The sequence below is a fragment of the Pseudomonas putida genome, from assembly GCA_029953615.1.
In the GTDB taxonomy this organism is placed as follows: domain Bacteria; phylum Pseudomonadota; class Gammaproteobacteria; order Pseudomonadales; family Pseudomonadaceae; genus Aquipseudomonas.
In genome coordinates this window covers 1,723,558-1,838,900 of sequence record CP124529.1, presented here as the reverse complement: position 1 = coordinate 1,838,900, position 115,343 = coordinate 1,723,558, and the positions used below count along the sequence as shown (strand labels likewise).

Below are 115,343 nucleotides of genomic sequence, written 5' to 3'. Positions count from 1 at the left end.
TTCGTCGTGGATCAAGTGCACGTCGTAGCGGTCGCAGGCCTCGCGCAGCAGCTTGAGGTACACCGGGTGGTACATGCGCATGCCGCCGGCACCCTGGATCAGCGGCTCGACGATCACCGCACTGATCGAGGCGTGGTGCTCGGCCAAAGTCTGTTCCATGGCCTGGAACATCGTGCGCGAGTGCTCTTCCCAGCTCATGCCTTCCGGGCGCAGGTAGCAGTCGGGGCTGGGCACCTTCAGGGTGTCGAGCAGCAGCGCCTTGTAGGTTTCGGTGAACAGCGGCACATCGCCGACAGACATGGCGGCGATGGTTTCGCCGTGGTAGCTGTTGGTCAGGGTGACGAAGCGCTTCTTGCCCGGTTTGCCGACGTTCTGCCAGTAGTGGAAGCTCATCTTCAGCGCCACTTCGATGCACGACGAACCGTTGTCGGCATAGAACACCCGGTCGAGGCCGGCCGGGGTCATGGCTACAAGGCGCTCGGACAGCTCGATCACCGGCTGGTGGCTGAAACCGGCCAGGATAACGTGCTCCAGCTGGTCGACCTGGTCCTTGATGCGCTGGTTGATACGCGGGTTGGCGTGGCCAAACACGTTGACCCACCAGCTGCTCACCGCATCCAGGTAACGTTTGCCTTCGAAGTCTTCCAGCCACACGCCTTCGCCGCGCCTGATCGGGATCAGCGGCAGCTGCTCGTGGTCTTTCATCTGGGTGCAGGGGTGCCACAGGACCTTGAGGTCGCGTTGCATCCACTGATCATTGAGGCCCATGGGCACTTCTCCTGGCTTTGCGGCGTGGTTCGACCGCGTAAGCCTAAGCAATGCCGCAGGGCAGAACAACCGCTGCTGTCGATCGGCTTGCCAGCTGCGCTTGCCAACTTGTGGCAGGGCCGCAGGCAAAAATGTCAGTGGCCAAAAGGACTTGATGTCACTGCGCTGGCAGGGCCGGCGGAGCTGACGTATTCTTAACGCATCTCTCCCGGGGCATTCCTGCCTCTCCCCGTTTCTGTAACCCCTGACTCGGAGTTCGCCGACATGGCTGCTGCTTGGGTGCGCCTGTGCGCGTTGGTATTGATTGGTGTGTCCAGCGGCGCTGCGCTGGCAAAGGACAAGACGCCTTCGGCAATCGTCGTGGGTGGTGGCCTGGCGGGCCTGACGGCCGCCTACGAGCTGCAGAACAAAGGCTGGCAGGTGACGCTGCTTGAAGCCAAACCGGGCATGGGCGGGCGCTCGGGCCTGGCCACCAGCGAGTGGATCGGCAACGCCAAGGCGCAGCCGGTGCTCAACCAGTACCTCGACCGTTTCAAACTTGAAACACTGCCGGCACCGGAGTTCGTGCGTACCCCCGGTTACCTGATCGACGGCGAGTATTTCAGCGCCACCGACCTGGCCACCAAGCAGCCGGCCACCGCCGAGGCACTCAAGCGTTACGAGAAAACCCTCGACGACCTGGCCCGTTCGATCGACGACCCGCTGAACCCGCAAGCCAACAGCACGCTGTTTGCCCTCGACCAGATCAACGTCTCCACCTGGCTGGACAAACTGCAACTGCCGTCCACCGCCCGCCAGCTGGTCAACCAGCAGATCCGTACCCGCTACGATGAGCCATCGCGCCTGTCGCTGTTGTACTTTGCCCAGCAGAACCGCGTGTATCGTGGCGTCAGCGACCGTGACCTGCGTGCCGCGCGCCTTCCCGGCGGCAGCCCGGTACTGGCCCAGGCCTTCGTCAAGCAACTGAAGACCATCAAGACCAGTTCGCCGGTGACCGCCATCGTCCAGGACAAAGACGGTGTCACGGTCAAGGTCGGCAGCGTCGGCTACCAGGCGGATTACCTGGTGATGGCCGTGCCGTTGCGCGCCCTGGCGAAGATCCAGATGACCCCGGGCCTGGACAGCCAGCACCTGGCGGCGTTGAAGGGCACCAACTATGGCTGGCGCGACCAGCTGATGCTCAAGTTCAAGAAGCCTGTTTGGGAAAGCCGCGCGCGCATGTCGGGCGAAATCTTCAGTAACGCCGGTTTGGGCATGCTGTGGATCGAGCCAGCACTCAAGGGTGGCGCCAACGTGGTGATCAACCTGTCCGGCGACAACGCCCGTCTGCTGCAGGCATTCGGCGACAAGCAGATGGTCGATCAGGTGCTGATCCGTCTGCATGCATTCTACCCACAGGCCCGTGGCTCGTTCACCGGCTACGAGGTCAAGCGCTACAGCACCGACGCCGGTACCGGCGGGGCCTACCTGGCCTATGGCCCGGGGCAGATCAGCAAATACTGGCGCCTGTGGGAACGCCCGGTGCAGCGCATCACCTTTGCTGGTGAGCATACCGACCCCCTCTACCCGGGCACCCTGGAAGGCGCTCTGCGCAGCGGCCAGCGCGCCGCCAGCCAAGTGCAGGACCTGCTGGCCGGCAAGTCGTTCGACCCGGCCAAAGCCGCGCCGGTTGCCGCGGCAGCAGCGGCAGGCGCAGTGGCGGCCAAGGAGAGCAAGGGCGGGTTCTTCTCCAACCTGTTCGGTGGCTCCTCCGACAAGAGCGACAAGGCAGACAAGGCCCCGGCCAAAGCTGAGCCGAAGGCGGTCGATGAGGCCAAGCAGGACAAGCCGGGCTTCTTCAAGCGCCTGTTTGGCGGGGCGGACAAGCCTGAAGTGAAGGCCGAGCCGATTGCCAAGGCCGAGGAAGTGGCGCCGGCACCTGCGCCAGCGCCTGCTCCACAAGCCGCACCGGCTCCAGTTGCGCCTGTGGCCAAGGAAGCTGCTGCCAAGCCAGCGGCGAGCAAGGCAGCCCCGGCCAAGCATGCGCCTGCGCACAAGCCAGCTCAAAAGCCTGCCCAGACCAAGAAGGCTACCGCCAAGTCCGAGCCGGCCAGGAAAGCCGCGGCCAACACCCAGGCCAAAGCGGGTTGATTTGTTGACTATGCTGGGCCCTATCGCCGGCAAGCCAGCTCCCACAGGATCATCACAGGTTCGAAGGCCTGTGCAAGACCTGTGGGAGCTGGCTTGCCGGCGATAGGGCGGGTACTGGCAACCACTGATTGCCCGACTATCGTTAATGTTTCCTTAATGGGAAGCTTACAGAATACATATCGGATTTCTCGATAATCCAAAGCAATTTTTTCCGCTTTTCTTCGATACGTTACGCGTTAGTCTGTGCACAGCTTTCACGGGGAAACACGTCAACATGCAACTGCGCAATTCACCTTCTCGCTACGGCGTGGTCAGCATCGTCCTGCACTGGGGCGTTGCGCTGGCAGTCTTCGGCCTGTTCGGCCTGGGCCTGTGGATGGTCGGCCTCGATTACTACAGCCCTTGGCGCAAGGCCGGCCCGGACCTGCACAAGAGCATCGGCCTGGTGCTGCTGGCGGTGATGTTGTTGCGGGTAGTCTGGCGCTTCATCAGCCCGCCACCCCCGGCACCGGCCAATCACGGCGCGCTTACCCGTCTGGCAGCCAAGTTGGGCCACCTGGCCCTGTACGTGGGGCTGTTCGCGGTAATGATCGCCGGTTACCTGATTTCCACCGCCGACGGCGTCGGCATTCCGGTGTTCGGCCTGTTCGAAGTACCGGCGCTGGTCAGCGACCTGCCCGACCAGGCAGACGTGGCTGGCGTGATTCATCTCTGGCTAGCCTGGGGCCTGGTGATTTTTGCCGTGTTGCATGCCCTGGCAGCGCTCAAGCACCATTTCATCGACCGTGACGCGACCCTGACCCGCATGCTGGGCCGCAAAGCTTGACTCTCAACCTCAATTGCATAGGAAGGAAGTAAGGATGTTGAAAAAGACTTTTGCCGCTCTGGCGCTCGGTACCGCTCTGCTCTCCGCCGGCCAGGCCATGGCTGCCGAGTACAAGATCGACAAGGAAGGCCAGCACGCGTTCGTTGACTGGAAGATCAGCCACCTGGGCTACAGCTTCATTCACGGTACCTTCAAGGACTTCGACGGCAATTTCACCTGGGACAGCGCCAAGCCTGAAGCCAGCAAGATCAGCGTCGACCTGAAAACCGCCAGCCTGTGGTCGAACCACGCCGAGCGTGACAAGCACATTGCCAGCGCCGACTTCCTTGACGTGAAGAAGTACCCGGAAGCCAAGTTTGTCTCCACCAGCGTCAAGTCGACTGGCGAGAAGACTGCTGACGTGACGGGCGACCTGACCCTGCACGGCGTGACCAAGCCGGTCACCTTCAAGGCGACCTTCAACGGTGAAGGCAAAGATCCATGGGGCGGCGAGCGCGCTGGTTTCAATGCCACCACCACGCTGAACCTGAACGACTTCGGCATCAAAGGCCCGGGCGCTACTTCGCAGACCCTGGACCTGGATATCAGTGTTGAAGGTGTGAAGCAGAAGTAATTCGGCTTAGCTGAAAGACCGAGGGGGCTGCTTCGCAGCCCTTTCGCGACACAAGGCCGCTCCTACAGGTTTTGCGCAGTTTTCACTTGCAGCGCAATACCTGTAGGAGCGGCCTTGTGTCGCGAAAGGGCCGCAAAGCGGCCCCCTCATGCTTTTTGTCAGCCCTTGCGGGTCAGCAGCGCCGGGCGCTCACCGCGTGGGCGGCTTGGCAGATCATCCAGTTGCTCGGGCGTCGGGTAACGGTCGAGCTTGGACTCCTTGCGGATGATCACTGGCTGTTTTTCCGGCTGGCGCGGGTTGCGCACGGCCGGCTCTTGCCGGGCAGCATCGTCACGGGCCGGGCGGCCACGGCCACCACCATCACGGCGGGCACCGCCACCGTTGTTGGCGCGGCCCGGGCGTTTCTCGCTGCCGCCACCGCCATTGCGCTGCTGGCCAGCATTGCGACCCTGGCCACCCGCGTTGCTGCGTTGGCCACTACCTTGAGCCTGACCTTGGCCGGCACTGCCACCCGGGCGGCGGTTGCGGCCCTGGTTCTTGCCCTGGTACGGGCTGACATAGTCGGCACGGTTGCCAAAGTTGTCGATATCGTCGTCCAGGAACTCTTCCGGGTCACGGTCGGCAGGCACTTTCGGCACGCTGCTGTTGCTGGCCTGCTGTTGCTGCTGGCGCGGTTTCTTGTCACGCGGCTTGCGTTGCTGCTGTTGCTTGTCGCCGCTCTTTTCCTTGTCGGCTGGCTTGTCCGCAGCCTGTTGCTTGGTCTTGCCTTTATCCTTGCCCTTGTCCTTGCGGCCGCCGTTGGCGTCTTTGCCGCCTTCGCCACGAGCCTGCTGGTTGCGGCCACCACGGCCGCTGTTCTGCTGGCGTTCACGCACTTCAGGCTTTTCGGCTTCTACCTGGCTGGCGTCGAAGCCCATCAGGTCGCCGTCCGGGATCTTTTGCCTGGTCACCCGTTCGATGCTCTTGAGCAGCTTCTCTTCATCCGGCGCGACCATGGAAATGGCCTCGCCCGAACGCCCGGCGCGGCCGGTACGGCCGATACGGTGGACGTAGTCTTCCTCGACGTTCGGCAGCTCGAAGTTGACCACGTGTGGCAGTTGGTCGATGTCCAGGCCACGGGCGGCGATATCCGTGGCGACCAGTACGCGCACGCTGTTGGCCTTGAAGTCGGCCAATGCCTTGGTGCGGGCGTTCTGGCTCTTGTTGCCATGGATCGCGGCGGCGGTCAGGCCGTGCTTTTCCAGGTACTCGGCCAGGCGGTTGGCGCCGTGCTTGGTGCGGGTGAACACCAGCACCTGTTCCCAGGCGCCCTGGGTGATGAGGTGCGCCAGCAGTGCGCGCTTGTGGCTGGCCGGCAGGCGGTAGACACGCTGCTCGATACGCTCGACGGTAGTGTTCGGCGGGGTGACCTCGATACGCTCCGGGTTGTGCAGGAGCTTGTCGGCGAGGTCGGTGATGTCCTTGGAGAAGGTGGCCGAGAACAACAGGTTCTGGCGCTTGGCCGGCAGGCGGGCAAGGACCTTCTTGACGTCGTGGATGAAGCCCATGTCGAGCATGCGGTCGGCTTCGTCCAGTACCAGGATTTCCACGTGGGCCAGGTCAACCTTGCCTTGGCCGGCCAGATCGAGCAGGCGCCCAGGGCAGGCAACCAGCACGTCCACGCCTTTGGCAATGGCCTGGATCTGCGGGTTCATGCCGACCCCGCCGAAAATGCAGGCGCTGACCAGTGGCAGGTCACGGGCATAGACCTTGAAGCTGTCATGCACCTGGGCTGCCAGTTCGCGAGTCGGGGTCAGGACCAGTACGCGGGGTTGGCGTGGGCCATGGCGCTGCGACTTGTCGGGGTGGCCGGCCGGGAACAGACGCTCAAGGATCGGCAGGGCGAAACCGCCGGTTTTACCAGTACCTGTCTGTGCGGCGACCATCAGGTCGCGGCCTTGCAACACGGCGGGAATCGCCCGCTGTTGCACGGGGGTCGGCTGGGTATAGCCCGCAGCCTCGATAGCGCGGACAAGAGCCTCGGAGAGACCGAGGGAAGCAAAGGACATGGGCAATCCTGTTCTCGTGTGGGCTGGGCCCGTTTGGGATGTTCTGCCTGGCGCGACGGGCATCGGTGGGATGCGATCGCGTCCGGTCCAGCTGGGCTTTCACTGCGCATCCGGGTAACGGAGGGTGGACGCGAAGGCGCGTCGATGCCGATCGGGATGCCTGTTGCGAGGCCGAGCGTCCGGGCGTGAGCCGGGCGGGAAGGCCCGAGTATAACAGAGCTAACGCGCTGTGCTGCTTTCCTGCTGCTCAACGGCGTTGAGAATGTTTCCGATGTCGCCTGTGTAGCGGTTGCTGATCGCTCTATAGGCGGGTTCCTGCTTGAAGCGCCCCAGTTCCAGGGCAAAGGCCTGGGCCAGCGCCTCTCGCCCGGGCTTGCGTGCCAGCCCCAGGAATTGCGCCTGGCGGCTGATCACCAGCGGCAGTTCCTCGATTTGCTGTTGCAGGCCCAGATGCCGCAGCAGGTAATGGCCGACCCTGCGGTCGGTGATTGCCAGGTCGATGCGGCCCAGCATCAGCTTGCCGAAGTTGGCTTCATGGGTGGGCGCGGCTTCACGCCTGAAATGTGCGGCCTCGTTGAACGCTGCACCATAGGCGTAGCCGGGCGAGGTGCCGACGGAGAGGCCGGCAAGGTCATCCAGACCCTTGACGCCATGGCGACGTGTGCGGGCCTGGAACAGGACGAACTCGACCTCCGACAGGGGTTCGTCGGCATATACCAGGTAGGGCTGGCGTGAGTCGGCCTGGAAGATGTCGAGGATGCCGTCGGCCTGGCCTTGTTCGATCATGAGCAGACAGCGCTTCCACGGCAGGAATTGCACTTCCACCTCGAACCCAAGGCGTTCGAACACCCGGCTGGTGACTTCATAGTCGATGCCGGCCGGCTGGCCGTCGCGCTGGTACACATAGGGTGCCCAGTCGTCGGTTACCAGGCGCAGGCGCTCGCCCAGGGCCAGCGGGCTCAGGCAGGCGAGCGACAGGATCCAGAACAGACGGGCGACGAGTGGCATGGCCGGAGATTACGCGCTCGGCTATTGCAAGGCCAGCGTCCCGGGACAACTGTAATGCCATGCGCCACCCCTGTGGGAGCGGGCATGCCCGCGAACACCGGCGAAGCCGGTGCCATCTATCGCGTTGCCTGCTTCGCGGGCTTGCCCGCTCCCACAGGGATTGCGCAAGGCAATGGCTCCTGCGGACACCTCAGCCTTGGGAGGTTCTCAGCAGATGCGCCTCGATATCCTTGCGCCGCTCACCCAATGACAGGCGCAACCCCGGGTGGCGCAAACACTGGCGCAGTTGCTCGGGCTCCATGTGGCCATGGCGGGCATTGAGGTTCTCCAGGGCCTTGTCCCACCAGGCCGGCGCGCAGGCGCGGTCGAACTCGTTGGCATAGGGGTAGCAGCCATACAGCAGCTCGCGGGCGAACTGGCGTTCGTGGCGGGGCAGGGTCATGCTCAGCGCCTTGTAACCCAGGCGTTGCAGGGCTGGTGGCCGTGGTAGCTGGTCATTGACCAGCGGCACGTCGGCCTGCGCCGCCTGGCTCAGCAGGTCGTGGCCGTGCTTGCGCAGCCAGGCCTGGATCTTGGCGCGGAACTGCGCCTTGCGGCTCCAGTAGTGGTGGATGACATCGGTGCATTCAGCCAACTCCAGCGTGCGGTAGGCCGCCACCGCCAGGCAGAACTCCTCGAGGGTATAGGCTTCGCGAGCCAGTGGGTGGAACTCGTCCATCAAGGCGATGGAGCGGTCCAGGGTGCCGGCGTCTTCGGCAGTGAGGCCGATCACCCCTGAGTTGACCAGTGGCATCTGGCAATCGGCCAGGCCCCGGGATTCGAGGATGGCCAGCAGGTTCTTGTACAGCAGGCACTTCTGGTTGCTGCCGTAGCGCGCGCCGATGGCATTGCACAGCAGGCGGCCTGGGGCTACCCGGGCGAACAGCTCCAGCGGCGACTTGCGGAAGAAGGTGTCGGTGTCGATCAGCACTGCCAGCGGGTGATCCTGCAGCACCTGGCGCAACAGCACATGCTTGCTGCGAAAGTGATAGCCGTGGGGGGCGTTCCATGCCTTGCGCGTGGCTTCGTCCAGCAGGTGTACGCTGACCGGAAGGCCGGTATAGGGCTGCGGGTTGTCGGTGTAGACCTGGATGTCCATGGCTTCGCCTGGGCCCAGGTGGGCTAGGGCACTGACGATGCTGAAGCAGGCTTCCTGATGGTAGGTTGCCGGGCCAAAAGCCAGGTAGACGAGCTGTGGACGCGATGGCTGGGGGGGCTGCATGGCAGGCAAGACCTGTGTAACCGGAAAATGAATAAGGCTTTAGTCTATGACCAAAGCCTTAATCAAATCTTAAACAGATTTTGCAAAAAATTTCAGCGTGGCAGCTTCAGGTTGTTCCAGATCGCCAGGCTCGGCTCGGCCTGGTTCAAGGTGTAGAAGTGCAGGCCCGGTGCGCCGCCTTGCAGCAGCTGTTCGCACATGCGAGTGATCACTTCTTCGCCGAAAGCCTGGATGCTGGCGGTGTCGTCGGCATAGGCTTCCAGCTGCTTGCGGATCCAGCGCGGGATCTCGGCGCCACAGGCATCGGAGAAGCGCGCCAGCTTGCTGTAGTTGGTGATCGGCATGATGCCGGGTACCACCGGGATATCCACGCCCAGTTTCTGTGCCCGCTCGACGAAGTAGAAGTAGCTGTCGGCGTTGAAGAAATACTGGGTGATGGCGCTGTCGGCACCGGCCTTGACCTTGTGCACGAAGTTGGCCAGGTCAGCCTCGAAGTTGCGGGCCTGGGGATGCATCTCCGGGTAGGCGGCCACTTCCAGGTGGAAGTGATCGGCGGTTTCCTGGCGAATGAATTCGACCAGGTCGCTGGCGTAGCGCAGTTCGCCACTGGCCATGCCCATGCCCGATGGCAGGTCGCCACGCAGGGCGACGATGCGCTTGATGCCAGCGGCCTTGTATTCGGCCAGCAGAGTGCGCAGTTCGGCCTTGGTGTCACCTACGCACGACAGGTGCGGCGCGGCAGGTACCTTCACTTCGCTTTCCAGCTGCAGCACGGTGTTCAGCGTGCGGTCGCGGGTCGAGCCACCGGCACCGTAGGTGCAAGAGAAGAAGTCCGGGTTGTAAGCGGCCAACTGGCGGGCGACGCCCATCAGCTTTTCGTGGCCGGCATCGGTCTTGGTCGGGAAGAACTCGAAACTGTAACGGCGTTCCTGGGACATCAGGCGTTCCTCTAGCAGCAAGCTTCATGCAGCGGGCTGCAAGTAAAAGCCAGATCGGTTATGGCCGGCCTGGCTTGGGCATCGTTCAAGATCCTTGATGCTTGAGCTGCAAGCGGCAATGGCACGGTCTGCCTTTGATTGCCGCTTGAAGCTTCAAGCTGGCCGCTTAGTAGCGGTAGGCGTGTGGCTTGAACGGGCCTTCGACGGTGACGCCGATGTAGTCGGCCTGCTGCTTGGTCAGCTGGGTGACCACGCCGCCGAAGCCGCGGACCATTTCCAGGGCCACTTCTTCGTCGAGCTTCTTCGGCAGAACTTCAACGGTCAGGCGCTCGGCTTTCTTCTCAGGCGACAAATCGGCGAATTTCTGCTCGAACAGGAAGATCTGCGCCAGTACCTGGTTGGCGAACGAACCATCCATGATGCGGCTTGGGTGGCCAGTGGCGTTACCCAGGTTGACCAGGCGGCCTTCGGCCAGCAGGATCAGGTAGTCGTCGTTCTGCGGGTCGAAGCTGCCAGCGCCGGTACGGTGGATCTTGTGCACCTGCGGCTTGACCTCTTCCCAGGCCCAGTTCTTGCGCATGAAGGCGGTGTCGATCTCGTTGTCGAAGTGGCCGATGTTGCACACTACGGCACGCTTCTTCAGCGCCTTGAGCATGTTGGCGTCGCAGACGTTGACGTTACCGGTGGTGGTCACGATCAGGTCGATCTTGCCCAGCAGGGCCTTGTCGATGCTGGCTTCGGTGCCATTGTTGATACCGTCGATGAACGGCGAAACCACTTCGAAACCGTCCATGCAAGCCTGCATGGCGCAGATCGGGTCGACTTCGGTGACCTTGACGATCATGCCTTCCTGACGCAGGGACTGGGCCGAACCCTTGCCCACGTCACCGTAACCGATCACCAGGGCCTGCTTGCCCGACAGCAGGTGGTCGGTACCGCGCTTGATGGCGTCGTTCAGGCTGTGACGGCAGCCGTACTTGTTGTCGTTCTTGCTCTTGGTGACCGAGTCGTTGACGTTGATCGCCGGGACCTTCAGTTCGCCCTTGGCCAGCATGTCCAGCAGGCGGTGCACGCCGGTGGTGGTTTCTTCGGTCACACCGTGCACGCGCTCCAGCACTTGCGGGTACTTCTTGTGCAGCAGTTCGGTCAGGTCGCCACCGTCGTCGAGGACCATGTTGGCGTCCCATGGCTGGCCATCCTTGAGGATGGTCTGCTCCAGGCACCACTCGTATTCTTCCTCGGTTTCACCTTTCCAGGCGAACACCGGGATACCGGCGGCGGCGATGGACGCGGCGGCCTGGTCCTGGGTGGAGAAGATGTTGCAGGACGACCAGCGCACTTCGGCACCCAGGGCAACCAGGGTTTCGATCAGCACGGCAGTCTGGATGGTCATGTGGATGCAGCCCAGGATCTTCGCACCCTTGAGCGGTTGCTCGGCCAGGTACTTGCGACGCAGGCCCATCAGTGCAGGCATTTCCGATTCGGCGATGATGGTTTCGCGACGGCCCCAGGCGGCCAGGGAGATGTCGGCGACTTTGTAATCGGTAAAACCGGCAGGCATGTTTGCAGCGCTCATGAGAGCCTCCATTCGTAGTGTGCGAATGGGCGCCGTTGTGCGTTAAGCGCCCGCGAGAGCGAGCAACGCCCCATCCGAGCCTGACAGGCCTAGCCTGCTGCAGCGCCCCTCGGACGGGTGGCGGGCATGGCGCCGCTGTGGGCGGCCATGTGAAGCGGCGAAGATTATAGCCGCGCCCGTCGGCTTGCCCAAGGCTTTCTGTCGATTAATCGCGACGATAGTCGATGTTCAATGGAGCGACAGCGGCCGCTCTGCCATCATTGCTACACGTTATCCAGGCAGGTCAGGAGTACAAATGAACTTTCATACCCGCAAGTGGGTTAAACCCGAAGACCTCAACCCAAACGGCACTTTGTTCGGTGGCAGCCTGCTGCGCTGGATCGACGAAGAGGCAGCGATCTACGCCATCGTCCAGCTGGGTAACCAGCGCGTGGTGACCAAGTACATATCGGAAATCAACTTCGTCAGTGCCTCGCGCCAGGGCGACATCATCGAGCTGGGCATCACCGCCACCGAGTTCGGCCGTACCTCGATCACCCTCAAGTGCGAAGTGCGCAACAAGATTACCCGCAAGGCCATCCTCACGGTCGACAAGATGGTCTTCGTCAACCTTGGCGAGGATGGGTTGCCGGCGCCGCATGGGCGGACCGAGATCAAGTACATTCAGGACCAGTTCCCTGATTCGGCGGTGGAATAAGATCAGTGTTCGGCGCTTCGCGGGCTTGCCCGCTCCCACAGGTACGCCACCGTTTCTGAAACTTGTGGTGTACCTGTGGGAGCGGGCGAGCCCGCGAAAAGGCCGGAAACTATCTCAAGGCTGGGCGCTGACCTTGCGCACCACCCGCCCGATGCTCAACCCCTGCACCAGGATCGACGACAGCACCACGATGTAGGTGATCGACAGCAGCAGGTCACGCTCATCGCCCTGCGGCAGCGACAGTGCCAGGGCCACCGACACACCACCGCGCAGGCCACCCCAGGTCAGCACTCGCACCGTGCCCTTGGGTACCGGGCGCCAGCGCCGCAGCAGCACGATCGCCGGGGCCACGGTCAGCAGGCGCGACAGCAACACCGCCAGCGCCAGTACGCTACCGGCCGCCAGGTGCATCCAGTTGAATGGCAGCAGCAACAGCTCCAGGCCGATCAACGCGAACAGCAGGGCGTTGAGCATGTCGTCTATCAGTTCCCAGAAACCGTCCATGTAGCGACGGGTCATGTCGTTCATCGCCAGGTTGCGCCCCAGGTTGCCGATGATCAGCCCGGCCACCACCATGGCGATTGGCGCCGAAACGTGCAGCTCGTAGCACATCGCCGAGCCACCGATGACCAGCGCCAGGGTCAGCATCACTTCCACCTGGTACTGCTCGACGCTCTTGATCATGCGGTAGGTGGCGTAGCCGATCAGGCCGCCGAACAGCACGCCGCCAATGGCCTCGCGGACGAACAGGATCGCCGTGTAGGCCATGCTCGGCGTTTCGCCCAACTGGATGATGCCCAGCAGCACGGTGAACACCACCACAGCGGTGCCGTCGTTGAACAGCGACTCGCCGACGATGGTGGTTTTCAGCGGTTTGGAGGCATTGGCGGTACGCAGCGCGCCCAGCACGGCAATCGGGTCGGTGGGCGAGATCAGTGCACCGAACAAAAGGCAATAGATCAGCGGTACCTGCCAGCCGAACAGGGCGAACACCCAGTGCGACAGGTAGCCGATGACTACGGTGGCAATCAGCACGCCGACGGTGGCCAGCAGGCCGATGGGCCAGCGGTAGTTGCGCAGGTCGGAGAGGTTGACGTGCAAGGCGCCGGCGAACAGCAGGAACGCCAGCATCCAGTGCATCAGCAGGTCGTTGAAGTCGATCTGGTTCATCAGCCCTTCGACGCGCGCTTCCAGGCCGGGGAAGCCGATCAGGCTCAGGCCCTGCAGCATCAGGGAAAACAGCAGCGCCGTGACCATCACGCCGATGGCGGGGGGCAGGCCGATGAAGCGGTAATTTACATAGGTGAGGAGGGTGGTGAGGCAGATAAATGCGGCAACTAGTTCAAGCATCCCGAATCCTGTAACAGTGGCTTCCAAGTCATAACCCGAACGGCTCGGGCAGTTCTTTGATGAACTGGCGCGGGGTTCGGGACACAGGCTTTGACCGGATTCGTTCCAATCGTTCCCGTACAAGGGGCTGCTGCGCAGCCCAATCGCCGGCAAGCCAGCTCCCACAGGGACTGCACATGGCTTGAGTTCAATGCGGTCCGATGTGGGAGCTGGCTTGCCGGCGATTGGGCCGCACAGCGGCCCCCGAACGCTATATATTCACAGCCATAAAAAGCCACAAGGATAAGAAGGCGTGCTGGCAACTTCCCTGGTGCTGGTCGCTGCCCTGCTGCATGCGACCTGGAATACCCTGATCAAATTCAGCGGCGAGCGCCTGCTGGTGATCGCCAGCATGGATACGGTGGCGTTGGCCTTCGCGGTGCTGGCGGTGCCCTTCGTCGAGGTGCCGCCGGCCACCATCTGGCCTTGGCTGCTGGCTTCGGCGCTGGCCGAGCAGTTGTACCGCTTCCTGTTGATCCAGGCCTACCGCGTGGGCGACCTGGGGCTGGTCTATCCTCTGATGCGCGGGCTGTCGCCGCTGGTGGTGCTGGGGCTGACCCTGGCCTTTGCCGGCGAGTCGCTGAGCCAGCAGCAGATCATCGGCATCCTGCTGATCCCCTGTGGCATGGCTTGCCTGCTGTGGCAGGGTGGCGGCGGTGACCGGCTGCCCTGGTCGATGCTGCCGGTGGTCGCCCTGATTGGCCTGTGCATAGGTTGCTACACCTGGTTCGACGGCCAGGCCGTGCGCCTGTGGGGTAAGCCCTGGGATTACCTGGTGTGGCTGACCTTGCTCAGTGCCTGGCCCTTCCCGCTGCTGGCGAGTGTGGCCCGGCGGGCGCCATTCGTGCTGTTCTGGCGCCTGCAGTGGCGCCTGGGGCTGGCGGTGGGGTTGTGCGTATTGCTCAGTTACGCGCTGGTGCTGTGGGCCATGCATCTGGGGTCGGTGGCCGAGGCGGCGGCACTGCGCGAATTAAGCGTGATTCTGGTGGTGCTGCTGGGCATGCGCTACCTGAAAGAACCTTTTGGCGGGCCGAGACTCCTAGCTTGCGGGCTGGTGTTGGCCGGCATGCTGGTAATGAAGCTTTGACCTGAAGACTGAACAAGGAGTCCTGTCCATGACTGTTGCCCTGTGGTGCATCCTGATTGCGCTGGTCTTGCCGCCACTGTGTGGTTTGATCGCCAAAGTCGGTAGTGGCCGCTTCCGGATGCGCGACAACCATGACCCGCGTGCGTTCCTGGATACCCTGTCCGGGCTGCCGCGGCGCGCGCATGCCGCCCAGCAGAACAGTTTCGAAGCCTTTCCGGCATTTGCTGCGGCGGTGCTGGTGGCGGATATCGTCGGCAATGCCGAGCAGGTGACCCAGGATGTGCTGGGGGTGATGTACATCACCAGTCGGCTGCTTTACATCATCTGCTACCTGGCTGACTGGGCTGCCTTGCGATCGCTGGTGTGGTTTGCCGGGATGGCGATGATCGTGGCGTTCTTCGTGGTTTCCATCTGAGACCGCGTTGCCTTCTTCGCGGGCAAGCCCGCGAAGAATCTACCACCGATCAAGGCACTTTCGGCACCTCAGGCAGCGGCTTGCCCTTGGGCCACAGCATCCAGATCTGCCCCTGCTGCTTCATGTTCCCGGCCAGTTCCCCGGCCTCCGGGCCGGTGCCCCAGAATAGGTCGGCCCGCACCTCGCCAGTAATCGCCCCGCCGGTATCCTGAGCCCCCACTGGCCGTACTACCGGCGTACCGTCCGGGCGTGTGGTGGAGAGCCACAGCAGGCTGCCCAGCGGAATCACCTTGCGGTCGATGGCCACGCTGTAGCCAGCGGTCAGCGGCACGTTCAGCGAACCTCGCGGCCCTTCGTTGCTGTCCGGGCGGGTGCTGAAGAACACATAGCTGGGGTTGCTGGCGAGCAGTTCAGGTACCCGCTGCGGGTTGGCCTGGGCCCAGGCATGGATAGCACCCATGCTCACTTCTTCCTTCTTCAACTGGCCCTGATCCACCAGCCAGCGCCCGATCGGCCGGTAGGGGTGACCATTCTGGTCGGCGTACCCCAGGCGCAGCTGGCGACCATCTTCCAGTTGTACCCGGCCGGAACCCTGGATCTGCAGGAACTGCAGGTCCATCGGGTCGGTCAGCCAGGCCAGCACCGGTGCCTTTACGCCGTCACGGTTGATCACCTCGGCGGTGTCGTAAGGCTTGAGCACCCGGCCGTCAAGGCGACCGCGCAGGCGCTTGCCCTTGAGTTCGGGGTACACGCTGGCCAGGTCGACCACGATCATGTCTTCGGGTACGCCGTAAACTGCCACATGGTTGGTTGCCGACTGGCTCAGGCTGCCGGGGTAGACCGGTTCGTAGTAACCGGTGATCAGGCCGTTGGCATTGTTTTCGGCCGAACGCAGGCCGTATACCTGCAAGTTCTGTTGCAGGAAGGCGCGCACCTGCAAGGCATTGTCGGGCACGCTGGCGGCTGCTTCGCAGGTGCTGGCCCAGACGGTATCGCGCTTGAGCTTTTCACAGCCGTTGCGCCAGGCCTGGAAGCCGGCCACCAGGTCGCTGTCGCTGACGGCAGGCAGGTCCTGCCAGGTGGCATTGGCGTAGGTGGCGATGGCGTGGGGCTCGGGTTTGGCGCTTTCGCCACCGTTGCAGCCGGCCAGCAGGGCCAGCGCCGGGAGTGTCCAGGCCAGATGGCGCAGGGCAGATTTCATGAGTACGTTCCTGTCATGGGTGAACATGAATATTCACCCCTGTTTTTTATGTGGCTATTGGTCTTTGGCCCTTGGGCGGCGATACTGGCCGCCCATTTGCCTAGGCCGAAGTGACCGTGATGTTGAAGCGATTGACCGTTGTACTGCTGGCAGCAGTGGCCCTGGGTGGTTGTGACCGGGTTGACCCGAACTCCCCGCTGGGCAAGCGCAAGGTGATCTTCAAGGACATGCTCAAGACCAGCGAAGACCTGGGCGGCATGTTGCGTGGGCGGTTGCCGTTCGACGGGGTGAAGTTTGCCGACGGTGCGCTGAAGCTGGACAACCTTTCGCGCCAACCCTGGCAGCACTTTCCACAGGCGCGTGATGGTGGTGACAGTAGCGCACGGGCCGAGGTATGGGAGCGTCAGGCGCGCTTTCATGACCTGGCCCGGCAGCTGGAAGGCGTCACTGGCGAACTGGTCGATGTCACCCGCGGCCAGCCGCTGGACGCTGCGCAGTTGAAGGCGCCCATGGACAAGGTCGAAGCGGCTTGCAAGGCCTGTCATACCGAGTTTCGTAATCATTGATGGCCTGTTGCGGCCTCATCGCCGGCAAGCCAGCTCCCACAGGTATCACGCTGCCCTTGAGTGCAATGCAGTACCTGTGGGAGCCGGCTTGCCGGCGATGAGGCCAGTAAAGGCAACGCCTTATTCGAGTCTCTGTCAGCGATCCAGATCGTCCACCGCTTCCTGCAGTTCCTTGCGTGACTCGGCCAGCTTGTCCTTGCGCTTGTTGATCTTTTCCGAATCGCCTTTCTTCTCGGCTTTTTTCAAGTCCTTTTCCCGCTGCGCCACTTCGTGACGGGCTTCGAGCACCTTCTGCTCACGTTCCTTGCGCAGCCCGGCATCGGTGCAGTTTTCGACCCCTCGCAGTGCCGCTTCGAGCCCTGCGGCCTGGTCGTTGTTGCCGTGGTCTCGGGCAATCTTCAACTGGTTCTCGATGGCGCTGCGCTTGGCGGCGCAACCGGTCAGGCCGGCATCCGGCTGGGCCGCCTGTACGGCACCAGCGGCCAGGCCTAGTGTCGCGAGCAGGAAAAGGGTTGAAATACGTTTCATGAAAAGCCTCCTTGACGGGGCGGGGCAGCAAAAGTTGGGGGAAATCCTGCCTTGGTTTTGCCCATTTAGAAACCCTTGTTGGGGTTTTCCGGTTGAATCTCGGGATTTCTCTACAGGCAAATTGGTAAGAATTCATTGCTCGATGCTCTGCCTGTCGATCCGGAATCCGTCGATCCCGGCCTTCGCCAGTTGCGCTGCAATGGCTTGAACCTCGGTACTCGCAAAAAAACCTGCAAGCTGTTGCCCGCGCTTTTCGCCGATACCGGGCATGGCTTGCCATTCGAGGTTTGTGCGGGCAGCAAGCTCCAGCCAGTCGCCTGTCACCTGCATGCCGGCGGGGGTTGGCGCACCCAGTCCGCGCAAAGCCATTGGGCAAACGGCCGTGAGCGTGCTTGGTCGAAACTGCCGAGTAACTGCGCAGCTGTCGCGTCGCTGATGCCGGTTACCTGGCCCAGGCGCTCGGCATCCAGATGCAGCCAGTCGGTCATCGATGTCACCAGCCCGGCAGACACCAGCCGGCGCCAGGTGCCAGTGCCGGTGCGGGGCAGGGCCAGCCCCTGCTTGCCGCTGAGCCAGGTCAGTCGGGCAATGAATTGGTCCTGGCAGCCTGCGCTGATCTGCCAGCAACTGTGGGCATGATGTTGACCGGGCGCTGGTACGGCGACCGGTTGGCGCTCGGTGGCGCGGTGCACCACTTGTTCCAGGCGCGGGATGGTCAGCCCGGCAAGGCTGACGGCCACCTGGTCACCGGGGCGGATGTCGAGCTTGAGCCAGCGTGCCAGCGAGCCCAGGCTCACCTGGGTGATGCGCCGGTCATCGAGGGTGACCGGCAGCACCTGCAAGACGGGTGTAACCCTACCGGTGCGGCCGACGCGGAAGCGTACATCGCGCACTTCGGCCAGGGCCTGCGTGTACGGGTGCTTCCACGCTGCGATCCAGTAGGGGGCCTTGGCCTGCCAGCGCTCTGCCGGTGGCCGGACGCCTTGGCGGAGCACCACGCCATCGGTGGCGAAGGGCAGGGGTGAGCGGTACCAGTACTCGCGCCAGTGCGCCGCATCGTCTGCGGTTTCTATGCCGACGCTGTAATCCTGGCTGTGCGCAAAGCCCAGTTGTGCCAGCTGTGCGAGGCGTTCGGCCTGCTGCTCGGGGCCCTGCGGCCAGTCCCACACGAACAGGCCGATGCGCTCGCCTTGCTCACGCCCCAGCTGCTTGCGAGCCAGCAGCCCGGCTACCGTGCCTCGGGCGTTGGCGCTGCCAGCCTGGGCTTGCACGTGCGCGTCCAGGCGCAGGTACAGTTCGCCCTGCAGTTGCAGGTCGATGGCCAGGGGCAGCTGCCGATTGATGGCGTGGAGCTGGGGAATGTGACGGCTCCAGTCGTGCCCCTGCACGCCGTCGCCACGGCTGATCAGCTGCTCCAGCCGGCCCTGTCGGTAGATGAGCGAGACCGCTACGCCATCGACCTTGGGCTGTACCCACACATCGGCCTTGCCGGCCAGCCAGCGTTCTACAGCCGCGCGGTCGGCCAGCTTGTCGACGCCGGTATGCGGCACCGGATGCGGGATTGGCCCGCCAGCACTGGCCAGCGGGGACTGGGTGATCGCGATGCCAAAGCATTGCTGTAGGTGCACCAGGCGCTGGCGGCTCTGGTCGTACAGTTCATCGGCCACCAATGCGATGCCCTGACGATGGTAATGGTCGTCCCAGCGGGCAAGTGTGGCGCGCAGTCGGCTCACTTCAGCCTCGACTTGTTGCGGGTTCCAGGCGGGGCATGTGGCGGCACGTGCCAGGGGGGAATTAAGCGTCAACAGCAGGGCGAGCAGCAGCATGAACGGCATGGCCAGCATCCTTGCATGGCGGGTGGGAGCCATCAGACTAGGAAGGTTGCGTGCGGGTCGCCATGCAGCGTTTGTCAGCCCATATGTCACAAAAAAGCCCCAGCCGATTGCTCGGCAGGGGCTTTCGACCAGCGCTGCAGGAAAACTTACAGGCCGGCAGCGTCACGCAGCGCCTGGGCGCGGTCGGTGCGTTCCCAGGTGAAGGTAGTGAAGGTGTCGTCGCCGACCGTCTTCTGCTGCGGGGTACGGCCGAAGTGGCCGTAGGCAGCGGTTTCCTGGTACATCGGGTGCAGCAGGTCGAGCATGGTGGTGATGGCGTACGGGCGCAGGTCGAAGCACTCGCGCACCAGCTGGACGATCTTGTCGTCGGAGATCTTGCCGGTACCGAAGGTATTGATCGAGATGGAGGTCGGCTGGGCCACGCCGATGGCATAGGAAACCTGGATCTCGCAACGTTCGGCCAGGCCGGCGGCGACAATGTTCTTGGCCACGTAGCGGCCGGCGTAGGCGGCGGAACGGTCGACCTTGGACGGGTCCTTGCCGGAGAACGCGCCACCACCGTGGCGGGCCATGCCGCCATAGGAGTCGACGATGATCTTGCGCCCGGTCAGGCCGCAGTCACCCACCGGGCCACCGATGATGAAGTTGCCGGTCGGGTTGATGTGGTACTGGGTGCCCTTGTGCAGCAGTTCGGCAGGCAGGGTGTGCTTGACGATCAGCTCCATCACGGCTTCCTGCAGGTCTTTCTGCGAAACCTCAGGGTTGTGCTGGGTCGACAGCACCACGGCGTCGATGCCGACCACCTTGCCATTTTCGTAACGGCAGGTGACCTGCGACTTGGCGTCCGGGCGCAGCCATGGCAGCAGCTTCGATTTGCGCGCTTCGGCCTGGCGCTCGACCAGGCGGTGCGAGAAGCAGATCGGTGCTGGCATCAGCACGTCGGTCTCGTTGCTGGCGTAGCCGAACATCAGGCCCTGGTCACCGGCGCCCTGGTCTTCCGGACGGGAGCGGTCGACGCCCTGGGCGATGTTCCACCGACTGCTTGCCGATGATGTTCATCACGGCGCAGGTGGCGCCGTCGAAACCGACGTCGGAGCTGTTGTAGCCGATGTCGATGATGACCTTGCGCACCAGTTCTTCCAGGTCGACCCAGGCCGAAGTGGTGACTTCGCCGGCGATGATGGCAACACCGGTCTTGACCAGGGTTTCGCAGGCTACGCGGGCGTATTTGTCCTGAGCGATGATGGCATCAAGGACGGCGTCCGAAATCTGGTCGGCGATCTTGTCCGGATGCCCTTCGGACACGGACTCGGAGGTGAAAAGGGAGTATTCGCTCATCTCGAAGGTTCCTGAAATTTACCGATGGTGTATGTCGCCAGCCGTCCGCTGGAAATGGCGGACCTGGATCTGGAAACCGTTACGCAAGCCCACGTACAGGCTGTCCCCGGGGGACAGCCCGGCGGCGTTGGCCCAACGGGCCAGGTCGTCCTGTTCGAAGCCAAGCCACAGGTCGCCGCAGGCTTCGCGCGCCCACCCCTGGTCATGGCTGCACAGTTCGGTTACCAGCAGGCTGCCGCCTGCCTTCACCCGTTTGGCCAGCTGGCGCAAGGCCAGGGCCGGGTCGCTGAAATGGTGCAGCACCATGTTCAGCACAACGCAGTCGGCGGCCACATCCGTTGCACCCAGTGCATCGGCCAACTGCAGGTTCACGTTGTCGAGCCCCTCGCGCTGGCACACCTGGCGCGCCAGTTCGAGCATGGTCGGGCTGTTGTCCAGCGCGGTGACCTGGGCGAAGCGCCGGGCCAGGTCGGGGAGGAAGCCACCGTCGCCGGGGCCGACCTCCAGGGCGCTGGCGGCCGGGTCGAAATTCAGTTTGTCGAGCAGCGCCAGCAGGCTTTCGCGGTACTGCGGCAGGCCGGCGATCAGGTCTTGCTGGGCGCGGAACTTCTCTTCCACGCGCAGGAAGAAGTCCTGGCTGGTGGCAGCGCGGCGTTGCTGTACCTGGGCGATGCGCGCCTGCACATCGGGCGGCAGGGTCAGGTCATCGACCTCTTCGAGCAGTGCCGCATGCAGCCGACCGCCCAGGCGCAGGCTGTCGGGCAGGGCACGGCGGTAGAAGATGGCATTGCCTTCGCGGCGGGTCGCCACCAGCTCGGCCTGGGCCAGCACCTTCAGGTGGTGGCTCATGCCCGACTGGCCCACGTCGAAGATCTGCGCCAGCTCCAGCACGCCGAACGAGTCGTTGGCCAAGGCGCGCAACACGTTCAGGCGCAGCTCGTCGCCACTGGCTTTGCACAGGGCGGCCAATGCTTCGCGTTGCTCGGGGATCGATTGCGCACGGAGGTTCATGGGGCGGCAGTCTAGACATGCATCGTTGCCCTCGCAAGGCCAATATCAAAAAGTTTTGATATTGGCGGATGGGCGGAGTGCTAGCCCCGGATTTTTACCCGAAATCAATGCCAATAAGAGGAAAATCCCCCGACTGCGACCATACGTCATTGCCCCCGGCCCCCGCAGTGGGCGAAAATGGCCCCGCCTTTTTTCGTGACACCACCTATTCAAGCCCCCAGGAGATCAGCGATGCCCAGCCGTCGTGAACGTGCCAACGCCATTCGTGCCCTCAGCATGGATGCCGTGCAAAAGGCCAACAGCGGCCACCCAGGTGCCCCCATGGGCATGGCGGATATCGCCGAAGTGCTTTGGCGTGACTATCTGAAGCACAACCCGAGCAACCCGAGTTTCGCCGACCGTGACCGCTTCGTGCTGTCCAACGGCCACGGTTCGATGCTGATCTACTCGCTGCTGCACCTGACCGGCTACGACGTCACCATCGACGACATCAAAGGCTTCCGCCAGCTGCACAGCCGCACCCCGGGCCACCCGGAATACGGCTACACCCCAGGCGTAGAGACCACCACCGGCCCGCTCGGCCAGGGTATCGCCAACGCCGTGGGCTTCGCCCTGGCCGAAAAAGTGCTGGCTGCCCAGTTCAACCGTGATGGCCACACCATCGTCGACCACAACACCTACGTGTTCCTCGGCGACGGCTGCATGATGGAAGGTATCTCCCACGAAGTCGCCTCGCTGGCCGGCACCCTGGGCCTGAACAAGCTGATCGCCTTCTACGACGACAACGGCATTTCCATCGACGGCGAAGTCCACGGCTGGTTCACCGACAACACTCCGGCACGTTTCGAAGCGTACAACTGGCAGGTGATCCGCAACGTCGACGGCCATGACGCCGACGAGATCAAGACCGCCATCGAGACCGCCCGCAAGAGCGACCGTCCGACCCTGATCTGCTGCAAGACCATCATCGGTTTCGGCTCGCCGAACAAACAGGGCAAGGAAGACTGCCACGGCGCACCGCTGGGCAACGACGAAATCGCCCTGGCCCGCAAGGCTCTGAACTGGAACCACGGCCCGTTCGAAATCCCGGCCGAAATCTACGCCGAGTGGGACGCCAAGGCTGCCGGTGCCAAGGCCGAAGCCGACTGGAACCAGCGCTTCGACGCCTACGCCAAGGCCTACCCCGAGCTGGCTGCCGAGTTCAAGCGCCGTGCCAGCGGCGAGCTGCCGGCCGACTTCAGCGAGAAGGCCCAGGCCTACATCAACGAAGTGGCTGCCAAGGGCGAAACCATCGCCAGTCGCAAGGCCAGCCAGAACACACTGAACGCCTTCGGCCCGCTGCTGCCGGAGTTTCTCGGTGGTTCGGCTGACCTGGCCGGTTCCAACCTGACCCTGTGGAAGGGCTGCAAGGGTGTCGAAGCCAGCGACGCCAGCGGCAACTACGTGTTCTACGGCGTGCGCGAGTTCGGCATGACCGCCATCATGAACGGCGTTGCCCTGCACGGCGGCCTGGTGCCTTACGGCGCGACCTTCCTGATGTTCATGGAATACGCCCGCAACGCGGTGCGCATGTCGGCGCTGATGAAGCAGCGCGTGATCCACGTCTACACCCACGACTCCATCGGCCTGGGCGAAGATGGCCCGACTCACCAGCCGATCGAGCAACTGACCAGCCTGCGCAGCACCCCGAACCTGGACACCTGGCGCCCAGCCGACGCGGTGGAGTCCGCCGTGTCCTGGAAAAACGCCCTGGAGCGCAAGGACGGGCCTTCGGCGCTGATCTTCTCGCGCCAGAACCTGCAGCACCAGGAGCGCGACGCGCAGCAGATCGCCGATATCAGCCGCGGCGGCTACGTGCTCAAGGACTGCGCCGGCGAGCCTGAGCTGATCCTGATCGCCACCGGTTCCGAACTGGGCCTGGCTGTACAGGCGCATGGCAAGCTGACCGAGCAAGGCCGCAAGGTGCGTGTGGTTTCCATGCCATGCACCAGCGTGTTCGACGCCCAGGACGCTGCCTACAAGCAGTCCGTGCTGCCGCTGGAAGTGGGTGCGCGCATCGCCATCGAAGCCGCTCACGCTGACTTCTGGTACAAGTACGTCGGCCTGGAAGGTCGTGTCATCGGTATGACCACCTACGGTGAGTCGGCGCCGGCCTCGGCACTGTTCGAAGAGTTCGGCTTCACCGTGGAGAACATCCTCGGTACTGCCGAAGAGCTGCTGGAAGACTGATACAAGGAAGGCGAGGGCCTTTGGCCCTCGTTCGCGGCACAAGGCCGCTCCTACAGGGTACTGCGTATGCCGTCCCTTGTAGGAGCGGCCTTGTGCCGCGAATGGGCTGCGCAGCGGCCCCGTTCAACTGCCGGAGTTCAAGAGCTACCTATGCCCCACCTGCGTCCCTACAAAGTTGCACTCAACGGTTATGGCCGTATCGGCCGCTGTGTCCTGCGCGCGCTGTTCGAGCGGGGGGCAAAGGCCGGTTTCGAGATCGTCGCGCTGAACGACCTGGCCGACCAGGCCAGCCTGGAATACCTGACACGCTTCGACTCCACCCACGGGCGTTTCCCCGGTGAGGTGAAGGTCGACGGCGACTGTCTGCATATCAATGGCGACTGCGTGAAGGTGATGCGCAGTGCCACCCCCGAAGGCATCGACTGGGCCGCGCTGGACATCGACCTGGTGCTGGAGTGCTCCGGCGCCTACCACACCCGCGCCGATGGCCAGCGCTTCCTCGACGCCGGTGCGCCGCGGGTGCTGTTTTCGCAGCCGATGGCCAGCGAGGCCGACGTCGATGCCACGGTTGTCTACGGCGTCAACCAGGCCTGCCTGACCGGCAACGAGCGCCTGGTGTCCAACGCCTCGTGCACCACCAACTGCGGCGTGCCGCTGCTGCGCGTGCTGGACCAGGCATTCGGCATCGAATACGTGCAGATCACCACCATCCACTCGGCCATGAACGACCAGCCGGTGATCGACGCCTACCACCATGAAGACCTGCGCCGCACGCGTTCGGCCTTCCAGTCGGTGATCCCGGTGTCCACTGGTCTGGCCCGTGGCATCGAGCGCCTGCTTCCGGAACTTGCCGGGCGAATCCAGGCCAAAGCGGTACGCGTACCGACCGTCAACGTCTCGTGCCTGGACATCACCTTGCAGACCGCCCGCGATACCAGTGCGGCCGAAGTCAACCGGGTGCTGCGCGAGGCGGCGCTGGAAGGCCCGCTGAAAGGCTTGCTGGCCTACACCGAGTTGCCTCACGCCAGTTGTGATTTCAACCATGACCCGCATTCGGCGATCGTCGATGCCAGCCAGACCCGTGTTTCCGGCCCCCGGCTGGTGAACCTGCTGGCCTGGTTCGACAACGAATGGGGGTTTGCCAACCGTATGCTCGACGTTGCCGAACACTATCTGCACGTCGTTCACCCAACCCGCAACAAACAGCCCTGAAGGACTGCATTCATGACCGTGTTGAAGATGACCGACCTCGACCTGCAAGGTCAGCGCGTACTGATCCGCGAAGACCTCAACGTGCCTGTGAAGGACGGTGTGGTAGCCAGCGACGCGCGTATCCTGGCAGCGCTGCCGACCATCAAGCTGGCCCTGGAAAAGGGCGCAGCGGTAATGGTCTGCTCGCACCTGGGCCGCCCGACCGAAGGCGAATTCTCTGCCGAGAACAGCCTCAAGCCGGTCGCCGACTACCTGAGCAAGGCCCTGGGCCGCGACGTGCCGCTGGTTGCCGACTACCTCGACGGTGTCGAGGTCAAGGCCGGTGACCTGGTGCTGTTCGAGAACGTGCGCTTCAACAAGGGCGAGAAGAAGAACGCCGACGAACTGGCGCAGAAATACGCCGCGCTGTGCGACGTGTTCGTCATGGACGCTTTCGGTACTGCGCACCGTGCCGAAGGTTCGACACATGGTGTGGCCAAGTTCGCCAAGGTCGCTGCTGCCGGCCCGCTGCTGGCTGCCGAGCTGGACGCCCTGGGCAAGGCCCTGAAGGCCCCGGCCAAGCCGATGGCGGCCATCGTTGCCGGTTCCAAGGTCTCTACCAAGCTGGACGTGCTGAACAGCCTGAGCTCGGTCTGCGACCAGCTGATCGTCGGTGGCGGCATCGCCAACACCTTCCTGGCGGCTGCCGGCCACCCGGTGGGCAAGTCGTTGTACGAGCCTGACCTGGTCGAAACCGCCAAGGCCATCGCCGCCAAGGTCAGCGTACCGCTGCCGGTCGACGTGGTAGTTGCCAAGCAATTCGCCGAAACGGCCGAAGCCTCCGTCAAGGCCATCGCCGACGTTGCTGCCGATGACATGATCCTGGACATCGGCCCGCAAACCGCTGCCCACTTCGCCGAGCTGCTGAAGTCGTCGAAAACCATCCTGTGGAACGGCCCGGTCGGCGTGTTCGAGTTCGACCAGTTCGGCAACGGCACCAAGGTACTGGCCAAGGCCATTGCCGACAGCGCCGCGTTCTCCATCGCCGGCGGCGGTGACACCCTGGCTGCCATCGACAAATATGGCGTTGGCGCCGATATCTCCTACATTTCTACCGGTGGTGGCGCCTTCCTCGAGTTCGTCGAGGGCAAGGTCCTGCCAGCCGTGGCAATCCTGGAAGAGCGGGCCAAGGCCTGATGACGTCGGCGCTTGGCAAAGGGAGTGGCCTGATGGTCAAGCAATTGCCTGTGATGCTGCTGGCGGGGTTGCTGAGCGCATGCGCCGGCAGCCCGGCCTCGGATGCCGACCCGGCGCAGCCGCCCAAGGGCGGTTGCTACCAGTCCGAGTGGCAGGCCGAGACCGTGCCGGTGATCAGCAAGCGCGTGGGCCCGGAAGGCCTGGAAAAGTACGACGAAGACCACCAGCGCAAGGCGCCGGGTTGCCCTTGATCGGGTAACAGGCAACCTGAAGGCTGATTTGTGGTCTTGAGGTAGGGCCCGCTGTGCGGCCCTTCGCGGGCTTGCCCGCTCCCACAGGTACAGCGCTTGACCTGTGGAGCGGGCAAGCCCGCGAAGGGCTGCACAGCAGCCCCAAATCGAGGAAGCTGAATGAAAGCGCTTTTGGCCGTGACGGCCCTGGCGACACTGGCAGGATGCTCGCTGCTGCAACCGGCGCAACCCGCCCCGGCAGACGACTGGACCCGTTGGGTCTGTGACACCCAGGCGGAAGTGCTGTGGCGCTTCGCCGATGCGCAACGCGACCAGGTCGATGTGCGCCTTGGTGGCGGCGACCAGGTCTACCGGCTCAAGGCCGAGCCGGGCGCCTCGGGTGCGCTGTACAGCGATGGCATGCTGGCCTTCCACACCAAGGGCGAAGAAGGCCTGGTGTACTGGGTGGCAACCAACGATCTGATTGGGCGGGGCTGCAAGGCACCGTGACTGGCCGGGCCGCGAGGGTGGCCCACACTACTTGAACAGCAACCGCCCCTGCGGCAGGCTTGCACGAAACAAACGACGCTTGTCGGGAGAGAGATACACAATGGCACTCATTAGCATGCGCCAGATGCTGGACCACGCCGCCGAGTTCGGTTACGGCGTACCAGCTTTCAACGTCAACAACCTCGAGCAGATGCGCGCCATCATGGAAGCGGCCGACAAGACCGACTCCCCGGTGATCGTCCAGGCTTCGGCCGGTGCCCGCAAATACGCCGGTGCTCCGTTCCTGCGTCACCTGATCCTGGCGGCCATCGAAGAATTCCCGCATATCCCGGTGTGCATGCACCAGGACCACGGCACCAGCCCTGACGTTTGCCAGCGCTCGATTCAGCTGGGCTTCAGCTCGGTCATGATGGACGGCTCGCTGGGTGAAGACGGCAAGACCCCGACCGACTACGAGTACAATGTCCGCGTTACCCAGCAGACCGTTGCCATGGCGCACGCCTGCGGCGTTTCGGTGGAAGGCGAGCTGGGTTGCCTGGGTTCGCTGGAAACCGGCATGGCCGGTGAAGAAGACGGTATCGGCGCAGAAGGCGTGCTGGACCACAGCCAGATGCTGACCGACCCGGAAGAGGCCGCCGACTTCGTCAAGAAGACCCAGGTCGACGCCCTGGCGATCGCCATCGGTACCAGCCACGGTGCCTACAAGTTCACCAAGCCACCAACCGGTGACGTGCTGGCCATCGACCGCATCAAGGAAATCCACAAGCGCATCCCCAATACCCACCTGGTGATGCACGGTTCGTCCTCGGTACCGCAAGAGTGGCTGGCGATCATCAACCAGTACGGCGGCGACATCAAGGAAACCTACGGTGTACCGGTCGAGGAAATCGTCGAAGGCATCAAGCACGGCGTGCGCAAGGTCAACATCGACACCGACCTGCGTCTGGCCTCCACCGGTGCCATGCGCCGCCTGATGGCGCAGAACCCAAGCGAATTCGACCCGCGCAAGTTCTTCGGTGAAACCGTCAAGGCCATGCGTGACGTGTGCATCGCCCGTTACGAAGCCTTCGGCACCGCTGGCAATGCCTCCAAAATCAAGCCGATCTCCCTGGAAGGCATGTACCAGCGCTACCTGAAAGGTGAGCTGGCCGCCAAGGTCAACTGATCTTCGGCATTAATGAAAAAGCCCGCAGCGATGCGGGTTTTTTCATTTATGGTTGACAGGTTCTGCGCAGCCTGGAGGGTTTGCGGGTTCCCTGTGGGAGCGGGCGTGCCCGCGAAGCAGCCAGCACATAATTGCGGCAAAGCGACCGTTAGTCGGCTACCGTACAGTTGAGGCACTGATAGCGTTCTGATTGCATTGCGTGTTATCCGCTCAGGTCTAGAGTACTAGTGGATCCAACCGTATTCTTGAAGTCGGTCACAAAACAGAGAAGCAGCATGGATGGCGCTCAACCTCACCCCCAGCCACTGGATGGCAACTCGGTTCTTCTGGTGGTAGATGATTACCCCGAAAACCTCATCAGCATGCGGGCATTGCTGGCCCGTCAGGATTGGCAAGTATTGACGGCAAACTCGGGAATGGAAGCCCTGAGTGCGTTGCTCGAACACGATGTCGACCTGGTGTTGCTGGATGTACAGATGCCGGAGATGGACGGCTTCGAGGTCGCCCGGCTGATGCGCGGCAGCCAGCGCACCCGGCTGACCCCGATCATTTTCCTCACCGCCAACGAACAGTCCGAAGCGGCCGTGCTCAAAGGCTATGCCAGCGGTGCCGTGGACTACATGTTCAAACCGTTCGACCCGCAAATCCTCAAGCCCAAGGTCCAGGCCCTGCTCGAACAGCAGCGCAACCGGCGCATGCTGCAGCGCCTGACCCGCGAACTGGAAGCGGCCAGGGCATTCAATGCATCGATCCTGGAAAACGCCGCCGAGGGCATTCTGGTGGTGGATGCCCAGGGCATCATCCGCTTTGCCAACCCGGCCATTTCCCGTTTGTTGTCAGCGCCGGTGCAGCAGTTGCAGGGCGCCCATATGCTTGACCTGGTGCAACTGACCAGTGCCAGCCTGTGGAACGAATCGGATTTCTACCAGGCCTACCTGGCACGGAGCATCTTCCGCGTGCACGACGCCCAGTTGCGTACCCTTGGCGGCGAGCTGGTGCCGGTGGCGTTGTCCTGTGCGCCGCTGCCTGCCGAGCAGCAAGCCATGGTGGTGACCGTGCTGGACATGTCGGCGGTGCGCAACCTGCACCAGCAGCTGGAGTACCAGGCGGTTACCGACCCACTCACCGGCCTGCTCAACCGCCGCGGTTTCTACCAGGCTGCCCGAAGGCGCGCTGCTGCGCAATGAGCGCTCGGACAAGGCACAGGCGCTGATGTACATGGACCTGGATGGCTTCAAGCGCATCAACGACTCGCTAGGCCACGATGCGGGTGACCGGGTACTGCATTGGGTGGCCGAACAGCTCAAGGATTGCCTGGGCAGTGAAGCGCTGCTGGCGCGAATGGGTGGCGACGAGTTCACTGCTCTGTTCGACAGCCTGCCTTACCCGGAGCAAGCCGGGCGCTATGCCGAACGTTTGCTGGAACGCATTTCCATCAGCCACCAGGTGGAAGGCCTGGATGTGTGCCTTGGGGTGAGCATCGGCATCGCCACCTATCCGGATTGTGGCGCCAATGTGGAAGGCCTGCTGCGCGCAGCCGATGCGGCGATGTATGCGGCCAAGCAGGCCGGGCGCCAGCAGTATCGCTTCTACGATCAGGAGCTGAACGGCCGGGCGCGCTCGCGGCTGATGCTTGAAGACAGCGTACGCACAGCCGTCGAGCAGCAAGACTTCACCTTGGTTTACCAGCCGCAGGTTGGCTTCAACGATGGCCGCCTGCGTGGCTTCGAGGCGTTGCTGCGTTGGCAGCATCCCAGTGTCGGCGACGTACCGCCGGGGCTGTTCATTCCGTTGCTGGAAGAGGCGCGCCTGATCAACCGCCTGGCCAGCTGGATCTACCGCCAGGGCGCGGCCCAGCGCCAAGCCTGGTACCAGCGTTTTCCGGCAGACCTGGTGCTGGGTATCAGCCTGAGCCGCGCACAGTTTTCCATGCCCAGCCTGGTCGACGAACTGCATCGGGTCATCCAGCTTTACCAGTTGGACCCGGCGCAGCTGGAAGTTGAAGTGGCGGAAACCTCGTTGATGTATAACATCGATGCGGCGGTGAAACAGATACACCGCTTGCGCGAGCTGGGCGTGCGGGTGGCGCTGGATGACTTTGGCGCCGGCGACTGTTCGTTGCGCATGTTGCGCGACCTGCCGATCGACACCCTCAAGCTTGACCGCCACCTGGTGGCACGCCTGCCCGACTCGGCAGTGGATGCCGCGTTGGTGCGCAGCGTTATCGGCCTGTGCGCCGACTACCGAATCACGGTGATCGCCGAGGGCGTGGAGACCTCGGCCCAGGCAGCCTGGCTCAAGGCCAATGGCTGCGAGTACGTGCAGGGCTTCCTGGTGGCTTACCCGATGACCGCGACGGACGCCAGCGACTTTCCGGCGATTTTCTCGTGGCCGGGGCCATGATTGGCTAGAATCGGCATTCGTTACGCCGAATGCCGCGCCATGACCGTATTACGTTACTTGCAAGCCTACCCCCCGCACCTGCAGCAGCAGGTGCAGCAGATGATCGACAGCGACCGCCTGGGTGAATACCTGCAGCGCCGCTATCCTGACCGCCATGACGTGCAGAGCGACAAGGCGTTGTACGGCTATACCCAGGATTTGCGCCAGCAATACCTGCGCAGTGCGCCAAACCTGGACAAGGTGCTGTTCGACAATCGTCTTGACCTGACTCATCGGGCCCTGGGCCTGAACACGGCGGTATCAAGGGTGCAGGGCGGCAAGCTCAAGGCGAAGAAGGAAATTCGTATTGCCTCGCTGTTCAAGGAGGCCGCGCCGCAGTTCTTGCGCATGATCGTGGTGCACGAACTGGCGCACCTGCGCGAGCGCGAGCACAACAAGGCGTTCTACCAGCTCTGCCAGCACATGGAACCGGACTATCACCAACTGGAATTCGACCTGCGCGTCTACCTGACCTATCGGGAGCTGCCGGGCAACTGTTAAGGACCACGCAGCATGGAAGTGAGCAAGACCAAGAGCAGCTTCTACCGCCGACTGTACGTAGCCTGGCTGATCGACAGCCAGACCGCGACCAGCGTGCCCGCGCTGATGGAGGCCACCGGCATGCCGCGGCGTACTGCACAGGACACCATTGCGGCGCTTGCCGACCTGGATATCGTCTGCGTGTTCGAGCAGCAGGAAGGTGCGCGCAACCACGCCGGGTCATTACCGCATTCATGACTGGGGCGCGGTCGACAAGCAGTGGATCACCCGGCACCTGCGGCAGATTCGCGAAGTGCTGGGGTATCCGTGAGCAATCTACGCGCGCGGCCAAAATAGAGGCAAAATGACACTATTGGCCGCTGCCCTCGGCAATGGCTTTGTGTAATCTCCTCGGCAGTGTGTGCCCTCCATTGCGAAAGGACGTGAGCATGCGGCCACTGCTTTGTGTTCTGGGATTTCTGGCATTGATACTGGCGACACCTGTTCTGGCTCAAGACAGGTTGCGCCTGGTGGCGGACAACTGGCCGCCGTTTACCGATGCCAGCATGCCTGGCGGAGGCCTGGCGACCAGCATTGTCACCACCGCGCTGGCCCGGGCCGGCTACACCAGCGGGTTCGAAGAAGCGCCCTGGGCGCGGGCGTTGCTGGGTGTGAGTGAAGGGCGCTACGACGTACTGGTCAATGCCTGGTACAACGATGCGCGGGCTCGCATCGGGCAGTTTTCCAGCGCTTACCTGAGCAATCGCATTCGCCTGTTACAGCGCAAGGGCGAAGCGTTCCGCTACCAGCACCAGTCGGATTTGTACCCTTTCAGCATTGCTGTGGTGCGTGACTATGCTTATTCGCCCGAATTCGACGGCGATACCCGCTTGCACAAGGTGCCGGTGCGCAGCTTTTCATCGGCAGTGCGCATGCTGGCGGCCGGGCGGGTGAACTTGGCGGTGGAAGACGAGTACGTGGCCCGTCACAAACTGCAGCGCGAACCTCAGGATGTGCGTGATGGGGTGATGCTGGTGGAGCCGCCGCTGGGAGAGAATACTCTGCATATTCTGGTCAGCCTGAAGCACCCGGAGCATGCGCGGATCGTCGAGCGGTTCGAGCAGGCGATTGCGGCGATGAAGGCCGATGGCAGCTATGCGCGGCTGCTGCGTCAGCATGGCTTCTGATCTCTATCGCTTGAACTGGCCTATCGCCGGCAAGCCAGCTCCCACAGGTACCCCACAGCTGCTGAAACCTGTGGGGTACCTGTGGGAGCTGGCTTGCCGGCGATAGGGCAAGTTCAGGCAAAACAAGGCTCAGGCCTGCGCACCTTCCTTGATCAAATGCGCAGCCAAGGTTCGCAACGGCCCCAACTGTCGGCAGATCAACGCCAGCTGCGTCTGCACCAGCCGCTGATGCTCGTCGAGTTCTTCGGGCATCTGCTCCAGGGCATTGGCCAGCGCTTCTTCGGCATCACTGTGAATCGCCACCGGCAGCCGCGCGGCCAGGCCGTTGGCAATCTCGTCCAGGCTGCGGGCCAGGCTTTGCCCGGCGCCTTCGATCAACTGCTCCTGCACCTCCGCCGGCAAGGCCGTGTCGCGGTGCGCGCCCAGCCCCGAAAGGTAGCTGAGCAAGGTATGCGACAGCACCAGGAAGCGGAAGCCCACGTCCGCCTCCTTACGGAAATGCCCAGGCTCCATCAGCATGTTGGCCAAGGTAGTGGACAGCGCCGCATCGGCGTTGTGGGCGTTGCGCCGGGCCAGGCGGTAGGCCAGGTCGTCGCGCTTGCCGTGGGCATACTGCTGCATGATCTGCCGCAGGTACACGCTGGCGCACGCCAGGGTATTGGCCAGCGCCTTGTTCAAGCGCCGCCCCTGCCAGTCAGGCAGGAACAGGAATACCGCCAGGATGGCGATGAGGCTGCCGACCAAGGTATCGAACAGGCGCGGCAGGAACAGCCCATAGCCATCGCCGATCTGGTTGAAGCAGAACAGCACCATCAGGGTGATCGCCGCCGTGGCCAAAGTGTAGCGGGTGGTACGGTTGACGAAGAACACCACCCCGGCGACCACGGCGAACAGTGACTGGATGACCGGGTTGGGGAACAGGTCGAACAACGCCCAGCCCACTGTCAGGCCGACGGCGGTGCCGAAGATTCGCTGTACCAGCTTGCGCCGGGTTGCACCATAGTTGGGCTGGCAAACGAACAACGTGGTGAGGATGATCCAGTAGCCTTGAGTGGGGTGGATCAGGTGCACCATGCCATAGCCGATCGACAGCGCCAGCGGCAGGCGCAGGGCATGCCGGAACAACAGCGAGGTCGGCGTAAGCTGGGTACGCAGGCGCGTCCACACGTCTTTCAGCGAGCGCGGCGAGCGGTCGAGCAGGCTACTGTCGCTGGCGTCTGCCAGGCTGTCCGGGTTGCTGGCGGCGCTTAGCAGGCGGTCCAGGGTCGCCAGGTTGGCAGCCAGTGCCCGCAGCGAACGCAGCAGGCCGCGCCAGGCCGGGTTGCTCTGGATGCGCAGGTGCTCTAGCGAGGCATTGAGGTCCTCGAGTGCCTCGGGATAACCGCTGGCCAGCACGAACGGCTGGCGCAGGCGAATCGAGCGGGCCAGCTCCTGGCAGGACGAGCCTTGTTTACGCAGCAGACGCTGGCAGCGGAACATCACGTCGCTGTGGAAAAAAGCCTCGGTCAGGGCGTTGTAGGGATAGTGCGAAGCACTGACCCGTTCATGGATGTCCTGGGCCAGGAAGTACAGCTTGAGATAGCGGCTGACCTTGGAGTTCGGCTGGCTGTTGCCCACCCGGTGCAAGATGATTTCCTTGGCCGCGTTGAGCGCCGCCACCACTTTGCCGTTCTGCTGTGCCAGCTCCAGACGCCGGGCTTCGACGTCAAGGGTGCGGATCGGTTCGAACAGGCTGGCCTTGAGCTTGAGGTAGCTGCCCAGCTCGAAGAACAGCTTGGCCAGGCTCTGCTGCACCGGCTGGTTGGAAAACAGTGCCTGCCACAGCACCGACAGCAACCCGTACCAGGCCGCACCCGCCACCAGCAGCAGCGGTTCGTGCCAGAAGTCGGTGACCTGGCCACCGCGCTGGTCCACGCCGATCATGGTGTATACCGCGGTGATCAAGGTCGCCGAAGCGATGGCGCCATAGCGCTCGCCCAAGGCACCGAGCATGGTCAGGCCGAAGGCCGCCAAGGCCAGCGCAATGACGAATACCCACGGGTAAGGGAACAGCAGCTCGACCGCCAGTGCGGCGATGGCAAAACACACCAGGGTGACGGCCAGGGCGCTGAGGCGGCCCTGCCAGCTGTCATCGGTTTCGGCCAGGGCGCTGGCGATGATGCCGAGGAACAGCGGAATCAGCAGGGCCATCTCGTTCTGGTACCAGCACAGGGCCAGGCTGCCGGTAAGGGCGATGGTGACCCGGATGCTGTAGCTGAACTTGTCTTGGCCCCACAGGCGACGCAGTGACTGACGGAACGAGCTCGATGACATGATGGCCTGCTAGGCAGTGAGCGAACGAAATGCATTGCAGCACGGCCAGCAAGAAGCGTTCCGTGCTGCTGAATGGATTCTACTCTACACGAACTGCGCTGCGGCGTTGGCCGATGCCCAGGCCCACTGGAAATTGAAACCACCCAGGTGGCCGGTCACATCCAGCACTTCGCCAATGAAGTACAAGCCGGGGCTCTTCAGCGATTCCATGGTCTTGGAGGACACTTCACGGGTGTCCACGCCGCCCAGGGTCACTTCGGCAGTGCGGTAGCCCTCGGTGCCGGCCGGCACCACCTGCCAGTTCGCCAGTTTTTCGGCGATCTGTGCCAGTTCCGCCGGGGTGTACTGCTTCATGGGCCTGGACTCGAACCACTGCTCGGCCAGCAGGTTGGCCAGCTTGCGGGTGAACACCTCGCCCAGTACGGTCTTCAGCTCGGCGTTGGCGCGTTCCCCCTGCATCTGTTGCAGCCAGGTCAGTGCATCGCGATCGGGCAGCAGGTTGATCTCGAGCGTGTCACCGGCTTCCCAGAACGACGAAATCTGCAAGATCGCCGGGCCGCTCAGGCCGCGGTGGGTGAACAGCAGGTTCTCGCGGAAGCTGGTGCCGTTACAGCTGGCGGTGCAATCCAGCGAGGTGCCGGACAACTCGGTGCACAGTGCCTTGAGCTGGGGGTCGGTGATGGTGAAGGGCACCAGCCCGGCGCGGGTCGGCAGCAGGGTGTGGCCGAACTGGCGGGCCACCTGATAGCCGAAGCCGGTGGCACCCAGGGTCGGGATCGACAGGCCGCCGGTGGCGATCACCAGCGACTGGCAGGCGAACTGGCCGCCGCTGGTCTGTAGCAGGTAGCCGCCTTCGGTCTTCTCGATCTGTTCAATGCTGGTGTGCATGCGGATCTCGGCACCGGCCTCGTCGCATTCGGCCAGCAGCATGTCGAGGATGTCGCTGGCCTTGTTGTCACAAAACAGCTGTCCGAGCTTCTTCTCGTGGTAAGCCACGCCGTGCTTGCATACCAGCTCGATGAAGTCCCATTGGGTGTAGCGGGCCAGGGCCGACTTGCAGAAGTGTGCGTTCTGCGAGAGGAAGTTGCCCGGCTCGGTATACATGTTGGTGAAGTTGCACCGGCCGCCGCCGGACATGAGGATTTTCTTGCCCGGTTTGTTGGCATGGTCGAGCACCAGTACCCGGCGGCCACGGCGGGCGCTGAGCTGGGCGCACATCAGGCCGGCGGCGCCGGCGCCGAGGATGATCACGTCGGTGGAGTGCACGGTGTTACCTCATTGTTAGCCGGGGCCGCTGAGCGGCCCATCGCAGGCAAGCCAGCTCCCACAGGTACTGCACAAGCCTGAAGGCCTGTGGGGATCCTGTGGGAGCTGGCTTGCCTGCGATGGGCTGCAAAGCAGCCCCAAAAAATGTCAGACGATGCGGACTTTCAGGGAGCGGCCCTTGATCTTGCCGCTGTTCAAGCGCTGCATGGCCTGCTTGGCCAGCGCCCGCTCCACGGCCACGAACGCCTGGAAATCGAAGATGGCAATCTTGCCCACCTGCTTGCCCGGGATACCGGCATCACCGGTCAGCGCCCCGAGAATATCGCCCGGGCGCAGCTTGTCCTTGCGCCCGGCCGCGATGCACAGGGTGCTCATCACCGGCAGCAGCGGCTCGCCGCCCTTGTGCTTCAGGCTGTCCAGCTGGTCCCAGCGCAGCGGGCTCTTCTGCAGCTCCTCGATGGCCTGGGCGCGGTGGCCCTCGGCCGGTGCAACCAGGCTGATCGCAATACCTTTCTCGCCGGCACGGCCGGTACGGCCCACACGGTGCACATGGATTTCCGCATCACGCGCCAGTTCGACGTTGATGACCATGTCCAGGCCATCGATGTCCAGGCCGCGTGCGGCCACGTCGGTAGCCACCAGCACCGAGCTGCTGCGGTTGGCGAACATGGTCAGCACCTGGTCGCGGTCTCGCTGCTCCAGGTCGCCATGCAGGGCCTGGGCCACGATGCCCTTGGCGGTCAGGTGGGCGACCACATCCTCGCACTGCTGCTTGGTGAAGCAGAACGCCACGCAGGACTGCGGGCGGTAGTGGCCGAGCACGCGGGTGACGGCCTCGAGGCGCTGTTGCGGGTCGATCTCGATGAAGCGCTGCTCGATCTGGTTGTCGGCGTGCAGGCTCTCGACCTTGACCTGTTGCGGGTTACGCATGAAGTCGGCGGCCAGTTGCTTGATGCCGGCCGGGTAGGTGGCCGAGAACAGCAGGGTCTGGCGGCGCGACGGGGTCTTGCCGATGATGCTGGCGATGGCATCGAAGAAGCCCATGTCGAGCATGCGATCGGCTTCGTCCAGTACCAGGGTGTTCAGCCCGTCGAGCACCAGCGTGCCCTTGTCGAGGTGCTGCTGGATGCGCCCCGGGGTGCCAACGATGATATGCGCGCCGTGCTCCAGCGAAGCGATCTGCGGGCCCAGCGAAACGCCGCCGCACAGGGTCAGGATCTTGATGTTGTCCTCGGCGCGGGCCAGGCGGCGCAGCTCCTTTGCCACCTGGTCGGCGAGCTCGCGGGTGGGGCACAGCACCAGCGCCTGGCAGCCGAAGTAACGCGGGTTGATCGGGTTGAGCAGGCCGATGCCGAAGGCGGCGGTCTTGCCGCTGCCGGTCTTGGCCTGGGCGATCAGGTCCTGGCCCTTGAGGATGACCGGCAGGCTCTGGGCCTGAATCGGCGTCATCGAGGCATAGCCGAGGGCGTCCAGGTTGGCCAGCATGGCAGTGGACAGCGGCAAGGTGGCAAAGGCGGTGGATTCGGTGGTCACGAGGCGGGCCTGCGGTGCGAAGCGAAAAATGCCGCACAGTCTACCAGCCTCGTGGCCATTCGCCCTACGACTCCATGTGTTGTTCCGGACGACGGGCACGCCTTCCGTCCGTCGGCGACAGCTGCAGGAAGATCGCAGCCGCCAGCATGGCCATCACGCCGATGGTGACGAAGGTGAGCTGGAATGCGCCCAAGGTGGTTTCCACGCCCTCGGCGCTGCCGGCTGCGGTAAACCCGCCTAGCAATGCGCCGGCGCAGGCCACCCCCAGGCTCAGGGCCAACTGCGCGACCACCGACAGCAAGCTGTTGCCGCTGCTGGCGCTGGCGTCGTCGAGGTCGATGAGCGTGACGGTGTTCATCGCGGTGAACTGCATGGAGTTCACCGCGCCCAGAAGACCGAGTTGCACCAGTAGCAGCCAATAGGGCGTCTGCTCGTCCACCAGCCCCAGGCTGGCCAGCAGCACGCCCAGCAGCAAGGTATTGCCGGTGAGAATGATGCGGTAGCCGAAGCGTTCGATCAGCGGCCGGGCAATGGACTTGGCCAGCATTGCCGCCGCCGCCAGCGGGATCATGCTCATGCCGGCCTGGGCCGGCGAGTAGCCCAGCGCCACCTGCAGCAGCAACGGCACCAGAAACGGCAGGGCGCCGCTGCCCAGGCGGGCGAACAGGTTGCCGAGGATACCGATGGCAAAGGTGCGTACGCGGAACAGGCTGGGCGAGAACAGCGGCTCCGGGTCGCGCCCGGCGCGCAGCCAGTAGGCCGCCAGGCAGGCCATGCCGGCAAACAGCAGCAACATTACCCGCAAGTGCGGCAGGTGCAGTTCGCCCAGGCCTTCCATGGCGATGGTGATCAATACCATCGCTGCGCCAAACAGCAGGAACCCTGGGCCGTCGAACGTGGTGCGCTCGGCACCGCGCAGGTCGGGGATGAACTTCCACACGGCGTAGCAGCCGATCAGGCCGACTGGCAGGTTGAGCAGGAAGATCCAGTGCCAGCTGAGAATTTCCACCAGCCAGCCGCCAACCGTTGGGCCCAGTAGTGGCCCAAGCAGGCCGGGGATGGTGATGAAGCTCATGATGCGCACCAACTCGGTGCGCGGGTAGGCGCGCAGTACCACCAGCCGCCCGACCGGCAGCATCAGCGCACCGCCCAGGCCCTGCACGACGCGGGCGAAGATCAGGAAGCCGAGGCTGTTGGCGGCGGCGCACAGCAGCGAGCCGAAGCTGAACAGCAGGATGGCGCTGAAGAAGATGCGCTTGGTGCCGAAGCGGTCGGCGATCCAGCCAGAGGCGGGGATCAGCAGGGCCACGGTGAGCATGTAGGCAATGATCACACCCTGCATGCGCAACGGGTCTTCGGCCAGCGAGCGGGCCATGGCTGGCAGTGCGGTGTTGAGGATGGTGCCGTCCAGGGACTGCATGAAGAAGGCGATGGCCACTACCCAGGGGATCCAGCGGGCAGTGACGGGGTCCAGCGGAGCGCGTTCGGGCATGACTTCCTCGTTTGTCTGTACCGGCCTCTTCGCGGGCGCGTCCGCTCCCACAAGGGTTACACGTTCCCTGTGGGAGCGGGCTTGCCCGCGAAGAGGCCGGCAATGCCAATCACAATGTCAAGGTCAACCCTTTGACCAGTGCCCCCGGCAAATGACTCGACCCGGTACTGCGCTGTCCATAGGTGCTGGTCGACAGGATCATCTCGCGCTCCTGGGTCAGGTCCTCCAGCTGGCTGCCTAGCAGGCTGTACAGGCTGTCATCGAAACGCATGGTGCTCACCGGCCCCTGGATCTGCCTGTTCTCCACCCAGAAGGTGGCGAAGCGGGTCAGCCCGGTCATGCGTGCCGCCGGCAGGTCGGAATAGTTCAGGTACCACAGGTTGCTGATGTACAGCCCGGTGCCGAGCCGCTCCAGGATCTGCTCGCCGGGCAGGCTACCTGCTGCCAGGCTGAGCGCGCACGGTGACTCGTAGCTGTCGGCGCCATTGGCCTGCAGCTCGAACTCGGCTGCACTGCGCGCACTGATCAGCCGATGCAGGGCTTCGCCTTGCCGGATCAACGGTACATCCAGGCGCGGCGAGCCTTCGTCGGAAAACGCCGGGCTCAGCGAACCGCTGACCTGTTCGGTAAAACTCACCAGCGGGCTCAGCCGCGCATCGCCATTGTACAGACGCTGCAGGGCGCTGTTGCCGGTGGCCAAGGCCTGTGCGGAAAAGCCGCCCCAGCACAGCATGCCGGCTATTTCGTCCATGGCCGCCGGGGCCAGATAGGCGCGGTAGCTACCAGGCTTCAGCGTGATTGCCGGGCGGCCAAGGAAGCCCAGTTGCTCTCGCGCCTGGCGCAGGCGTGCGGTGAAGTCGTCGGAGCTCCATACCTGCCCGGCGTAGTTGGCCTTCACCGCCTCGCCGTTTTCGTGGAACAGGCTCCAGTCGAAGTTGAAGCTGTTGGCCTGGTGCCAGCCGAAGGCCCCGAACGAGCTGGCGAAGCCCCGGCAGATGGGCCCGGCGGCGTAGATGCCGACCAGGTCCAGGTCGCCCGCCTCGTGGTCGAGCAGGGCCAGTACTTCGCTCAGTTCGGGCAGCGGCTGCTCCTGCTGGCTTTGGCTGTGCCAGGCACTTTCGTCCAGACGCAGGTACGGGTCGACAGCCAGCAGTGGCAAGGTCTGGCGCAGTTGCTCCAGGGCCGCGATCAGGCGCTGGCTATCCAGTTGCGCGTCACCACTCAAGGTCAGCTGTTGCTCTGCCTGACGGCCATCGCGGATCAGCCGCAGCTGCGCACTGGCCTGGCTAACTTCGCCAGCCTGGCGCACCTTGGCGTGGTTGAAACGCACGAATTGCGAATGTTCGGCGCTGTAGCCCAGAGTGAACTGCTCGCCTGTCTGCAGGGCTTTGCGCGCATCCCCGACCAAGGTTTCGAAAGCGTTTTTCATCAGGCGTCTCCTCCGAATACGGTCGATCTGGCGGAATACGCAGGCCGGCGAGGCGTGGCCGACCCGCACCACCTGGTTGGGTTCGCCCTTGCCGCAGTTGGGCGTGCCCAGCACCTGGAACGTACTGCTGTCGCCGACCGCCACCAGGTTGCGCCAGAACTGCGCGGAGATGCCGCGGTAGTTGGGGTTCTTGACGATGCCTTTGAGCTCGCCGTTTTCGATCAACTGGCCCCATTCGCAGCCGAACTGGAACTTGTTGCGCGCATCGTCGATGGACCAGGAACGGTTGGTACGCATCAGGATACCGTGCTCGATGCCCCCGATCAGTTGATCCAGGGATTGGTCACCCGGCTCGATGTTGAGGTTGGCCATGCGGTCGATTGGCGCACGGTTCCAGCCGCAGGCACGGCTGTTGGCCACGCCTTCCAGGCCGGAGCGGAACTGCGACAGTGCACCGCCCAGCGGGCGCAGCAGCAGGCCGTCGCGGATCAGGAACTGTTTGCTGGCCGTGGAGCCGTCGTCGTCATGGCTATAGCTGGCCAGCTCTTCGCCGATGGTCGGGTCGAAGGTCACGTTCAGCAAGCTGGAGCCATATTGCAGGTGGCCGAAGTCGCTGGCTTTGACGAAGCTGGTGCCGGCGTAGTTGCGCTCGTCGCCGAGGATACGGTCCATCTCCAGCGGGTGGCCGATGGATTCGTGGATCTGCAGCATCATCTGGTCCGGCATCAACAGCAGGTCGCGCGGGCCGCTGGGGGTGTTGGGCGCCAGCAGCAGCTGTAGTGCCTCATCGGCCACCCGGCGGGCAGCGCCGACCAGGCCGCAGCGCTCGATGATCTCGAAACCGCCCTGTTGGCCGAAATTGTCGCGGCCCAGGCTGCGGCTCTGGCTGTCCTGGCCGTCGCTGGCAGTCACGCCCAGGCCTGGGAACAGGAAGCGCTGTGCGTGGCGCAGTTCGGCGCCCGCCGAGTTCAGGTAGGTCTGCTCGACCAGGCTCAGGCCCAGGCTGGCCTGCCAGTCCACCAGGCGGTTGTCCTTGGGCAGGCTGGCCGATTCGGCCGCGAGCAGGCCGAGGCAATCGGCGAGGTTGGGCAGCGGCTGGTCGAAGTTCGGTGAAATGTGGTCGTGGCGTGCGCTGGTAACGGGTTGCTCGCGCAGGTCCAGCAGGCTGTGCCGGGCAGTCTGCCGGGCCAGGGACTCGGCGTGCTCCAGCGCGCGTTGCAGGCCGGCCTGGGACAAGTCGGCGGTAGCGGCATAGGCTTCCACGCCATTGACCCGCACGGTGAGCATGGCGCCTTCGTCCTGGCTGAACAATGGCGGTTCGGCGACATTTCGGCGTACCGACAGCGCCTGGTGCGACTGTTTCACATGGCGCAGGGAAAACATCTCGGCCGTGCTGCGCAGGGCGGCGAAGCGCTGGCGCAGCAGGGCGCTGGAATCAAACATGTGGAAGCCTCCGTGTACACGGTGGCTCCCCCTTAGAACCACTCGTCCTGCATGGTAAGGCAAGTGTCGTCGCGCGCCTCGAGCAATGCCAGCTCATTATGGCAGCCTGGTACTGCCCGGGTCAGGAAATAAAGTGCGGTCAACAAAGGCCTGGGTTTGCCGCCCCATCCTTCTGAATGGCGGCTTTCAACATATCGTTCAGATGCGACGCAACAGGGTGAGCGGTGTCCGTCAGCAGATAGACGTGGTGCTCGGGGAGTTCGGGGAAACCCATGCCTTCAACGTACGCCAGTGTGGTATCGCCACTGTCCAGCCCCTCGACAATACCGACTGCCAGGCCGCTTCTCATACAGGCCAGTACCGCTTGCCAGTTGGCGCTCTCCAGCAGGATGCGGTACGCAATGCCATGCGCCTTCAATGCCTGCAGTGCCGCCTCTCGGTACGGACAGCCCTTCAACTGCAGGGCCAGCGGCAAGGGGCGCTCAGGGTTGTGTTGGAACCCTGGGGCCGCGGCCCAACGAGGCCTGGTCGCGCGCAGCCACTCCCCTTGTCTGCATGCTTCGTTGCTGACCGCTACTGCCAGGTCCAGGCGCTGTCGCGCAAACAGGTCGATGAGCTCTGCGCTGGACCGCGCTACGGCTTCCAGTTCCAGTTTCGGATTGCTGGCGACGAAAACCGGCAGGAAATCACTCATGAGGCTGGCTGCATAGCCGTCCGGTACCCCCAGGCGGACCTTGCCGGTCATCTGCTGGGGCGACAGCGTAGCCAGCAGCCTGTCATGGGCCATCAGAAAACGTGTCGCCTCGACCAGCAGGTGCCGACCTGCCGGGGTCAACTCGACGGACTGGTTGCTGCGAGCAAACAGCTGTTGCCCGATCTGTTCCTCCAGCTTCTGGATCTGCGTGGTCACCGCCGAGGGGCTGCGATGGACATAGTCGGCGGCATCCTTGAAGCGCCCCAGTCGGGCTACTGCCTGGAAGGTTCTCAGTACGTTGATGTCGAGGCCTTTCGCCATTGAACCACCTGATTTGGCTGGATCGAACCAGCGCTTCGATTTAATCAACTGTACAGGCTTTATACCCCCTCTTACTGTGTGGGCAAGGCATAGCTCCCCCCGAAATTGCAAAGGAATGATACGGATGAGCCTGAACGACTTCGTTGTAGATGCACTCGTGCGCACCCCCTCGTACCAGAATGCACGGCTATGGACTGTCGAGAACCATGAGAAGTATTCGACTCTGGCTCAGCCTGACGCCGGTCCGCACAGCGATCACCGCTTCAACCACGAGATATTTCTGCTGATGCGCGCCTTGAATGAACAGGGCGTGGGCCAGGACGGGCTTTGCGCTGACGGACAGGGTCAAGGTGCGCTCAAGAGTGTCATCGGCAATGTCGCCGAGCGATTGGCGGCACTGGGCAGTGGGCGCCGCGTGCACTATGTCGAGCTGGGCCCCGAGCCGATCAAGAGCGCCTGCTTGTTGAAGCGAATGGCCGAGACCTCCAGCTCCATCCGCTACACCGCTATCGACATCAACCAGACCTCGGAACCCGCGATGAGCGATGCGGTGCGTCCCATAGTGCAAAGGGATGGCAGTTTCAATTACATCGCTGCCGACTATCGCACCGTAACCCATGACGTTTTGCGTCACGACCAGGAGCTCACGCTGATCACCTTGCTTGGTTTCCAGGAGGGCAACGAGTTGCCAGTCAGTACGGGCAGGTTGATCCGCAGTCTTGCGGGTGACAGGACCTACATTCTTTCGGAAATGCAGGTATACGAGGAAGGGCTGGAACGGCCAATCCTTGAGTTCTACGCCAACCCCAACATGCTCCAGTTCTCCCAGGTGGTTGCGCTTCAGCAAGGCTTCACCCCGTCGGGGAAGCATGAAGCCATCCTCGTACCTTTGCGGATCCTCGACGAAACGGTCCATGTTGCCGTGACCCTGCAGCCTGTGCAGCGCCTGCAACAACATGGCTACCTGCTGACCAATATCTGCCTCAAATATACGCCCGAACAGTTCCGTCACATCAGGGCCCGGCACTGTAACTGCAGTGTGCTGGACGAATTTGCCAGCGGGGACGGCTCGGTGCGCTATCAAATCGCGAAGTACCTCCAGTAGCGGCCAAAACAGGGACAGTCCCATCATGAATCGCTCAGATACCTTACCGTTGTTCGAGCGCGGCGTCGGCCGCGTAAAGCTGGCGCTCAAGTCAACGTTGAAGCGCACTCCGCGACTTTCGTCGATCCGCCTGGGTGAACAGGTCGCCTGGCGGGACACGTTGCTCCGCCAGCAAGGGCCTGCCGTCACCGATACGCGAACACTCGGGGAACTGGGCTACAGCCACAGTCCGCACGCAAAAATTGCAGCGGATACCATCACCGGTGTGGCGGTGGTCCATCGGTTGTTCACTGCCGAGGGAGTTGCGGCCTTGCAAGACATCTGTGGCCGCCTGGAGAAGGGCGCAGGTGACAGTGACTGGATAATTTCCCGGCGCACACGTGGGGTGACGGCGCTGTCATCGTTCATCCACGACATGATGTGCAGCCGCTCATTCCTGTTGGCCGTCTCGCGTATTGCCGGGGTGCCGCTGGTGCCTTACCCCATGCTCAACGCCCGCTCGCAGATCAACTATTACTACCCCAAGCCGGTCGAGCAACAGCAACAACTGGGCATGTGGCATACGGACGGCACCAATTATGTGCTGAACATCGTGCTGTCGGGCGCCAACGACTATAGCGGCGGCGAGTTCGTGTTCCACAACGGTACCGTCGATACCTTTGATGCCCTGGATTATCGTACCTTTGAAACCGCACGCCTGGATGCGCCAGGCGATGCCTTGTTCATCTATGGCAGTCGATTGTTCCACGGTGTTCGCCCGGTGCTGGGCGGGAGACGCATGTCACTGGTGTTGTCCTTCCATTGCCCTTACTTCAATGACGATTCCAACAGTTTCTGGCACCTCGCCTCCGATGATGGCATTCCCGCGACCATCCCCAACTGGCTGCGGTTACGCTGGGCCCTGCACCGCTCGGCGGCCCGACACTATGCACGTCTAGGCATCGAGCCGATCACGTTCCAGGAATTGCATCAAACAGGGGCGTGAATATGCCAAGCAGTGCGCCTTACCTGATCCTGCTGCAAGCCATCTTTGTCCTTTCCTGGAGTTCGGGCTTCATTGGCGCCCGGCTAGGCACGGAGGACGCGGGTGCGATAAACCTGCTGTTCTGGCGTTTTTTGCTGGTCTGCATCTGCCTGCTGCCCTTTGTCTTGCACCGGCTGCATTTACTGTCATGGGCGCAAATACGTTACAACGCCGTGATCGGATTTCTGGCCCAGTTTGCTTACCTGGTCAGCGTCTACATCGCCATCCGCGGCGGCCTGCCTGCCGGGATTGCTGCCATCATTTGCGCCTTGCAGCCATTGATCACGGCATCGATGAGCAGCAGAGGCCACGGTGAACGCAGTGGCCGTCAGGAGTGGCTGGGCCTTGTGCTTGGGTTTGCCGGTGTCAGCGTAGTCATTCTGGGAGAGTACAGCCTGTCGACGGCGCAGCTTGGCCTCTGGTTGTACGCTCTGCCGCTGATCGCTGCCATCACGTTGTCGATCGCCACGCTGTACCAGCGACGGCAATCGGTTCTGGAGACAGACCACAGCAAGGACGGTTTGCTGATGCCGCTGTTTCTGCAATCGACCGCGACGCTGGTGCTGCTCACTGCTACAGGCTTGCCGTTGGGCTTGATCGAGGTGCCTGTCAGCAGCCAGGCCTGGGTGGCTGTCGCCTGGCTGACACTGTTCTCGACGTTCATCGCCTATTTGAGCCTGTGGATGTTGCTGACCAAGCTGACGGCGACCCGCGTGTCGGTGCTGGTCTATCTGGAACCACCCGTGACCTTGTTATGGGCTGCGTTGATGTTCGGCGACGCGATCCATTGGACAACCTACCTGGGCATTGCGGTAGTCGCCGCAGGAATAGCTATTGCTCGCAACCCCCGCAGTTCGGCATCGCCCGCCAAGTGTGCCCAGTAATGCAGGTGCAGGCGCGGTCTAGTACCACGCGTCTTGCATGGCGAGGCAGGTGTCGTCGCGCGCCTCGAGCAAGGCCAGCTCATTATGGCAGCCCGGTACTTCCCAGATCAGGAAATAACGTGCGGCCTGCAGCTTGCCAAGGTAGAAGTCGCGGTCGGCGGGGGTGCCCTTGAGCAGGCCGAGTTCGGCGTGAATCGCCTGCTCCAGCCAGCGCCAGCCAATTACACAGTGGCCGAAAGCCTTGAGGTACAGGGCGGAGTTGGCAAGGGCGCCGGCGACTTTGCCTTGGGCCAGGTCACTCAGCAAGGCCAGGGTCACTCCTTGCAGTCGGTTGACCAGTTGCTCCAGCGGGTGGCGCAGCGGGTCGAGGTTCGGATGCTGGCTGGCGCGCTCGCCGGTGGCGGCGATCAGGCGAATCAGCTGCTTGAGCCCGGCGCCATTGTTCTGCGCCAGCTTGCGGCCGAGCAGGTCGAGCGACTGGATGCCCTCGGTGCCTTCGTGGATCGGGTTCAGGCGGTTGTCGCGGTAGTACTGCTCTACCGGGTATTCGCGGGTGTAGCCGTGGCCGCCGAGGATCTGGATCGCAAGTTCGTTGGCCTTGAGGCAAAAGGCCGAGGGCCAGGACTTGACGATCGGTGTCAGCAGATCGAGCAGTTCCTGCGCCTGTTTGCGGGTGCTTTCATCGCTGGCGGTCTGGGTGTCGTCGAACAGGCGTGCGGCATACAGGCCGAGGTCGAAGGCGCCTTCGACATAGGCTTTCTGCGCCAGCAGCATGCGTTTCACATCGCTGTGCTCGATGATTGGCACCGCCGGGCTGTGCGGGTCTTTGTTGTCCGGCAACCGACCCTGTGGCCGCTGGCGGGCGTATTCCAGTGAATACAGGTAGCCCGCGTAGCCGAGCATCACTGCACCCATGCCAACGCCGATGCGTGCCTCGTTCATCATCTGGAACATGCAGGCCAGGCCCTGGTGCGGCTGGCCGACCAGGTAGCCGACGCACTGGCCGTTGTCGCCGAAGTTCAGCGCGGTGGAGGTGGTGCCGCGCCAGCCCATCTTGTGGAACAGCCCGGCCAGCAGCACATCGTTGCGCGGGCCGCGGCTGCCATTTTCGTTGACCAGGTACTTGGGCACGATGAACAGCGAAATGCCTTTAACCCCGGGCGGTGCGTCTGGCAGCTTGGCCAGGACCATGTGCACGATGTTTTCCGACAGTTCGTGGTCGCCGCCGGAGATAAAGATCTTGTTGCCCTTGAGCCGGTAGCTGCCGTCACCGGCAGGTTCGGCTCGGGTGCGGATATCGGCCAATGACGAGCCAGCGTGGGGTTCGGTCAGGGCCATGGTGCCGAAGTAGCGGCCCTCGATCATCGGCTGCAGGAACAGGCGCTTCTGTTCTTCAGTGCCGAAGCTTTCGATCAGGTTGGCCGCACCCATGGTCAGGAACGGGTAGGCCGTGGTGCCGGCGTTGGCGGCCTGAAAGTGGGCGAAGCAGGCTTGCGAGACCAGGCTTGGCAGCTGCATGCCACCGACTTCGAAGTCGCGGTTGGCGTTGAGGAAGCCGGCTTCGAGGAAGGCATCGACTGCGGGTTTTACCTCGGGGATCAGCTCGGCGCGACCGTCGACGTAGCGCGGCTCGTTTTCGTCAGCCTTGCGGTTGTGCGGGGCGAAGAACCTTTCGGCGATGGTGCGCGCGGTGGTCAGGGCCGCATCGAAGGTTTCGCGGCTGTGCTCGGCGAAGCGTGGGCGCTGGGTGAGAGCTTCGGCGTCGAGGACTTCGTAGAGCTCGAAGGCGAGGTTGCGGGGGCTGAGCAGGGTCTCGGGCATGGTCGCGGTCCTGAGGCGGGATGCTGGGAGTGTAGGAGGGCGGCGGGGTGGGGGACAGGTTAATAGGTTTGGGTGATATGGGTTGTGAAAGTGTAATGAGACCTGCGGTTTGGCATCCGTACAGGTGTTGCTTTCCATGAAAGATTTTCTGCGATGAGTGGTCCGGGCAAGTGGAAGTTAACATCCATGCGTGTTAATAAACTTGCTTCGAGTGCTGCCTTTGTTGCGAATTTCCTGACATCAAGAGGAGATGAGGGGCGAGTCTTCTTGTCGTCAGGGAAAGATTTTGCGAATACGACCAGAACAGTTACGCAGGAATGGGTGCCGCTTGATGAAGATGAGCGGGATTTTTCGCCATCTTCCGCAATCCACAGATATGGAATGGAACGTAAAATAACGCAAATTTATGTGGAGGCTGATGATGCCTGGGATGTGTCGGGAGCCTCATGGCATTGGCGACCAATAATCGCAAATGAAGAATATGAGTTAAAAGATAAATGAACTGGGGCATCGGTTTGATAAGGTCAATGCGTTTGGTCGGTTTGTTTTGGGGGGGTATGGATGCTTTTTACATTTCTTTCGTTGTGGTCAGTAGCCTGAATAGAGGTGTGATCCCCTTTGTGAGTGATTTCAATTCCGCCCTTGCAAACATGGAGCAGTGGGGGGGAGGGCTTGAGTTCATGGTGTGGATGGGGCTGATTGTCCAGGTATCCCTTGTTGCCAGTAGCATATTACTTTGTATGGGGAGAAGATCCGGGTGTTATCTGGCTTTCGTTCAATTTCCATTTCGTGTCTTGTTTATAGTTCCGTCGATTTCTTTGTTTCTATTATTGCCAGACACCAGTACGTGGGTTTGGTTGAGCCTTTTCGCAGCTTCTGAAGGGGCTAAAATCCTGAGCCTTTGGTGGCTCTGGCGAAGGCTCGGATGAGCGAGGGCATCAACGGTACTTGCTTAGGTTCCTTCTATATCTGTGCGACCGAGCGGCGCTCGGTCACGCAGGCACGCTGCAAAGGGCGAGGTGAAACTTGCCAGCCCTACCGCATTTCAGTCAGCAACCCGGCAGTTTTTTAGGTTTTTGCCTATTCCATGTAGTCCATTTCCCAAACATACTCCCAACCCCCTTCTAGCCATTGCGGTGCTCTGGGTAGGGCCATAGTCTCGGGTGGTCGCTGCGAAATCAGTGACCGGCTTTGACAGGCCGACCAGGTCAAACCGCATGGCTTTGCCTTTATGGCAGCTGTGCGTGGGGCACTTCGTGTGCGCCGGGTTTTGGTTTGCCTACCGGTCTGTCAACCCATGTACAGCTGCCACCCTCTTGTTTGACAGCAGGTGTGTGGTGGCCATCATTACCAGGTGAACCATGATGCTGAAGAATGTCCCCGATCCACCCCACGATACCCTTTTCTGTGAAGACAGCCCGAAGCCGGGGCAGATGCCTGCTGTAAGGCTTTGTTGATATGTCGTCTGAACGGGCCCTTTCGCGGGCATGCCCGCTCCCACAGGTACGGTGCAAGTCTTGATGCCTGTGGTGATCCTGTGGGAGCGGGCGCGCCCGCGAAGAGGCCGGCCCAGGCAGTCAAGAATTATCAGGGGATTGAACAATGACAACAGAAGACACCCAATTCACCGTCGGCAAGACCACGTTCTATCAGGGTGAAAACGGCACCCACCCGCTGTTCCGCATCGAGCCTGGCATCCCGTGCAGGGATGCGCGCGAGCAGTCTTCGGAGTTGATGGGGTATGTGCGAGAGCTGACCATAACCGGGCTGATGGATGAGAAGCCGATGATGATCTGGGCTGCGCACTACCTGAGTGCGATGGCCAAGGCGCTGATGGATGATGCTGAGTTGGGGATGAAGCAGTGAGGGGTTGGCTTCAGGTTGCATGAAGGCTGCCAGGTGTATGCCGAGAGTTTTGCAGCGCCTATGAGATCGAGCGCCGCGCGGGCGGCGCTCGATCTCATAGGCGCAAAACATCTCAAGACATGCGCCCATAAAAAAGGAGAGCCGAAGCTCTCCCTTTTCTTCAACAACCCTCAGCCTCAGCCAATGGTCATCAAGCTGGCATTACCGCCGGCAGCCGCAGTGTTCACACTCACTGCCCGCTCGATCACCAGGCGCTCCAGCGCAATCTGATGATCCCCGCTGGACAGCCCGTGCACGCCGACGATCGCCCCGGCACGCTTGGCCACCTGCTGGCACACGCCGCGCAGTTGGTCCGAGTCGCCGTGGTGGATCACGGCGTCGAACGCCACTTCATCCTTGTTCCAGTCCGCTACCAGCTTGACCTTGGCCTGCAGCTCACGCGGCAGGCGGGCACGCAAGGCCTTGCCCGGCTCGCCGTCAGCCCATACCGCCGAGCTGCCAACCGCCAGCACTGCGGCGAACTGCGCCAGCAGATCGGCCTCGTTGTCGGCCAGGCACAGCACGTGCTCGCGCGGCAGGATGGTGTAGCTGTTGCGCTCGCCGGTCGGGCCCGGCAGCAGGCGGGCGATGCCGCTTTGCGACTGGCTGGCGAACTGGCTGCACAGCGCGGCCAGGTCGGCCAGCTGGTTGCTCTCGGCCCAGGCCTTCAGGCCGTGCAGCGGCTTGATCAGCTGTTCGTGCAGGGCGCGGTCAGGCTTGCCTTCGCCGTCCTGCTGCTGGAAGTGGCGGCCAATCGCGTCGGCCGGGCGGGTCGACAGCAGGCGGTACAGATACAGCGGGCCGCCGGCTTTCGGGCCGGTGCCGGACAGGCCTTCACCGCCGAACGGCTGCACGCCCACCACCGCACCGACGATGTTGCGGTTGACGTACATGTTGCCGGCATTGGCGGTTTCCACCACCTTGGCGATGGTCTCGTCGATGCGGGTGTGCACGCCGAGGGTCAGGCCATAGCCGGAATTGTTGATCTGCTCGATCAGCTGGTCCAGGTTGCGGCGGTTGTAGCGCACCACGTGCAGCACCGGGCCGAAGATTTCACGCTTGAGCTCGTCGAAGCTTTCCAGCTCGATCAGGGTCGGCATGACGAAGGTGCCACGCTTGATCTCGGCAGCATCGGCAATCGCCACCTGATAGACCGAGCGACCTTTCTCACGCATGCCCTGGATGTGCTTCTCGATACCGGCCTTGGCTTCGGCGTCGATCACCGGGCCAATGTCCACGGCCAGGCGGTCCGGGCAGCCCAGGCGGCTTTCGGCCATGGCGCCCTTGAGCATTTCGATCACGCGGTCGGCGGAGTCTTCCTGCAGGCACAGCACGCGCAGGGCCGAGCAACGCTGGCCGGCGCTGTCGAAGGCCGAGGACACTACATCGATCACCACCTGCTCGGTCAGTGCCGAGGAGTCGACGATCATCGCGTTCTGGCCGCCGGTTTCGGCGATCAGCGGGATCGGGCGGCCCTGGTTGTCCAGGCGACCGGCGACGTTGCGCTGCAGCAGGCGGGCCACTTCGGTGGAACCGGTGAACATTACGCCTTTGACGCGCTCGTCACCGACCAGGCCGGCACCGACGGTTTCACCGCGGCCTGGCAGCAACTGCAGCACGCCTTCCGGAATACCGGCTTCCAGCAGCAGGCGAACGGCCTGGGCCGCGATCAGCGGGGTTTGCTCGGCGGGCTTGGCCAGTACCGGGTTGCCGGCGGCGAGCGCTGCGGCCACCTGGCCGGTGAAGATCGCCAGCGGGAAGTTCCACGGGCTGATGCACACTACAGGGCCCAGTGGGCGGTGGGCGTCGTTGCTGAAGTCGTTGCGCGCCTGTACCGCGTAGTAGCGCAGGAAGTCCACGGCTTCACGTACTTCGGCGATGGCGTTGGCGAAGGTCTTGCCGGCTTCGCGGATCAGCAGACCCATCAGCGGCTGGATTTCGGCCTCCATCAGGTCGGCGGTGCGCTCCAGAATGGCAGCACGTTCGGCCGGCGGGGTGGCCTGCCAGATCGGTGCGGCATTCAGTGCGCACTGGATGGCATTTTCGACGTCGACGACAGTGGCTTCCTGCACATGGCCGACCACGTCGCGGTGATCTGCCGGGTTCAGCACGGCTGCGGCGACGCCTTCGCTGGCGGCGCAGGCCAGCAACGGGGCGGCTTTCCAGTCGTTGTGGGCGGTGGCCAGCATGGCGCAGGACAGCGACGCCAGACGGTGTTCGTTGGCCATGTCGATGCCGGCCGAGTTGGCCCGCTCGCTGCCATACAGGTCACGCGGCAGCGGGATGCGTGGGTGCGGCAGGCCGATACTGCCTTCCTGGGTGCCCATGCGCTCGATGCTGGCGACCGGGTCGGCAACCAGTTCCTGGATGGAGATCGAGTGGTCGGCGATGCGGTTGACGAACGAGGTGTTGGCGCCGTTTTCCAGCAGGCGACGCACCAGGTAGGCCAGCAGCGTTTCGTGGGTGCCGACCGGTGCATAGACGCGGCACGGGCGGTTCAGCTTGCCTTCGGAAATCTTGCCGACCACTTGCTCGTACAGCGGCTCGCCCATGCCGTGCAGGCACTGGAACTCGTACTGGCCCGGGTAATAGTTCTGACCGGCAATGTGGTAGATGGCCGACAGGGTGTGGGCGTTGTGGGTGGCGAACTGCGGGTAGATGGCTTCTGGCACGGCCAGCAGCTTGCGGGCGCAGGCGACGTAGGACACGTCGGTGTACACCTTGCGGGTGTAGACCGGGTAGCCTTCCAGGCCTTCGACCTGGGCGCGCTTGATTTCGCTGTCCCAGTAGGCGCCTTTCACCAGGCGGATCATCAGGCGGTGGCGGCTGCGCTTGGCCAGGTCGATGACGTAGTCGATCACGTACGGGCAGCGCTTCTGGTAGGCCTGGATGACGAAGCCGATGCCGTTCCAGCCGGCCAGCGACGGCTCGAAGCACAGGCGCTCGAGCAGGTCGAGCGACAGCTCCAGGCGGTCGGCTTCTTCAGCGTCGATGTTCAGGCCGATGTCGTATTGCTTGGCCAGCAGGGTCAGCGACAGCAGGCGCGGGTACAGCTCTTCCATCACGCGCTCGTATTGGGCGCGGCTGTAGCGCGGGTGCAATGCCGACAGCTTGATCGAGATGCCCGGGCCTTCATAGATGCCACGGCCATGGGAGGCCTTGCCGATCGAGTGGATGGCCTGCTCGTAGGACGCCAGGTACTTCTGTGCGTCGTGCTCGGTCAGTGCGGCTTCGCCGAGCATGTCGTAGGAATAGCGGAAGCCCTTGGACTCGAAGCGGCTGGCGTTGGCCAGGGCTTCGGCAATGGTTTCGCCGGTGACGAACTGCTCGCCCATCAGGCGCATGGCCATGTCGACACCCTTGCGGATCATCGGCTCGCCACTCTTGCCGATGATGCGGGTGAGCGAGGAGGTGAGGCCGGATTCGTTATGGGTAGACACTAGCTTGCCGGTCAGCAGCAGGCCCCAGGTGGCGGCGTTGACGAACAGCGACGGACTGTTGCCCAGGTGCGGCTGCCAGTTGCCGGTGCTGATCTTGTCGCGGATCAGCGCATCACGGGTGCCCTTGTCGGGGATGCGCAGCAGGGCTTCGGCCAGGCACATCAGCGCCACGCCTTCCTGGGACGACAGCGAGAACTCCTGCAGCAGGCCCTGGACGATGCCGGCACGACCGCCAGCGCTCTTCTGGTTACGCAGTTTTTCGGCGATACCGGCGGCCATCTTGTTGGTCGCTTCGGCCAGCGGGGCGCTCAGGCGCGCCTGCTCCAGCAGCATCGGCACCACTTCCTGCTCGGGGCGTCGGTAGGCGGCGGTGATCGCCGAGCGCAATACCGACTGTGGCAGGATGCTCTCGGCGAATTCGAGGAAGCACTGGTGGCTGTGGTCGGGTTGAACCTCACCGGCGTCGTCGGCCAGGTTGCTGGCATGGCCGTTGAGTTCGGTCAGGGTGGCACCACCCTCGAGCTTCTCCAGGTAGTTGAAGATCGCTTGCTTGATCAACCAGTGCGGCGTGCGGTCAATGGACTGCGCTGCTGCCTTGAGTCGCTCACGGGTCGGGTCATCGAGTTTGACCCCAAGGGTGGTCGTCGCCATTTCTTATCCTCGTTATTGCCACGGTTGTGGCCTAAGCTGGCGCCAAGAGTAGCTGTAGGACAATTCGGGTGCAACCAGGTGCAACCCTAATTTTCGATGAAAAAGGTGCAACTCGTCAGCTGCTCGGTTGTGCACGCTAATAAGGCGTGTTTTCGGTGCGTTTTATTCTGAAAAAGGCCCTCATTGCTCCCAAAAGGAGCAAGAAACGGGCTTTATCGGAAAATGCGCTGGAAGGTGCAACTTGCAGGTGAAAAATGGTTGCACCCGCTTCGCGTTGTTGCATAGCATTCGCCGCCTGGGTGCAACCGCCATGGGTGCGGTTGTGCATGAGATAAAAACAAACGCCAGGGCACACATATGGGCAACCCACTAACGATCACGTTCGTGATCTACATCGCGGCAATGGTGCTGATCGGCTTCGCGGCCTATCGCTCCACCAAGAACCTTTCTGACTACATCCTCGGCGGTCGCAGTCTGGGTAGCGTGGTTACCGCGCTCTCCGCCGGTGCTTCCGACATGAGCGGTTGGCTGCTGATGGGCCTGCCGGGCGCCATCTACTTCGCCGGTTTGTCCGAAGCCTGGATTGCCATCGGCCTGACCGTCGGCGCTTACCTGAACTGGCTGTTCGTTGCTGGCCGCCTGCGCGTGCAGACCGAGCACAACGGCGATGCACTGACCCTGCCGGACTACTTCTCCAGCCGTTTCGAAGACCACAGCGGCCTGCTGCGGGATCATTTCGGCCATCGTGATTCTGGTGTTCTTCACCATCTATTGCGCTTCCGGCATCGTCGCCGGTGCCCGTCTGTTCGAAAGCACCTTTGGCATGTCCTACGAAACCGCCCTGTGGGCCGGCGCGGCGGCGACCATTGCCTACACCTTCATTGGTGGCTTCCTGGCGGTGAGCTGGACCGATACCGTGCAGGCATCGCTGATGATCTTCGCGCTGATCCTCACCCCGGTGATCGTGCTGATCTCCACCGGCGGCTTCGATCAGACCTTCGCCGCTATCGAGGTGGTGAATCCGGCTCACTTCGACATGTTCAAGGGCGCGACCTTCATCGGCATCATTTCGCTGATGGGTTGGGGTCTGGGCTACTTCGGTCAGCCGCACATCCTGGCGCGGTTCATGGCCGCCGACTCGGTGAAGTCGATCGCCAAAGCTCGTCGCATCTCCATGACCTGGATGATCCTGTGCCTGGTCGGCACCTGCGCCGTGGGCTTCTTCGGCATCGCCTACTTCTCGGCGCACCCTGAGCTGGCGGGGCCGGTCACCGAGAACCACGAGCGTGTGTTCATCGAGCTGGCCAAGATCCTGTTCAACCCGTGGGTCGCTGGTGTGCTGCTGTCGGCCATCCTGGCGGCGGTGATGAGCACCCTGAGCTGCCAGCTGCTGGTGTGCTCCAGCGCCCTGACCGAGGACTTCTACAAGGCCTTCCTGCGCAAGAACGCTTCGCAGGTCGAGCTGGTGTGGGTCGGTCGCCTGATGGTGCTGGCCGTGGCCCTGATCGCCATCGCCATGGCCGCCAACCCGGAAAACCGCGTACTGGGCCTGGTGGCCTACGCCTGGGCTGGTTTCGGTGCCGCATTTGGCCCGGTGGTGCTGATTTCGGTGCTGTGGAAGGGCATGACCCGTAACGGCGCGCTGGCCGGTATCGTGGTCGGTGCGCTGACCGTGATCCTGTGGAAGAACTTCGATACCCTCGGGTTGTACGAAATCATCCCGGGCTTCCTGTTCGCCAGCATCGCCATCCTCGTGGTGAGCAAGCTGGGCAGCCCTTCGAAGGCGATGGTGCAGCGCTTCGAGACTGCTGATGCGGCGTATCACGCTGACAAGTAACACCGGCTGATTTGGTGTTGCCTTCTTCGCGGGCTTGCCCGCTCCCACAGGTGCTCCACAGGGTCTGAGATCTGTGCAGGCCCTGTGGGAGCGGGCGAGCCCGCGAAGAAGCCGCCGCCGATCAGCAGCCAGGCCTGACTCCGCCTGCAAGGCAAGGTAAACTTGCCGCCTTCGCAGGAGTTGCCATGAACTATCGTCACGCCTTCCACGCCGGCAACCACGCCGACGTCCTCAAACACATCGTGCTGACCCGCCTCATCGCCCTGATGTCGCGCAAGGAACAGCCGTTCGCCTACATCGATACCCACGCAGGGCTTGGCCTGTACGACCTGCAAGGTGACCAGGCAACCCGCACCGGCGAGTACCTGGAAGGTGTCGCCCGGCTGTGGAATCGCGATGACCTGCCGGCTATGGCCGACGACTATCTGCGTATCATCAAGCGTCTGAACGCCGACGGCGAGCTGCGCTACTACCCCGGTTCGCCCGAGTTGGCCCGCCGCCTGATGCGCCAGCAGGACCGCGCCCTGCTCAACGAAAAGCACCCCGAAGACGGGCCGCTGCTCAAAGAGAACATGAAAAAAGACCCGCGCGTGACTGTGCACCTGGGTGAAGGCTGGCATGTGCCGCGGGCCTTGCTGCCGGTGCAGGAAAAACGCGCGATCATGCTCATCGACCCGCCGTTCGAGCAGGCTGACGAACTCAAGCGCTGCACCACTGCCATGAAAGAGGCAATCGGTCGTATGCGCCAGACTGTCGCGGCCATCTGGTATCCGATCAAGGACCAGCGTTCGCTGACCCGCTTCTACCAGGACCTGACCAGCACCGGCGCGCCAAAACTGCTGCGGGTCGAGCTGTATGTGCACCACCAGGACAGCCCCCAAGGGCTCAACGGTTCAGGCCTGGCCATCGCCAACCCGCCGTGGGGGCTGGAAGAAGAGCTCAAGGTGCTGCTGCCATGGCTGGCCAAGGAGCTGGCGCAGACCGCCGGCAGCTACCGCATGGACTGGCTGATCGCTGAATAATATTGGTTGTCTGTACCGGCCTCATCGCCGGCAAGCCAGCTCCCAAAGGTACACCATCGCCCTTGAGGCCTGCGCCGTACCTGTGGGAGCTGGCTTGCCGGCGATGAGGCCGGTACAGGTTGCCGCGTTGCGCACATGTTTGCGTTATAATCCCGCCCTTTAGCCGCCACCCGCCCAAGAGGCCGCTGGCGCATTTCTACCGAATGAAGAGGCTAATCCCTTGGCATTGACGATTCTTGGCCTGTCCGGCGCCCTTAGCCATGACCCTTCCGCGGCCTTGTACATTGACGGCAAGCTGATTGCCGCCGCCGAAGAAGAGCGCTTCGTGCGTGACAAGCATGCGAAGAACCGCATGCCCTACGAGTCGGCGAAGTTCTGCCTGGAACAGGCAGGCATCAAGCCATCCGACGTCGACGTGGTAGCCATCCCGTTCGCCCCGATCAGCCTGTTCGGCAAGGCGCGCTGGCACTATGCCAAGCGCTACTGGTACGCCCCGGACCGCGCCCTTGACGCCATCCTGATGGGCAACCGTCGCTACAAGCGCTATCGCAAGAAGATCGTCTGGTGCCTGGAGCAGCTGGGCTTCGACCCGAAAAAGGTCAAGATCGAGCCGGTCGAGCACCACCTGGCTCACGCCTCCAGTGCCTACCACTGCTCGGGTTTCAAGGAAAAAACCGCAATCCTCGGCATTGATGGTAAAGGCGAATACGCCACCACCTTCTTTGGCTACGGCGAAAACGGCAAGATCCACAAGATCAAGGAATTCTTCGACCCGGACTCGCTGGGTGGCCTGTATGGCGCAATCACCGAGTTCCTCGGCTTCGAGATGCTCGATGGCGAGTTCAAGGTCATGGGCATGGCGCCATATGGCGACGCCAGCAAGTACGACTTCTCGCGCCTGGCCAGCTTCGAAAACGGCGAACTGGTGATCAACACCGAATACGCCAACGTCATCGGCCTGCGCCGCTATAAAGAGAAGGGCAAGGGCTTCTACTTCTCGCCGAAGCTGATCGAATGGCTGGGCCCCAAGCGCGAAGGCGACATCGCCGACGAGCCGTACATCCATTACGCGGCCAGCATGCAGGCGCTGTTCGAAAAAATCGCCCTGCAGATGATCGACCACTACCTGGGCGACACCCTGCGTGAGACCGGCAAACTGGCCTTTGCCGGCGGTTGCGCGCTGAACGTCAAGCTCAACCAGAAGATCATTGCCCGCCCAGACCTGAAAGAGCTGTTCGTCCAGCCGGCTTCCGGTGACGCCGGTACCGCCGTTGGGGCTGCCGCCTACGTTTCCCACGCCCGTGGCGTGCCGGTCGAGAAGATGGAACACGTCTACCTCGGCCCGTCGTACTCCAACGAGGACGTGATCGCCGCCTGCGCCCGTCACCCGAACGCGCCGAAGTGGCGCAAGCTCGACGACATGCCGCAACGCATCGCCAGGATCATGGTCGACGGCAACCCGGTGGCCTGGTTCCAGGGCCGCATGGAGTTCGGCCCGCGCGCCTTGGGTGGCCGTTCGATCATCGGTTGCCCGAGCGTGCCGGGCGTAGCCGACCGCATCAACGAACAAATCAAGTTCCGCGAGCGCTGGAGACCCTTCTGCCCGTCGATGCTCGACACCGTTGCCCCGCAAATGATCAAGGTCGACCACCCGGCGCCGTTCATGACCTTCACCTTCGAAGTGGCTGAAGAGTGGAAGACCCGGGTGCCGGAAGTGGTTCACGAGGACGGCACTTCGCGTGCCCAGGTGCTCAAGCGCGAGTACAACCCGCGCTATTACGACATGATGAAGGCGCTGGAAGACCTGACCGGCAACGGCGTGTCGCTGAACACCTCGCTGAACCGTCGTGGTGAACCGATGATCTGCTCGCCGACCGACGCCCTGAACATGTTCTTCGGCTCGGACCTGCAGTACCTGATCATGGAAGACATCCTGGTTGTGAAGGACGGCGCGGCCCCGTATGACCAGCCGCTCTGAACCGCGCATCCTGCAGTTCTGCCATGGCTATGACGGGCCGTTCCTGGACTGTGCCCGTCAGTACGCCAGCCTGTTCCAGGGGCGTGGCTACCAGGTCACCACGGTGTTTCTCACCGGCGCCGCCGACCCGCAGGTAGCGGCAGGCTGCGCGTCGGACGAGGTGCTGTTCCTGGAGTTCAGCTCCAAGGCCGTGCGCGGCCTGAAGCTCGGCGCCATCCGTGCATTGCGGCGGATCGCGGCCGAGCGCGATTTCGCTTTCTGTATTGCCCACCGCTTCAAGCCGATCTACGTGGCGCTGCTGGGTACCGGCTTGCCGGTGATCGGTGTGCACCATGCTTTCGGTGACTACCAGCGCAAGGGGCGGCGCCTTTTCGCCAACCTGTTCAGCAAACGCCTGAGCTTGCTGGGCGTGTCGGACGCAGTACGCGACGACATGCGCCGCTGTCTGCCACAGTGGCCGGCAGAGCGTATCCAGACCCTGTACAACCGCATCGACATCGACGCCCTGCAAGCGGCCCTGGTGCCACGCGCCGAGGCCCGTAAGGCCTTGGGCCTGGATGCGCAGGCATGGATTGTCGGTAACGTTGGGCGCCTGCATCCGGACAAGGACCAGGCCACCCTGCTGCGGGGCTTTGCCGAAGCGTTACCGGGGCTGCCGGCCGGCGCCCGCCTGGCGATCCTCGGCAAGGGCCGCCTGGAAGCCAGGCTCAAGGCCCAGGCCGCCGAGCTGGGCATTGCCGGGCAAGTGGACTTCCTTGGCCAGGTGCCGGATGCGCGCCGTTACTTCCAGGCGTTTGACGTGTTCGCCCTGAGCTCCGACCATGAGCCGTTCGGCATGGTCCTGCTCGAGGCCATGGTCGCTGGTGTGCCGGTACTGGCCACGGCCTGTGGCGGTGCTCGCGAAGTGGTCGAGGGTGTTGGCGTTCTGTTCCCGCTGGGTGATGCCGGGCAGCTGGCCCAGGGCCTGAAGCACATGGCGGTGCTCGATGGGCAGCAGCGCCAGGCCTGTGCCGAGCATATGCTGCAGCGCCTGCGTGAACGCTTCTCCGACCAGGCGGTGCGCGAAGCCTTCTGGCAGCTGCCGCAGGTCCGTGCGCTGGTGGGGCAGGCCTGATGCTCAACCGTATCCAGGCCTTCCGCGAGCGCGGTTGGCAAGTCATCGACGCCAAGGCCTACGCCGAGGCATGGGCCCGCTTTGGCGGTAGTGTCGCCACCCATCCGCTGGTAGTCGAGCAGTTGGCGGACCTGGCGCAGATCCCGGTGCGTTACCTGGGCTGGCACCAGGCCGGCGAGCTGAAGGCTGCCATCCCTGCCTGGGGGCGCCACCTGGCGCTGTCCAAGGACGTGCTCAAGCGTGCTGGCAAAAAGGCCCTGTTCGACTTGGGCAATGCCGAAATCATCCTGCCGGCGGCGGCCGATACCGCCGCGCCGTTGCGCCACAGCGCACGCTATCTGTCCGAGCTGAATCAAGGCCGCTTCAGTGGCCTCAAGGCGCAGAAGGAACAGCTGGCCATGGCTCGGGCACATGAGGACCTGTCGAAGAAGTTCCGCTACAACCAGCGCCGTGAGTTGCGCCTGCTGGAAGAGGCGGGCGGCGTAGTGCGGCCGATCAGCGACTTCAGCGCGCAGGAAATTGCCAGCATGTACTGTGACCTGTTCCAGCGCCGCTGGGGCTTCCCGGCCACCGGTGCCGAACGCATGGCCGAGGTGCTGGAGCGCCTGCGCGAGCTGCTGATCGGCTCGGTGCTGCTGCTGGACGACAAGCCGATTGCCATCCAGCTGGTGTACCGCGTCGAAGCGCCGGAATGGATCAGCGTCGAGTACATCAATGGGGGGGTCGACCCTGAAACCAAGTCCTTCAGCCCCGGCAGCGTGCTGAGCTTCCTCAATACCCAGGCCGCCTGGGAAGATGCCCGTGCGCGCAACAAGCCGTTGCGGTTCTCCTTCGGTCGTGCCGACCGCGAGTACAAGGATCGCTGGTGCAACCCCGTACCGGTGTATCAGGCGTGAGCCGCAAGCAGCAGTTGCTCAAGCGCCACCGGCGTAACAAGCGCCTGGGCCTGCTGGCGGGCCTGGTCGCGTTGCTGGCCGTCGGTGTGTTCAGCTGGTGGTGGTTGCCACTGCTGCTGTTGCCGCTGCTGTGGGCGGCCCATGAAGCCTGGTTTGCCGACCACCTGTTCTACGCGCCAGGCGAGGACTACGCCTACGACTTCGGTGAGCAGACGCAGGAGGCCCTTGCCAGCCTGAACGGCGACCTGCTCAAGACTGACTGCGCATTGCAGGGCAACGAAACCCTGATCCTCGAGCTGCGGGTAAAAAGCCGCTGGCTGGGGCGCTTCCTTGACCCGCAGGTCGAGCTGGTGGCGGGTGAACAGACCGACCGGCAAACCTTCGAGCGCGGCGTCGATGGCGTGCGCTTCCTCAACTTGACCGGCCTCGCCGCACCGCTGCAGGCTGGCACGCTGCGCCTGCGTGGCCGGCATTGTCGGCTGGCGGGCCAGCCGCGCCTGTGGATAACCCCTGGGGTTGAGCTGCAACGGCGCCGAGTGATGGTGATCGCGCCGCATGCCGATGACGCCGAGCTGGCCGCCTATGGCCTTTATAGCCGAGCCGACGAAACCTGGGTGGTGACCCTGACCGCCGGTGAAATCGAGGCCGAACACTATCAGCAGATGGGTTTGGCAAGGGCCGAGGCCGCGCGTCTGAAGGGCCGCCTGCGGGCCTGGGACAGTATTGCCGTGCCACGCTGGGCCGGTGTAGCCGAATCGCGTTGCGTGCAGCTGGGCTACTTCTGCCTGCAATTGCCTGCCATGCAGGCTGCGCCAGGCCAGCCGGCCGCCTCCCGCGAGGCCGATCTCGCCGACATCCGTCTGTTCCGCCAGTACAACCCGTTCCCGCTGCCGGCCGACGGCGATGGCGCGCCGACCTGGCACAACCTGCTGGCCGACCTGCGGGCATTGCTGGAAATGGCCAGGCCAGAAGTGCTGGTGATGCCGCACCCGCAGCTCGACCCACACCCCGATCACATCTGTGCCCAGGCCGCGGTACTGGAAGCCCTGCAAGGCCTGGCCTGGCAGCCACAAACCCTGCTGTGCTACGCCAACCACCTGCATGACAACGACCGCTGGCCGATGGGCGACAGTGGAGATGGCGTGGCCTTGCCGCCGCAACTGAGCGCTGCCCAGGCCTGGGCACCCTGCAGCCTTGTACTGGACCTGGCGACCCAGCGCGACAAGGCCATGGCCCTGGGCATGATGCACGACCTGCAACCGCCGGCGCCGTTCAAGCGCCGCCTGCGCCGCCTGTTGCAACGCTGGCTGGCCGGGCGGCGGCCGTCGCCTTACGGCGAGAACGAATTCTTCCGCAAGGCCGTGCGCCGACATGAACTGTTCTGGCGGCGTGAGCTGTAGCCGCGCCGCCATGGTTGACCGCGATGGCGCCGAGCGCCCAAGGAACCCAATGAAAGTCCTATTTCTGGTGCAGAAGGAACAGCGGGCGATTCTCGACCGCCTGTACGATGGCGTCGCGGCCAATTGCGAGTGCGACCTGCGCTGGCTGACCAGCGAAGACCAGCGCAATCTGCGCCGCTATTTCAAGCGTGAGGTGCAGGTCGAGCGTTACGACCGCATCGTGTTCTTCCTGCGTTTCAAGCAGGAAATCCGTCAGGCGGCGTTCATCCGCACCGTGCCGAACCTGGTCATCCTGGAGCACGATGCCTATCAGAACTACATCCCGTGCAAGTACACCGGCAAGTTCAGCGCCCATTACCGCAAGCTGCCCTGGGCGCGGGTGATCAGCTCCGGCTACATGGTCAGCGAGCGCCTGCGTCAGGAAGGTTTCGACGCCGTATTCGTGCCCAAGGGCTACGACGAGCAGTTGCTGGCCGACCAAGGCCGTGAGCGCGACATCGAACTGGCCTTCGTCGGCAGCACCAACAGCGTGGCCTACAGCGGCCGCAAGGCGTTGCTGGACGAGCTGGGCCGGGTCGAGAACCTGGTGGTGACCCGTACCAAATCGGGTGAAGACTACTGCAACACGCTCAACCGGATCCGCTTCTTCGTCAGTGCCGACGTCGGCATGGGCGAATACATGATCAAGAACTTCGAAGCCATGGCCTGCGGCTGTGTGTTGCTGGCGTATGACCAGGGCGAGCAGGAAAACCGCGCACTGGGCCTGCAGGACATGCACAACGTGGTGTTCTATGACAGCATCCCCACCCTTCAGGAAAAACTCCGCCGCTTGCGTTCGGATCCTGAACTGGCCCGGCAGATTGCAGAAAATGGTCGCCATCTGGCGGTTTCCCGTTTCAGTTTCGCGGCAGTTGGACGTAGCATCGTCGACCACATGCGCCCGGCACTCAGGCCCCACCCACCGTTGTCTGCATGGCAGCGGCTGCGCCTGAAGCTGGGCATCTAACATAAGAACTTTCGCGCCTACGGAACAGGTGCCGAAAGTCGATAGTCGCAAGGCGGAGGGAGTCCGGTGCGCTTTTCAGGTGAGAGTGACATCACGCTTGTCGTGACCAGTTGTGGGCGGTTCGATCTGCTCAGAGATACCCTTGAGAGTTTCGATCGCTACAATACCGCGCCCATTCGCGAAGTGTTCATCACCGAAGATTCCGGTGACGATGCCGTGCATGCCGCTGTGCCTGAGCATTGGAAACCGCACTGCAAGGTGTTCGTCAACCGGCCCAAGCTGGGCCAGTTGCCGTCTATCGACCTGGCCTACAGCCACGTCAAGACACCCTACATCTTCCACTGCGAGGACGACTGGCACTTCTATCGCCAGGGCTTCGTCGAGGACTCCCGGGCCATCCTGGAGGTCAGCCCCGACCTGTTGCAGGTCTGGCTGCGCAGCCATGCCCATGACCTGGCCATCCACAGCCCGTACATTTCACCTGGGCGATCGCCAGGTGATCGCCGGGGTGCCTTGCTACCCGCTGCTGTCCGACAAGGCCGAGTGGCAGGCGTTTTCGCTCAACCCCGGGCTGCGTCGTTTGAGCGATTACCAGCGTTGCGCGCCATTTGCCGCCTATGCTGGAGAGAAGGCACTTTCCCGACGCTACGCTGAGTTGAACCTGACAGCGGTCACCCTGGAGGGGGATGCAGTCTTGCATACAGGATTTGGTAATCACGTGACCTTGCCCATCGAAGTGGAGCGCAAGGCCAAACGTCGTAAGCGTGATCGGATGAAGTTGGCATTGACGCTGGTGGCGGGTGCCGTGATTGGCATGGGAATCACCCTTTTTGTTCAATGAAGTCGCTGCCCCACCTGGCATGAGCGGGAGAGGGCCCATGAACATCGTCAATATGATGTGGGCGGGTGGAACGCCGTACATGTCCATCCACAAGGTGCATCGGCAGGTGCTGTCGCACGCGGGGGCCGATGCCCGGATCAGCAACTGGCTGCTGCTGGGTAGCGGGCTCTGCTGTGGGCTTGGTTCGACTCGCGAGTGGCACATGCCGTCACGGGCGCTGAAAGGGCGGCACTTCTGGCGGCTGTTGCGCCCATGGTTGCGCATGCGCTTGCGCAAGGCACTTTACGAGGCCCAGGCTGAAGTCGTGCTGCTCGACGGCGTCGGTGTGGCGCGGCTGGTGTTGCCGCTGTTGGAGCGGGTTCCGCAGGTGCGTGCCAAGGTGCTGTTCCACGGCAAGACGCGTCTGAGCGCCAGTGATGTTCGCCTGCTGCGCATGTTCCCGGCCGAGCGGCTGAGCATTGCCGCCGTTTCGCAGACACTGGCCGCGTCCATCGAACACGAACTGGGCAGGCCGGTGCAGACTCTGCGCATGGCCCTTGACCCGCTGGCGTTCGCCGAGCCGTTGTTGAGCCGTGAGGCGGCCAGGCAGGCCCTGCAGTTGCCCCAGGTAAATGGGGTGATGCTGGGCGCGGTCGGGCGGCTGGTGGAGAGCAAGGGCTTCGAGATGCTGATCGAGGCGTTCGCCAAAGCCAGTGCGCGGCAGCCGGGTTTGCAATTGGCGATCATCGGCGAAGGCCCCCTGCGTGCGGTATTGCAGGCCCGTATCGACGCGCTGGGCCTGGCCGGGCGTGTTCACCTGAGCGGTCATCGCGACGACCTGCAGCAGTTGTACCGGGCATTCGACTGGCTATTGGTGCCTTCGCGCTCCGAAGGCCTGGGGCTGGTGGTGCAGGAAGCGGTCATGGCCGACGTGCCCGTGGTGTGCAGCGACCTGCAGGTGTTCCGCGAGCAGTTGCAGGACACCGGTGGCTACCTGCCCGTTGCCAATGAAAATGCCTGGGCCGAGGCGATGGTGCGTTGCGCGGCGCTCAGTGGCCCGGCGGTAGCCGCCCGGCAGCGCCAGGCGCTGGCTCCGGAGCAGGCCTGGCAGGCGTTCTGCAGCGGCTCGCAGAGCCTGCTGCGCAACTGACCTCAGCGTGCCAGCAGGGCGGCCTCGAAGGCAGCCAGGGGGAATCGGTCGCCCAGGTTCTCCCGTTCGATATAACGCACCATGTGCTGCACATTGCGCCGGATCATGCGCGCCGACAGCGGCGGGCGCAGGAAGCGCATGTCGGCCACGTCAATCAGGCCCAGCTGCTGGTCGGGGGTGACCACCACATTGCCCAGGTGCAGCGAGCGGAAGTACACGCCACTGCGGTGCAGCTGGCGGATCAGCTCGATGAGGCGCGGCAGGTAGGTGTCCCAGCTGAAACCCTCTTCGCGCGACATCTGCAGCAAGGTGCGCCCCGGCAGCGGGCGGTACAGTACGGCGGTGCGGCCTGGCACATCGAGCTTGTGCTGGCTGATCACGTTCAGGGTCGGGATGCCCAGTTGCGCAAGGCGCGCGGCATTGTCGACGAAGCGCTGCGAGTACGGACGCAGCAGTGCAGATGAAATCAGTCTTTTCCTACGGAAAACCTTAAGGAAATTACCATCCGCGAGCAGGTAGACTTTGGCACCATGGCTGTCTGCCTCAAGCACCTGTGCACCTTGTGTCAGCTGATCGAAGTCGACCTGGGGTAGCCGGGAGCATTGCATGAATAAAGCCTTGTCGTCGGGCGAACAGAATGACCGGCAATAATGCCGAAAATTATGCTGTAGCACCATTGGATGGTGTGTTTGATTCATCGGGGGAAAGATGTTGTATGAAAAAAACTGGGCGCGAGCCTGGTTGGGGTTTGGTCTGGTCTGGTTCCTGGCAGCGATTGCCCTGGCACCGAGCAACAAGGTCTATCAACAGGGCCTTGTGCTGTTCCTGTGGCTGCCGACGCTGGTAATGGCGTGGTCCGCGAGGCACGTCATCATGCAAGCCTGGCGGCGTCAGCCGGCCTTGTGGGTGAGTGTACTGCTGCTGTTGGCATGGAGCGGGCTCAGCCTGTTCTGGTCGGCCGCGCAAGAGCCGGGGCGCGAGGCCAAGCGCCTGCTCTACATCCTGGTGTTCCTGCTGGCGTTCCCGCTGCTGGCCCAGCTTGGCCTGGCCCGCATTCGTCAACTGCTGCTGGCCGGTAGCGTCTTGCTGGCCGTTGCCGCGCTGGTCTCGATCATCCATTTCTACGGCGTGCTGGGCATGCCGTTGGTCGCCCGCCTGCAGGGCATCGGCGAGATATCTCACCCGATCCTGGGCGCCTACGTCATCGGTGCAGCCGTGCTCTTCCTGCTTTACGAGCCGCCTCGGCAACGTGGCCTGCAGTTGTTGTGGCTGGCAGCGCTGGCGTGCCTGGGGGTGTTTGCCATGCTCAGCCAGAGCCGTGGCGCGGTCCTGGCCCTGGTGCTCACGGTGATCATGGCGCCGCTGTGGTTCCGCGACCGCCACAGCCGGGTGTTCGCCATGCTGGCGGCGATTGCCACCGGCCTGGCCTTCTATCTCGTGTACGACCTGATCGCCCAGCGCGGTTCGTCCTACCGGCCGGAAATCTTCCATGCCGTGGTCGACATGATCGCCGCGCATCCCTGGACCGGGCTTGGCCTGGGGACTGCATACGACGTGAGTGCAGTGGGCAAGCACTTCGACCATACCCACAACATGTTCACCCACATAGCAGTGGAGATGGGCCTTCCGGGCATGCTGCTGTGGGTCATGGTGTGGCTGTACACCCTGGGCGAAATCATCCGCGCACGCGGCACGCTGTTCGGCAAGATCCTGCTCGGCTTCTGGGTGTACTCGACCCTGGCCATGCAGTTCGATGCCGCCAGCCTCACCGGTACGCCACGTGCCGAATGGTTCATCAGCTGGCTGCCGGTCGGCCTGGCCATGTTGCTGCCATGGGGACGTGCCGAAGATGGCGCCTGTGGTAAAATTTCCGGTTCAACCTGAACAGCGAGCTCGATAATGGCCGAAACACCGCGACCGGCGGAACACACCTCCAGCCTGAAGATCTACTTCCGGCTGCTGAGCTATGTGAAACCCTATGTCGGCATTTTCCTGCTGAGCATCATCGGTTTCGTGATCTTTGCCTCGACCCAGCCGATGCTGGCCGGGATCCTGAAGTATTTCGTCGATGGCCTGAGCAACCCCGAAGCGGTGTTGTTCCCCAACGTCCCCTACCTGCGCGACCTGCAACTGCTGCAGGCGGTGCCGCTGCTGATCATCCTGATCGCCGCGTGGCAGGGCCTGGGCTCGTTCCTCGGCAACTACTTCCTGGCCAAGGTTTCCCTGTGCCTGGTGCACGACCTGCGTGTGGAACTGTTCAACAAGCTGCTGGTGCTGCCTAACCGCTACTTCGACAACCACAACTCCGGGCACCTGATTTCGCGTATCACTTTCAACGTGACCATGGTCACCGGTGCCGCCACCGATGCGATCAAGGTGGTGATCCGCGAAGGCCTGACCGTGGTGTTCCTGTTCGCCTACCTGCTGTGGATGAACTGGCACCTGACCCTGGTGATGGTCGCCATCCTGCCGGTGATCGCGGTAATGGTCAGCGTCGCCAGCAAAGAAATTCCGCAAGCAGAGCAAGAAGATCCAGGTGGCCATGGGTGACGTCACCCACGTGGCCTCGGAAACCATCCAGGGCTACCGCGTGGTGCGCAGTTTCGGTGGCGAAGCCTACGAGAAGCAGCGTTTCGGCAAGGCCAGCCAGAGCAATACCGACAAGCAGCTGCACATGACCAAGACCGGCTCGCTGTACACGCCGATGCTGCAGTTGGTGATCTATTCCGCCATGGCCGCGCTGATGTTCCTGGTGCTGTTCCTGCGTGGCGAGTCCACTGCCGGTGACCTGGTGGCCTATATCACCGCCGCTGGCCTGTTGCCCAAGCCGATTCGCCAGCTTTCGGAAGTCAGCTCGACCATCCAGAAGGGCCTGGCCGGTGCCGAGAGCATCTTCGAGCAACTGGACGAAGCGCCTGAAGTGGACAGTGGCACCGTCGAGAAGGAGCGGGTGGAAGGGCGCCTGGAAGTGCGCAACCTGAGCTTCACCTACCCGGGTACCGAGCGTGAGGTGCTGAGCGACATCAGCTTCGTCGCCGAGCCGGGGCAAATGATCGCGCTGGTCGGTCGCTCCGGCAGCGGCAAGTCGACCCTGGCGGCGCTGATCCCGCGCTTCTATCACCATGATCAAGGGCAGATCCTGCTCGATGGCGTGGAGATCGAGAACTATCGCCTGCGTAACCTGCGTCGCCATGTTTCGCAGGTGACCCAGCATGTCACCCTGTTCAATGACACTGTGGCCAACAACATCGCCTATGGTGACCTGGCCGGCGCTCCGCGCGCCGACATCGAAGCCGCTGCGGCCGATGCCTACGCCAAGGAGTTCGTTGACCGGCTGCCGAAAGGCTTCGATACCGAAGTGGGCGAAAACGGCGTGCTGCTCTCCGGCGGCCAGCGCCAGCGTCTGGCCATCGCCCGGGCACTGCTGAAGAACGCACCGCTGCTGATCCTCGACGAAGCCACTTCGGCGCTGGATACCGAGTCCGAGCGGCATATCCAGGCGGCCCTGGACCATGTGATGCAGGGTCGTACCACGCTGGTGATCGCCCACCGCCTGTCGACCATCGAGAAAGCTGACCAGATCCTGGTCATGGACCAAGGGCGCCTGGTCGAGCGCGGCACCCATGCCGAGCTGCTCGCGGCCAATGGCCATTATGCCCGCCTGCATGCCATGGGCCTGGATGAGCCGGCCAAGGCCGATATCACCTGAACCCTCGTTGATCGGGGCCGTCGTGGCCCCGATTGTCACGGGAATTTTCCTGGGGTGATCTGGCCATAAAGCCGTCGTCTACCCTGTGCTAATATCCTGCCCCTGTTCATTATTTCCATATGGGTTGCCCATGAAGTTGTCCATGCCGCGTTTCGATCAAGCCCCGGTACTGGTGGTCGGCGATGTCATGCTCGACCGCTACTGGCATGGCGGTACTTCGCGTATTTCGCCTGAAGCGCCAGTCCCGGTGGTCAAGGTCGATCAGATCGAGGATCGCCCCGGCGGCGCGGCCAACGTGTTGCCTTGAACATCGCCGCCCTGGGCGCACCGGCTTCGCTGATCGGTGTCACCGGCCAGGATGAGGCCGCTGACAGCCTGGCCAACAGCCTGCAGGCTGCAGGCGTGCGCTCGGTGTTCCAGCGCATCGCGCACCAGCCGACCATCGTCAAGCTGCGGGTCATGAGCCGTCACCAGCAGTTGCTGCGCATCGATTTCGAAGAACCGTTCGCCACCGACCCGCTGTCGCTGGGGGCCGAGGTCGACAGCCTGCTCGAGGGCGTCAAGGTGCTGGTCCTGTCGGACTACGGCAAGGGCGCACTGAAAAACCACCAGAGCCTGATCCAGGCGGCGCGGGCCAAGGGCATTCCGGTGCTGGCCGACCCCAAGGGCAAGGACTTTTCCATCTACCGTGGCGCCAGCCTCATCACCCCCAACCTCAGCGAGTTCGAAACCATCGTCGGCCGTTGCGCCGATGAAGCCGAGCTGGTCGCCAAGGGCCTGCAGTTGCTGCAGGACCTGGACCTGGGCGCCTTGCTGGTAACACGTGGCGAGCACGGCATGACCCTGCTGCGCAGCGGCCAGCCGGCGCTGCACCTGCCGGCGCGGGCGCGTGAAGTGTTCGACGTGACCGGTGCTGGTGATACTGTCATTTCCACCCTCGCTGCGGCCATCGCTGCCGGCGAGGACCTGCCCCACGCGGTGGCCCTGGCCAATCTGGCGGCGGGTATCGTGGTCGGCAAGCTGGGTACGGCTGCGATCAGTGCCCCCGAGCTGCGCCGGGCGATCCAGCGCGAGGAAGGCTCCGAGCGCGGTGTGCTGGGCCTGGAGCAGCTGCTGCTGGCCATTGATGACGCGCGGGCGCACAAAGAAAAGATCGTCTTCACCAACGGCTGCTTCGACATCCTGCATGCCGGGCATGTCACCTACCTGGAACAGGCGCGGGCCCAGGGCGATCGCCTGATCGTCGCGGTCAACGATGATGCCTCGGTCAGCCGCCTGAAAGGGCCGGGCCGGCCGATCAACAGCGTCGACCGGCGCATGGCCGTACTGGCCGGGCTGGGTGCGGTGGACTGGGTGATCAGCTTCCCCGAGGGCACGCCGGAGAACCTGCTGAGCCAGGTCAAGCCGGATGTGTTGGTCAAGGGCGGCGACTATGGCATCGACCAGGTGGTAGGTGCCGATATCGTCAAGGCCTATGGCGGTACCGTGAAGGTGCTGGGGCTGGTCGAGAACAGCTCGACCACGGCGATCGTCGAGAAGATTCGCAAGAACTGATAATCGGGGCTGCTGTGCAGCCCTTCGCGGGCATGCCCGCGAAGGGCCGCATAGCGGCCCCAATCATTTGTTCAGGGAGGTACGCGCCCGTTCCAGCAGCGCTCGCGCCTTGTCGCCAAACCGCTGCAGGTGCGATGCCCGCACCGGCTTGCTCTCCACCAACCCCTGCTGTTTCACCCAATCCTTCCAGCGCACCCGCTCGTCCGTGACCACCCAACCCTCCTGCCGTGCAAAACTCTCGGCCAGGTACAGCCCGCGCGTGCTCGCCGGCACCAATTCATCCTTCCTCACGGTATACAGTTCAGCCAGTGGCTGGCCGTCCTTCAATGGCATCAGGTACAGGTCTGGCCGCTTGCGGTTGAGCCGCGCCACCAGTTGGTCGCCCTCCAGCCGCTCATCAACGTGGAACAGGCTGAGCTTCTTGGCGTCCCGGGGTACCTGCAGGCGCATGTCATAGATCAGTTGCAGCGAGGCGGTGGGCAAGTGCACATACGCCCGTGGCCGTTCCAGCAGCATCAGCTTGCCGCAGTGCACCGGGCGTGCGGCACCGGACTCCGGGGTCAGCACGAAGTGCGGTGTTTCGCGGTAGTGCAGGGCGGCAGCGTAGGGTACGGGTAGCCAGGTGTCGTTGAAGCGCCCGCCCAGCCAGCCTTCCGGGGTTTCCAGCAGGCATTCCTCGGCCACTTCCTGCACGGCTGTATGCAACGGCAGGTTCAGCTCCTGCGCCGGCACATAGCCGGAAATCAGTTTCAGCACCACATCGCCACGGTCTTGCCGGCGCTGACGCACCAGCACCCAGTAATCGCGGTTCTGCCAATGCAGGGTCAGCCGTACCGACACGCCCAGGTTGGCCAGTTCGACCACGAAACGTTGCACATCGGCCAACTGGATGGCCTTGCGCCGCTGTTGGGTCTGGGCAAAGTTCAGCGGCATGCCGATGCTCTGGTAGGTCAGCCCTTCGGGCGTGGCCTCGACATGCAGCGGCAGTGTCTTGAAGTTGCTCGGGTTCTTGCGGATCAGCGTTCGCGCCACGAGGCTCCTCCTTGCGTCGGGTCAGTCCAGGCTGGGCCTGGGGCAACTCAATGCTGGCCCAGGATACGGGCGACGGTGGCCACGTTGTGGGCCAGGTGCAACGGATTGATGGTGCCGACGATAGCACTGCTGACGCCCGGGTGGGCGAACAGCAGCTCGAAGCTGGCTTGCACCGGGTCGACACCCGGAGCCAGGCAGATATGCCCGCTGGCCAGGGCCTTCTTCACCAGGATGGCCTTGCCGTGTTCGGCAGCGTAGTCCAGCACCGGGCGTTCTGCCTGTTCGTTGAGGTTGTAGGTGACCATGGCGCAGTCGCCTTGCTCCAGTGCCTTCAGGCCGCCGGCGACGGTTTTGCCGGACAGGCCGAAGCCGAGGATCTTGCCCTCCTGCTTGAGCTCGGCCAGGGTCTGGTAGACCTCCTGCTGTTCGAGGATTGCCAGGTCGTTGCCGTCGGAATGCACCAGCACCAGCTCGATGCGGTCGGTTTCCAGGCGCCGCAGGCTGCGCTCCACCGAGCGGCGGGTGTGGGCGGCGCTGAAATCGAAGTGTGATTGGCCGTTGTCGAATTCTTCGCCAACCTTGCTGACGATCACCCAGTCATCGCGCTGGCCGCGCAATAGCGGGCCCAGGCGCTCTTCGCTGCGGCCGTAGGCCGGGGCGGTGTCGATCAGGTTGATGCCCAGCTCGCGGGCCTGGGCCAGCAGCAGGCGGGCTTCGTCATCGCCGGGGATGGTGAAGCCGGTGGGGTATTTCACGCCCTGGTCGCGGCCCAGCTTGACTGTGCCCAGGCCTAGCGGCGAAACCTTGAAGCCGGTGCTGCCCAAGGGGCGATGGTAGTTGTGCAGGGTGGGCAGGCTCATGACAGCAGTTGCTCCCAGGCCGGCACACCCAGCGGCGGGCGTGGCAGGTCGACCAGGTCGGCCTGCGCCTGCGGACGGATGCTGTCACGCTCCAGGTGGCTGATGACCCGGTCACTGAAGTCCGGTGCCAGGGCCAGCTTGGTTGGCCAGCCCACCAGCAGGCGTTGCTGGTCGGCGAGGAAGGCGTTGTCCGGGCGTACCAGGCCCGATTGCGCCGGTTCCGCCCGGTCGACCCGCAGGGTCGCCCAGCGCACCTGGCTCTGGTCCACCCATGGCAGCAGGCTGGCGATTTCTTTCTGTGCCGCGGCGATTTGCGCAGCCGGCTCGCGGGCAACGCCATCGGCTTCGGCCAGGTCACCGCCCAGGTACCAGACCCACTGGCCGTCGGCGGCCGGGTGGGTGGTCACCGTCACCCGTGGCTTCGGCCCGCCGCCCAGGCAATGGGCGTACAGCGGTTTCAGGTTGGCACCTTTGGCCATGACCATGTGCAGTGGGCGTGTCTGCATGGCCGGCTGGTTCAGGCCCAGGGCATGCAGCAGCTCTTCGGTACCGGCGCCGGCACTGAGCACGATGCGCTGGGCGCGGATGTCGCGCCCGTCCACGCGCAGGCCGACCAGCTCTTCGCCCATGCGCAGTGGCGCGATGCGCTCGCCGGCGAGCAGGCTGTCACCCGCCAGCTGGGCCAGGTTGGCCAGCAGGCTGGGCACGTCCACGACCAGTTCGGCCAGGCGATAGACCTTGCCCTTGAAGGCGCGGTCCTGGAGCGCAGGTGGCAGTTGCTCGCCCTTTACCTGGTCGACCCGGCCGCGCACGGCCTTGCTGGCGAAGAAACTGGTGAGGTTGCCGGCCAGGGTGCCTGGCGACCACAGGTAATGGGCGTCGGACAGCAGGCGGGTGCTGGTAAGGTCCAGCTCGCCGCTGCCACTTAGCGCTTCGCGCCAGCGACGCGGCATGTCGGCGATGGCTTCCGAAGCGCCGGTGAGGGCGCCGTGCAGGGCATACTTGGTGCCGCCATGGATAATGCCCTGGGACTTGATGGTCTGCTCGCCGCCAAGGCTGGCGCGTTCCACCAGTACCGTCGAATAGCCCAGGCGGCGCAGCCGGGCATTGAGCCAGAGGCCTGCGACCCCGGCGCCGACGATCAGCACGTCAGTGGAAATGGCAGATGGCATGGCGGTACCTCGAAGACTGGGACAGCTGGCAAGTATACAGGGTCGGGCCCGAGAGGGATTGCGTGCGGGCTGACATGTGGCCGCCTTGAGGTTTATGGCGCCTTTGAGATCGAGCGCCGCCCGCGCGGCGCTCGATCTACGCGACACCAGGAATCAAGACAAGCACCTGGCAGCCCTGACCCAACCTCCCGCCAGACCCCGGCAACCATCAATGCCCAGCCGTCTTCGAAAACAGCTGAATCACCACCACCCCACCCACAATCATCGCCATGCCCAGCATCGCCGGCACATCCAGTTTCTGCCCATAGATCACCAGCGCCGCGACACTGATCAGCACAATCCCCAACCCCGACCAGATGGCATAGGCGATCCCCACCGGAATGCTGCGCACCACCAGGGTCAGCATCCAGAACGCGATGCCATAGCCCACCACCATCAGCAGCAGCGGCAGTGGCGTGCTCAGGCCTTTCACCGCTTTCATGGATGCGGTGGCAATGACTTCGGCGCAGATGGCAATGGCGAGGTAGGTGTAGGCATTCATGGTGGATCCTCCGGTAACTGGGGGGCATTCTAGGCGTTACCTGGATGGGGTAAAGTCATTACCTATCACTATGGGAGATAGGTTGATGGCCGAGCAGTGGAACCTTGAACAGCTACGTACCTTCCTGCGCGTTGCAGAACTGCGCTCGTTCTCTGCCGTGGCCCGTGAGCAGCGCAAGGCCCAGTCGGCGATCAGCAGCGCGATCGCCCTGCTCGAAACCGACCTCGGTGTCACCTTGTTCGAGCGCAGCAGTGGCCGGCAACCCAAGCTGACCGAAAACGGCAGCGCCCTGCTGGAAGATGCCCGCGAACTGTTGCGCCAGTGCGAACGCCTGGATGGCCGTGCATTGGCGCTGATGCGCGGGCAGGAGGCCTTGCTGCGAGTCGCCCAGGACGAAGCCATGCCCTATCAGCCGGTCATCGACAGCCTCGACGAACTGGCCAGCCGCTACCCGTTCCTGGAGGTGCAACTGGCCAGCGGCGCCCAAGGCGATGTGGCGCGCAAGCTGGTGGAGCGGCGCGCCGATCTTGGCCTGTTCTTCCACCACGAAAGCATCCCGGCATCGCTGGAGCGGCGCGCCCTGGGCAGCGTGGAAATGGTCACGGTGTGCGCGGTTGGCCACCCGCTCGCGGGCGAAGGCCGGGTCACCCGCCAGCAACTGGCGCGCCATCGACAACTGCTGATTACCCCGCAGCAAAGCGGCTATCCCGGCGGCGAGGCGATCAGCCCGCAGGTGTGGCGCGCCGACAGCTTCTACGCCATGGCAGAACTGCTGATGCGCGGCCTGGGCTGGGCCTGGCTGCCGCGGCACGTGGTGCAATACCCGACTTACCAGGCGCACATGGTCGAACTGGACAGCGAGTGGCGGCCACCGGCCTTGGTGGTGGAACTGGCCTGGCGCCGCGACGAGCCACTGGGGCCGGCTGCGCAGTGGCTGGCCGAGCGCTTTGCGGTGCACCTGCGCGCGATCGGGTAAACTCCGCGGCCATGAACAGAACTCTCTATACCTTGCTGTTTCACCTGGGCCTGCCGCTGGTTGCGCTGCGCCTGTACCTGCGCGCGCGCAAGGCGGCGGCCTATGGCCATCGCATCGGCGAGCGCTTTGCCTTCAAGCTGCCGGCCATGCGCCAAGGCGGCATCTGGGTACACGCGGTGTCGGTGGGCGAGAGCATTGCAGCGGCACCGATGGTGCGTGCCTTGCTCAAGGCCTACCCGGAGTTGCCGATTACGCTTACCTGCATGACTCCGACCGGGTCCGAGCGTATTCGCGCCATGTTCGCCGACGAACCACGTGTGCAGCATTGCTATTTGCCCTACGACCTGCCGTGGGCGGCGGGGCGTTTTCTTGATCATGTGCAGCCGAAGCTGGGCATCATCATGGAAACCGAACTGTGGCCCAACCACATTCACCAGTGTGCGAAACGCGGCATTCCGGTAGCGCTGGCCAATGCCCGCTTGTCCGAGCGCTCGGCCCGTGGCTATGGGCGCTTTGCCAGGTTGACCCGGCCGATGCTGGCCGAGATGAGCCTGATTGCCGTGCAGACCGAAACCGAGGCCCGACGCTTCCTTGACCTGGGCGCTCGCCCTGAGTGCGTACGGGTCACCGGTTCGATCAAGTTCGACCTGAAGATCGACGAGCAACTGCTGCCGCGTGCCAGGGCACTGCGTGCGCAGTGGGGGGCTGAGCAGCGCCCGGTGTGGATTGCGGCCAGTACCCATGAAGGCGAGGATGCGCTGATCCTGCAGGCGCACCGGCAGTTGCTGCAGGTGCATGGTGATGCCTTGCTGATCCTGGTGCCGCGCCACCCCGAGCGGTTTGCCGCGGTGCATGCGCTGTGCAGCGAACAATTCGTCAGCGTGCGTCGCTCGGCCGGTACCCCGGTCGATGCGCAGACGCAGGTATTGGTCGGCGACACCATGGGTGAGTTGCTGTTCCTTTACGCGCTGGCTGATATTGCCTTCGTTGGTGGCAGCCTGGTGGCAACCGGTGGGCACAATCCGCTGGAGCCGGCAGCGTTGGCATTGCCTGTGCTGATGGGGCCGCATGTGTTCAACTTCCTCGAAATCAGCGCGATGCTGCGCGAGGCGGGGGCCTTGCAGCAGGTGGAGAATGTCGACGGGCTGGCCGAGGCAGTGCGGCGGCTGGTCGAACTGCCGCAGGATGCGCAGCGCATGGGCGAGGCGGGCAGGGCGGTGATGCGGGCCAATCAAGGGGCTTTGCAGCGCTTGCTTGATGGGCTGGGTGCGCTTATCCGCTGATTTTTGCATTGGCTTCTTCGCGGGCTCGCCCGCTCCCACAGGATTGATGCATGCTTCGAGGGCTGCGCAATCCCTGTGGGAGCGGGCGCGAGCCCGCGAAAAAGCCAACACCTATCTCAAGGGCGGCGCTCGAAGTTCTTCGCTGCCGCTGCTGCCAGGTCCGGCGGCAGGAAGTCCTTGTCCGGGTTGTAGTCCGGTTTCAGGTACCGCTTGAGGTCCTGCAGGTCCTGCGGGCTCAAGGTGCCGGCCGCCTGCTTCAGGCTCAGGTTGTCGAGGATGTAGTCATAGCGGCTGTTGTTGTAGTCGCGCACCGAGGTGTACAGCTGGCGCTGGGCATCAAGCACGTCAACGATATTGCGGGTACCCACCTGGTAGCCGATTTCGGTGGCTTCCAGCGCGCTCTGGTTGGAGATGATCGACTGCTTGCGCGCCTGCACCTGTTCCACATCGGTATTCACCGCGCGGTGCAGGTTGCGGGTGTTCTCCACCACCTGGCGTCGCAGGCTTTCACGCTGCTGCTCGCTCTGGCTCAGGCGCTGATAGGCCTCGCGCACTTGCGAGCTGGTCAGGCCACCGCTGTAGATCGGGATGTTCAGCTGCAAGCCGATGCTGGTCTGCTCGACATCGCCGCTATAGCGCGTAACGGGGGCCGGTGCGGGGTTGGTGAAACCGAAATTGTCGTTGTCACCCTTCTGATACTTGGCAACTGCGTCCAGGGTCGGCGCGTGGCCGGCCTTGCGCTGGCGCAGGGTTTCCTCGGCAGCGGTGACCGCGTGGTTGGTGGCCAGCAGGTTGAGGTTCTGGCGCCCGGCGGTTTCGACCCAGGCCTTGGCGTCGTTGGGCGTAGGGACCTGCACCGGCAGGGTATGGACCACGCCTTGAATCGATGTGTATTCCCGGTTGGTCAGGGTCACCAGGGCCTCGAAGGCATCCTGTACCTGGCGCTCGGCAATGATCCGGTTGGCCCGCGCCGTGTCGTAGCTGGCCTGGGATTGCAGCACATCGGTCTTGTCGGAGAGGCCGACGTCGAAGCGTTCGTTGGACTGATCCAGCTGGCGTTTGAAGGCAGCTTCTTCAGCCTTGGTCGCGGCCAGGTTGTCCTGGGCACGCAGCACGGCGAAGTAATTCTGTGCAGTTTGCAGGATCAGGTTCTGTTCGGTCGCCGACAGCTCCAGCGCCGCCTGTTCGTTGACCGCTTCGGCCGCCTGCAACTGGAACCAGCGGTCAGCGCGGAAGATCGGCTGCGCCAGGGTCGCGCTCCAGGTATTACCGCTGCGGTTGCTGGTGGCCGATGGTTCGTCCAGCTTGGTGCGGGTGTTCAGCATTTCGGCACCTGCCGAAAGGTTGGGCAGCAACCCGGCGCGGGCCTGTGGCACCACTTCGCGGCGGGCGCCGTAATCGGCGCGGGCCGCCGCCAGGTCAGCGTTGTTGTCGACCGCTTCCTGGTAGACGCTGACCAGGTCGGTCTTGACTGTTTGAGGCACGTCCGCTGCCCAGACCACTCCGTTGGACGCACAAGACACGGCTATCGCCAGTGAAAGTTTGCGCAGCATAAAGGCAATCCTTGTACGAAATTTAATTACTGAACTGTTGAGTATCGAGCGACGGGCCAGTGTAGTGCCATGCGCACCCGGCAACAATCGCTCGGGGTGCCTTTCATCATCCGCGCATTTACCCGCTTGGCTTTGCCGACCACTCCAGTCTAGACTGCGCATGTTCTTGTCGGGGTGCCTTGAAGCAAAGGCTGAGATCGCAAAGTTGCGGATCCCGTTGAACCTGATCAGGTTAGCGCCTGCGTAGGGAACAAGATTGCTCGCCTTCCCGGGGAGCCTCTTGTGCCAGGTCCGGGAATGTCCACAGCTGCATGCAGCTTCAGGCACCCCAATATCCGGCACTGCACCCCATCAACAGGGTGCGTCCGCGCCTTTCAGGTTCACCCCGACATTCCACTGCGTAGGAAGCCGTCTGGAGAGCCTGTGATGACCAAACAAGAAAAAGCGATCAACCTCAGCGAATCGGCACAAGTCGATCAGCAGTCCGTGCAACCGTTCCCGCGTTCACGCAAGGTCTATGTCGAAGGCTCGCGCCCGGACATCCGCGTGCCCATGCGTGAAATCAGCCTGGACGACACCCCGACCGATTTCGGTGGCGAGGCCAATGCCCCGGTGCTGGTCTACGATACCTCCGGCCCGTACACCGACCCCAACGTCGTCATCGACGTACGCAAGGGCCTGGCCGATGTGCGTTCGGCCTGGATCGAGGCGCGCGGTGACACCGAGCGCCTGGCCGGCCTGAGCTCCGATTTCGGCCAGCAGCGCCTGAACGATGCGGAACTCGCCAAGCTGCGTTTCGCCCATGTGCGCAACCCGCGCCGTGCCAAGGCGGGCGCCAACGTCTCGCAGATGCACTATGCCCGCCAGGGCATCATCACCGCCGAGATGGAGTACGTGGCCATCCGCGAAAACATGAAGCTGCAGGAGGCACGCGCCGCCGGCCTGCTCGACGAGCAGCACGCCGGCCACAGTTTCGGGGCCAACATCCCGAAAGAGATCACCCCCGAGTTCGTTCGCCAGGAAATCGCCCGTGGCCGCGCGATCATCCCGGCCAACATCAACCACCCGGAAGTGGAGCCGATGATCATCGGCCGCAACTTCCTGGTGAAGATCAACGGCAATATCGGCAACAGCGCCCTGGGTTCCTCGATCGAGGAAGAAGTGGCCAAGCTGACCTGGGGCATCCGCTGGGGTTCGGACACGGTCATGGACCTGTCCACCGGCAAGCACATTCACGAAACCCGCGAGTGGATCATCCGCAACTCGCCGGTACCGATCGGCACCGTGCCGATCTACCAGGCCCTGGAAAAGGTCAACGGCGTGGCCGAAGACCTGACCTGGGAGCTGTTCCGCGACACCTTGATCGAGCAGGCCGAGCAGGGCGTGGACTATTTCACCATCCACGCCGGTGTACTGCTGCGCTATGTGCCGCTGACCGCCAAGCGCGTCACCGGTATCGTCAGCCGCGGTGGCTCGATCATGGCCAAGTGGTGCCTGGCGCATCACAAGGAAAACTTCCTGTACACCCACTTCGAAGAAATCTGCGAAATCATGAAGGCCTACGACGTCAGCTTCTCGCTGGGCGACGGCCTGCGCCCCGGCTCTATTGCCGACGCCAACGATGCCGCGCAGTTCGGTGAACTGGAGACCCTCGGCGAGCTGACCAAGATCGCCTGGAAGCACGACGTGCAGTGCATGATCGAAGGCCCCGGCCACGTGCCGATGCAACTGATCAAGGAGAACATGGACAAGCAGCTGGAATGCTGCGACGAGGCGCCGTTCTACACCCTCGGCCCGCTGACCACTGACATCGCCCCTGGCTACGACCACATCACCTCGGGCATTGGCGCGGCGATGATCGGCTGGTTCGGTTGCGCCATGCTCTGCTACGTCACACCCAAGGAACACCTGGGCCTGCCGAACAAGGATGACGTGAAGACCGGCATCATCACCTACAAGATCGCTGCTCACGCTGCCGACCTTGCCAAGGGTCACCCGGGCGCGCAGATTCGTGACAACGCCTTGTCCAAGGCGCGCTTCGAGTTCCGTTGGGAAGACCAGTTCAATCTCGGCCTGGACCCGGACACCGCCCGCGCCTACCACGATGAGACCCTGCCGAAGGAATCGGCGAAGGTCGCGCACTTCTGCTCGATGTGCGGGCCGAAGTTCTGCTCGATGAAGATCACCCAGGAAGTACGTGAGTACGCCGCCAAGATCGAAACCGTGGATGTGACGGTCGAGCAAGGCATGCGCGAGCAGGCCGAGCGGTTCCGCCAGGAAGGCAGTCAGCTGTACCACAAAGTCTAAGCCGCAGCACCTTACCCTGTGGGAGCGGGCGTGCCCGCGAAGCAAGCACCGCGGTGCATGGCAAGGGCTTCGCCCTTGTTCGCGGGCACGCCCGCTCCCACAGGATGCTGTGTGCAACTCCTCATTCTTCCGGCGAAAATAACAATGACCACTCCCAGCCAATTCTCCCCCGATCACCCGGTCCCCATCGCCCAGCGCATCTTCGGCGCCCGCGACCTGTTCTCGCTATGGTTCTCCCTCGGCATCGGCCTTATGGTGCTGCAGGTCGGCGCCATGCTGGCACCTGGTCTGGGCCTTGCTGGCGCAGTGCTGGCCATCGCTCTGGGCACCGGTGTGGGTGTGCTGTTGCTGGGGGCTGCCGGTGTCATCGGCAGCGACACCGGCCTGTCGGCGATGGGCACCCTGAAACTCAGCCTGGGCGCCCATGGCGCGCGCTTGCCGGCGCTGCTCAACCTGCTGCAACTGGTGGGCTGGGGCGCGTTCGAGATCATCGTCATGCGCGATGCCGCCAGCCTGCTGGGTGCGCGGGCGTTCGGCGAAGCCAGTGCCTGGAACAGTCCGATGCTCTGGACCCTGTGCTTCGGCGCCCTGGCCACCTTGCTCGCGGTCGGTGGGCCACTGGCGTTCGTGCGCAAGGTGCTGCGCGCCTGGGGTATCTGGCTGCTGCTGGGTGCTTGCCTGTGGCTGACCTGGAACTTGTTCGCCAAGGCCGACCTGACGGCAATGTGGAACCGCGCCGGCGACGGTTCGATGTCGCTGGCCGTGGGCTTCGACATCGCCATCGCCATGCCGCTGTCCTGGTTGCCGCTGATCGCCGACTACTCGCGTTTTGCCCGCAACGGCAAACCTGTATTCGGCGGCACGGTGCTGGGCTACTTCATCGGCAACACCTGGCTGATGAGCCTGGGCGTGGGCTACACCCTGGCCTTTGCCGGCAGTGGCGAAGCCAACGCCCTGCTGCTGGCCCTGGCGGGCGCCGGCATGGGCATTCCGCTGCTGCTGATTCTGCTGGACGAGTCGGAAAAGGCTTTTGCCGACATTCACTCGGCGGCCGTTTCCACCGGCGTGCTGGTGCGCCTGAAGGTCGAGCACCTGGCGCTGGCCATTGGCGTGCTGTGCACGCTGATTGCCCTGCTGGCGCCACTGGCACAGTACGAGAACTTCCTGCTGCTGATCGGTTCGGTGTTTGCACCGCTGTTCGGTGTGGTATTGGTGGACCACTACGTGATCCGTCGCCGCCGCCTGCCAGCACAGGTGAATGGCTTGCACTGGCAGGCACTGCTGGCCTGGGTGGTCGGCGTGGTGGCGTACCATGTGATCGCCGCGCAGGCGCCGGACCTGGGGGCGACCCTGCCGGCATTGCTGCTGGCAGGGCTACTGCACGGGCTGCTGAGCTTCAGCCGCGGCCGGGAAACAGTTCAGGCTTGAGCACGCCATTCAGGCGCGGGTAGGGGATCTTCAATTCCACGTGGCCCATGGAGTAGGGCGCGATGGTGTAGACCTCGTACTTGACCACCACCGCGCCGTACGTCAGGGCGACGTGCGGCGACTGCTTGAACGGCCAGGTCTTGATGAACTCGGCGTCCTTGTCCATGCCTACGCTGATCAGCCAGGCGCGGTGCGACTCCTCCACGGTTTTCCAGAAGGTGTCTTCCTGGCCGGCCACCAGCATGTCCTGCAGGGTCAGCACCTTGTCCAGCTTGCGCGAATAGTTGATGAACCCGCGCCCGGGCATGCCGTGGGCGCCGCCGCTGTCCAGGTAGCTGGACAGTTCGATGATCACCAGCCCGTCATGCTGCTCGCGTACCTTGGCCTGCAGGTAGCTGCTGTTGCGCTTGTCGGCGCTGGCCAGGTACTGCTGCTCGTAGGCTTGCAGGGTGGCGGGTGCGTTGCCGCGCTGGTTGTCTTCGGTCAGTTGCAGCAGGCGTTTCTCGACGATGCCATCAAGCTTGGGCAAGGCCGGGAAGTGGATCATGTCGATGTTCACCAGCGGGCAGTCGCTTTCGCTGCAGCCGGGTTTGACATGCTCCCAGGCATCACGCTTGACCTCGAGCGGCGCCCGGTAGTTGGGCGTGAACAGGCTTTGGCAGGCACCCAGTGCCAGGGCCAGCACAGCCACGGAAGTCAGTTTGACAAGTGTCATGGGAATCCTTGCAGAACAGGGAAAAGTCGGCCTTTGACCGTCTGCGCGGCCTTCAGTTCGCCACTAAGCTAACAGAGAGAAGGCGCGCTGTCCCGAGTGCGCGAACGGTTACTGGAAAGGGGTGAAACCCGCTGGCGTGGAGAGTAGGATGGCGCGATGCTGTAGGCGAGGTAATGAGGATTCCCATGTCAGACACGTTGAACTCAGTGCCCAGGGCGGTCGAGATCGTCAAGCGGGATAACTGCTTCCAGGGCTTCTACAAGCTCGACAAGGTGCACCTGCGCCACGAGTTGTTCGCCGGTGGCATGGGCCGCGAAATCAGCCGCGAGCTGTTCGTGCGCCATGATGCGGTGTGCGTGCTGCCCTATGACCCGCAACGCGATGAAGTGGTGCTGATCGAGCAGTTCCGGGTGGGGGCCATGGGCAAGATCGACAACCCGTGGCTGATCGAGATGGTCGCCGGGCTGATCGACAAGGACGAGCAGCCTGAACAGGTCGCCCACCGCGAAGCCGAAGAAGAAGCCGGCCTGGTCTTCAGCGCACTGTGGCCGATGACCCGCTACTTCCCGTCGCCTGGTGGCAGTGACGAGTATGTCCACCTGTTCCTCGGTCGCTGCAACAGTGAAGGCGCGGGCGGTCTGCATGGCCTGGAAGAAGAAGGCGAAGACATTCGCGTGCGGGTCTGGTCGTTCGAGGATGCCATGCAAGCCGTGCGCGACGGGCGTGTTTGCAATGCGGCGACTATCATCGGCCTGCAATGGCTGGCGCTGAACCGTGACGAAGTACGAGGTATGTGGAAGTGAACCTGCTGCGCGAGCGTTATCGGGTCGACCTGGTCGGGCTGCAGGCAGCCTGCGAGGCCAACTACGCCCGGCTGATGCGCCTGTTGCCCGACATGCGCACCACCCAGAGTTCGCGCCGCATCGGCATGACCCAGGGCGACCAGATGCTTGGCGTGCTGGTCCTCGACGTGGTGCTGGCCTGCCCGTACACCACCACCCTGCACGTGCGCCAGGAGCACAGCCTGCCGTGGTTGCCGGTGCCACACCTGGAAGTGCAGGTGTACCACGATGCGCGCATGGCCGAGGTGGTCAGTGCCGAACACACCCGGCGTCTGCGCAGCATCTACCCCTATCCCAACGAAGCCATGCACCAGCCGGACGAAAAGGCCCAGCTCAACCTGTTCCTCGGTGAATGGCTGAGTCATTGCCTGGCCTGTGGTCATGAGCTGGCAAGCGTTCGCTGAATTGTGACGTGGTTGGGTTACGAGTGTTTGCGCGTAACCGTTGTACAGCCATAATTCGCGCTGAATCCGTTCGAGGAGACGGCCGTTGCCGCAGCCAGACCAAACGCGCCCCGTGCATGTGGTGCAACTGGACCGATGCCCACCTGTTTGCCGACCCGGCGGGCAGCATGCTGGGCCTCAATACCCGAGACAGCCTGCGCCATGTAGTGGCCCAGGTGCAGCGGGAGCAACCGCTTGTCGACCTGCTGCTGTGCACCGGTGACCTTTCGCAGGACGCCAGTGTTGCCTCTTATGAAGCATTCCGTGAGCTGACCGCGCCGTTTGCCGTGCCCACCCGCTGGTTGCCGGGCAATCACGATGAGGCTCAGGTGATGGTGCAGGTGGCGCCCGAGCTGGTGCAGGCGGTGACCGATATGGGGGCTTGGCGAATCGTCATGCTCAACACGGCTGTGCACGGCGCTACCCATGGTTTTTTGACCGATGACCAGCTGGCAGTGCTGGAGGTGGCCTTGCAAGAGGCGGGCGAGCGGCACTGCCTGGTGTGCTTGCACCATCAGCCGGTAGATATCGGCTGTGCGTGGATTGCGCCGATAGGCTTGCGCAATGCTCAGGCACTGTTCGATATCGTCGAACGTTATCCGCAGGTGCGGGCGTTGCTGTGGGGGCATGTGCACCAGGAGTGGGATGAAGTGCGCAACGGCCGGCGTCTGCTGGCCACGCCGTCGACCTGCATCCAGTTCGCGGCGCGTAGCGAGGACTTCAAGGTGAGCGAGGAACAGCCTGGGTATCGCTGGCTGCGCCTGCACGCCGACGGGCGGTTGGAGACTGGAGTGGAGCGGGCGCTGGATTTTGAAGTGAAGCTCGACTTCGAAAGCCCAGGTTATTAAAACACTCGAAATCTGCACAAATCTCTGTGGGAGCGGGCGTGCCCGCGAAGAATTCAACGCGGTGGCTGGCACCGGCTGCGCCGGTGTTCGCGGGCACGCCCGCTCCCACAGGTCCAGTCTTGCTGCGGTGCTCGGTGAAGAAATTGTTGCGAAACCCGTGACACTGCGTCAAAACCCGGCGAACGCGCTACACTGCGCGTCCCTGCGCCCGTCTCACCGGGCGCGAAGCCACAGATTCCGGGGGCAGCATGTCGGGTTCCATCCTCTATATCCATGGCTTCAACAGCTCGCCACTCTCAACCAAGGCGCGCCAACTCGAAGCTGTCATGCAGCGCCTCGGCCTGGCCGATCAGCTGCGGGTGCCCGCGTTGCACCATCACCCACGCCAGGCCATTGCCCAGCTCGAAGTGGCCATCGCCGAACTCGGCGCGCCATTACTGGTGGGCAGTTCGCTCGGCGGCTACTATGCCACTCATCTGGCCGAGCGCCATGGTCTCAAGGCCCTGCTGATCAACCCGGCGGTAACCCCGCACAAGCATTTCGACGGCTACCTGGGTGCCCAGCGCAACCACTATACCGACGAAACCTGGGAGCTGACCCTAGATCACGTGCAGGCCCTGGCCGAGCTTGAAGTACCGGCCCCGGTGGACCCCAGCCGCTATCAAGTGTGGCTGCAAACCGCCGATGAAACCTTGGACTATCGCCATGCCGAGCGCTATTACCGTGCTTGTGCGCTGCGCATCCAGGCCGGCGGCGACCACAGCTTCCAGGGCTTCGCCGAGCGCCTGCCGGCCCTGCTGGCCTTTGCCGGCATTGCCCGTGGGCAGTATGCGGCGCTCGATTTTTCTGTATTTTGACTTTTTTGCATTCACCAGACTGACGACGAGACCCTATGGCCACTCCCAGCGCTAGCGCCTATAACGCAGACGCCATCGAAGTCCTCTCGGGCCTTGACCCGGTCCGCAAGCGGCCGGGCATGTACACCGATACCAGCCGCCCCAACCACCTGGCCCAGGAAGTCATCGACAACAGCGTCGACGAAGCCCTGGCCGGTCACGCCCGTTCGGTGCAGGTCATCCTCCATGCCGACCACTCGCTGGAAGTCAGCGATGACGGCCGTGGCATGCCGGTGGATATCCACCCGGAAGAGGGCGTGTCCGGGGTCGAGCTGATCCTCACCAAGCTGCACGCCGGCGGCAAGTTCTCCAACAAGAACTACCAGTTCTCCGGTGGCCTTCACGGCGTGGGCATTTCGGTGGTCAACGCCCTGTCGACCCAGGTGCGCGTGCGCGTCAAACGTGACGGCAACGAATACCAGATGACCTTCGCCGATGGTTTCAAGGCCAGCGAGCTGGAAGTGGTCGGTTCGGTTGGCAAGCGCAACACCGGCACCAGCGTATACTTCAGCCCCGACCCCAAGTACTTCGATTCGCCGAAGTTCTCCATCAGCCGCCTCAAGCACGTGCTCAAGGCCAAGGCCGTGCTGTGCCCGGGCCTGCTGGTCAGCTTCGAGGACAAGGCCAGTGGCGAGAAGGTCGAGTGGCACTATGAAGACGGCCTGCGTTCTTACCTGGTCGATTCGGTCAACGAGTTCCAGCGCCTGCCCGACGAGCCGTTCTGCGGCAGCCTGGCCGGTAACAAGGAGGCGGTGGACTGGGCGTTGCTGTGGTTGCCCGAAGGCGGCGACAGCATCCAGGAAAGCTACGTCAACCTGATCCCTACCGCCCAGGGCGGCACCCACGTCAACGGCCTGCGGCAGGGCCTGCTGGATGCCATGCGGGAGTTCTGCGAGTTTCGCAACCTGCTGCCGCGTGGCGTGAAGCTGGCGCCGGAAGACGTCTGGGAACGCATCACCTTCGTGCTGTCGATGAAAATGCAGGACCCGCAATTCTCCGGGCAGACCAAGGAGCGGCTGTCGTCGCGCGAGGCGGCTGCCTTCGTTTCCGGCGTGGTCAAGGACGCCTTCAGCCTGTGGCTAAACGCCCACCCCGAGCTGGGCATGCAGCTGGCGGAGCTGGCCATCAGCAACGCCGGGCGCCGCTTGAAAGCCAGCAAGAAGGTCGAGCGCAAGCGCATCACCCAGGGCCCGGCGCTCCCCGGCAAACTGGCCGATTGCGCCGGCCAGGACCCGATGCGCGCCGAACTGTTCCTGGTCGAGGGTGACTCGGCCGGTGGCTCGGCCAAGCAGGCGCGTGACAAGGAGTTCCAGGCGATCCTGCCGCTGCGTGGCAAAATCCTGAATACCTGGGAAGTGGACGGTGGCGAAGTTCTGGCCAGCCAGGAGGTGCACAACATCGCCGTGGCCATTGGCGTCGACCCTGGGGCTACCGACCTTGCGCAGCTGCGCTACGGCAAGATCTGCATCCTTGCCGACGCCGACTCCGACGGCCTGCACATCGCCACGCTGCTGTGCGCACTGTTCGTCCAGCACTTCCGCGCGCTGGTCGAGGCCGGGCATGTGTACGTGGCCATGCCGCCGCTGTACCGCATCGACCTGGGCAAGGAAATCTACTACGCCCTCGACGAGGCCGAGCGTGACGGTATCCTCGATCGCCTGGTGGCCGAGAAGAAACGCGGCAAGCCACAGGTCACCCGCTTCAAGGGCCTGGGCGAAATGAACCCGCCACAGCTGCGCGAAACCACCATGGACCCGAACACCCGGCGCCTGGTGCAACTGACCCTGGACGATGTGCAGGCCACCTGCGAGCTGATGGACAAGCTGTTGGCCAAGAAGCGCGCGGGCGACCGCAAGAGCTGGCTGGAAACCAAAGGCAACCTGGCCGAGGTCATGGTTTGATTCGGCGGCTTCTGGCTGCCTGCCTGGCGCTGGTTGCCCTGCCGAGCCTGGCGGGCAACTGGCCAGAGCTGAAGCTGAGCGCCGAGCACCCGATCGACGGCATGCGCGGTGGCAACCTGTCTGGCCTGGTGGAGTGCCGGGGCGGGCTGTGGGGTGTGTCCGACCGCGACGACGACCGCATCTACCGCTTCGACCGGCAAAACCCGACCTGGCGCGCGCAGCCGCTCACCTTCACCGCGCCAGCGGTGCCGGAAAGTGGCCTGCCGTGGGGCCTGAAGTCGCGTAACTGGGCGGCTTCCTACATCCGCGGTGGTGAACTGGATTTCGAAGGCATCACCTGTGATCAGGCGGGCAACCTGTACCTGGTCAGCGAGGCCCATGCGGCGGTGCTGCAACTGCCGCTGGAAGGCGAGCCGGACTGGTTGAAGATTGACCCGGCCATGGTTCGTCAGGCCCGGGCCAGTGGCATGCTGTTGAACTTCAACGCCTTGTTCGAGGGTCTTGCGATCAACCCGGCGGGCGACCGCCTGTGGCTGGCCGCCGAGCGAGAGCGCCGTGGCCTGGTGGCCATCGAGCGCCAGCAATCGGTATGGACCTGCGGGCGCAGCTGCGTGCTGCTGAGCGAGGCTGGCGTCGAAATGCAGCCTGCGCAGATGCCCAATGCCCAGGCGCTGTCACGCGACTTCGCCGACCTGGCCTGGTTCGAGGGCAAGCTGTTCACGCTCGAACGCAACGCTTACCGAGTCTGCCGGCGGGATACCGACAGCGGCAAGGTCGAGCGCTGCTGGTCGTTTGCTGCCGATGCCCTGGTCGAGTCGCGCCGCTATCAACAGCCGTTCGGCCTGGCCGAGGCCCTGGTGATCGATGCCAAGGGCGCCTGGATCGGTTTGGACAACAACAACGGCGCCCGCGCCGATGGCGAGGCACGCCCGATCGTCTGGCGCTTCGACGCGCCGGAAGGCGGCTGGAGCGCCAAGCCATGAGCCAGGCACCGGGCAAGCGGGCTGGCAAGGTACTGATGATCGTCGCCTGGGCGGCGGCGCTGTTCCTTGCCACGCGCTTCTTCGGCCAATGGGAAGACAGCCAGCGCAACCCCAATGCCCAGGTGCAGTCGTCGCATGGCGAAGGCTTTGTCGAGGTGCGCCTGCTGGGCAACGGCCAGGGCCACTTTGTGATGGATGGCGCGATCAACGGGCAGACGGTGCATTTCATGCTCGACACCGGTGCCACCGACGTGGCCATCCCCGAGGCGTTGGGGCGTGAACTGGGCCTGGAGCGCGGCAGCCCGGTGCAGCTCAGTACCGCCAACGGCCGTACCGAAGGCTACCGCACGCGGCTGGCCAGCCTGCAGCTGGGGGATATCCGCCTGCAGGACGTGCGCGCCATCGTGGTGCCGGGCCTGGACGGGCAGACCGTATTGCTGGGCATGAGTGCCCTGAAACAACTTGAATTTACCCAGCGCGGCGGCACCATGCTGCTGCGCCAGAACCTGAAATGACGAGGCCCGCATGAGCGACTCACTGGAACTCAGCCTGGACGGCGTAGAACGCCGCTCGCTGGCTGACTTCACCGAACAGGCCTACCTCAACTATTCCATGTACGTGATCATGGACCGCGCCCTGCCGCACATCGGCGATGGCCTGAAGCCGGTGCAGCGACGCATCGTCTACGCCATGAGCGAGTTGGGGCTCGATGCCGATGCCAAGCACAAGAAATCGGCGCGTACCGTCGGTGACGTGCTCGGCAAGTTCCACCCCCATGGCGACTCGGCCTGCTACGAGGCCATGGTGCTGATGGCGCAGCCGTTCAGCTACCGCTACACCCTGGTCGACGGCCAGGGCAACTGGGGTGCGCCGGACGATCCGAAGTCGTTCGCCGCCATGCGATATACCGAAGCGCGCCTGTCGCGCTACGCCGAGGTACTGCTCAGCGAAGTTGGCCAAGGTACCGTGGACTGGGTGCCGAACTTCGACGGCACCCTGCAGGAGCCGGCCGTGCTGCCGGCGCGCCTGCCTAATATTCTGCTCAACGGCACCACCGGTATCGCCGTGGGCATGGCCACCGACGTGCCGCCGCACAACCTGCGGGAAGTGGCCACAGCCTGTGTACGCCTGCTCGACGAGCCCAAGGCCACCATCGAGCAGCTGTGCGAGCACATCCAGGGGCCGGATTACCCGACCGAGGCCGAGATCGTCACGCCGCGGGCAGAAATCCTCAAGATGTACGAAAGTGGCCGTGGCTCCATCCGCATGCGCGCCGTGTACCGAGTCGAGGATGGCGACATTGTCGTCACCGCGCTGCCGCACCAGGTCTCCGGGGCCAAGGTGCTGGAGCAGATCGCCGCGCAGATGCAGGCCAAGAAGCTGCCGATGGTCGCCGACCTGCGTGACGAGTCGGACCACGAGAACCCGTGCCGCATCGTCATCATCCCGCGCTCCAACCGCGTGGACGCCGACGAACTGATGCAGCACCTGTTTGCCACCACCGACCTGGAGAGCAGCTATCGGGTCAACGTCAACATCATCGGCCTGGACGGCCGACCACAGCTGAAGAACCTGCGAGCGCTGCTGCTGGAGTGGCTGGAATTCCGTACCGCTACCGTCCGTCGCCGCCTGCAACACCGCCTGGACAAGGTGGAGAAGCGCCTGCATCTGTTGGAAGGTTTGCTGACCGCGTTCCTCAACCTGGATGAAGTTATCCACATCATCCGTACCGAGGACCAGCCCAGGCAGGCCCTGATCGCCCGTTTCGACCTGACCGAGATCCAGGCCGACTACATCCTCGAGACCCGCCTGCGCCAGTTGGCGCGCCTGGAAGAGATGAAGATCCGCGGCGAGCAGGATGAACTGCTGAAAGAGCAGGCCAAACTGCTCGCGCTGCTGGGCAGCGATGCCAAGCTGCGCAAACTGGTACGCAGCGAGCTGATCAAGGATGCCGAAACCTATGGCGACGACCGCCGCTCGCCGATCGTCGAGCGCGCCGAAGCCAAGGCCCTGTCGGAAAACGAGCTGATGCCGACCGAGCCGGTCACCGTGGTGCTGTCGGAGAAGGGCTGGGTGCGCTGTGCCAAAGGCCACGACATCGATGCCACCGGCCTGTCGTACAAGGCCGGCGATGGCTTCAAGGCCGCCGCCGCCGGGCGTTCAAACCAGTTTGCGGTGCTCATCGACTCCACTGGCCGCAGCTACTCGCTGGCCGCCCATAGCCTGCCGTCGGCGCGTGGCCAGGGCGAACCGCTGACCGGCCGCCTGACGCCACCGCCGGGGGCCACCTTCGAGTGCGTGCTGTTGCCCGATGACGACGCGCTCTACGTGGTGGCTTCGGACGCCGGTTACGGCTTCGTGGTCAAGGGTGAAGACTTGCAGGCCAAGAACAAGGCCGGCAAGGGTTTGCTCAGCCTGCCCAACGGTGCCAAGGTCATGACGCCGCGCCCGGTAGCCAACCGCGAGCAGGACTGGTTGGCGGCAGTGACCAGCGAAGGCCGCCTGCTGGTGTTCAAGGTCAGCGACCTGCCTCAGCTGGGCAAAGGCAAGGGCAACAAGATCATCGGTGTGCCGGGCGACCGGGTGGCCAGCCGTGAAGAATTTGTGACCGATCTGGCCGTGATTGCCGAAGGCGCGACACTTGTATTGCAAGCCGGCAAGCGTACCCTATCTCTGAAAGCGGACGACCTGGAGCATTACAAGGGCGAGCGCGGACGGCGCGGCAGCAAGTTGCCGCGTGGGTTCCAGCGGGTCGATGGGTTGCAGGTGGAAGTGCCGGCGTAAGCAGTTGAAATGTCTGGAACGGCAATTTCAGCGTCGTTCCGGGCAGAAATGCTGGAGTCGGACGGTTATTTCGCGGATGATATGGCCCTTGCGGTGCCGGCGTGGCCGTGTGCCCGTTTGAATCTATATGTATCACTGCGGTTAGCCTGTTGGCGACCGCCTGGATGGGATGATGAAATTTCTGCGCCTTCCATTTGCGCTGTTGATGACTGGCCTGCTGGGCCTTGGCGGGTGCACCATGCATCAGCCGGTTGCCCTGTACCAGCTCGACAGTGGTGATCCTGGCCAGCCTTCGCAGAGTGCAGGCATGGCCGTGGTGCTCGGCCCGGTATCGGTGGCCGATTACCTGCAACGCGAGACGTTCCTGCAGCGTCAGGCTGACGGCAGCCTGACCTCGGCGACCGACGGTCGTTGGGCTGGCAGCCTTTCGTCGGATATCGACCAGCTGCTGGTGCGCCAGCTCGCCTGGCGCCTGGACAGCCAGCGCGTGGTGCTGGCGCCGGCGGTGGCCGGTTTCAACCCGGATGTACAAGTGCTGCTGTCGATCACTCGCCTGGACTCGGGCAAGGACCAGCCGGCTATCCTGGATGCCCAGTGGCGCTTGCTGGATCGCCGTGGCCATGTGCGTGACAACCGTATCGTTCACCTTGAGCAGCCGCACGCGGGCAGCGAGGCGTCGCAGGTGCAGGCCCAGGGCCAATTGCTGCAGAAGCTGGCCGAACAGCTGAGCACGGCAGTCAAGCCGCTGGCCAACCAGCCAGCGATTGCCGAAGAGGCACCTAAAAAGCCGGCTGCGCCGGTGCAGGTGAAGAAGACGCCAGAGAAATCCAAGATTCCGATGGCTGCTCCGATTCGTACCGATATGGAAGTCTACCGGTTCTGATCAAACTGCCAGATACGAAAAAGCCCGCATTGCTGCGGGCTTTTTCGTATCTGCTGTAAACCATACACCGCTGATTTTGCAGGGACCTGTGGGAGCGGGCATGCCCGCGAACACCGGCGCAGCCGGTGGCATACACCGCGGTGCCTGATTCGCGGGCACGCCCGCTCCCACAAAGAGCTGGTATCAGGCCCGGCGTTCGTGCATCCGCGCCAGTTGCCGCTCCAGCATCGACGGGTAAGGCTCCATCAGGCGCTCCACGCAGCAGGCGCCTTCCGGGCTGGCAATCGGGCGAATGCGGGCGCGCTGGCGAATCAGCGTGTCATCGCTGATCTGGCGCTCCACCAGCAACAGGTTGCGGCTGTGCTGCGACAGCGCCAGGGCGTCCTGGGCCTTCTCGGCCATCAGCAGGTCGACCAGCTCCAGCCCCTGCAGGTCGTTGCCCAGGGCCAGGCCCAGTTGCAACTGCAAGGTAATGCCACTGTCCGCCACTTCGATCTGCAGGGCATGGCCCAGGGCGCGCAGCAGCTCGCCGCAGCAGATGGCATTGGTCAGGTAATCCTCGCCACAGGCGCGGCTGTGGAACAGCACCAGGGTGCTGCCGTCGTTGAGCGTGTGGGTTTCACCGTCGTAGAGCGAGGCCGCGTGCTCCAGGCAGTCGCGGTAGCGCTCGGTCAGTTCGGTCAGGCGCGTGCGCGGCAGGCGGCGAAGCTGTTCCTGCGAACCCAGTTGCACGGCGAGCACGGCGCTGTACTGCGGTTCGTCGGATTCAACCACGGCGGCCTTGGGCGCGCTGTCGTCGTCCAGCAGGCCGGCAAAAGCTTCGTCGTCATCCTCGTCCGCCTGGGCGGCAAGCCTGGTACGCGGTGCGGCCTTGGCTGCCGGCGCGGCGTGGTGCAGGTCGTCGTACTGCTCGTCGTCCTCTTCCTCAGGCTCTGGCTCAGGTGGCGGCGGTGGGGCCAGGCGCGCATGCAGCTGGCGGGCGATGTCGCCGATCTCGTCCTGGCGGTCGGTGGCCGGGGTATAGGGTTGCGGGTCGCGCAGCCACACCCGCAGCTGCAGCAGCGGCAGGGTGATGAAGCGACCCTGGCGCAGGCTCAGGGTCAGCGCCAGTACCAGCAGGATGGCGGCAAGAATGCCCATGCTTTGCAGGCTGATCAGCATCGGCTGCTGGAACTGGCTCATGTCCAGGCTGATGCGCAGTTGCCCGGCGGTCACGTCCTGGAAGGTGATCTTGGTCTGGTACAGGCCTTCGGCCTCGCCCAGCAGGCTGTTGCGCGGGCGCTGGCCGGCTTCGGCGAGGATGCGATTGTCCACGCTGTAGATCGCCGCATGGGCCACCAGCGGGTTCTTCACCAGGTTGCCGAGCAGCACGTTGAGGCTGAGGATGTCGTTGGCCACCAGCAACTCGGTCGCCGAGGTAGCGGTCTGGGTGGTCAGGCTCTGGCCCAGGGCATCAGCCTGCTCGTGCATGGCCTGCTTGAACTGCAGGCCCATCACGCAGGCGTAGATCACCAATGCCAGCGCCACCAGGAATATGTTGGTGCAGGCGATGCGCAGTGCCAGCGGCACGCGACGTTGACTCAGGGCACGATAGATCATCAGGAAGAAGTTGTCTGCTTTGACGGGCGTGGGCCGGTTCACTGAGCTCGGCTCTTAATGGCATGAAAGTGTGGGGCAGTATAGCGAGCCGGGTTTTGTCGGCAAAGTATCGTTGGCGCCCGACGGTCACGGAAAATCGGTAGAATGCGCATTTTTCATCGAAGTCGGAGCCAGGTTGTGCGCGAAATCGTCCTGATCAACATCACCGGTGAGGACCGTCCCGGTCTCACTGCGGCTATCACCGGCGTCCTGCTGCAGGGCGGTGTGAGCATCCTCGACATTGGCCTGGCAGTCATGCACGGCACCTTGTCGTTCGGCATTCTGGTCGATATCCCGGACAACGAAGTGGCTACCGCCCTGCTGCAAAGCGTGCAGGCCAAGGCCCACGAACTGAACCTGCAAGCCCGCTACACGCCGATTTCCGAGGCCGACTACCAGCACTGGGCCGATGGCCAGGGCGAGGCGCGCCACATTGTCACCCTGCTCAGCCGCAAGATCACCCCCGTGCAGCTGCAACGGGTGAGTGCAGTGATCAGCCAGTACGGGCTGACCATCGAGCGTATCGAGCGCCTGTCGGCCCGTGTGGCGCTGGATGCCGAGACCGACAAGGGCAAGGCGGCCATCGAGATCTCTGTGCGCGGTGTGCCGAGTGACTCCCAGGCCCTGCGTGCCGATTTCTTCGCCCTGGCTGAAGAGCTGAGCGTCGACATCGCCTTCCAGAAGGACGACCTGTTCCGCCGCAACCGCCGCCTGGCGGTGTTCGACATGGACTCGACGCTGATCGAAGCCGAAGTCATCGACGAGCTGGCCAAGGCCGCTGGCGTGGGTGAGCAGGTGGCCGCGATCACCGAGCGCGCCATGCGCGGTGAGCTGGACTTTCGCGCCAGCTTCAAGGAGCGCATGGCGCTGCTCAAGGGCCTGGATGTAGGTGTACTGGACGAGATCGGTGCGTCGCTGCGCCTGACCGAGGGTGCCGAGAACCTGTTCGCCGAGCTCAAGCGCCTGGGTTACAAGACGGCGATCCTGTCCGGTGGGTTTACCTACTTTGCCCGTCAGGTGCAGGCGCGCCTGGGTATCGACTATGTGTTCGCCAACGAGCTGGAAGTGGTCGACGGCAAGGTGACCGGCGTAGCCGTGGAGCCGATCGTCGATGCCCAGCGCAAGGCCGAGCTGCTGCAGAAGCTGGCCAGCGAAGAAGGTTTGCAGCTGGAGCAGACCATCGCCGTGGGTGACGGTGCCAACGACCTGCCGATGCTGTCGCTGGCCGGCCTGGGCGTGGCGTTCCGGGCCAAGCCGCTGGTGCGTCAGTCGGCCAAGCAGGCGATTTCCACCCTGGGGCTGGATGGGGTGCTTTACCTGCTGGGGCTGCGAGACCGCGACGCGCGCGGCTGACTCGAGAATTTGGGGCTGCTTTGCAGCCCATCGCGACACAAGGCCGCTCCTACAGGTAATCGCATATTTCCTGTAGGAGCGGCCTTGTGTCGCGAAAGGGCCGCAAAGCGGCCCCAGGTTCTATCAGGCACTCAAGCCTGCACAGGCACCGCCAACTGCTGCCCCATGCGCACAGCAGAGCCGGCACCCAGCGTTTCGGCCCACTTCACCTGCTCCGGCCCGAACAGCACGATAGCAGTCGACCCCAGCTTGAAGCGGCCCAGTTCGGCACCTTTCTCCAGGTGGATTGGTGCGCGGCTGGCTTCGTCGTAGCGGAAGGTCTTCAGTTCACGCTTGGGTGGCGTCACCAGCCCGGCCCACACGGTTTCGATCGAAGCGACGATCATTGCGCCAACCAGCACCACGGCCATCGGCCCGCGCTCGGTATCGAACAGGCAGACCACGCGCTCGTTGCGGGCGAACAGCTCGGGGACGTTCTCTGCGGTGGTCTGGTTGACCGAGAACAGGCGGCCCGGAACGTAGACCATTTCACGCAGGGTACCGGCCAGCGGCATGTGCACGCGGTGGTAGTCCTTGGGCGACAGGTAGATGGTGGCGAACTCGCCGCCCATGAATGGCGCGGCCATGGCCGGGTCACCGCCCAGCAGCTCCTGCGCGCTGAAACCGTGGCCCTTGGCCTGGAAGATGCGGCCGTGCTCGATCGGGCCAAGCTGGCTGACGGCACCGTCGGCCGGGCACAGGATGGCGCCGGGGGTCTCGTCCAGCGGGCGGGCACCCGGCTTCAGGGCTCGGGTGAAGAATGCATTGAAGTGCTCGTAGGCGCTCAGGTCCTCGACCAGCGCTTCGCTCATGTTGACCTGGTAACGCTTGGCGAACCATGCGGTGAAGGCATTCTTGAACCAGCGCACGCGGCACTCGGCGATGCAACCGGCCAGCCGCGACAGCAGGTGGTGCGGCAGCAGGTACTGGCTGATGATGAACAAACGGGATTTCATGCAGGTTCCTCAAACTTCTACAGGCGTGTCCGGGTGGTTGCCCCATTCGCTCCACGAGCCGGCGTAGGCCTTGACGCGCGGGTAGCCAAGGGCCTTGGCCACCAGGTAGGTGAAACCGGAGCGGCGGTGGGTCTGGCAGTGGGTGATCACTTCCTTGTCGGGGGTGATACCCAGCTTCTGCAGGACGTCGGCGATGTCCTGGCGGATGCGCAGGTGGTCGTTGAGGTCCATGCCGGCGGTCCACTCGAAGTTGATCGCGCCGGGGATGTGGCCGCCCTTGGCTGCCAGTACTTTTTCTCCGCTGAATTCCTGCGGGCCACGGGCGTCCCAGATGACCAGGTCGTCGGCGCCCAGGCGGCTTTGCAGGTACTCGCGGGTGGCGGTAGGGGCGCTGTCGATGCGCAGGTGCACCGGCGTATTGCCATTGGCTGGCACTTCGGTGGAGAGCTTGTCGGCCGGCCAGGCCTGGATGCCGCCGTTGAGGTAGTGGTAGCGCTGGTGGCCGATCACGTCGAGCAGCCAGATGAAGCGCCCGGCCCAGCCGCCGCCTTCATCGTCATACACCACATACACGGCATCGTCGCGGTGGCCGAGTTCGCTGAACAGTTTTTCCAGCTCGCCAAGGGCCGGCAGCAGGCCGGGCGCGGGTGGCTGGCCAAGCTGGGTACGCTTGCCTTCGACGAAGCGTGCCCCGGGGATATGCCCGCTGACATAGCGGTTGGCGCTGCTCAGGTCGACCAGGATCAGCTGTGGCGAATCCAGGCGTTGCAGCAGGTCCGCGGCTTCGATCACCAGGGGCAAGCCGGAAAAGTCAGTCATCCACGGTCTCCAATGTGGAAAGAGGGGCGATTGTAGCGCAAGGCTCAGGCCTTGCGGTTGGCAAACACCGACAGCGCCCGTTCGGTGCACTGCGCGGTCTTGCCGAAGGCTTGCACGCTGACATCGGCCAGCGGCCGGCCGCCTTGGTCAGCCATCATCAGCATCAGCACCTGCCCGTTCACCGCCAGCGAGCGCAGCAGTACGTGCTCGCTGTGGAACAAGGCACGCAGCGGGGCCGGCAGCAGGGCCGAGAACTGGCTGTGGTTTTCCGGGGTGATGCGCAATTGCCCGGCCTGGCCCAGCAGCTTCTGCAGCAGTTTGTTCTGCGTCACCGGCAGCACCAGCGCGCCGGCTTCCTTTGGCAGGCCGGCCATCTGCTGCACGCGCAGCTGGTCGTTGGCCTTGTCCAGGCTCAGCAGCAGGATGCGCTGCATGCCAGAGGCCAGCAGGGCTTCGATAACCTGCGTGGCCAGGTGCACGCTGTTGGTGAACGGGCTGGGCTGGGCCAGAAGGTCCTGGCACAGCTTGCGCCAGCGCGCCAGTTCGTCGCTGGTGGGCGGTGGCGGCGCCAGCATGTCCGGGTGCGGGCGACGCTGATGCCAGGGCCAGATCAGCGCTTCGGCCGGATGGAACAGGGCATGCTGGGCATGGCGGCGGGCGCTGGCGGCAGCTTGCTGGTGCACCTGTTGCTGCACGTCTTCCAGCGAGGTCTGCAGGTACAGTGCGGTCAGCAACTGCCAGCGCAGCAGGTGGGGGTTGTCCCAGCCCACCTGTGCCGCCAGGGCCAGGTTGTTGGCCAGCAGCACGGTGTTGGCCGGCTGGTTGAACCAGCGACGCAGACCAGGTTCGGCGTCCAGGCGGTGTTGCTGGCTGAGCAGGTCCTGGTCGCGGGCGATATTCAGCACCTGCGCCAGTTGTTCGCGTTCTTCCAGCAACAGGCGGTAACCCTGGGTCACCCATTGTGGCAGGCGCCAGTACTCTGCCATGGTCTGGCACAGTTCCAGGATGCGCACGCCAAACAGTTCTTCCTCGACATGGGCGGCGTCTTCGCCCTTGTGGATAACCCGCAGCTCCCAGGTATCGAGCAACTTGGGGTAGGCCAGCGCCAGCGGCCAGAGCGGTGACAGGAACAGCAGGCTGCCCCAGTGGATCTCCTGCCACAGCCGTGCCAGGCGGCTGGCGAACAGGCCGCTGGCTTGCTGCGAGGCGTGCTGGCTGATCAGCTGGAACTGGCAAAGTACCGGCGGGATCTCTTCGACGGGCACCGCTGGCAGGCGTTTGAGCAGCTGTTCGCTGCGCTCCAGGCCCAGGCGGTTGAGGGCGACTTCCAGGCTTTCGGCAGGCTCGGCCAGGCTGGCATTGGTGGGGTGATTGGCTTCGCGCATCACCGACAGCACCAGCGCCGGGCTATCCTGCATCAGTTCGGCGATATCGCGCAGCGAGCGGCGGCTATCGTGGATGGCGGCCATGACCCGGTCGTAGCTGTGCTTCGGCACGGGGATGCGAACGCTCTCGAGCAGCTTTACCCAGGCATCTAGCGTACGTGGAGCCTGAGCGGGCACCTTGGTTTCAATTGGCATTTTGACATCAGTCCGAACTGGCTTTTCGCAATGAGTGGCTATAGTCTGGCGCAGTTCTGCCGATAAGTAGAAGAAGAGTTTTAAAGCTCCCGCCTCTTCCCCTGACCACGACAGCAAGTGCTTTGAACCTATGGCTAAAATTATCGGCATCATCGTCGTATTCGCGAGCGTGCTCGGCGGATACGTGCTCTCCCACGGCAAGATCGCAGCGCTGATCCAGCCGTTCGAAGTACTGATCATTGGCGGTGCGGCCTTTGGTGCATTCCTGCAGGCCAACCCTGGCCACATGACCATGCACGTCATCAAGAAGTCGATGAAGATGTTCGGCTCGCGCTTCACTCACGCGTTCTACCTGGAAGTGCTGGGCCTGGTGTACGAGATCCTCAACAAAAGCCGTCGTGAAGGCATGATGGCCATCGAGGCCGACATCGAGGATGCCGCCGCCAGCCCGATCTTCGCCAAGTACCCGACGGTGCTGGCCGATGAGCGCATGACCGCGTTCGTCTGCGACTACCTGCGCATCATGTCCACCGGCAACATGGCCCCGCACGAGCTCGAGGGCCTGTTCGACATGGAACTGCTGAGCATGAAGGAAGAGCTGGAGCATCCCTCCCATGCGGTGACCGGCATCGCCGACGGCATGCCCGGCTTCGGTATCGTTGCGGCGGTACTGGGTATCGTGGTGACCATGGCCTCGCTCGGCGATGGTGACCAGGCTTCCATCGGCCTCCATGTGGGTGCGGCACTGGTGGGTACCTTCTTCGGTATTCTGGCGGCCTACGGCTTCTTCGGCCCGTTGGCCAAGTGCCTGGAGCACGATGCCAAGGAAGAGCTGAACCTCTACGAATCGATCAAGGCTTCGCTGGTGGCTTCGGCCTCGGGCATGCCGCCTTCGCTGGCGGTCGAGTTCCGGGCGCAAGGTGCTGTACCCCAAGCACCGTCCAAGCTTCGCCGAGCTGGAACAAGCGGTTCGCGGTCGCTGAGTCATGGAGAACAATCAGCCCATCATCGTCAAGCGCGTAAAGCGCTTTGGCGGCGGCCACCACGGCGGCGCCTGGAAAATCGCCTTCGCCGACTTCGCCACGGCGATGATGGCGTTCTTCCTGGTGCTGTGGCTTTTGTCCACGGCCACGCCGGAGCAGAAGATCGCCATTGCCGGCTATTTCAAAGACCCGATAGGCTTTTCGGAAAGCGGCACGCCCTACGTCATCGACCTGGGCGGCTCGCCCCAGCTGGCGCCGGAAAAGACCATCAACCCCGAAGCCAAGTCCGAGCCGACGCCTGATACCAGCATCCAGCTGGACAAGGACCAGGTGGAGACAATGGCCGAGCAGGTCGAGCGCGAGCGCCTGGAGTTGCTGCTGCAGGAACTGCAGAACAAGGTGGAAGAGAACCCGCAGCTGCAGAAGTTCAAGGACCAGATCCTGTTCGAGATCACCCAGGACGGCCTGCGCATCCAGATCATGGATGCCGAGAACCGGCCGATGTTCGACATTGGCAGTGCGCGCCTGCAGCCGTACTTCGAGGACATCCTGCTGGCCATGGCCGACACCATCAAGGCCGTGCCGAACAAGATCAGCATCAGTGGCCACACCGACGCCAAGCCGTATGCCGGCAGTGGCGAGTTCGGCAACTGGGAGCTGTCGGCCAACCGCGCCAACGCCGCGCGCCGTGCGCTGGTGGCCGGTGGCTACCCGGACGGCCAGGTGGCACGGGTGGTGGGTTATGCCTCGTCGTCGCTGTTCGACCGCAAGAACCCGTTCAACCCGGTCAACCGGCGCATCGATATCATCGTGCTGACCAAGAAGGCCCAGCGCAACATCGAGGGTGAGCAGGGTACGCCGGAGGCACCGCCTGCCGAGCCTGCACCTCCGGCCGCTGCGGCACCGGCTGCGCCAGCGGGGACCGAGCAGGCACCCATGCAACCGCGTGAACTGCGCCAGAAGCTGAACATCTTCGAAGAGGGGGCGTTGAAGATGGATGAGGCCAAGGAACAGTAAACCCTACAGGATCGCGCTGTAGCTGAAGCAAGCGCGGAACCTGTGGGGGCGGGCTTGCCCGCGAACACGGGCGAAGCCCGTGCCAACCACCGTGCTGCCTGCTTCGCGGGCACGCCCGCTCCCACAGGATTGGCGTGGCCCTTGAGCCTTGTGCAGTACCTGCGGGAGCGGGCAGGTCAGTAAGCGTCTTCCGGCAAACTTGCGATGATCGAGCGGTAGCTGTTCATCCGTTGCGGCTTGATGCGACCCTCGTCCAGCGCCTTGAGCAGTGCACAGCCAGGTTCGCGATCATGCTTGCAGTCGCGGAAGCGGCAGGTGCCGAACAGGTCGCGGAACTCGATGAAGCCATCCTCCACATCACTGCGGCTGACGTGACCCAGGCCGAACTCGCGGATGCCCGGCGAGTCGATCAGGTCGCCACCATTGGGGAAGTGGTACAGCCGCGCGGTGGTGGTGGTGTGGGTACCCTGGCCAGACCATTCCGAAAGGTCGCCGACACGGGTGCCGGCGTCCGGCAGCAGGCTGTTGACCAGCGACGACTTGCCCACCCCCGACTGGCCGACGAACACGCTGATGTGGCCGTCGAGCATCTGCTGCAGGCGTTGCATGCCGTCACCGTGGTGCGCCGAAACCTCCAGCAGCGGGTAGTCCAGCTCGCGATAGACCTCCAGCAGCGCATGCAGGCCCGGGCCGTTCTCGTCGTTGATCAGGTCGGCCTTGTTCAGCAGCAACAGGGGGCGAATGCCGGCGTGCTCTGCGGCCACCAGGTAACGGTCGATCAGGTTGGGGTGCGGTTCGGGCGCGGGGGCGAAGACGATCACGATCAGGTCGACGTTGGCTGCCACCGGCTTCAGCTGGCCGTGGTTGTTCGGCCGGCACAGCTCGGTGCTGCGCGGCATCTGCGCGACGATCACGCCAATGCCCTGGTTGCCCGCCCGCCAGACCACGCGGTCGCCGGTAACCAGCGCCGGCAGGTTGGCGCGCAAGTGGCAGCGGAATACCTGGCCCGCGGCCTCGCCGTCCTGGGCTTCCACTTCTACCTGCACACCGAAGTGCGCAATCACCAGGCCCAGCTGCTCCGGCCCCAGGTCGCCGCCCTCCAGTTCCTGCAGTACGTGCTGTTCGCGTTTGGCCGCACGCGCGGCGCGCTCGTTCTGGATTTTTTCGATGCGCCAGTTCTGGCGGCGATTGAGCTGGCGTTTGGCCATGAAGGTTCCGTGCAAGGGGCGGGTTGAAAACGGCAGGCAGTTTAGCACGCCAGGCGCCGGACCATTTCGCCTACCTGCGTGCCGTGAATGGGCGCGCCTTGGCCACTACGCTACTATGACGGCCTATACGAGGAGCCCCCGCATGCAAAACCCACAGAACCTGATCTGGATCGACCTGGAAATGACTGGCCTGGATCCGGACAGCGACGTCATTATCGAGATGGCCACCATCGTCACCGACAGCGAGCTGAACACCCTGGCCGAAGGGCCGGTGATCGCCATCCATCACAGTGACGAAGTGCTGGCGCGCATGGACGAGTGGAACACCCGCACCCATGGTGCCTCTGGCCTGACCCAGCGCGTACGCGAGAGCAAGGTCGACATGGCCGAAGCCGAGGCGCAGACCATTGCGTTTCTCGAGCAGTGGGTGCCGAAAGGCAAATCGCCTATCTGCGGCAACAGCATCTGCCAGGACCGCCGCTTCCTCTACCGCCACATGCGCAACCTGGAAAACTACTTCCACTACCGCAACCTGGATGTCTCGACCCTGAAGGAGCTGGCCGCACGCTGGGCGCCTGACGTGCGTGACAGCTTCAAGAAGGGCAACACCCACCTGGCACTGGACGACATCCGCGAATCGATCGCCGAACTGCGCCACTATCGCGAGCACTTCATCAAGGTGTGAGCCGAAAGGGCGCAGATATTGTATCTGCGCCCCCTTTTGGTGCCATGGGCAACTGGTTAGACTGCGCGCCTTTCTCGCACGCCCGAACGGACCCAGCACCATGTTGTTGATGCTCTACCTCATTGCCATCACCGCCGAAGCCATGACCGGTGCGTTATCTGCCGGCCGCCGTGGCATGGACTGGTTCGGCGTGGTGCTGATTGCTTGCGTCACCGCCCTGGGTGGCGGCTCGGTGCGCGATGTGCTGCTCGGACATTACCCTCTGACCTGGGTGAAGCACCCGGAGTACCTGGTGCTGACCAGCTGTGCGGCACTGCTGACCATCTTCATCGCGCCGATGATGCGCCGCTTGCGCTCGCTGTTCCTGGTGCTCGATGCCCTGGGGCTGGTGGCCTTTACCCTGATTGGCTGCATGACTGCACTGGAGATGGGACAGGGCATGCTGGTAGCCTCGATCAGCGGGGTGATCACCGGGGTATTTGGCGGGATCTTGCGGGACATCTTTTGTAACGATATTCCCTTGGTGTTCCGCCGCGAGCTGTACGCCAGTGTGTCGTTTGCGGCGGCGTGGTTCTACCTGGGCTGTGTGTACTTCAAGGTGCCGGCAGAGCAGGCGATGTTACTGACCTTGTTTGGCGGGTTCCTGCTGCGGTTACTGGCGATTCGGTTCCATTGGGAAATGCCCAAGTTCCACTACAACGACCAGCAGTGACGCCGTCGCGGGCGCAACCTGGCCCCCTGCGGGAGCGGGCGTGCCCGCGAACACCGGCAGAGCCGGTGCCATCCACCACGTTGCCTGATTCGCGGGCACGCCCGCTCCCACAAGGGTGGCGCAAGCTCTTGGGCCGGGGCGCTATTGAACGCCGTGCTGCGCCAGCGCCCACTCCACATGCTCCCTCACCAGTTCCGAGGCATCCTCGCGCCGCGCCTTCAACGCTTCGATCACCGGGATTGTCGATGGCGCATTGCCAAGTCCCACTGCCAGGTTGCGCAACCAGCGCTCATAGCCGGCCCGGCGCAACGGTCCACCTTCGGTCTTGCGCAAGAAGGTCCTTTCATCCCACAGGAACATCTCCGCCAGCTCGGCATTCTCCAGCCCGTGCCGTGGCTGGAAGTCCTGTTCCTGGCTGTGCCTGGCAAAGCGGTTCCAGGGGCAGACGATCTGGCAGTCATCGCAACCGAACACCCGGTTGCCCATCTTCGCGCGCAACTCGACGGGAATCGGCCCGCGCAGTTCGATGGTCAGGTACGAGATGCAGCGCCGTGCATCCAGCACATAGGGCCCGACGAAAGCCTGGGTCGGGCAGATGTCCAGGCAGGCCTGGCAACGCCCGCAATGTTCGCTGGTGGTGGCGTCGTCCACCGGCAGCGGCAGGTCGACGAACAGCTCGGCGAGGAAGAAATAGCTGCCCGCCTTGCGGTTGAGCAGCAGGGTGTTCTTGCCGATCCAGCCCAGCCCGGCCTGCTCGGCCAGGGCCTTTTCCAGCACTGGAGCACTGTCGACAAAGGCGCGGTAGCCGAACGGGCCGATGGCTTCCTGAATGCGATCGGCCAGGAACTGCACGCGCTTGCGCACCAGTTTGTGGTAGTCGCGGCCCAGGGCGTAGCGCGACACGTAGGCCTTTTCCGGCTGTGCCAGGCGCTGCGCCATTTGCGTGTCGCCGGGCAGGTAGTCCATGCGCAGCGATACCACGCGCACTGTGCCGGGGATCAGTTGCTCCGGGTGCGCGCGTTTGCTGCCGTGGGCGCCCAGGTAATCCATCTCGCCCTGATAGCCGGCGTCGAGCCAGCGCTGCAAGTGGTGTTCGTGTTCGCCAAGGTCGACCCCGGCGATGCCGACATGGGCAAAACCGAGTTCCTGGCCCCAAATCTTGATCGATTGGGCCAGTTGGGCGAGGTCAGGAGTTGAGGCGGACATGGATGGGCAAGGCAATACGGGCTCAGGTGAGTATAATTCTGCCAGACATTGGAGCCTTTGACCCCATGCCGCAGACCAAACACCCCAGCCACACCCCTCAATTACTCAGCAGCGTGACTGTTGCGCACCTGCCGGCACGTCATGCGCATGCCCATAAAGGCGACTTCGGCCATGTACTGGTAGTCGGTGGCGACCTCGGCACCGGTGGCGCCGTGCTGCTCAGTGCCGAAGCCGCCCTGCGCTGTGGCGCGGGGCTGGTCAGTGTGGCGACCCGGCCCGAACACGTGACCGCCAGCCTGGCGCGCCTGCCCGAGGTCATGTGCCTGGGCGCCAGTTCGGCCAACCAGCTGATGGGCGTGCTGGAGCGCGCTTCGGTGCTGGTGGTCGGCCCCGGCCTGGGCCAGGCAGCCTGGGGCCGCAGCCTGCTGTCGGCGGTGGCCAATGCCGAGCGCCCGCAGGTATGGGACGCCGATGCCCTGAACCTGCTGGCGCGTACCCCGCTGGCCCTGCCCAGTGGCAGCATCCTTACCCCGCACCCGGGGGAGGCGGCGCGGTTGCTGGGCATTTCCACCGAGGCGGTGCAGGCGGACCGCCCGGGCGCTGCACGCAAGCTGGCGCGCCGTTACAACAGCGTCTGCGTACTGAAGGGGGCCGGCACGCTGGTAGCCGACCCGGCCGGGCAGCTGCTGCTGTGCGAACGTGGTCACCCGGCCATGGCAGGTGCTGGCCTGGGTGATGTGCTGACCGGCGTGCTGGCGGCGCTGCTGGCCCAAGGCCTGGATGCCTGGCATGCCGCGGGCCTGGGGGTATGGCTGCACGCCTGTGCGGGCGAGCGTCTGGGTGTAAAGGGTAGAGGCCTGGCTGCCAGCGATCTGGCGCCGGTCATTCGTGAGTTGTTGGAGGAGCATTCTGCGTGTCTGGCATAAACCTGTTTCTGGCCGATGAAGCGGCCACGGTCAAATTCGGCGCACAACTGGCCGAGGTGACCGGCGGTCACGGCGTGATTTTTCTGGAAGGTGACCTGGGCGCGGGTAAAACCACGCTGTCGCGTGGCCTGATTCGTGGCCTGGGCCATACTGGTGCAGTGAAAAGCCCGACCTTCACGGTGGTCGAGCCTTACGAAATCGGTGAGGTGCGGGCGTTCCATTTCGACCTGTATCGCCTGGTCGATCCGGAAGAGCTGGAGTTCATGGGCATTCGTGACTATTTCGAGGGCGACCCGCTGTGCCTGTTCGAGTGGCCACAAAAGGGTGCGGGCGTTTTGCCAAAGCCCGACCTGACCATTACCATAAGCCCCCAAGCGGGCGGACGCTCGCTGATCCTTTCGCCGCAGGGGGCTCGCGGCGAGGCCTGGTGCGTGGCACTGGCCGAACACTATAAACAGTAAGTGGGGTAGGTATGCGCATACGCGCACTGGTCGCCATCGTTGGGCTGCTGCTGACAACGGTGACCGTTGACGCTCTGGCCGTCACTCAAGTCAAGAGCATGCGCCTGTGGCGCGCGCCCGACAACACGCGGCTGGTCTTCGACCTTTCTGGCCCCGTGCAGCACAGCGTCTTCACCCTGAGCGCGCCTGATCGCCTGGTTATCGACATCAATGGCGCGACCTTGGCCGCGCCGCTGAACGTGGCTACCTCCAATACGCCGATCAGCAGCGTGCGTTCGGCCCAGCGTACCCCGACCGACCTGCGCGTGGTGGTCGACCTGAAAAAGTCGGTCACCCCGAAAAGCTTTACCCTGGCGCCCAATGCCCAGTATGGCAATCGCCTGGTGGTCGACCTGTACGACCAGGAGGCTGACGCCATCGCCGCCAGCGCGCCGACTCCGGCCCCTGCCCCGGTGCCAACGCCTGCAACCACGCCGGCAGTGCCGGTGACACCGGCCCAGCCTGCCATCAAGCTGCCACCGGTGCCCAGCGGCAAGCGTGACATCGTGGTTGCCATCGATGCCGGCCACGGCGGTGAAGACCCGGGTGCGTCCGGCTCGCGTGGCCAGCATGAAAAAGACATCGTGCTGCAGATCGCCAAGGAACTGCAGCGTCAGATCAACAGCGAAAAAGGCTTCCGGGCCGAGTTGACCCGTACCGGCGACTACTTCATCCCGCTGCGCAAACGCACGGAAATCGCCCGCAAGAAGGGCGCCGACCTGTTCATCTCGATCCACGCCGATGCCGCGCCATCGCGCGCCGCCTTTGGCGCCTCGGTGTTCGCCCTGTCCGACCGCGGCGCCACCTCCGAGACAGCGCGCTGGCTGGCCGACACGGAAAACCGTTCCGACCTGATCGGTGGTGCCGGTAACGTCAGCCTCGACGACAAGGACCGCATGCTGGCCGGCGTGCTCCTCGACCTGTCGATGACCGCCACGCTCAGCTCCAGCCTCAATGTCGGGCAGAAGGTGCTGGGCAACATGGGCCGCATTACCTCGTTGCACAAGCAGCGGGTAGAACAGGCCGGCTTCATGGTGCTGAAGTCGCCTGATATCCCGTCGATCCTTGTTGAAACCGGGTTCATCTCGAACAACAACGAAGCCGCCAAGCTGGCCACTGCCAGCCATCAGCAGGCCCTGGCCCGTTCGATCCACACCGGTGTGCGCCAGTACTTCCAGCAGAACCCGCCGCCTGGCACCTACATCGCCTGGCTACGCGACACCGGCAAGATCGCCGCTGGCCCGCGTGAACACACGGTGCGCCCTGGCGAAACCCTGGCGATGCTCGCCGTGCGCTACCAGGTCAGCGCGGCCAGCCTGCGCAGCACAAACAACCTCAAGTCCGATGAGCTCAAGGTTGGCCAGCGCCTCGATATCCCTGCTACCACATTGGCTTCGCAATGAGTGGTGGTTCGCGCATCCAGCTGCTCAGCCCGCGGCTGGCCAACCAGATTGCCGCCGGCGAGGTTGTCGAGCGGCCGGCCTCTGTCGCCAAGGAGTTGCTGGAGAACAGCCTGGACTCCGGCGCCCGGCGTATCGACGTGGAAGTGGAACAGGGCGGAGTCAAGCTGCTGCGGGTGCGTGACGATGGCAGCGGCATTTCCGCCGACGACCTGCCGCTGGCGCTGGCCCGTCACGCCACCAGCAAGATCCGCGAGCTGGAAGACCTCGAAGGGGTATTGAGCCTGGGCTTCCGTGGTGAGGCCCTGGCCTCGATCAGCTCGGTGGCGCGGCTGACCCTGACCTCGCGTACCGCCAGCGCAACCGAGGCCTGGCAGGTGGAAACCGAAGGCCGCGACATGACCCCGCGGGTACAGCCGGCGGCGCACCCGGTGGGTACTTCGGTGGAAGTGCGCGACCTGTTCTTCAACACCCCGGCCCGACGCAAGTTCCTCAAGGCCGAGAAAACCGAATTCGATCACCTGCAGGAAGTGATCCGGCGTCTGGCGCTGGCGCGCTTCGATGTCGGCTTCCACCTGCGCCACAACGGCAAGAGCATCCTCAGCCTGCACGAGGCCCACGATGAAACTGCCCGTGCACGGCGAGTGGGCGCCATCTGTGGCCCGGGCTTCATGGAGCAGGCGCTGCCGATCGACGTTGAGCGCAACGGCCTGCGCCTGTGGGGCTGGGTCGGCCTGCCCACCTTCTCTCGCAGCCAGGCAGACCTGCAGTATTTCTTCGTCAACGGCCGTGCGGTACGCGACAAGCTGGTCGCCCACGCCGTGCGCCAGGCCTACCGCGACGTGTTGTTCAATGGCCGGCACCCGACCTTCGTGCTGTTCCTGGAACTGGAGCCCAACGGCGTCGACGTCAACGTGCACCCGACCAAGCACGAAGTGCGTTTCCGCGAGGGGCGCTCGGTGCACGACTTCCTCTATGGCACCCTGCATCGCGCCCTGGCCGATGTGCGCCCGGAAGACCAGTTGGCGGCGCCAGCTGCCGTGCCCGAAGTGGTTCGCGCCACGGGCCAGCAGGCCGGTGAGTTCGGCCCCCAGGGCGAAATGCGCCTGGCCTCGCCGGTGCTCGAGCAGCCGCGTGCCCCGCAGCAGTCGTTTTCCGGTGGGGGCAGTGGTGCGGGCTACCAGTATCAGTACACCCCGCGCCCCTCTCAGCCGCTGCCGGCCGCCGATGCACAGGCGGTGTATCGCGAGTTTTACAAGCCGCTGGAAGAAGGCGCGGCGCCGACCACGGCGCTGCCTGAAAGCCAGGGTGACATTCCCCCGCTGGGCTACGCGCTGGCGCAGCTCAAGGGCATCTACATCCTGGCTGAAAACGCCATCGGCCTGGTGCTGGTAGACATGCATGCCGCACACGAGCGCATCATGTACGAGCGCCTGAAAGTGGCCATGGCCAGCGAAGGCCTCAGCGGGCAGCCGCTGCTGGTGCCGGAGACCCTGGCCTTGAGCCAGCGTGAGGCAGACTGTGCCGAGGAGCACGCGCAGTGGTTCCAGCGGCTGGGTTTCGAACTGCAGCGCCTGGGCCCCGAGACCTTGGCCATCCGCCAGATCCCGGCTTTGCTCAAGCAGGCCGAGGCCAACCGGCTGGTGCAGGATGTACTCGCCGACCTGATGGAATACGGCACCAGCGACCGTATCCAGGCGCACCTCAACGAGCTGCTCGGCACCATGGCCTGCCACGGCGCGGTGCGCGCCAACCGGCGCCTGGCGATCCCCGAGATGAACGCCCTGCTGCGTGACATGGAGAACACCGAGCGCAGCGGCCAGTGCAACCATGGTCGCCCCACCTGGACCCAGATGGGCCTGGACGACCTGGACAAACTCTTCCTGCGCGGTCGATGAAATGAGCGGCAAGCCCCCTGCAATATTCCTGATGGGCCCGACAGCGGCCGGCAAGACCGATCTGGCCATCGAACTGACCAAAGTACTGCCGTGCGAGCTGATCAGCGTCGATTCGGCGCTGGTCTACCGCGGTATGGATATCGGTTCGGCCAAGCCGTCGAAAGAAATCCTCGCCGCCCACCCGCACCGGTTGATCGACATTCGCGACCCGGCCGAAAGCTATTCGGCTGCGCAGTTCCGTGCCGATGCCCTGGAGGCCATGGCCGAGATCACCGCACGCGGCAAGATCCCGCTACTGGTGGGCGGCACCATGCTCTATTACAAGGCATTGACCGATGGCCTGGCAGACATGCCGGCAGCCGATGCCGCAGTGCGTGCCGAGCTTGAGGCCCAGGCCGAAGCCCTGGGCCTGGCCGAGTTGCATCGCCAGTTGGCCGAGGTCGACCCCGAGTCGGCGGCGCGTATCCACCCCAACGACCCACAGCGGCTGATCCGGGCGCTGGAGGTGTATCGGGTGAGTGGCGAGAGCATGACCGCACATCGTCAACGTCAATTCGCGGAAAGTCGCGGCGCAGACGCAGGCGCCGGCGGGCATTTGCCCTATACTGTCGCGAGTTTGGCGATTGCTCCTACAGATCGTCACATTTTGCATGATCGAATTGCGTTACGATTTTCACAGATGCTGGAACAGGGCTTCGTCGACGAGGTCCGATCGCTGCGAGCCAGAAGTGACTTGCACGCCGGGCTGCCGTCTATACGGGCAGTGGGGTATCGGCAGGTCTGGGACTACCTCGACGGCAAGCTGACTGAGAATGAGATGCGTGAGCGCGGTATCATTGCCACCAGGCAGCTGGCCAAGCGGCAGTTCACCTGGTTGCGTGGCTGGCCTGAAGTGCACTGGCTTGACAGCCTGGCCTGCGACAATCTGTCCCGCACCTTGAAATACCTTGGGGCCATCTCCATATTGAGCTGAGTCCCTGCTGATTGCCGTCTATTCTTGCGAAGGGGCGGCCTAATTTATCGATTTTCTTGATTTTCTATTATTTATCCTTACAGGAGTGCGGCATATGTCAAAAGGGCATTCGCTACAAGACCCTTACTTGAACACCTTGAGAAAAGAAAAGGTTCCGGTATCCATCTATCTGGTCAACGGCATCAAACTGCAGGGTTCGATCGAGTCCTTCGACCAGTTCGTGGTACTGCTGAAAAACACCGTCAGCCAGATGGTCTACAAACACGCCATCTCGACCGTGGTACCTGCCCGTCCGGTTCGCCTGCCAAGCCCGTCCGATTCCGAGCACGGCGACAGCGAGCCAGGCAACGCCTGATAGGAGCCTGCATTGTTCTTTGAGCGCCACGGTGGTGGTGAGCGGGCGTTGCTCGTTCACTTGGAAGGTCAGAACCCTGAGGCGCGCGAAGACCCGCAGGAGTTTCAGGAGCTGGCATTGTCGGCCGGTGCCGACATCGTCTCGCTGGTCACGGTGGCAAGGCATCAGCCTTCCGCCAAATACCTGATTGGCAGTGGCAAGGTCGAAGAGTTGCACGACCTGGTCCATGCCGAACAGGTAGACCTGGTGATTTTCAATCACACCCTCACGCCCAGTCAGGAGCGCAACCTCGAACGTGTGTTCGAGTGTCGTGTGCTCGACCGTACCGGGCTGATTCTCGATATCTTCGCCCAAAGGGCGCGTACCCATGAAGGCAAGCTGCAGGTCGAACTGGCCCAGCTCGAGCACATGAGCACGCGGCTGGTGCGCGGCTGGACCCACCTTGAGCGTCAGAAGGGTGGTATCGGCCTGCGTGGCCCGGGTGAAACCCAGCTGGAAACCGACCGCCGCCTGTTGCGGGTGCGCATTCGCCAGATCAAGTCACGCCTGGAGAAGGTGCGCAGCCAGCGCGAGCAGGCGCGCCGCGGGCGCAAGCGCGCGGATATCCCGTCGGTGTCGCTGGTGGGTTATACCAACGCCGGCAAGTCCACGCTGTTCAACGCCCTGACCGAATCCGAGGTGTATGCCGCGGACCAGCTGTTCGCCACCCTCGACCCGACCCTGCGCCGGCTCGAGCTGAACGACCTGGGGCCGATCGTGCTGGCCGACACCGTGGGCTTCATTCGCCACCTGCCGCACAAGCTGGTCGAGGCATTTCGGGCTACGCTCGAAGAGTCGAGCAACTCCGACTTGCTGCTGCATGTGATCGACGCCCATGAGCCGGAGCGCATGGAGCAGATCGAGCAGGTGCTGGCGGTGTTGGGCGAGATTGGTGCCGAAGGGTTGCCGATCCTCGAGGTGTATAACAAACTCGACCTGCTCGAAGATGTCGAGCCGCAGATCCAGCGCAATGCCGATGGCAAGCCGGAACGGGTCTGGGTATCGGCACGCGATGGGCGTGGCCTGGAGCTGGTCGGCCAGGCGATTGCCGAGTTGCTGGGGAATGATCTGTTTGTCGGTACCCTGTGTCTGGAGCAGCGTTTTGCCCGCTTGCGCGCGCAATTCTTTGCCCTGGGTGCCGTGCAGAGTGAAGCGCATGATGAAGAAGGGCGCAGCCTGCTGAGCGTGCGACTGCCCATGGTAGAACTGAATCGCCTGGTCAGTCGCGAAGGCATGGAGCCGCAAGTGTTTGTCGAGCAACACACTTTGCAATAAATGCTCGTCGAGGTCGCCGGGCAGCAGTGACAGGCATTCTGTAGCATTGGACGGCGCGCCGTGGGCGCGTCTTTGCTTTATCAGATGGAGAGCGCTATGGCTTGGAACGAGCCGGGTGGCAACTCGAACAATCAGGATCCCTGGGGCGGTCGCCGGAATGGCGGCGGCGGCGGTGGTGACAAGAAAGGTCCACCGGACCTGGACGAGGCCTTCCGCAAATTGCAGGACAGCCTGAACGGCATGTTCGGCAGTGGCAAGAAACGTGGCGGCGGTGACCGCAATGTCGGCAAGGGCGGTGGCCTGGGCCTGCTGGGCATCGGCCTGGCGGTACTGGCCGCGATCTGGCTGTACAGCGCCGTGTACGTGGTCGATGAGCAGGAGCAGGCCGTGGTGCTGCGCTTCGGCAAGTACTACGAGACGGTCGGTCCCGGCCTGAACATCTACTTCCCGCCGATCGACCGCAAGTACATGGAGAACGTCACGCGCGAGCGTGCCTATACCAAACAGGGCCAGATGCTGACCGAAGACGAGAACATCGTCGAGGTACCGCTGACCGTCCAGTACAAGATCAGCAACCTGCAGGACTTCGTGCTCAACGTCGACCAGCCTGAGGTCAGCCTGCAGCACGCGACCGACAGCGCCCTGCGCCACGTGGTGGGTTCCACCTCGATGGACCAGGTGCTGACCGAAGGCCGTGAGCAGATGGCCGTGGATATCCGCGAGCGCCTGCAGCGCTTCCTCGACACCTACCGCACCGGTATCACTGTCACCCAGGTCAACGTACAGAGCGCGGCAGCCCCGCGTGAAGTGCAGGAAGCCTTCGACGACGTGATCCGCGCCCGCGAAGACGAGCAGCGTGCCCGCAACCAGGCCGAGTCCTACGCCAATGGCGTGGTGCCGGAAGCCCGTGGTCAGGCGCAGCGCATCATCGAGGACGCCAACGGTTACCGCGACGAAGTCATCGCCCGCGCCAAGGGTGAGGCCGACCGCTTCACCAAGCTGGTCGCCGAGTACCGCAAGGCCCCTGACGTGACCCGTCAGCGCCTGTACCTGGAGACCATGCAAGAGGTCTACAGCAATTCGAGCAAGGTCATGGTGGCAACCAAGGACGGGCAGAACAACCTGCTCTACCTGCCGCTGGACAAGATGGTCGAAGGCAGCCGCAACCCGTCCGCGCCGACCGCCAGCGTGTCGCCATCGGTCAACGATGCGGCCGCCCGTGCCGCGCAGGACCTGCAACAGCAACAGCAGCCGCTGCGCACTAGGGAGAGCCGCTGATGAGCAACCGATCGCTGATCGCCCTGATCGCCGCCGTGGTCCTGGCCATCGTGGCCTGGAACAGCTTCTACATCGTGTCCCAGACCGAGCGCGCGGTATTGCTGCGCTTCGGTAAGGTGGTCCAGGCGGATGTCCAGCCTGGCATGCATGTGAAGATTCCGTACGTGAACCAGGTGCGCAAGTTCGACGCCCGCCTGATGACTCTCGACGCTCCGACCCAGCGGTTCCTGACCCTGGAGAAGAAAGCGGTGATGGTCGACGCCTACGCCAAGTGGCGCGTCAAGGATGCCGAACGCTTCTACACCGCTACCTCCGGCATGAAGCAGATCGCCGACGAGCGTCTGTCGCGTCGCCTGGAAAGCGGCCTGCGTGACCAGTTCGGTAAACGTACCCTGCACGAGGTGGTTTCCGGTGAACGTGACGCGCTGATGGCCGACATCACTGCATCGCTGAACCGCATGGCCGCCAAGGAACTGGGTATCGAGGTGGTCGACGTGCGCGTCAAGGCCATCGACCTGCCGAAGGAAGTCAACCGCAGCGTGTTCGACCGCATGAGCACCGAGCGTGAGCGTGAAGCCCGCGAGCACCGCGCCAAGGGTAACGAGCTGGCTGAAGGTATTCGTGCCGATGCCGACCGTCAGCGCCGCGTATTGCTGGCCGAGGCCTATCGCGAAGCAGAGGAAACCCGCGGTGACGGCGACGCCCAGGCGGCCGCCATCTATGCCAAAGCCTACACCCAGGACGCCGATTTCTACGCGTTCTACCGTAGCCTGCAGGCGTACCGCGAGAGCTTCTCGAGCAAGAGCGACGTGCTGGTCCTGGACCCGAAGAACGAGTTCTTCCGCTTCCTGGACAAGAGCAGGCCGTAATGCTCAGGCCCTGATTTTCATGCAGCGGCGCCCCGCCTGGCAGCTAAAACACCAGGCGGGGTGCATCCTGAATGAAAAGGGGTGTATGATGAGTCAGCCGGGAAATTTCCCGGCTTTTTTGCGTCTGCAAGGTTGATTGGCAAACCGCCAGTTGACGGTTTGGTCAGGTCGCAAGGCAATTCGAGGGTGTCGGGTACGGTGGCTGCGCTGGGATCAGTGCTGCCCGCTGCTGTGCGCGATACCGGCTTTACTGACGGCTCGCCTGCTGGCAAGCCGCCCGGACCAGAGGGGAAATGGCGTAATGGCAACGGTAGACCGCTGGCTGCTGCCAGATGGCATCGAGGAAGTACTGCCACCTGAGGCCGCGCGCATCGAGATCGCGCGCCGCCAGGTGTTGGACCTGTTCCAGAGTTGGGGCTACGAACTGGTCGTCACCCCGCATATCGAGTACCTGGAGTCGCTGCTCACCGGCGCCGGCCAGGACCTGGATCAGCGCACCTTCAAGGTAGTGGACCCGCAGTCCGGCCGCCTGATGGGCTTCCGTGCCGACTTCACCCCGCAGGTGGCGCGCATCGACGCCCACACCCTGCGCCGTGAAGGCCCGAGCCGCCTGTGCTATGCCGGCAGCGTGCTGCATGCCCAGCCGCGTGCCTTGTCCACCTCGCGCAGCCCGATCCAGCTGGGTGCCGAACTTTACGGCGACGCCAGCCCCACCAGCGATGTCGAAGTCATCAGCCTGATGCTCGCCACGCTGCAACTGACCGATGTGCCGGATGTGCACATGGACCTCGGCCATGTTGGTATCTACCGCGGCCTGGCCCGTGCTGCCGGCCTGTCCGGTGCAGTCGAGCAGCAGTTGTTCGACGCCCTGCAGCGCAAGGCCGTGGATGAAGTGCAGGTGCTGACCGCCGACCTGCCAAAGGACCTGGGCAACATGCTGCGTGCGCTGGTCGAACTGTGCGGTGGCCGCGAAGTGCTGGCCGAAGCCCGCGTGCGCCTGGGCCGTGCCCCGGCCAGCGTGCTGGCGGCGCTGGACGACCTGCTGGCGATCGCCGATCGCCTGGCATCGCGCTTCCCGGACCTGCCGCTGTACTTCGACCTCGGCGAGCTGCGCGGTTACCACTATCACACCGGCGTGGTGTTCGCCGTGTTCGTGCCGGGCGAAGGTCAGTCGATCGCCCAGGGCGGGCGCTATGACGACATCGGCGCCGACTTTGGCCGGGCCCGCCCGGCTACCGGTTTCTCCACGGATTTGAAGACCCTGGTCACACTGGGGCGAGCGGAGGTCGTATTGCCAGCTGGCGGCATCTGGATGCCGGACAGTGGCGACGCGGCCCTCTGGCAGCAAGTCTGCCAGTTGCGCAACGAGGGCCAGCGTGTGGTCCAGGCCCTGCCTGGCCAGCCGTTGAGTGCTGCTCTCGAGGCGGATTGTGATCGGCAATTGATTCAGCAAGACGGGCGCTGGCAGGTTCTGCCGCTGGCCCAGTGAGTTTCTGCGCCGGCAACAGGCCGGCAACCAAGTTTGCGTGAATGAGGACCAATGTAATGGGTAAGAATGTCGTCGTCCTGGGCACCCAGTGGGGTGATGAGGGCAAAGGCAAGATCGTCGATCTGCTGACCGAACATGCTGCCGCCGTAGTGCGCTACCAGGGTGGCCACAACGCGGGCCACACCCTGGTGATCAACGGTGAAAAGACCGTTCTGCACCTGATTCCGTCCGGTATCCTGCGTGAAGGCGTACAGTGCCTGATCGGCAACGGCGTGGTCGTTGCACCGGATGCCCTGATGCGTGAAATCACCAAGCTGGAAGAAAAGGGCGTACCGGTGCGCGAGCGCCTGCGCATCAGCCCGGCCGCGCCGCTGATCCTGTCGTACCACGTTGCCCTGGACCAGGCCCGCGAAAAAGCCCGTGGCGAAGCCAAGATCGGCACCACCGGCCGTGGTATCGGCCCAGCCTACGAAGACAAGGTCGCACGCCGCGGCCTGCGCGTGGGCGACCTGTTCCATCGCGAGCGTTTCGCCGCCAAGCTGGGTGAGCTGCTGGACTACCACAACTTCCAGCTGGTGAACTACTACAAAGAGCCGGCCATCGACTTCCAGCAGACCCTGGACGAATGCATGGCCTACGCCGAACAGCTCAAGCCGATGATGCTCGACGTCACCGCCGAGCTGCACAACCTGCGTCGCGCCGGCAAGGACATCATGTTCGAAGGTGCCCAGGGCTCGCTGCTGGACATCGACCACGGTACCTACCCGTACGTCACCAGCTCCAACACCACCGCTGGCGGTATCTCCACCGGCTCCGGCGTTGGCCCGATGTACCTGGACTACATCCTCGGTATCACCAAGGCCTACACCACTCGCGTAGGTTCCGGTCCGTTCCCGACCGAACTGTTCGACGAGACTGGCGCGACCCTGGCCAAGCGTGGCCATGAGTTCGGCTCCACCACCGGCCGTGCCCGCCGTTGCGGCTGGTTCGATGCCGTCATCCTGCGCCGCGCCATCGACGTCAAC

At 63.7% G+C, this 115,343-nt stretch carries 86 protein-coding genes, 11 pseudogenes and 2 riboswitches (2 of these 99 only partly in view); of the genes and pseudogenes, 63 read left to right on the top strand and 34 right to left on the bottom strand.

Annotation, left to right across the window (positions count from 1 at the left end; genetic code table 11):
• Positions 1-768 carry the 5' portion of an adenosylmethionine--8-amino-7-oxononanoate transaminase gene (locus QIY50_08490; GenBank protein ID WGV22204.1) on the bottom strand. Its footprint begins 639 nt before the window's first position, so 768 of the gene's 1,407 nt are visible here — the first part of the coding sequence; its start codon is at positions 766-768; the stop codon falls past the left edge of the window.
• 264 nt (positions 769-1,032) lie between these two features.
• Here QIY50_08490 and QIY50_08485 point away from each other — a divergent pair, with 264 nt between their 5' ends.
• From QIY50_08485 to QIY50_08475, 3 genes are all read left to right on the top strand, one after another.
• Positions 1,033-2,898, top strand: coding sequence for an FAD-dependent oxidoreductase (locus QIY50_08485; protein ID WGV22203.1), 1,866 nt, complete (start codon positions 1,033-1,035; stop codon positions 2,896-2,898).
• A 274-nt stretch (positions 2,899-3,172) separates the two neighbouring features.
• Positions 3,173-3,724 carry a cytochrome b gene (locus QIY50_08480; protein ID WGV22202.1) on the top strand — a complete coding sequence of 184 codons (552 nt, stop codon included), beginning with the start codon at positions 3,173-3,175 and terminating at the stop codon, positions 3,722-3,724.
• 34 nt (positions 3,725-3,758) lie between these two features.
• The gene (locus tag QIY50_08475; protein ID WGV22201.1) at positions 3,759-4,337 is read left to right on the top strand and encodes a YceI family protein; all 579 of its coding nucleotides are present in this window, start codon (positions 3,759-3,761) and stop codon (positions 4,335-4,337) included.
• 158 nt (positions 4,338-4,495) lie between these two features.
• Here the strand turns inward: QIY50_08475 and QIY50_08470 are convergent, their stop codons facing one another.
• From QIY50_08470 to ahcY, 5 genes are all read right to left on the bottom strand, one after another.
• Positions 4,496-6,385: a DEAD/DEAH box helicase gene (locus tag QIY50_08470; protein ID WGV22200.1), complete on the bottom strand. Its 1,890-nt coding sequence runs from the start codon at positions 6,383-6,385 to the stop codon at positions 4,496-4,498.
• 219 nt (positions 6,386-6,604) lie between these two features.
• The gene (locus QIY50_08465; protein WGV22199.1) at positions 6,605-7,393 is read right to left on the bottom strand and encodes a transporter substrate-binding domain-containing protein; all 789 of its coding nucleotides are present in this window, start codon (positions 7,391-7,393) and stop codon (positions 6,605-6,607) included.
• A gap of 190 nt (positions 7,394-7,583) precedes the next feature.
• Positions 7,584-8,654, bottom strand: a complete 1,071-nt coding sequence (locus QIY50_08460) for a hypothetical protein (protein WGV22198.1) — start codon at positions 8,652-8,654, stop codon at positions 7,584-7,586.
• Positions 8,655-8,746: 92 nt separating this feature from the next.
• Positions 8,747-9,592 (bottom strand): methylenetetrahydrofolate reductase [NAD(P)H], encoded by an 846-nt coding sequence (metF, locus tag QIY50_08455; GenBank protein WGV22197.1) that lies wholly within the window; start codon positions 9,590-9,592, stop codon positions 8,747-8,749.
• 166 nt (positions 9,593-9,758) lie between these two features.
• Entirely contained in the window at positions 9,759-11,168 is a 1,410-nt protein-coding gene (gene ahcY, locus QIY50_08450) for an adenosylhomocysteinase (protein ID WGV22196.1), read from the bottom strand.
• A 20-nt stretch (positions 11,169-11,188) separates the two neighbouring features.
• A riboswitch (S-adenosyl-L-homocysteine riboswitch) is annotated at positions 11,189-11,285 on the bottom strand.
• A 178-nt stretch (positions 11,286-11,463) separates the two neighbouring features.
• Between ahcY and QIY50_08445 the strand changes: the two genes are divergently transcribed.
• A complete protein-coding gene (locus QIY50_08445; GenBank protein WGV22195.1) occupies positions 11,464-11,865 on the top strand; it encodes a hotdog domain-containing protein in 402 nt (133 codons plus the stop codon).
• Between the two features lie 114 nt (positions 11,866-11,979).
• Here QIY50_08445 and QIY50_08440 read toward each other — a convergent pair whose 3' ends face one another.
• Positions 11,980-13,215, bottom strand: a complete 1,236-nt coding sequence (locus QIY50_08440) for a sodium:proton antiporter (GenBank protein WGV22194.1) — start codon at positions 13,213-13,215, stop codon at positions 11,980-11,982.
• 292 nt (positions 13,216-13,507) lie between these two features.
• Between QIY50_08440 and QIY50_08435 the strand changes: the two genes are divergently transcribed.
• Positions 13,508-14,341 (top strand): EamA family transporter, encoded by an 834-nt coding sequence (locus tag QIY50_08435; protein WGV22193.1) that lies wholly within the window; start codon positions 13,508-13,510, stop codon positions 14,339-14,341.
• A gap of 28 nt (positions 14,342-14,369) precedes the next feature.
• Positions 14,370-14,756 (top strand): MAPEG family protein, encoded by a 387-nt coding sequence (locus tag QIY50_08430; protein ID WGV22192.1) that lies wholly within the window; start codon positions 14,370-14,372, stop codon positions 14,754-14,756.
• Between the two features lie 49 nt (positions 14,757-14,805).
• Here QIY50_08430 and QIY50_08425 read toward each other — a convergent pair whose 3' ends face one another.
• Positions 14,806-15,957 carry a murein transglycosylase A gene (locus tag QIY50_08425; GenBank protein ID WGV22191.1) on the bottom strand — a complete coding sequence of 384 codons (1,152 nt, stop codon included), beginning with the start codon at positions 15,955-15,957 and terminating at the stop codon, positions 14,806-14,808.
• A 119-nt stretch (positions 15,958-16,076) separates the two neighbouring features.
• On the opposite strand from QIY50_08425, the gene QIY50_08420 reads away from it, so the two are divergent.
• A complete protein-coding gene (locus QIY50_08420) occupies positions 16,077-16,523 on the top strand; it encodes a cytochrome c (GenBank protein WGV22190.1) in 447 nt (148 codons plus the stop codon).
• 135 nt (positions 16,524-16,658) lie between these two features.
• On the opposite strand, the gene QIY50_08415 is transcribed toward QIY50_08420, so the two are convergent.
• The 4 genes and pseudogenes from QIY50_08415 to QIY50_08400 all read right to left on the bottom strand — a co-directional run bounded on the left by QIY50_08415 (position 16,659) and on the right by QIY50_08400 (position 21,235).
• Positions 16,659-17,051 (bottom strand): DUF1090 domain-containing protein, encoded by a 393-nt coding sequence (locus QIY50_08415; GenBank protein ID WGV22189.1) that lies wholly within the window; start codon positions 17,049-17,051, stop codon positions 16,659-16,661.
• A gap of 132 nt (positions 17,052-17,183) precedes the next feature.
• Positions 17,184-18,886 (bottom strand): annotated as a pseudogene (gene ligB / locus QIY50_08410) (NAD-dependent DNA ligase LigB).
• Positions 18,887-19,032: 146 nt separating this feature from the next.
• Positions 19,033-20,224: pseudogene (gene metK, locus QIY50_08405) on the bottom strand (methionine adenosyltransferase).
• An 18-nt stretch (positions 20,225-20,242) separates the two neighbouring features.
• Positions 20,243-21,235 (bottom strand): metalloregulator ArsR/SmtB family transcription factor, encoded by a 993-nt coding sequence (locus tag QIY50_08400; GenBank protein ID WGV22188.1) that lies wholly within the window; start codon positions 21,233-21,235, stop codon positions 20,243-20,245.
• Between the two features lie 231 nt (positions 21,236-21,466).
• On the opposite strand from QIY50_08400, the gene tkt reads away from it, so the two are divergent.
• The 10 genes and pseudogenes from tkt (at position 21,467) to QIY50_08350 (ending at position 31,866) form a co-directional block, all read left to right on the top strand.
• Entirely contained in the window at positions 21,467-23,464 is a 1,998-nt protein-coding gene (tkt, locus tag QIY50_08395) for a transketolase (protein ID WGV22187.1), read from the top strand.
• Between the two features lie 150 nt (positions 23,465-23,614).
• Positions 23,615-24,676 carry an erythrose-4-phosphate dehydrogenase gene (gene epd, locus QIY50_08390; protein ID WGV22186.1) on the top strand — a complete coding sequence of 354 codons (1,062 nt, stop codon included), beginning with the start codon at positions 23,615-23,617 and terminating at the stop codon, positions 24,674-24,676.
• A gap of 12 nt (positions 24,677-24,688) precedes the next feature.
• Complete coding sequence (locus QIY50_08385; GenBank protein WGV22185.1) at positions 24,689-25,852, top strand: phosphoglycerate kinase; 1,164 nt, start codon at positions 24,689-24,691, stop codon at positions 25,850-25,852.
• Positions 25,852-26,103 carry a hypothetical protein gene (locus QIY50_08380; protein WGV22184.1) on the top strand — a complete coding sequence of 84 codons (252 nt, stop codon included), beginning with the start codon at positions 25,852-25,854 and terminating at the stop codon, positions 26,101-26,103. Before QIY50_08385 ends, QIY50_08380 begins: the two co-directional genes overlap by 1 nt.
• A gap of 159 nt (positions 26,104-26,262) precedes the next feature.
• Positions 26,263-26,592 carry an MliC family protein gene (locus tag QIY50_08375; protein ID WGV22183.1) on the top strand — a complete coding sequence of 110 codons (330 nt, stop codon included), beginning with the start codon at positions 26,263-26,265 and terminating at the stop codon, positions 26,590-26,592.
• A 100-nt stretch (positions 26,593-26,692) separates the two neighbouring features.
• Positions 26,693-27,757, top strand: coding sequence for a fructose-bisphosphate aldolase class II (gene fba / locus QIY50_08370; GenBank protein ID WGV22182.1), 1,065 nt, complete (start codon positions 26,693-26,695; stop codon positions 27,755-27,757).
• A gap of 275 nt (positions 27,758-28,032) precedes the next feature.
• Positions 28,033-30,160 (top strand): annotated as a pseudogene (locus tag QIY50_08365) (EAL domain-containing protein).
• A gap of 39 nt (positions 30,161-30,199) precedes the next feature.
• The gene (locus QIY50_08360; GenBank protein ID WGV22181.1) at positions 30,200-30,700 is read left to right on the top strand and encodes a M48 family metallopeptidase; all 501 of its coding nucleotides are present in this window, start codon (positions 30,200-30,202) and stop codon (positions 30,698-30,700) included.
• A gap of 12 nt (positions 30,701-30,712) precedes the next feature.
• A pseudogene (locus QIY50_08355) lies at positions 30,713-31,010 on the top strand (winged helix-turn-helix domain-containing protein).
• Positions 31,011-31,128: 118 nt separating this feature from the next.
• Entirely contained in the window at positions 31,129-31,866 is a 738-nt protein-coding gene (locus tag QIY50_08350; protein WGV22180.1) for a transporter substrate-binding domain-containing protein, read from the top strand.
• 129 nt (positions 31,867-31,995) lie between these two features.
• Here the strand turns inward: QIY50_08350 and yccS are convergent, their stop codons facing one another.
• The 7 genes and pseudogenes from yccS to QIY50_08315 all read right to left on the bottom strand — a co-directional run bounded on the left by yccS (position 31,996) and on the right by QIY50_08315 (position 42,357).
• The gene (gene yccS / locus QIY50_08345) at positions 31,996-34,179 is read right to left on the bottom strand and encodes a YccS family putative transporter (protein WGV22179.1); all 2,184 of its coding nucleotides are present in this window, start codon (positions 34,177-34,179) and stop codon (positions 31,996-31,998) included.
• 84 nt (positions 34,180-34,263) lie between these two features.
• On the bottom strand, positions 34,264-35,445 hold the full coding sequence (locus QIY50_08340) for an NAD(P)/FAD-dependent oxidoreductase (protein ID WGV22178.1): 1,182 nt from the start codon (positions 35,443-35,445) through the stop codon (positions 34,264-34,266).
• A gap of 147 nt (positions 35,446-35,592) precedes the next feature.
• Positions 35,593-36,930: an ATP-dependent RNA helicase DbpA gene (gene dbpA / locus QIY50_08335; GenBank protein ID WGV23018.1), complete on the bottom strand. Its 1,338-nt coding sequence runs from the start codon at positions 36,928-36,930 to the stop codon at positions 35,593-35,595.
• A 112-nt stretch (positions 36,931-37,042) separates the two neighbouring features.
• Complete coding sequence (mdtD, locus tag QIY50_08330; GenBank protein ID WGV22177.1) at positions 37,043-38,470, bottom strand: multidrug transporter subunit MdtD; 1,428 nt, start codon at positions 38,468-38,470, stop codon at positions 37,043-37,045.
• A 109-nt stretch (positions 38,471-38,579) separates the two neighbouring features.
• Positions 38,580-39,899 (bottom strand): metallopeptidase TldD-related protein, encoded by a 1,320-nt coding sequence (locus QIY50_08325; GenBank protein ID WGV22176.1) that lies wholly within the window; start codon positions 39,897-39,899, stop codon positions 38,580-38,582.
• Positions 39,899-41,342, bottom strand: a pseudogene (locus QIY50_08320) (TldD/PmbA family protein). The gene QIY50_08325 and the pseudogene QIY50_08320 overlap by 1 nt, the downstream one beginning before the upstream one ends.
• Before the next feature lie 139 nt (positions 41,343-41,481).
• Complete coding sequence (locus tag QIY50_08315) at positions 41,482-42,357, bottom strand: LysR family transcriptional regulator (GenBank protein WGV22175.1); 876 nt, start codon at positions 42,355-42,357, stop codon at positions 41,482-41,484.
• A gap of 124 nt (positions 42,358-42,481) precedes the next feature.
• Here QIY50_08315 and QIY50_08310 point away from each other — a divergent pair, with 124 nt between their 5' ends.
• Genes QIY50_08310 through QIY50_08300 form a run of 3 tightly spaced genes read left to right on the top strand, consistent with a single transcriptional unit; the run spans position 42,482 to position 45,370 of the window.
• Positions 42,482-43,462, top strand: coding sequence for a hypothetical protein (locus QIY50_08310; protein ID WGV22174.1), 981 nt, complete (start codon positions 42,482-42,484; stop codon positions 43,460-43,462).
• Between the two features lie 25 nt (positions 43,463-43,487).
• Complete coding sequence (locus QIY50_08305; protein ID WGV22173.1) at positions 43,488-44,447, top strand: 2OG-Fe(II) oxygenase; 960 nt, start codon at positions 43,488-43,490, stop codon at positions 44,445-44,447.
• Between the two features lie 2 nt (positions 44,448-44,449).
• A complete protein-coding gene (locus QIY50_08300; GenBank protein WGV22172.1) occupies positions 44,450-45,370 on the top strand; it encodes an EamA family transporter in 921 nt (306 codons plus the stop codon).
• Positions 45,371-45,388: 18 nt separating this feature from the next.
• Here QIY50_08300 and QIY50_08295 read toward each other — a convergent pair whose 3' ends face one another.
• Complete coding sequence (locus tag QIY50_08295; protein WGV22171.1) at positions 45,389-47,191, bottom strand: acyl-CoA dehydrogenase; 1,803 nt, start codon at positions 47,189-47,191, stop codon at positions 45,389-45,391.
• Between the two features lie 186 nt (positions 47,192-47,377).
• Here QIY50_08295 and QIY50_08290 point away from each other — a divergent pair, with 186 nt between their 5' ends.
• Together QIY50_08290 and QIY50_08285 are read left to right on the top strand one after the other, a co-directional pair.
• Positions 47,378-47,692, top strand: coding sequence for a hypothetical protein (locus QIY50_08290; GenBank protein WGV22170.1), 315 nt, complete (start codon positions 47,378-47,380; stop codon positions 47,690-47,692).
• A 1,101-nt stretch (positions 47,693-48,793) separates the two neighbouring features.
• Positions 48,794-49,057, top strand: a complete 264-nt coding sequence (locus tag QIY50_08285; protein ID WGV22169.1) for a DUF3077 domain-containing protein — start codon at positions 48,794-48,796, stop codon at positions 49,055-49,057.
• Between the two features lie 176 nt (positions 49,058-49,233).
• Here the strand turns inward: QIY50_08285 and putA are convergent, their stop codons facing one another.
• Positions 49,234-53,187, bottom strand: a complete 3,954-nt coding sequence (putA, locus tag QIY50_08280) for a trifunctional transcriptional regulator/proline dehydrogenase/L-glutamate gamma-semialdehyde dehydrogenase (GenBank protein WGV22168.1) — start codon at positions 53,185-53,187, stop codon at positions 49,234-49,236.
• 357 nt (positions 53,188-53,544) lie between these two features.
• Here putA and putP point away from each other — a divergent pair.
• The 9 genes and pseudogenes from putP (at position 53,545) to QIY50_08235 (ending at position 64,410) form a co-directional block, all read left to right on the top strand.
• Positions 53,545-55,024, top strand: a pseudogene (gene putP / locus QIY50_08275) (sodium/proline symporter PutP).
• Between the two features lie 185 nt (positions 55,025-55,209).
• Positions 55,210-56,046: a 23S rRNA (adenine(2030)-N(6))-methyltransferase RlmJ gene (gene rlmJ / locus QIY50_08270; protein WGV22167.1), complete on the top strand. Its 837-nt coding sequence runs from the start codon at positions 55,210-55,212 to the stop codon at positions 56,044-56,046.
• A gap of 220 nt (positions 56,047-56,266) precedes the next feature.
• Positions 56,267-58,024, top strand: coding sequence for a carbamoyltransferase (locus QIY50_08265; GenBank protein WGV22166.1), 1,758 nt, complete (start codon positions 56,267-56,269; stop codon positions 58,022-58,024).
• Positions 58,008-59,138: a glycosyltransferase gene (locus QIY50_08260; GenBank protein ID WGV22165.1), complete on the top strand. Its 1,131-nt coding sequence runs from the start codon at positions 58,008-58,010 to the stop codon at positions 59,136-59,138. Before QIY50_08265 ends, QIY50_08260 begins: the two co-directional genes overlap by 17 nt.
• Entirely contained in the window at positions 59,138-60,034 is an 897-nt protein-coding gene (locus QIY50_08255; GenBank protein ID WGV22164.1) for an antimicrobial resistance protein Mig-14, read from the top strand. The genes QIY50_08260 and QIY50_08255 overlap by 1 nt, the downstream gene beginning before the upstream one ends.
• On the top strand, positions 60,031-61,434 hold the full coding sequence (locus QIY50_08250) for a PIG-L family deacetylase (GenBank protein WGV23017.1): 1,404 nt from the start codon (positions 60,031-60,033) through the stop codon (positions 61,432-61,434). Before QIY50_08255 ends, QIY50_08250 begins: the two co-directional genes overlap by 4 nt.
• A 49-nt stretch (positions 61,435-61,483) precedes the next feature.
• Positions 61,484-62,440 carry a glycosyltransferase gene (locus QIY50_08245; protein ID WGV22163.1) on the top strand — a complete coding sequence of 319 codons (957 nt, stop codon included), beginning with the start codon at positions 61,484-61,486 and terminating at the stop codon, positions 62,438-62,440.
• A gap of 66 nt (positions 62,441-62,506) precedes the next feature.
• Positions 62,507-63,281 (top strand): annotated as a pseudogene (locus tag QIY50_08240) (glycosyltransferase family 2 protein).
• A gap of 37 nt (positions 63,282-63,318) precedes the next feature.
• On the top strand, positions 63,319-64,410 hold the full coding sequence (locus tag QIY50_08235) for a glycosyltransferase (GenBank protein WGV22162.1): 1,092 nt from the start codon (positions 63,319-63,321) through the stop codon (positions 64,408-64,410).
• A gap of 2 nt (positions 64,411-64,412) precedes the next feature.
• Here QIY50_08235 and QIY50_08230 read toward each other — a convergent pair whose 3' ends face one another.
• The gene (locus QIY50_08230) at positions 64,413-65,018 is read right to left on the bottom strand and encodes a toluene tolerance protein (protein WGV22161.1); all 606 of its coding nucleotides are present in this window, start codon (positions 65,016-65,018) and stop codon (positions 64,413-64,415) included.
• 100 nt (positions 65,019-65,118) lie between these two features.
• Between QIY50_08230 and QIY50_08225 the strand changes: the two genes are divergently transcribed.
• From QIY50_08225 to hldE, 3 genes and pseudogenes are all read left to right on the top strand, one after another.
• The gene (locus QIY50_08225; GenBank protein WGV22160.1) at positions 65,119-66,294 is read left to right on the top strand and encodes an O-antigen ligase family protein; all 1,176 of its coding nucleotides are present in this window, start codon (positions 65,119-65,121) and stop codon (positions 66,292-66,294) included.
• Between the two features lie 15 nt (positions 66,295-66,309).
• A pseudogene (gene msbA, locus QIY50_08220) lies at positions 66,310-68,119 on the top strand (lipid A export permease/ATP-binding protein MsbA).
• Between the two features lie 130 nt (positions 68,120-68,249).
• Positions 68,250-69,673: pseudogene (gene hldE / locus QIY50_08215) on the top strand (bifunctional D-glycero-beta-D-manno-heptose-7-phosphate kinase/D-glycero-beta-D-manno-heptose 1-phosphate adenylyltransferase HldE).
• 63 nt (positions 69,674-69,736) lie between these two features.
• Here the strand turns inward: hldE and QIY50_08210 are convergent.
• The 4 genes from QIY50_08210 to QIY50_08195 form a co-directional block, all read right to left on the bottom strand.
• Positions 69,737-70,705 (bottom strand): metal ABC transporter ATPase, encoded by a 969-nt coding sequence (locus QIY50_08210; GenBank protein WGV22159.1) that lies wholly within the window; start codon positions 70,703-70,705, stop codon positions 69,737-69,739.
• A 47-nt stretch (positions 70,706-70,752) separates the two neighbouring features.
• Positions 70,753-71,565: an aldo/keto reductase gene (locus QIY50_08205; GenBank protein ID WGV22158.1), complete on the bottom strand. Its 813-nt coding sequence runs from the start codon at positions 71,563-71,565 to the stop codon at positions 70,753-70,755.
• Entirely contained in the window at positions 71,562-72,737 is a 1,176-nt protein-coding gene (locus tag QIY50_08200) for an FAD-dependent oxidoreductase (protein ID WGV22157.1), read from the bottom strand. The genes QIY50_08205 and QIY50_08200 overlap by 4 nt, the downstream gene beginning before the upstream one ends.
• 208 nt (positions 72,738-72,945) lie before the next feature.
• Positions 72,946-73,278, bottom strand: a complete 333-nt coding sequence (locus QIY50_08195) for a multidrug efflux SMR transporter (protein WGV22156.1) — start codon at positions 73,276-73,278, stop codon at positions 72,946-72,948.
• Between the two features lie 85 nt (positions 73,279-73,363).
• On the opposite strand from QIY50_08195, the gene QIY50_08190 reads away from it, so the two are divergent.
• Positions 73,364-74,254 (top strand): LysR family transcriptional regulator, encoded by an 891-nt coding sequence (locus QIY50_08190; protein ID WGV22155.1) that lies wholly within the window; start codon positions 73,364-73,366, stop codon positions 74,252-74,254.
• 11 nt (positions 74,255-74,265) lie between these two features.
• Positions 74,266-75,537, top strand: coding sequence for a lipid IV(A) 3-deoxy-D-manno-octulosonic acid transferase (waaA, locus tag QIY50_08185; GenBank protein WGV22154.1), 1,272 nt, complete (start codon positions 74,266-74,268; stop codon positions 75,535-75,537).
• A 116-nt stretch (positions 75,538-75,653) separates the two neighbouring features.
• Here the strand turns inward: waaA and QIY50_08180 are convergent, their stop codons facing one another.
• Complete coding sequence (locus tag QIY50_08180) at positions 75,654-77,090, bottom strand: TolC family outer membrane protein (GenBank protein WGV22153.1); 1,437 nt, start codon at positions 77,088-77,090, stop codon at positions 75,654-75,656.
• Positions 77,091-77,250: 160 nt separating this feature from the next.
• Positions 77,251-77,357, top strand: a riboswitch (TPP riboswitch).
• A gap of 159 nt (positions 77,358-77,516) precedes the next feature.
• On the opposite strand from QIY50_08180, the gene thiC reads away from it, so the two are divergent.
• A complete protein-coding gene (gene thiC, locus QIY50_08175) occupies positions 77,517-79,397 on the top strand; it encodes a phosphomethylpyrimidine synthase ThiC (protein ID WGV22152.1) in 1,881 nt (626 codons plus the stop codon).
• Positions 79,398-79,541: 144 nt separating this feature from the next.
• On the top strand, positions 79,542-80,825 hold the full coding sequence (gene cytX / locus QIY50_08170; protein ID WGV22151.1) for a putative hydroxymethylpyrimidine transporter CytX: 1,284 nt from the start codon (positions 79,542-79,544) through the stop codon (positions 80,823-80,825).
• On the opposite strand, the gene QIY50_08165 is transcribed toward cytX, so the two are convergent.
• Entirely contained in the window at positions 80,794-81,540 is a 747-nt protein-coding gene (locus tag QIY50_08165) for an RsiV family protein (GenBank protein WGV22150.1), read from the bottom strand. The genes cytX and QIY50_08165 overlap by 32 nt on opposite strands.
• A gap of 185 nt (positions 81,541-81,725) precedes the next feature.
• Here QIY50_08165 and QIY50_08160 point away from each other — a divergent pair, with 185 nt between their 5' ends.
• The 9 genes and pseudogenes from QIY50_08160 to QIY50_08120 all read left to right on the top strand — a co-directional run bounded on the left by QIY50_08160 (position 81,726) and on the right by QIY50_08120 (position 91,120).
• Positions 81,726-82,343 (top strand): NUDIX domain-containing protein, encoded by a 618-nt coding sequence (locus QIY50_08160; protein WGV22149.1) that lies wholly within the window; start codon positions 81,726-81,728, stop codon positions 82,341-82,343.
• Positions 82,334-82,786: a DUF1249 domain-containing protein gene (locus tag QIY50_08155; GenBank protein ID WGV22148.1), complete on the top strand. Its 453-nt coding sequence runs from the start codon at positions 82,334-82,336 to the stop codon at positions 82,784-82,786. Before QIY50_08160 ends, QIY50_08155 begins: the two co-directional genes overlap by 10 nt.
• 85 nt (positions 82,787-82,871) lie before the next feature.
• Positions 82,872-83,673 (top strand): annotated as a pseudogene (gene cpdA, locus QIY50_08150) (3',5'-cyclic-AMP phosphodiesterase).
• Between the two features lie 248 nt (positions 83,674-83,921).
• Positions 83,922-84,530, top strand: a complete 609-nt coding sequence (locus QIY50_08145; GenBank protein WGV22147.1) for a YqiA/YcfP family alpha/beta fold hydrolase — start codon at positions 83,922-83,924, stop codon at positions 84,528-84,530.
• Positions 84,531-84,565: 35 nt separating this feature from the next.
• The gene (gene parE, locus QIY50_08140) at positions 84,566-86,470 is read left to right on the top strand and encodes a DNA topoisomerase IV subunit B (protein WGV22146.1); all 1,905 of its coding nucleotides are present in this window, start codon (positions 84,566-84,568) and stop codon (positions 86,468-86,470) included.
• On the top strand, positions 86,467-87,453 hold the full coding sequence (locus tag QIY50_08135) for an esterase-like activity of phytase family protein (protein WGV22145.1): 987 nt from the start codon (positions 86,467-86,469) through the stop codon (positions 87,451-87,453). Before parE ends, QIY50_08135 begins: the two co-directional genes overlap by 4 nt.
• On the top strand, positions 87,450-87,968 hold the full coding sequence (locus QIY50_08130; protein WGV22144.1) for a TIGR02281 family clan AA aspartic protease: 519 nt from the start codon (positions 87,450-87,452) through the stop codon (positions 87,966-87,968). Before QIY50_08135 ends, QIY50_08130 begins: the two co-directional genes overlap by 4 nt.
• A gap of 10 nt (positions 87,969-87,978) precedes the next feature.
• Positions 87,979-90,237, top strand: a complete 2,259-nt coding sequence (gene parC / locus QIY50_08125; GenBank protein ID WGV22143.1) for a DNA topoisomerase IV subunit A — start codon at positions 87,979-87,981, stop codon at positions 90,235-90,237.
• A 172-nt stretch (positions 90,238-90,409) separates the two neighbouring features.
• On the top strand, positions 90,410-91,120 hold the full coding sequence (locus QIY50_08120) for a PqiC family protein (GenBank protein ID WGV22142.1): 711 nt from the start codon (positions 90,410-90,412) through the stop codon (positions 91,118-91,120).
• A gap of 183 nt (positions 91,121-91,303) precedes the next feature.
• On the opposite strand, the gene QIY50_08115 is transcribed toward QIY50_08120, so the two are convergent.
• On the bottom strand, positions 91,304-92,761 hold the full coding sequence (locus QIY50_08115; protein WGV22141.1) for an AhpA/YtjB family protein: 1,458 nt from the start codon (positions 92,759-92,761) through the stop codon (positions 91,304-91,306).
• Positions 92,762-92,896: 135 nt separating this feature from the next.
• Between QIY50_08115 and serB the strand changes: the two genes are divergently transcribed.
• Positions 92,897-94,111, top strand: a complete 1,215-nt coding sequence (gene serB, locus QIY50_08110) for a phosphoserine phosphatase SerB (GenBank protein ID WGV22140.1) — start codon at positions 92,897-92,899, stop codon at positions 94,109-94,111.
• A 131-nt stretch (positions 94,112-94,242) separates the two neighbouring features.
• Here serB and asd read toward each other — a convergent pair whose 3' ends face one another.
• The 3 genes from asd to QIY50_08095 are packed head-to-tail and all read right to left on the bottom strand — an operon-like array spanning position 94,243 to position 97,505.
• The gene (asd, locus tag QIY50_08105) at positions 94,243-95,106 is read right to left on the bottom strand and encodes an archaetidylserine decarboxylase (GenBank protein ID WGV22139.1); all 864 of its coding nucleotides are present in this window, start codon (positions 95,104-95,106) and stop codon (positions 94,243-94,245) included.
• Between the two features lie 9 nt (positions 95,107-95,115).
• Positions 95,116-95,925, bottom strand: coding sequence for a rhodanese-like domain-containing protein (locus tag QIY50_08100; GenBank protein WGV22138.1), 810 nt, complete (start codon positions 95,923-95,925; stop codon positions 95,116-95,118).
• A gap of 44 nt (positions 95,926-95,969) precedes the next feature.
• Positions 95,970-97,505: an HDOD domain-containing protein gene (locus QIY50_08095; protein ID WGV22137.1), complete on the bottom strand. Its 1,536-nt coding sequence runs from the start codon at positions 97,503-97,505 to the stop codon at positions 95,970-95,972.
• A gap of 130 nt (positions 97,506-97,635) precedes the next feature.
• On the opposite strand from QIY50_08095, the pseudogene motA reads away from it, so the two are divergent.
• A pseudogene (motA, locus tag QIY50_08090) lies at positions 97,636-98,488 on the top strand (flagellar motor stator protein MotA).
• A gap of 3 nt (positions 98,489-98,491) precedes the next feature.
• A complete protein-coding gene (gene motB, locus QIY50_08085; GenBank protein ID WGV22136.1) occupies positions 98,492-99,505 on the top strand; it encodes a flagellar motor protein MotB in 1,014 nt (337 codons plus the stop codon).
• 176 nt (positions 99,506-99,681) lie between these two features.
• Here the strand turns inward: motB and rsgA are convergent, their stop codons facing one another.
• Positions 99,682-100,713 (bottom strand): small ribosomal subunit biogenesis GTPase RsgA, encoded by a 1,032-nt coding sequence (gene rsgA, locus QIY50_08080; GenBank protein WGV22135.1) that lies wholly within the window; start codon positions 100,711-100,713, stop codon positions 99,682-99,684.
• A 142-nt stretch (positions 100,714-100,855) separates the two neighbouring features.
• On the opposite strand from rsgA, the gene orn reads away from it, so the two are divergent.
• Both orn and QIY50_08070 read left to right on the top strand, forming a co-directional pair.
• On the top strand, positions 100,856-101,398 hold the full coding sequence (orn, locus tag QIY50_08075) for an oligoribonuclease (GenBank protein WGV22134.1): 543 nt from the start codon (positions 100,856-100,858) through the stop codon (positions 101,396-101,398).
• 100 nt (positions 101,399-101,498) lie between these two features.
• Positions 101,499-102,110: a trimeric intracellular cation channel family protein gene (locus QIY50_08070; GenBank protein ID WGV22133.1), complete on the top strand. Its 612-nt coding sequence runs from the start codon at positions 101,499-101,501 to the stop codon at positions 102,108-102,110.
• A gap of 141 nt (positions 102,111-102,251) precedes the next feature.
• Here QIY50_08070 and queG read toward each other — a convergent pair whose 3' ends face one another.
• Positions 102,252-103,316 carry a tRNA epoxyqueuosine(34) reductase QueG gene (gene queG, locus QIY50_08065; protein WGV22132.1) on the bottom strand — a complete coding sequence of 355 codons (1,065 nt, stop codon included), beginning with the start codon at positions 103,314-103,316 and terminating at the stop codon, positions 102,252-102,254.
• 65 nt (positions 103,317-103,381) lie between these two features.
• Here queG and QIY50_08060 point away from each other — a divergent pair, with 65 nt between their 5' ends.
• From QIY50_08060 to QIY50_08010, 11 genes are all read left to right on the top strand, one after another.
• On the top strand, positions 103,382-104,242 hold the full coding sequence (locus QIY50_08060; GenBank protein ID WGV22131.1) for an NAD(P)H-hydrate dehydratase: 861 nt from the start codon (positions 103,382-103,384) through the stop codon (positions 104,240-104,242).
• The gene (gene tsaE / locus QIY50_08055; protein ID WGV22130.1) at positions 104,230-104,703 is read left to right on the top strand and encodes a tRNA (adenosine(37)-N6)-threonylcarbamoyltransferase complex ATPase subunit type 1 TsaE; all 474 of its coding nucleotides are present in this window, start codon (positions 104,230-104,232) and stop codon (positions 104,701-104,703) included. The genes QIY50_08060 and tsaE overlap by 13 nt, the downstream gene beginning before the upstream one ends.
• 11 nt (positions 104,704-104,714) lie before the next feature.
• A complete protein-coding gene (locus tag QIY50_08050; protein WGV22129.1) occupies positions 104,715-106,145 on the top strand; it encodes an N-acetylmuramoyl-L-alanine amidase in 1,431 nt (476 codons plus the stop codon).
• Positions 106,142-108,040 (top strand): DNA mismatch repair endonuclease MutL, encoded by a 1,899-nt coding sequence (gene mutL / locus QIY50_08045; protein ID WGV22128.1) that lies wholly within the window; start codon positions 106,142-106,144, stop codon positions 108,038-108,040. Before QIY50_08050 ends, mutL begins: the two co-directional genes overlap by 4 nt.
• Position 108,041: 1 nt before the next feature.
• Positions 108,042-109,013, top strand: a complete 972-nt coding sequence (gene miaA / locus QIY50_08040) for a tRNA (adenosine(37)-N6)-dimethylallyltransferase MiaA (protein WGV22127.1) — start codon at positions 108,042-108,044, stop codon at positions 109,011-109,013.
• Between the two features lie 94 nt (positions 109,014-109,107).
• Positions 109,108-109,368, top strand: coding sequence for an RNA chaperone Hfq (gene hfq / locus QIY50_08035; protein WGV22126.1), 261 nt, complete (start codon positions 109,108-109,110; stop codon positions 109,366-109,368).
• A 12-nt stretch (positions 109,369-109,380) separates the two neighbouring features.
• On the top strand, positions 109,381-110,682 hold the full coding sequence (gene hflX / locus QIY50_08030; GenBank protein WGV22125.1) for a GTPase HflX: 1,302 nt from the start codon (positions 109,381-109,383) through the stop codon (positions 110,680-110,682).
• 96 nt (positions 110,683-110,778) lie between these two features.
• Positions 110,779-111,960, top strand: coding sequence for an FtsH protease activity modulator HflK (gene hflK / locus QIY50_08025; GenBank protein WGV22124.1), 1,182 nt, complete (start codon positions 110,779-110,781; stop codon positions 111,958-111,960).
• Complete coding sequence (gene hflC, locus QIY50_08020) at positions 111,960-112,829, top strand: protease modulator HflC (protein ID WGV22123.1); 870 nt, start codon at positions 111,960-111,962, stop codon at positions 112,827-112,829. The genes hflK and hflC overlap by 1 nt, the downstream gene beginning before the upstream one ends.
• Positions 112,830-113,130: 301 nt before the next feature.
• The gene (locus tag QIY50_08015; GenBank protein ID WGV22122.1) at positions 113,131-114,318 is read left to right on the top strand and encodes an ATP phosphoribosyltransferase regulatory subunit; all 1,188 of its coding nucleotides are present in this window, start codon (positions 113,131-113,133) and stop codon (positions 114,316-114,318) included.
• A 56-nt stretch (positions 114,319-114,374) separates the two neighbouring features.
• Positions 114,375-115,343, top strand: partial view of an adenylosuccinate synthase gene (locus QIY50_08010; GenBank protein ID WGV22121.1) — the 5' portion only. It continues 324 nt past the right edge of the window; only the first 969 of its 1,293 coding nucleotides appear in the window; it begins with the start codon at positions 114,375-114,377; the stop codon falls past the right edge of the window.

Bases quoted from the DNA above. Each gene is read 5' to 3' on its own strand.
- QIY50_08145 (WGV22147.1), top strand. From the start codon at position 83,922: ATGTCGGGTTCCATCCTCTATATCCATGGCTTCAACAGCTCGCCACTC.
- QIY50_08015 (WGV22122.1), top strand. From the start codon at position 113,131: ATGGCAACGGTAGACCGCTGGCTGCTGCCAGATGGCATCGAGGAAGTA.
- hfq (WGV22126.1), top strand. From the start codon at position 109,108: ATGTCAAAAGGGCATTCGCTACAAGACCCTTACTTGAACACCTTGAGA.
- QIY50_08160 (WGV22149.1), top strand. From the start codon at position 81,726: ATGTCAGACACGTTGAACTCAGTGCCCAGGGCGGTCGAGATCGTCAAG.
- QIY50_08100 (WGV22138.1), bottom strand. From the start codon at position 95,925: ATGACTGACTTTTCCGGCTTGCCCCTGGTGATCGAAGCCGCGGACCTG.
- QIY50_08480 (WGV22202.1), top strand. From the start codon at position 3,173: ATGCAACTGCGCAATTCACCTTCTCGCTACGGCGTGGTCAGCATCGTC.
- QIY50_08350 (WGV22180.1), top strand. From the start codon at position 31,129: ATGCGGCCACTGCTTTGTGTTCTGGGATTTCTGGCATTGATACTGGCG.
- waaA (WGV22154.1), top strand. From the start codon at position 74,266: ATGAACAGAACTCTCTATACCTTGCTGTTTCACCTGGGCCTGCCGCTG.
- QIY50_08470 (WGV22200.1), bottom strand. From the start codon at position 6,385: ATGTCCTTTGCTTCCCTCGGTCTCTCCGAGGCTCTTGTCCGCGCTATC.
- QIY50_08300 (WGV22172.1), top strand. From the start codon at position 44,450: ATGCCAAGCAGTGCGCCTTACCTGATCCTGCTGCAAGCCATCTTTGTC.
- epd (WGV22186.1), top strand. From the start codon at position 23,615: ATGCCCCACCTGCGTCCCTACAAAGTTGCACTCAACGGTTATGGCCGT.
- asd (WGV22139.1), bottom strand. From the start codon at position 95,106: ATGAAATCCCGTTTGTTCATCATCAGCCAGTACCTGCTGCCGCACCAC.
- cytX (WGV22151.1), top strand. From the start codon at position 79,542: ATGACCACTCCCAGCCAATTCTCCCCCGATCACCCGGTCCCCATCGCC.
- QIY50_08460 (WGV22198.1), bottom strand. From the start codon at position 8,654: ATGCAGCCCCCCCAGCCATCGCGTCCACAGCTCGTCTACCTGGCTTTT.
- QIY50_08475 (WGV22201.1), top strand. From the start codon at position 3,759: ATGTTGAAAAAGACTTTTGCCGCTCTGGCGCTCGGTACCGCTCTGCTC.
- QIY50_08180 (WGV22153.1), bottom strand. From the start codon at position 77,090: ATGCTGCGCAAACTTTCACTGGCGATAGCCGTGTCTTGTGCGTCCAAC.
- QIY50_08440 (WGV22194.1), bottom strand. From the start codon at position 13,215: ATGCTTGAACTAGTTGCCGCATTTATCTGCCTCACCACCCTCCTCACC.
- mdtD (WGV22177.1), bottom strand. From the start codon at position 38,470: ATGCCCGAACGCGCTCCGCTGGACCCCGTCACTGCCCGCTGGATCCCC.
- queG (WGV22132.1), bottom strand. From the start codon at position 103,316: ATGTCCGCCTCAACTCCTGACCTCGCCCAACTGGCCCAATCGATCAAG.
- hflC (WGV22123.1), top strand. From the start codon at position 111,960: ATGAGCAACCGATCGCTGATCGCCCTGATCGCCGCCGTGGTCCTGGCC.
- QIY50_08360 (WGV22181.1), top strand. From the start codon at position 30,200: ATGACCGTATTACGTTACTTGCAAGCCTACCCCCCGCACCTGCAGCAG.
- QIY50_08050 (WGV22129.1), top strand. From the start codon at position 104,715: ATGCGCATACGCGCACTGGTCGCCATCGTTGGGCTGCTGCTGACAACG.
- miaA (WGV22127.1), top strand. From the start codon at position 108,042: ATGAGCGGCAAGCCCCCTGCAATATTCCTGATGGGCCCGACAGCGGCC.
- QIY50_08200 (WGV22157.1), bottom strand. From the start codon at position 72,737: ATGCCATCTGCCATTTCCACTGACGTGCTGATCGTCGGCGCCGGGGTC.
- QIY50_08225 (WGV22160.1), top strand. From the start codon at position 65,119: ATGTTGTATGAAAAAAACTGGGCGCGAGCCTGGTTGGGGTTTGGTCTG.
- parE (WGV22146.1), top strand. From the start codon at position 84,566: ATGGCCACTCCCAGCGCTAGCGCCTATAACGCAGACGCCATCGAAGTC.
- QIY50_08295 (WGV22171.1), bottom strand. From the start codon at position 47,191: ATGCCCGAGACCCTGCTCAGCCCCCGCAACCTCGCCTTCGAGCTCTAC.
- QIY50_08485 (WGV22203.1), top strand. From the start codon at position 1,033: ATGGCTGCTGCTTGGGTGCGCCTGTGCGCGTTGGTATTGATTGGTGTG.
- QIY50_08255 (WGV22164.1), top strand. From the start codon at position 59,138: ATGCTCAACCGTATCCAGGCCTTCCGCGAGCGCGGTTGGCAAGTCATC.
- rsgA (WGV22135.1), bottom strand. From the start codon at position 100,713: ATGGCCAAACGCCAGCTCAATCGCCGCCAGAACTGGCGCATCGAAAAA.
- hflK (WGV22124.1), top strand. From the start codon at position 110,779: ATGGCTTGGAACGAGCCGGGTGGCAACTCGAACAATCAGGATCCCTGG.
- QIY50_08245 (WGV22163.1), top strand. From the start codon at position 61,484: ATGAAAGTCCTATTTCTGGTGCAGAAGGAACAGCGGGCGATTCTCGAC.
- QIY50_08120 (WGV22142.1), top strand. From the start codon at position 90,410: ATGAAATTTCTGCGCCTTCCATTTGCGCTGTTGATGACTGGCCTGCTG.
- QIY50_08260 (WGV22165.1), top strand. From the start codon at position 58,008: ATGACCAGCCGCTCTGAACCGCGCATCCTGCAGTTCTGCCATGGCTAT.
- QIY50_08095 (WGV22137.1), bottom strand. From the start codon at position 97,505: ATGCCAATTGAAACCAAGGTGCCCGCTCAGGCTCCACGTACGCTAGAT.
- QIY50_08285 (WGV22169.1), top strand. From the start codon at position 48,794: ATGACAACAGAAGACACCCAATTCACCGTCGGCAAGACCACGTTCTAT.
- QIY50_08230 (WGV22161.1), bottom strand. From the start codon at position 65,018: ATGCAATGCTCCCGGCTACCCCAGGTCGACTTCGATCAGCTGACACAA.
- QIY50_08165 (WGV22150.1), bottom strand. From the start codon at position 81,540: ATGACACTTGTCAAACTGACTTCCGTGGCTGTGCTGGCCCTGGCACTG.
- QIY50_08420 (WGV22190.1), top strand. From the start codon at position 16,077: ATGTTGAAGCGATTGACCGTTGTACTGCTGGCAGCAGTGGCCCTGGGT.
- QIY50_08290 (WGV22170.1), top strand. From the start codon at position 47,378: ATGCGTGTTAATAAACTTGCTTCGAGTGCTGCCTTTGTTGCGAATTTC.
- QIY50_08325 (WGV22176.1), bottom strand. From the start codon at position 39,899: ATGAAAAACGCTTTCGAAACCTTGGTCGGGGATGCGCGCAAAGCCCTG.
- QIY50_08310 (WGV22174.1), top strand. From the start codon at position 42,482: ATGAGCCTGAACGACTTCGTTGTAGATGCACTCGTGCGCACCCCCTCG.
- QIY50_08130 (WGV22144.1), top strand. From the start codon at position 87,450: ATGAGCCAGGCACCGGGCAAGCGGGCTGGCAAGGTACTGATGATCGTC.
- motB (WGV22136.1), top strand. From the start codon at position 98,492: ATGGAGAACAATCAGCCCATCATCGTCAAGCGCGTAAAGCGCTTTGGC.
- fba (WGV22182.1), top strand. From the start codon at position 26,693: ATGGCACTCATTAGCATGCGCCAGATGCTGGACCACGCCGCCGAGTTC.
- thiC (WGV22152.1), top strand. From the start codon at position 77,517: ATGACCAAACAAGAAAAAGCGATCAACCTCAGCGAATCGGCACAAGTC.
- QIY50_08430 (WGV22192.1), top strand. From the start codon at position 14,370: ATGACTGTTGCCCTGTGGTGCATCCTGATTGCGCTGGTCTTGCCGCCA.
- QIY50_08070 (WGV22133.1), top strand. From the start codon at position 101,499: ATGTTGTTGATGCTCTACCTCATTGCCATCACCGCCGAAGCCATGACC.
- QIY50_08385 (WGV22185.1), top strand. From the start codon at position 24,689: ATGACCGTGTTGAAGATGACCGACCTCGACCTGCAAGGTCAGCGCGTA.
- metF (WGV22197.1), bottom strand. From the start codon at position 9,592: ATGTCCCAGGAACGCCGTTACAGTTTCGAGTTCTTCCCGACCAAGACC.
- QIY50_08425 (WGV22191.1), bottom strand. From the start codon at position 15,957: ATGAAATCTGCCCTGCGCCATCTGGCCTGGACACTCCCGGCGCTGGCC.
- QIY50_08305 (WGV22173.1), top strand. From the start codon at position 43,488: ATGAATCGCTCAGATACCTTACCGTTGTTCGAGCGCGGCGTCGGCCGC.
- rlmJ (WGV22167.1), top strand. From the start codon at position 55,210: ATGAACTATCGTCACGCCTTCCACGCCGGCAACCACGCCGACGTCCTC.
- dbpA (WGV23018.1), bottom strand. From the start codon at position 36,930: ATGCTGGCCAACCTGGACGCCCTCGGCTATGCCTCGATGACGCCGATT.
- yccS (WGV22179.1), bottom strand. From the start codon at position 34,179: ATGTCATCGAGCTCGTTCCGTCAGTCACTGCGTCGCCTGTGGGGCCAA.
- QIY50_08415 (WGV22189.1), bottom strand. From the start codon at position 17,051: ATGAAACGTATTTCAACCCTTTTCCTGCTCGCGACACTAGGCCTGGCC.
- QIY50_08315 (WGV22175.1), bottom strand. From the start codon at position 42,357: ATGGCGAAAGGCCTCGACATCAACGTACTGAGAACCTTCCAGGCAGTA.
- QIY50_08235 (WGV22162.1), top strand. From the start codon at position 63,319: ATGAACATCGTCAATATGATGTGGGCGGGTGGAACGCCGTACATGTCC.
- QIY50_08465 (WGV22199.1), bottom strand. From the start codon at position 7,393: ATGCCACTCGTCGCCCGTCTGTTCTGGATCCTGTCGCTCGCCTGCCTG.
- QIY50_08205 (WGV22158.1), bottom strand. From the start codon at position 71,565: ATGAGCCTGCCCACCCTGCACAACTACCATCGCCCCTTGGGCAGCACC.
- putA (WGV22168.1), bottom strand. From the start codon at position 53,187: ATGGCGACGACCACCCTTGGGGTCAAACTCGATGACCCGACCCGTGAG.
- QIY50_08375 (WGV22183.1), top strand. From the start codon at position 26,263: ATGAAAGCGCTTTTGGCCGTGACGGCCCTGGCGACACTGGCAGGATGC.
- mutL (WGV22128.1), top strand. From the start codon at position 106,142: ATGAGTGGTGGTTCGCGCATCCAGCTGCTCAGCCCGCGGCTGGCCAAC.
- QIY50_08195 (WGV22156.1), bottom strand. From the start codon at position 73,278: ATGAATGCCTACACCTACCTCGCCATTGCCATCTGCGCCGAAGTCATT.
- QIY50_08380 (WGV22184.1), top strand. From the start codon at position 25,852: ATGACGTCGGCGCTTGGCAAAGGGAGTGGCCTGATGGTCAAGCAATTG.
- ahcY (WGV22196.1), bottom strand. From the start codon at position 11,168: ATGAGCGCTGCAAACATGCCTGCCGGTTTTACCGATTACAAAGTCGCC.
- tkt (WGV22187.1), top strand. From the start codon at position 21,467: ATGCCCAGCCGTCGTGAACGTGCCAACGCCATTCGTGCCCTCAGCATG.
- QIY50_08060 (WGV22131.1), top strand. From the start codon at position 103,382: ATGCCGCAGACCAAACACCCCAGCCACACCCCTCAATTACTCAGCAGC.
- QIY50_08400 (WGV22188.1), bottom strand. From the start codon at position 21,235: ATGAACCTCCGTGCGCAATCGATCCCCGAGCAACGCGAAGCATTGGCC.
- QIY50_08190 (WGV22155.1), top strand. From the start codon at position 73,364: ATGGCCGAGCAGTGGAACCTTGAACAGCTACGTACCTTCCTGCGCGTT.
- parC (WGV22143.1), top strand. From the start codon at position 87,979: ATGAGCGACTCACTGGAACTCAGCCTGGACGGCGTAGAACGCCGCTCG.
- QIY50_08445 (WGV22195.1), top strand. From the start codon at position 11,464: ATGAACTTTCATACCCGCAAGTGGGTTAAACCCGAAGACCTCAACCCA.
- orn (WGV22134.1), top strand. From the start codon at position 100,856: ATGCAAAACCCACAGAACCTGATCTGGATCGACCTGGAAATGACTGGC.